This is a genomic window from Arthrobacter sp. 2RAF22 (assembly GCF_052115325.1).
In the GTDB taxonomy this organism is placed as follows: Bacteria; Actinomycetota; Actinomycetes; order Actinomycetales; family Micrococcaceae; genus Arthrobacter.
Genome location: NZ_JBFRGL010000006.1, coordinates 1 through 112171 on the forward strand (window position 1 = coordinate 1; position 112171 = coordinate 112171).

At 64.0% G+C, this 112171-nt stretch carries 109 protein-coding genes, 2 pseudogenes and 1 riboswitch (1 of these 112 cut by a window edge); of the genes and pseudogenes, 57 read left to right on the top strand and 54 right to left on the bottom strand.

Translation table 11 applies throughout. The features are described from left to right. Positions 1–198: 198 nt before the first annotated feature. The 3 genes from AB4068_RS06890 to AB4068_RS06900 all read right to left on the bottom strand — a co-directional run bounded on the left by AB4068_RS06890 (position 199) and on the right by AB4068_RS06900 (position 2101). On the bottom strand, positions 199–828 hold the full coding sequence (locus AB4068_RS06890; protein ID WP_307053163.1) for a hypothetical protein: 630 nt from the start codon (positions 826–828) through the stop codon (positions 199–201). A gap of 130 nt (positions 829–958) precedes the next feature. Next, the gene (locus AB4068_RS06895) at positions 959–1393 is read right to left on the bottom strand and encodes an SRPBCC family protein (protein ID WP_059388794.1); all 435 of its coding nucleotides are present in this window, start codon (positions 1391–1393) and stop codon (positions 959–961) included. Positions 1394–1447: 54 nt separating this feature from the next. Beyond that, on the bottom strand, positions 1448–2101 hold the full coding sequence (locus AB4068_RS06900) for a hypothetical protein (RefSeq protein ID WP_113990654.1): 654 nt from the start codon (positions 2099–2101) through the stop codon (positions 1448–1450). Positions 2102–2426: 325 nt separating this feature from the next. On the opposite strand from AB4068_RS06900, the gene AB4068_RS06905 reads away from it, so the two are divergent. Further along, the gene (locus AB4068_RS06905) at positions 2427–3479 is read left to right on the top strand and encodes an iron ABC transporter substrate-binding protein (RefSeq protein ID WP_284988896.1); all 1053 of its coding nucleotides are present in this window, start codon (positions 2427–2429) and stop codon (positions 3477–3479) included. 81 nt (positions 3480–3560) lie between these two features. On the opposite strand, the pseudogene AB4068_RS06910 reads toward AB4068_RS06905, so the two are convergent. After that, positions 3561–3878: pseudogene (locus AB4068_RS06910) on the bottom strand (SDR family oxidoreductase); the annotation flags it as partial. Between the two features lie 268 nt (positions 3879–4146). On the opposite strand from AB4068_RS06910, the gene AB4068_RS06915 reads away from it, so the two are divergent. Next, positions 4147–4350 carry a cold-shock protein gene (locus AB4068_RS06915; protein WP_035743560.1) on the top strand — a complete coding sequence of 68 codons (204 nt, stop codon included), beginning with the start codon at positions 4147–4149 and terminating at the stop codon, positions 4348–4350. Between the two features lie 18 nt (positions 4351–4368). On the opposite strand, the gene AB4068_RS06920 is transcribed toward AB4068_RS06915, so the two are convergent. The 5 genes from AB4068_RS06920 to AB4068_RS06940 form a co-directional block, all read right to left on the bottom strand. Further along, the gene (locus AB4068_RS06920) at positions 4369–5103 is read right to left on the bottom strand and encodes a maleate cis-trans isomerase family protein (RefSeq protein ID WP_059388791.1); all 735 of its coding nucleotides are present in this window, start codon (positions 5101–5103) and stop codon (positions 4369–4371) included. Between the two features lie 7 nt (positions 5104–5110). Beyond that, a complete protein-coding gene (locus AB4068_RS06925) occupies positions 5111–6544 on the bottom strand; it encodes an amidohydrolase family protein (protein ID WP_441432996.1) in 1434 nt (477 codons plus the stop codon). 8 nt (positions 6545–6552) lie between these two features. Further along, the gene (locus AB4068_RS06930) at positions 6553–7350 is read right to left on the bottom strand and encodes an aspartate/glutamate racemase family protein (protein WP_441432997.1); all 798 of its coding nucleotides are present in this window, start codon (positions 7348–7350) and stop codon (positions 6553–6555) included. Continuing rightward, positions 7347–8030, bottom strand: coding sequence for a GntR family transcriptional regulator (locus tag AB4068_RS06935; protein WP_307053167.1), 684 nt, complete (start codon positions 8028–8030; stop codon positions 7347–7349). The genes AB4068_RS06930 and AB4068_RS06935 overlap by 4 nt, the downstream gene beginning before the upstream one ends. Before the next feature lie 101 nt (positions 8031–8131). Then, positions 8132–9484, bottom strand: coding sequence for an MFS transporter (locus AB4068_RS06940; protein ID WP_306964553.1), 1353 nt, complete (start codon positions 9482–9484; stop codon positions 8132–8134). A 1316-nt stretch (positions 9485–10800) separates the two neighbouring features. On the opposite strand from AB4068_RS06940, the gene AB4068_RS06945 reads away from it, so the two are divergent. The 3 genes and pseudogenes from AB4068_RS06945 to AB4068_RS06955 all read left to right on the top strand — a co-directional run. After that, positions 10801–11568: an EamA family transporter gene (locus tag AB4068_RS06945; protein WP_332602812.1), complete on the top strand. Its 768-nt coding sequence runs from the start codon at positions 10801–10803 to the stop codon at positions 11566–11568. After that, on the top strand, positions 11565–11807 hold the full coding sequence (locus AB4068_RS06950) for a hypothetical protein (RefSeq protein ID WP_332602813.1): 243 nt from the start codon (positions 11565–11567) through the stop codon (positions 11805–11807). Before AB4068_RS06945 ends, AB4068_RS06950 begins: the two co-directional genes overlap by 4 nt. Continuing rightward, positions 11768–12775 (top strand): annotated as a pseudogene (locus AB4068_RS06955) (cysteine desulfurase family protein); the annotation flags it as partial. The gene AB4068_RS06950 and the pseudogene AB4068_RS06955, both read left to right, overlap by 40 nt. A 346-nt stretch (positions 12776–13121) precedes the next feature. On the opposite strand, the gene AB4068_RS06960 reads toward AB4068_RS06955, so the two are convergent. The 4 genes from AB4068_RS06960 to mscL form a co-directional block, all read right to left on the bottom strand. After that, positions 13122–14069 (bottom strand): proline dehydrogenase family protein, encoded by a 948-nt coding sequence (locus AB4068_RS06960; RefSeq protein WP_441432998.1) that lies wholly within the window; start codon positions 14067–14069, stop codon positions 13122–13124. A gap of 80 nt (positions 14070–14149) precedes the next feature. Continuing rightward, on the bottom strand, positions 14150–14404 hold the full coding sequence (locus AB4068_RS06965) for a hypothetical protein (RefSeq protein ID WP_306964542.1): 255 nt from the start codon (positions 14402–14404) through the stop codon (positions 14150–14152). A gap of 30 nt (positions 14405–14434) precedes the next feature. After that, entirely contained in the window at positions 14435–15298 is an 864-nt protein-coding gene (locus tag AB4068_RS06970; protein WP_059388783.1) for an amino acid-binding protein, read from the bottom strand. 121 nt (positions 15299–15419) lie between these two features. Beyond that, positions 15420–15851, bottom strand: a complete 432-nt coding sequence (mscL, locus tag AB4068_RS06975) for a large conductance mechanosensitive channel protein MscL (protein WP_059388782.1) — start codon at positions 15849–15851, stop codon at positions 15420–15422. A 306-nt stretch (positions 15852–16157) separates the two neighbouring features. On the opposite strand from mscL, the gene AB4068_RS06980 reads away from it, so the two are divergent. From AB4068_RS06980 to AB4068_RS07000, 5 genes are all read left to right on the top strand, one after another. Further along, positions 16158–17207, top strand: coding sequence for an FUSC family protein (locus tag AB4068_RS06980; RefSeq protein ID WP_441433052.1), 1050 nt, complete (start codon positions 16158–16160; stop codon positions 17205–17207). 93 nt (positions 17208–17300) lie between these two features. After that, on the top strand, positions 17301–18071 hold the full coding sequence (locus AB4068_RS06985) for a GAF and ANTAR domain-containing protein (protein ID WP_284988978.1): 771 nt from the start codon (positions 17301–17303) through the stop codon (positions 18069–18071). A 235-nt stretch (positions 18072–18306) separates the two neighbouring features. Next, the gene (locus AB4068_RS06990) at positions 18307–18741 is read left to right on the top strand and encodes a hypothetical protein (RefSeq protein ID WP_441432999.1); all 435 of its coding nucleotides are present in this window, start codon (positions 18307–18309) and stop codon (positions 18739–18741) included. Between the two features lie 48 nt (positions 18742–18789). Next, positions 18790–19542: an IclR family transcriptional regulator gene (locus AB4068_RS06995; RefSeq protein WP_332602918.1), complete on the top strand. Its 753-nt coding sequence runs from the start codon at positions 18790–18792 to the stop codon at positions 19540–19542. Positions 19543–19655: 113 nt separating this feature from the next. Continuing rightward, a complete protein-coding gene (locus tag AB4068_RS07000; RefSeq protein WP_441433000.1) occupies positions 19656–20843 on the top strand; it encodes a 4-hydroxybenzoate 3-monooxygenase in 1188 nt (395 codons plus the stop codon). Between the two features lie 18 nt (positions 20844–20861). Here AB4068_RS07000 and AB4068_RS07005 read toward each other — a convergent pair whose 3' ends face one another. Genes AB4068_RS07005 through AB4068_RS07015 form a run of 3 tightly spaced genes read right to left on the bottom strand, consistent with a single transcriptional unit; the run spans position 20862 to position 24301 of the window. Continuing rightward, entirely contained in the window at positions 20862–21809 is a 948-nt protein-coding gene (locus tag AB4068_RS07005) for an aldose 1-epimerase family protein (RefSeq protein WP_441433001.1), read from the bottom strand. Further along, positions 21799–23025: an ROK family protein gene (locus tag AB4068_RS07010; protein WP_307053175.1), complete on the bottom strand. Its 1227-nt coding sequence runs from the start codon at positions 23023–23025 to the stop codon at positions 21799–21801. Before AB4068_RS07010 ends, AB4068_RS07005 begins: the two co-directional genes overlap by 11 nt. A gap of 10 nt (positions 23026–23035) precedes the next feature. Further along, the gene (locus tag AB4068_RS07015; protein WP_441433002.1) at positions 23036–24301 is read right to left on the bottom strand and encodes an FAD-binding protein; all 1266 of its coding nucleotides are present in this window, start codon (positions 24299–24301) and stop codon (positions 23036–23038) included. 205 nt (positions 24302–24506) lie between these two features. Between AB4068_RS07015 and xylA the strand changes: the two genes are divergently transcribed. The 4 genes from xylA to AB4068_RS07035 all read left to right on the top strand — a co-directional run bounded on the left by xylA (position 24507) and on the right by AB4068_RS07035 (position 29581). Continuing rightward, the gene (gene xylA, locus AB4068_RS07020) at positions 24507–25697 is read left to right on the top strand and encodes a xylose isomerase (RefSeq protein ID WP_441433003.1); all 1191 of its coding nucleotides are present in this window, start codon (positions 24507–24509) and stop codon (positions 25695–25697) included. A 4-nt stretch (positions 25698–25701) separates the two neighbouring features. Then, positions 25702–27204 (top strand): xylulokinase, encoded by a 1503-nt coding sequence (gene xylB / locus AB4068_RS07025; protein ID WP_441433004.1) that lies wholly within the window; start codon positions 25702–25704, stop codon positions 27202–27204. Continuing rightward, the gene (locus AB4068_RS07030; protein ID WP_441433005.1) at positions 27179–28318 is read left to right on the top strand and encodes a Gfo/Idh/MocA family protein; all 1140 of its coding nucleotides are present in this window, start codon (positions 27179–27181) and stop codon (positions 28316–28318) included. Before xylB ends, AB4068_RS07030 begins: the two co-directional genes overlap by 26 nt. 66 nt (positions 28319–28384) lie before the next feature. Next, positions 28385–29581: an ROK family transcriptional regulator gene (locus tag AB4068_RS07035; RefSeq protein ID WP_059388774.1), complete on the top strand. Its 1197-nt coding sequence runs from the start codon at positions 28385–28387 to the stop codon at positions 29579–29581. On the opposite strand, the gene AB4068_RS07040 is transcribed toward AB4068_RS07035, so the two are convergent. Genes AB4068_RS07040 through AB4068_RS07070 form a run of 7 tightly spaced genes read right to left on the bottom strand, consistent with a single transcriptional unit; the run spans position 29563 to position 36822 of the window. Continuing rightward, positions 29563–30684 (bottom strand): Gfo/Idh/MocA family protein, encoded by a 1122-nt coding sequence (locus AB4068_RS07040; RefSeq protein ID WP_306964523.1) that lies wholly within the window; start codon positions 30682–30684, stop codon positions 29563–29565. The two genes, AB4068_RS07035 and AB4068_RS07040, sit on opposite strands and share 19 nt — an antisense overlap. Then, positions 30669–31367, bottom strand: coding sequence for a ThuA domain-containing protein (locus AB4068_RS07045; protein WP_441433006.1), 699 nt, complete (start codon positions 31365–31367; stop codon positions 30669–30671). Before AB4068_RS07045 ends, AB4068_RS07040 begins: the two co-directional genes overlap by 16 nt. A 47-nt stretch (positions 31368–31414) precedes the next feature. After that, complete coding sequence (locus tag AB4068_RS07050; protein ID WP_441433007.1) at positions 31415–32419, bottom strand: sugar phosphate isomerase/epimerase family protein; 1005 nt, start codon at positions 32417–32419, stop codon at positions 31415–31417. Positions 32420–32431: 12 nt separating this feature from the next. Then, positions 32432–33640 (bottom strand): Gfo/Idh/MocA family protein, encoded by a 1209-nt coding sequence (locus AB4068_RS07055; protein WP_441433008.1) that lies wholly within the window; start codon positions 33638–33640, stop codon positions 32432–32434. A 33-nt stretch (positions 33641–33673) separates the two neighbouring features. Beyond that, positions 33674–34597, bottom strand: coding sequence for a carbohydrate ABC transporter permease (locus AB4068_RS07060; RefSeq protein WP_441433009.1), 924 nt, complete (start codon positions 34595–34597; stop codon positions 33674–33676). Beyond that, entirely contained in the window at positions 34597–35499 is a 903-nt protein-coding gene (locus tag AB4068_RS07065; RefSeq protein WP_059388769.1) for a carbohydrate ABC transporter permease, read from the bottom strand. Before AB4068_RS07065 ends, AB4068_RS07060 begins: the two co-directional genes overlap by 1 nt. A gap of 3 nt (positions 35500–35502) precedes the next feature. Continuing rightward, positions 35503–36822 carry an extracellular solute-binding protein gene (locus AB4068_RS07070; RefSeq protein WP_059388771.1) on the bottom strand — a complete coding sequence of 440 codons (1320 nt, stop codon included), beginning with the start codon at positions 36820–36822 and terminating at the stop codon, positions 35503–35505. Positions 36823–37109: 287 nt separating this feature from the next. Here AB4068_RS07070 and AB4068_RS07075 point away from each other — a divergent pair, with 287 nt between their 5' ends. After that, positions 37110–38144 (top strand): LacI family DNA-binding transcriptional regulator, encoded by a 1035-nt coding sequence (locus AB4068_RS07075; protein WP_284988916.1) that lies wholly within the window; start codon positions 37110–37112, stop codon positions 38142–38144. Positions 38145–38283: 139 nt separating this feature from the next. On the opposite strand, the gene AB4068_RS07080 is transcribed toward AB4068_RS07075, so the two are convergent. From AB4068_RS07080 to AB4068_RS07090, 3 genes are all read right to left on the bottom strand, one after another. Further along, positions 38284–39840, bottom strand: coding sequence for a zf-HC2 domain-containing protein (locus AB4068_RS07080; RefSeq protein ID WP_441433010.1), 1557 nt, complete (start codon positions 39838–39840; stop codon positions 38284–38286). A gap of 230 nt (positions 39841–40070) precedes the next feature. Beyond that, positions 40071–40205, bottom strand: coding sequence for a hypothetical protein (locus tag AB4068_RS07085; RefSeq protein WP_284988918.1), 135 nt, complete (start codon positions 40203–40205; stop codon positions 40071–40073). A gap of 73 nt (positions 40206–40278) precedes the next feature. Further along, a complete protein-coding gene (locus AB4068_RS07090; RefSeq protein WP_441433011.1) occupies positions 40279–40911 on the bottom strand; it encodes a hypothetical protein in 633 nt (210 codons plus the stop codon). 188 nt (positions 40912–41099) lie between these two features. Here AB4068_RS07090 and AB4068_RS07095 point away from each other — a divergent pair, with 188 nt between their 5' ends. After that, entirely contained in the window at positions 41100–41336 is a 237-nt protein-coding gene (locus tag AB4068_RS07095; RefSeq protein WP_059388767.1) for a hypothetical protein, read from the top strand. Between the two features lie 33 nt (positions 41337–41369). Here AB4068_RS07095 and AB4068_RS07100 read toward each other — a convergent pair whose 3' ends face one another. Beyond that, the gene (locus AB4068_RS07100; protein ID WP_059388766.1) at positions 41370–43346 is read right to left on the bottom strand and encodes a hypothetical protein; all 1977 of its coding nucleotides are present in this window, start codon (positions 43344–43346) and stop codon (positions 41370–41372) included. Positions 43347–43731: 385 nt separating this feature from the next. Here AB4068_RS07100 and AB4068_RS07105 point away from each other — a divergent pair, with 385 nt between their 5' ends. From AB4068_RS07105 to kdpC, 4 genes are read left to right on the top strand one after another with little or no spacing between them, the layout of a single operon-like run. Continuing rightward, entirely contained in the window at positions 43732–43812 is an 81-nt protein-coding gene (locus AB4068_RS07105) for a potassium-transporting ATPase subunit F (RefSeq protein ID WP_284988983.1), read from the top strand. A gap of 6 nt (positions 43813–43818) precedes the next feature. Continuing rightward, the gene (kdpA, locus tag AB4068_RS07110; RefSeq protein ID WP_441433012.1) at positions 43819–45486 is read left to right on the top strand and encodes a potassium-transporting ATPase subunit KdpA; all 1668 of its coding nucleotides are present in this window, start codon (positions 43819–43821) and stop codon (positions 45484–45486) included. Continuing rightward, a complete protein-coding gene (gene kdpB, locus AB4068_RS07115) occupies positions 45483–47609 on the top strand; it encodes a potassium-transporting ATPase subunit KdpB (RefSeq protein WP_441433013.1) in 2127 nt (708 codons plus the stop codon). Before kdpA ends, kdpB begins: the two co-directional genes overlap by 4 nt. 9 nt (positions 47610–47618) lie before the next feature. Continuing rightward, entirely contained in the window at positions 47619–48227 is a 609-nt protein-coding gene (gene kdpC, locus AB4068_RS07120) for a K(+)-transporting ATPase subunit C (protein WP_059388763.1), read from the top strand. Between the two features lie 51 nt (positions 48228–48278). Here the strand turns inward: kdpC and AB4068_RS07125 are convergent, their stop codons facing one another. Then, positions 48279–48932 carry a hypothetical protein gene (locus AB4068_RS07125; RefSeq protein ID WP_441433014.1) on the bottom strand — a complete coding sequence of 218 codons (654 nt, stop codon included), beginning with the start codon at positions 48930–48932 and terminating at the stop codon, positions 48279–48281. Further along, positions 48916–50445 carry a L,D-transpeptidase family protein gene (locus AB4068_RS07130; RefSeq protein ID WP_441433015.1) on the bottom strand — a complete coding sequence of 510 codons (1530 nt, stop codon included), beginning with the start codon at positions 50443–50445 and terminating at the stop codon, positions 48916–48918. Before AB4068_RS07130 ends, AB4068_RS07125 begins: the two co-directional genes overlap by 17 nt. Positions 50446–50845: 400 nt before the next feature. Here AB4068_RS07130 and AB4068_RS07135 point away from each other — a divergent pair, with 400 nt between their 5' ends. Together AB4068_RS07135 and AB4068_RS07140 are read left to right on the top strand one after the other, a co-directional pair. After that, positions 50846–53494 (top strand): ATP-binding protein, encoded by a 2649-nt coding sequence (locus AB4068_RS07135; protein ID WP_306964576.1) that lies wholly within the window; start codon positions 50846–50848, stop codon positions 53492–53494. Continuing rightward, positions 53491–54168 (top strand): response regulator, encoded by a 678-nt coding sequence (locus AB4068_RS07140; RefSeq protein WP_284988923.1) that lies wholly within the window; start codon positions 53491–53493, stop codon positions 54166–54168. The genes AB4068_RS07135 and AB4068_RS07140 overlap by 4 nt, the downstream gene beginning before the upstream one ends. Here the strand turns inward: AB4068_RS07140 and AB4068_RS07145 are convergent. Further along, entirely contained in the window at positions 54158–56044 is a 1887-nt protein-coding gene (locus AB4068_RS07145; protein WP_441433016.1) for an ABC transporter ATP-binding protein, read from the bottom strand. The two genes, AB4068_RS07140 and AB4068_RS07145, sit on opposite strands and share 11 nt — an antisense overlap. A gap of 100 nt (positions 56045–56144) precedes the next feature. On the opposite strand from AB4068_RS07145, the gene AB4068_RS07150 reads away from it, so the two are divergent. The 3 genes from AB4068_RS07150 (at position 56145) to AB4068_RS07160 (ending at position 57600) form a co-directional block, all read left to right on the top strand. Then, entirely contained in the window at positions 56145–56576 is a 432-nt protein-coding gene (locus tag AB4068_RS07150; protein WP_284988925.1) for a MarR family winged helix-turn-helix transcriptional regulator, read from the top strand. A gap of 183 nt (positions 56577–56759) precedes the next feature. After that, complete coding sequence (locus AB4068_RS07155) at positions 56760–57038, top strand: hypothetical protein (RefSeq protein WP_284988926.1); 279 nt, start codon at positions 56760–56762, stop codon at positions 57036–57038. Between the two features lie 247 nt (positions 57039–57285). Beyond that, positions 57286–57600: a carboxymuconolactone decarboxylase family protein gene (locus AB4068_RS07160; protein ID WP_307053193.1), complete on the top strand. Its 315-nt coding sequence runs from the start codon at positions 57286–57288 to the stop codon at positions 57598–57600. 71 nt (positions 57601–57671) lie between these two features. Here AB4068_RS07160 and AB4068_RS07165 read toward each other — a convergent pair whose 3' ends face one another. Next, complete coding sequence (locus tag AB4068_RS07165) at positions 57672–58115, bottom strand: hypothetical protein (protein WP_441433017.1); 444 nt, start codon at positions 58113–58115, stop codon at positions 57672–57674. A gap of 62 nt (positions 58116–58177) precedes the next feature. After that, entirely contained in the window at positions 58178–59332 is a 1155-nt protein-coding gene (locus AB4068_RS07170; RefSeq protein WP_441433018.1) for a hypothetical protein, read from the bottom strand. Between the two features lie 177 nt (positions 59333–59509). On the opposite strand from AB4068_RS07170, the gene AB4068_RS07175 reads away from it, so the two are divergent. Then, positions 59510–60451 carry an NAD-dependent epimerase/dehydratase family protein gene (locus AB4068_RS07175; RefSeq protein ID WP_441433019.1) on the top strand — a complete coding sequence of 314 codons (942 nt, stop codon included), beginning with the start codon at positions 59510–59512 and terminating at the stop codon, positions 60449–60451. Here AB4068_RS07175 and AB4068_RS07180 read toward each other — a convergent pair whose 3' ends face one another. Beyond that, on the bottom strand, positions 60452–61156 hold the full coding sequence (locus AB4068_RS07180) for an alpha/beta fold hydrolase (protein WP_284988930.1): 705 nt from the start codon (positions 61154–61156) through the stop codon (positions 60452–60454). A gap of 74 nt (positions 61157–61230) precedes the next feature. Further along, positions 61231–63147 carry an FAD-binding monooxygenase gene (locus tag AB4068_RS07185; RefSeq protein WP_441433020.1) on the bottom strand — a complete coding sequence of 639 codons (1917 nt, stop codon included), beginning with the start codon at positions 63145–63147 and terminating at the stop codon, positions 61231–61233. A gap of 206 nt (positions 63148–63353) precedes the next feature. Between AB4068_RS07185 and AB4068_RS07190 the strand changes: the two genes are divergently transcribed. From AB4068_RS07190 to AB4068_RS07220, 7 genes are all read left to right on the top strand, one after another. After that, positions 63354–64811 (top strand): fumarylacetoacetate hydrolase family protein, encoded by a 1458-nt coding sequence (locus AB4068_RS07190; RefSeq protein ID WP_441433021.1) that lies wholly within the window; start codon positions 63354–63356, stop codon positions 64809–64811. Further along, a complete protein-coding gene (locus AB4068_RS07195) occupies positions 64804–65478 on the top strand; it encodes a GntR family transcriptional regulator (protein ID WP_441433022.1) in 675 nt (224 codons plus the stop codon). The genes AB4068_RS07190 and AB4068_RS07195 overlap by 8 nt, the downstream gene beginning before the upstream one ends. A gap of 55 nt (positions 65479–65533) precedes the next feature. After that, positions 65534–67057: a 5-carboxymethyl-2-hydroxymuconate semialdehyde dehydrogenase gene (gene hpaE, locus AB4068_RS07200; protein WP_284988934.1), complete on the top strand. Its 1524-nt coding sequence runs from the start codon at positions 65534–65536 to the stop codon at positions 67055–67057. Positions 67058–67204: 147 nt separating this feature from the next. Next, positions 67205–68293, top strand: a complete 1089-nt coding sequence (gene hpaD / locus AB4068_RS07205; protein WP_441433023.1) for a 3,4-dihydroxyphenylacetate 2,3-dioxygenase — start codon at positions 67205–67207, stop codon at positions 68291–68293. Positions 68294–68346: 53 nt separating this feature from the next. Beyond that, complete coding sequence (gene hpaH, locus AB4068_RS07210; RefSeq protein ID WP_441433053.1) at positions 68347–69132, top strand: 2-oxo-hept-4-ene-1,7-dioate hydratase; 786 nt, start codon at positions 68347–68349, stop codon at positions 69130–69132. Next, entirely contained in the window at positions 69117–69953 is an 837-nt protein-coding gene (locus AB4068_RS07215; protein WP_441433024.1) for an HpcH/HpaI aldolase family protein, read from the top strand. The genes hpaH and AB4068_RS07215 overlap by 16 nt, the downstream gene beginning before the upstream one ends. A gap of 117 nt (positions 69954–70070) precedes the next feature. Continuing rightward, positions 70071–70505: a hypothetical protein gene (locus AB4068_RS07220; protein WP_284988937.1), complete on the top strand. Its 435-nt coding sequence runs from the start codon at positions 70071–70073 to the stop codon at positions 70503–70505. A 1-nt stretch (position 70506) separates the two neighbouring features. Here AB4068_RS07220 and AB4068_RS07225 read toward each other — a convergent pair whose 3' ends face one another. Continuing rightward, entirely contained in the window at positions 70507–71037 is a 531-nt protein-coding gene (locus tag AB4068_RS07225; RefSeq protein WP_284988938.1) for a hypothetical protein, read from the bottom strand. Between the two features lie 294 nt (positions 71038–71331). Between AB4068_RS07225 and AB4068_RS07230 the strand changes: the two genes are divergently transcribed. Both AB4068_RS07230 and AB4068_RS07235 read left to right on the top strand, forming a co-directional pair. Then, entirely contained in the window at positions 71332–72540 is a 1209-nt protein-coding gene (locus tag AB4068_RS07230; RefSeq protein ID WP_284988939.1) for an aspartate transaminase, read from the top strand. A 45-nt stretch (positions 72541–72585) separates the two neighbouring features. Next, positions 72586–73260 carry a 4-carboxy-4-hydroxy-2-oxoadipate aldolase/oxaloacetate decarboxylase gene (locus tag AB4068_RS07235; RefSeq protein WP_306964606.1) on the top strand — a complete coding sequence of 225 codons (675 nt, stop codon included), beginning with the start codon at positions 72586–72588 and terminating at the stop codon, positions 73258–73260. A gap of 112 nt (positions 73261–73372) precedes the next feature. On the opposite strand, the gene AB4068_RS07240 is transcribed toward AB4068_RS07235, so the two are convergent. Together AB4068_RS07240 and AB4068_RS07245 are read right to left on the bottom strand one after the other, a co-directional pair. After that, on the bottom strand, positions 73373–73594 hold the full coding sequence (locus AB4068_RS07240; RefSeq protein WP_059388747.1) for a hypothetical protein: 222 nt from the start codon (positions 73592–73594) through the stop codon (positions 73373–73375). A 141-nt stretch (positions 73595–73735) separates the two neighbouring features. Continuing rightward, the gene (locus AB4068_RS07245) at positions 73736–74662 is read right to left on the bottom strand and encodes a LysR substrate-binding domain-containing protein (RefSeq protein ID WP_059388746.1); all 927 of its coding nucleotides are present in this window, start codon (positions 74660–74662) and stop codon (positions 73736–73738) included. Between the two features lie 611 nt (positions 74663–75273). Here AB4068_RS07245 and AB4068_RS07250 point away from each other — a divergent pair. Genes AB4068_RS07250 through AB4068_RS07270 form a run of 5 tightly spaced genes read left to right on the top strand, consistent with a single transcriptional unit; the run spans position 75274 to position 80001 of the window. Next, positions 75274–76062, top strand: a complete 789-nt coding sequence (locus AB4068_RS07250; protein WP_332602844.1) for a LamB/YcsF family protein — start codon at positions 75274–75276, stop codon at positions 76060–76062. Between the two features lies 1 nt (position 76063). After that, entirely contained in the window at positions 76064–76786 is a 723-nt protein-coding gene (locus AB4068_RS07255; RefSeq protein WP_284988942.1) for a 5-oxoprolinase subunit B family protein, read from the top strand. Continuing rightward, positions 76783–77796, top strand: a complete 1014-nt coding sequence (locus AB4068_RS07260; protein WP_059388743.1) for a biotin-dependent carboxyltransferase family protein — start codon at positions 76783–76785, stop codon at positions 77794–77796. The genes AB4068_RS07255 and AB4068_RS07260 overlap by 4 nt, the downstream gene beginning before the upstream one ends. Positions 77797–77853: 57 nt before the next feature. Beyond that, positions 77854–79194, top strand: coding sequence for an MFS transporter (locus AB4068_RS07265; RefSeq protein WP_059388742.1), 1341 nt, complete (start codon positions 77854–77856; stop codon positions 79192–79194). A 57-nt stretch (positions 79195–79251) separates the two neighbouring features. After that, complete coding sequence (locus tag AB4068_RS07270) at positions 79252–80001, top strand: SDR family oxidoreductase (RefSeq protein WP_059388741.1); 750 nt, start codon at positions 79252–79254, stop codon at positions 79999–80001. 178 nt (positions 80002–80179) lie between these two features. On the opposite strand, the gene AB4068_RS07275 is transcribed toward AB4068_RS07270, so the two are convergent. Continuing rightward, positions 80180–80614 (bottom strand): acyl-CoA thioesterase, encoded by a 435-nt coding sequence (locus tag AB4068_RS07275; protein WP_084784486.1) that lies wholly within the window; start codon positions 80612–80614, stop codon positions 80180–80182. Positions 80615–80852: 238 nt separating this feature from the next. On the opposite strand from AB4068_RS07275, the gene AB4068_RS07280 reads away from it, so the two are divergent. Continuing rightward, complete coding sequence (locus AB4068_RS07280) at positions 80853–81746, top strand: cytochrome c oxidase assembly protein (RefSeq protein WP_306964614.1); 894 nt, start codon at positions 80853–80855, stop codon at positions 81744–81746. A 33-nt stretch (positions 81747–81779) separates the two neighbouring features. Here AB4068_RS07280 and AB4068_RS07285 read toward each other — a convergent pair whose 3' ends face one another. From AB4068_RS07285 to purB, 3 genes are all read right to left on the bottom strand, one after another. Beyond that, positions 81780–82283 carry a GNAT family N-acetyltransferase gene (locus AB4068_RS07285; RefSeq protein ID WP_059388739.1) on the bottom strand — a complete coding sequence of 168 codons (504 nt, stop codon included), beginning with the start codon at positions 82281–82283 and terminating at the stop codon, positions 81780–81782. Positions 82284–82407: 124 nt separating this feature from the next. Next, entirely contained in the window at positions 82408–83067 is a 660-nt protein-coding gene (locus tag AB4068_RS07290; protein WP_059388738.1) for a histidine phosphatase family protein, read from the bottom strand. Between the two features lie 50 nt (positions 83068–83117). After that, a complete protein-coding gene (purB, locus tag AB4068_RS07295) occupies positions 83118–84560 on the bottom strand; it encodes an adenylosuccinate lyase (RefSeq protein ID WP_441433025.1) in 1443 nt (480 codons plus the stop codon). 500 nt (positions 84561–85060) lie between these two features. On the opposite strand from purB, the gene AB4068_RS07300 reads away from it, so the two are divergent. Next, positions 85061–86431 carry a hypothetical protein gene (locus AB4068_RS07300; RefSeq protein ID WP_441433026.1) on the top strand — a complete coding sequence of 457 codons (1371 nt, stop codon included), beginning with the start codon at positions 85061–85063 and terminating at the stop codon, positions 86429–86431. A 42-nt stretch (positions 86432–86473) separates the two neighbouring features. On the opposite strand, the gene AB4068_RS07305 is transcribed toward AB4068_RS07300, so the two are convergent. Then, positions 86474–86899, bottom strand: a complete 426-nt coding sequence (locus tag AB4068_RS07305; RefSeq protein WP_059388735.1) for a phage holin family protein — start codon at positions 86897–86899, stop codon at positions 86474–86476. A 120-nt stretch (positions 86900–87019) separates the two neighbouring features. Here AB4068_RS07305 and AB4068_RS07310 point away from each other — a divergent pair, with 120 nt between their 5' ends. From AB4068_RS07310 to AB4068_RS07330, 5 genes are all read left to right on the top strand, one after another. Next, positions 87020–88138, top strand: a complete 1119-nt coding sequence (locus AB4068_RS07310) for a histidinol-phosphate transaminase (protein WP_306964621.1) — start codon at positions 87020–87022, stop codon at positions 88136–88138. A gap of 143 nt (positions 88139–88281) precedes the next feature. Next, the gene (pdhA, locus tag AB4068_RS07315) at positions 88282–89490 is read left to right on the top strand and encodes a pyruvate dehydrogenase (acetyl-transferring) E1 component subunit alpha (RefSeq protein WP_441433027.1); all 1209 of its coding nucleotides are present in this window, start codon (positions 88282–88284) and stop codon (positions 89488–89490) included. Further along, on the top strand, positions 89490–90470 hold the full coding sequence (locus AB4068_RS07320; protein WP_441433028.1) for an alpha-ketoacid dehydrogenase subunit beta: 981 nt from the start codon (positions 89490–89492) through the stop codon (positions 90468–90470). Before pdhA ends, AB4068_RS07320 begins: the two co-directional genes overlap by 1 nt. A 57-nt stretch (positions 90471–90527) precedes the next feature. Continuing rightward, positions 90528–92120: a dihydrolipoamide acetyltransferase family protein gene (locus tag AB4068_RS07325; protein ID WP_441433029.1), complete on the top strand. Its 1593-nt coding sequence runs from the start codon at positions 90528–90530 to the stop codon at positions 92118–92120. Continuing rightward, complete coding sequence (locus AB4068_RS07330; protein WP_441433030.1) at positions 92113–92577, top strand: phosphatase PAP2 family protein; 465 nt, start codon at positions 92113–92115, stop codon at positions 92575–92577. The genes AB4068_RS07325 and AB4068_RS07330 overlap by 8 nt, the downstream gene beginning before the upstream one ends. On the opposite strand, the gene AB4068_RS07335 is transcribed toward AB4068_RS07330, so the two are convergent. From AB4068_RS07335 to AB4068_RS07345, 3 genes are all read right to left on the bottom strand, one after another. Then, positions 92574–92912 carry a hypothetical protein gene (locus AB4068_RS07335; RefSeq protein WP_113990649.1) on the bottom strand — a complete coding sequence of 113 codons (339 nt, stop codon included), beginning with the start codon at positions 92910–92912 and terminating at the stop codon, positions 92574–92576. The genes AB4068_RS07330 and AB4068_RS07335 overlap by 4 nt on opposite strands. 154 nt (positions 92913–93066) lie before the next feature. Beyond that, a complete protein-coding gene (locus AB4068_RS07340) occupies positions 93067–93495 on the bottom strand; it encodes a universal stress protein (protein WP_059388730.1) in 429 nt (142 codons plus the stop codon). Then, on the bottom strand, positions 93492–94799 hold the full coding sequence (locus AB4068_RS07345) for an aminotransferase-like domain-containing protein (RefSeq protein WP_441433031.1): 1308 nt from the start codon (positions 94797–94799) through the stop codon (positions 93492–93494). Before AB4068_RS07345 ends, AB4068_RS07340 begins: the two co-directional genes overlap by 4 nt. 114 nt (positions 94800–94913) lie before the next feature. Here AB4068_RS07345 and AB4068_RS07350 point away from each other — a divergent pair, with 114 nt between their 5' ends. After that, positions 94914–95741 (top strand): isocitrate lyase/PEP mutase family protein, encoded by an 828-nt coding sequence (locus AB4068_RS07350; RefSeq protein ID WP_441433032.1) that lies wholly within the window; start codon positions 94914–94916, stop codon positions 95739–95741. 9 nt (positions 95742–95750) lie between these two features. On the opposite strand, the gene AB4068_RS07355 is transcribed toward AB4068_RS07350, so the two are convergent. The 3 genes from AB4068_RS07355 to AB4068_RS07365 form a co-directional block, all read right to left on the bottom strand. Then, the gene (locus AB4068_RS07355) at positions 95751–96137 is read right to left on the bottom strand and encodes a GerMN domain-containing protein (RefSeq protein WP_441433033.1); all 387 of its coding nucleotides are present in this window, start codon (positions 96135–96137) and stop codon (positions 95751–95753) included. A gap of 486 nt (positions 96138–96623) precedes the next feature. Further along, the gene (locus AB4068_RS07360) at positions 96624–97022 is read right to left on the bottom strand and encodes a DUF1801 domain-containing protein (RefSeq protein WP_441433034.1); all 399 of its coding nucleotides are present in this window, start codon (positions 97020–97022) and stop codon (positions 96624–96626) included. Positions 97023–97102: 80 nt separating this feature from the next. Continuing rightward, positions 97103–97666: an NAD(P)H-dependent oxidoreductase gene (locus AB4068_RS07365; protein ID WP_306963624.1), complete on the bottom strand. Its 564-nt coding sequence runs from the start codon at positions 97664–97666 to the stop codon at positions 97103–97105. 123 nt (positions 97667–97789) lie between these two features. On the opposite strand from AB4068_RS07365, the gene AB4068_RS07370 reads away from it, so the two are divergent. The 5 genes from AB4068_RS07370 (at position 97790) to AB4068_RS07390 (ending at position 101708) form a co-directional block, all read left to right on the top strand. Then, positions 97790–98401: a TetR/AcrR family transcriptional regulator gene (locus tag AB4068_RS07370; RefSeq protein WP_059390272.1), complete on the top strand. Its 612-nt coding sequence runs from the start codon at positions 97790–97792 to the stop codon at positions 98399–98401. Positions 98402–98443: 42 nt separating this feature from the next. Beyond that, positions 98444–99490, top strand: coding sequence for a Gfo/Idh/MocA family protein (locus AB4068_RS07375; protein WP_441433035.1), 1047 nt, complete (start codon positions 98444–98446; stop codon positions 99488–99490). Positions 99491–99626: 136 nt separating this feature from the next. Beyond that, positions 99627–100298, top strand: a complete 672-nt coding sequence (locus tag AB4068_RS07380) for a hypothetical protein (RefSeq protein ID WP_059388726.1) — start codon at positions 99627–99629, stop codon at positions 100296–100298. A gap of 133 nt (positions 100299–100431) precedes the next feature. Further along, positions 100432–100983 carry an RNA polymerase sigma factor gene (locus AB4068_RS07385; RefSeq protein WP_059388725.1) on the top strand — a complete coding sequence of 184 codons (552 nt, stop codon included), beginning with the start codon at positions 100432–100434 and terminating at the stop codon, positions 100981–100983. Then, positions 100980–101708: a hypothetical protein gene (locus AB4068_RS07390; RefSeq protein WP_306963617.1), complete on the top strand. Its 729-nt coding sequence runs from the start codon at positions 100980–100982 to the stop codon at positions 101706–101708. Before AB4068_RS07385 ends, AB4068_RS07390 begins: the two co-directional genes overlap by 4 nt. A gap of 320 nt (positions 101709–102028) precedes the next feature. Here AB4068_RS07390 and ald read toward each other — a convergent pair whose 3' ends face one another. Continuing rightward, positions 102029–103147 (bottom strand): alanine dehydrogenase, encoded by a 1119-nt coding sequence (ald, locus tag AB4068_RS07395; RefSeq protein WP_284988959.1) that lies wholly within the window; start codon positions 103145–103147, stop codon positions 102029–102031. Positions 103148–103367: 220 nt separating this feature from the next. Here ald and AB4068_RS07400 point away from each other — a divergent pair, with 220 nt between their 5' ends. Then, positions 103368–104582 carry a PucR family transcriptional regulator gene (locus AB4068_RS07400; protein ID WP_306963614.1) on the top strand — a complete coding sequence of 405 codons (1215 nt, stop codon included), beginning with the start codon at positions 103368–103370 and terminating at the stop codon, positions 104580–104582. A gap of 158 nt (positions 104583–104740) precedes the next feature. Here AB4068_RS07400 and AB4068_RS07405 read toward each other — a convergent pair whose 3' ends face one another. Further along, positions 104741–105856 (bottom strand): hypothetical protein, encoded by a 1116-nt coding sequence (locus tag AB4068_RS07405; RefSeq protein ID WP_441433036.1) that lies wholly within the window; start codon positions 105854–105856, stop codon positions 104741–104743. Positions 105857–105870: 14 nt separating this feature from the next. Further along, a riboswitch (cyclic di-AMP (ydaO/yuaA leader) is annotated at positions 105871–106016 on the bottom strand. Between the two features lie 84 nt (positions 106017–106100). Then, positions 106101–107225, bottom strand: a complete 1125-nt coding sequence (locus AB4068_RS07410; RefSeq protein WP_441433037.1) for a flavin-containing monooxygenase — start codon at positions 107223–107225, stop codon at positions 106101–106103. Between the two features lie 40 nt (positions 107226–107265). On the opposite strand from AB4068_RS07410, the gene AB4068_RS07415 reads away from it, so the two are divergent. Beyond that, a complete protein-coding gene (locus AB4068_RS07415; protein WP_441433038.1) occupies positions 107266–107886 on the top strand; it encodes a TetR/AcrR family transcriptional regulator in 621 nt (206 codons plus the stop codon). Between the two features lie 5 nt (positions 107887–107891). Here the strand turns inward: AB4068_RS07415 and AB4068_RS07420 are convergent, their stop codons facing one another. Beyond that, the gene (locus AB4068_RS07420) at positions 107892–108287 is read right to left on the bottom strand and encodes a helix-turn-helix domain-containing protein (protein WP_284988963.1); all 396 of its coding nucleotides are present in this window, start codon (positions 108285–108287) and stop codon (positions 107892–107894) included. A gap of 60 nt (positions 108288–108347) precedes the next feature. Here AB4068_RS07420 and AB4068_RS07425 point away from each other — a divergent pair, with 60 nt between their 5' ends. Together AB4068_RS07425 and AB4068_RS07430 are read left to right on the top strand one after the other, a co-directional pair. Next, positions 108348–109124, top strand: coding sequence for a TetR/AcrR family transcriptional regulator (locus tag AB4068_RS07425; protein WP_441433039.1), 777 nt, complete (start codon positions 108348–108350; stop codon positions 109122–109124). A 113-nt stretch (positions 109125–109237) separates the two neighbouring features. After that, positions 109238–110494 (top strand): acyl-CoA dehydrogenase family protein, encoded by a 1257-nt coding sequence (locus tag AB4068_RS07430; protein WP_441433054.1) that lies wholly within the window; start codon positions 109238–109240, stop codon positions 110492–110494. A 209-nt stretch (positions 110495–110703) separates the two neighbouring features. Here the strand turns inward: AB4068_RS07430 and AB4068_RS07435 are convergent, their stop codons facing one another. Both AB4068_RS07435 and ptsP read right to left on the bottom strand, forming a co-directional pair. Then, a complete protein-coding gene (locus AB4068_RS07435; protein WP_441433040.1) occupies positions 110704–110982 on the bottom strand; it encodes an HPr family phosphocarrier protein in 279 nt (92 codons plus the stop codon). Between the two features lie 39 nt (positions 110983–111021). Then, a protein-coding gene (gene ptsP / locus AB4068_RS07440) for a phosphoenolpyruvate--protein phosphotransferase (RefSeq protein ID WP_441433041.1) crosses the window boundary here: on the bottom strand, positions 111022–112171 show its 3' portion. The gene runs 539 nt beyond the window's last position; the window shows 1150 of its 1689 coding nt (coding positions 540–1689); the start codon falls outside the window, past its right edge; its stop codon occupies positions 111022–111024.

Consider the following 112171-nt stretch of genomic DNA (forward strand, 5'->3'; position numbering starts at 1 on the left):
GCCTCTTCAAACTCTGCAACAACAACGGCACCTGGACCCAGCTCACCGCCGACCTCACCGCCTACAAAGGCCAAACCATCACCCTCTGGTACAACGTCCACCTCGACGGCTCCAGCCCCGCCGACGACACCTGGATGTACCTCGACGACGTCACCCTCACCAACGGGTAGGGGGGTTGATCGACTTCCTGGTGGCCGTTCAGCCGTTCCTGGTGGCTGCGAACATGCGTCGAAGGGTGAAAAAGCAACCCAAGGCGCCGAAGAGCAGCGCCATGAAGAAGTCGCCCATGTAACTCTTCACGAAATTCGGGTTGTTCGCCAGGTTGTAGTTCATCAGGTCCCACGGTTCGGAGCTGGTGATCAAAGACAAGGGCTGGCTATTGATGTACTTGGCGGCGTCCAGCCAGACTCCAGCTACGAAAGACAAAATCGCAGTGGCAGCTGTGATGGCTGCTATCACCCACACGCCTTTTCTGCTCAGCCCGCCGGCTCCCATGACATAGAAACGGGCCGCCATCGCGGCAGCGGCGAAGGTGACGAGCGAGGACATCCAGCCAAAACTCCAGATGACAAGCCACAGAACGACGCCGATCGGGAGGGCAGGGAGGGCGAACAGCGCGCCTCGGCCCACGTTTTCGGCAGTTCGAACTGGGCGGGCGGGCGGCCATGCTGGTGCCTGAGATTGGTTGGCTTCCGGATGCCAAGAGGGAATGTGGGGGCCCGGGGCATCCGGAGCGCTCATTCCGAACTCAGGCTTGGGACGCTGCGATGCGCCGTATTCGTTGCTGCCGGGCTGCGTGTTTTCCGGCAGGTTGGTGCTTTCGGTCATGTTTCCCCCAATGTGGACCGCGGCGATCGTATGGGTCATCCTTGCACGCGACAGAGGAAATTCGCCAGCAATTGCGGCGAATAAATGCGTCGGCGATTCGACGCCGTGGGGAGAGCCTGGGGCTCGTGGACTAGCCGGCTTCGAGGATCTTCTTGAGGTTCTCCAGGTCCTTGCGCATGGCGGTGCGCATCATTGGCGCCATGAGGATGCCCGCAAGCGCGGAGAACCCGGAGGGTTCACCTGTGTTGCGGAGGGTCATGCGGGTGGCGCCATTCTCATCGGACCAGGTGTAAGTGGTGCGCATCGGGAAAGGACCTTGGCTTGTGCGCATGGTGAGTTTCTCGCCGGGGACAAGCTCGGTGAATTCGTAGACATAGTCCAGATTTCGGCCCAGGAACCTTGCGGTGAAGGCAACCCGGGATCCGACCGCGAGGGGCTTCGGCGTCTGCCACTGTGCAGATCGTATGTTCACATACCAGACCGGCGCGTTGTCCGGGTTGGAAGCATAACTTGCCACGATCTCGCGGGGCCGCTGGATCAGTATTTCGGTCTGGACGTCCACCATGTCCCTAACTATTGCAGAACGCGCCTAGCGGGCGGTAACCCCCATTGAAGGAAGTCATGGCAGATGCTCAGATTCTTCGGGGCGCTGCTGGGCCTCTTCACTCTGGGGTTCAATCTCCACGTAGTAGATCGCGCCTGCACCCGGGGCGTGAAGGCGGTGGGTCGCATGACGTATCGGCCGGTAGTCGTGTCCGAAGGGGTCCCGCACTGCTATTCGTTCAAGGTGGTCCATCCGCGCGAGGAGGCCATCGACCTCCCTGAGCGTCGCGCAGTGGGTCTCTTCTCCCGCTACATCCAATACCCAGGGCGAACCGGTGGCGCCGCTGGCAAGTTCCAGGCTCAAGGTTTCAAATATTCCAGCCAGAAGGGCATCGAGCGTTGTGGGGTAGAGGCGGAGCAAACGATGCGCTTGCGGTTCGCGGCGGCGGTCGCTGATCCAGGTTTGGCGGAGCCACGTGAATTCGACCCGACCGAACGAGGACCCAAGAGTCAGCTTCCGGCCTTCCTCCAAGGTCAAGTGGAAGTTGTTCCCCGCCCGGTCGAGGATGCTGGCCGCTTCCTCAACGTACTCAAGGTCTTCCAGCATGGCGGTCTTGGACGGGTAGTACGTGAAATCGCCGAGCTCATCGACAACGACGTAGTCTTCCGGAGCCGCGCCGGCAAGCTCGGAAGCGTGTGCCGCTCCTTGGTTGAGGGGACTGCGTTTCATGGTGGATTCAGCTCCTACCGAGGTTGGCCCAAAGCCCGAATAGGCCGTGCGTCCTTTCTTCATCAGACCACCAAACCGAGCGGCCGTCGTCGGTCCTTAATGGTTTCCTTACGCGGACCGGAACAGATTTAGCGCCAAGGCTCCCGTTTGTAACAGTCGACCTCAGTGTGCCCAGAATTACGCAACAGCAGCATGTTGTTATTACAGTAAGGATTGCCTTGCCTATCTCGTTGCCGTTCCTCCCGACTCGTCGGGCTGCTGTGCACGAAGGGTACGGCAACCCCCAGCCATTCCGGTCCCAGCCGGAACCCTTGAAAGGCCCCCCATGAAATTCGGCATCAAACCCGCTACGGCCCTTGCCGCCGCCACGGCCACGCTGCTGGCACTTTCTGCGTGTAGCGGCGCACCAAGCGGTACTGCGAGCGGTGGTTCCACGGCCGGCGCGTCCGGTGACGGCATCGTCGTATACAACGCGCAGCATGAAAACCTCACCGGCGCATGGGTGGACGCCTTCACCAAGGAGACGGGAATCAAGGTTACGCTCCGTAATGGTGACGACCTTGAAATGAGCAACCAGCTCAGTGAGGAAGGCAAGAACTCTCCGGCGGACGTCTTCCTCACGGAAAACTCCCCGGCGATGGTCCGCATCGCGAGTGCCGGGTTGCTCGCCCCCGTCGATCAGGCAACCCTTAGCCAAGTCCCTACGCAGTACCGGCCCTCCACCGGCGACTGGACGGGCATCGCGGCCCGCTCCACCGTGTTGGCCTACAACAAGACCAAGCTCAGTGCAGACAAGCTTCCGAAGTCCTTGATGGACCTTGCGGACCCGTCATGGAAGGGACGCATCGGTGCGTCCACGGGTGGAGCCGATTTCCAGGCTATTGTCAGCGCGATGCTTGCGCTCAAGGGAGAAGACGCCACCCAGAAATGGCTGGAGGCGGCTAAAACCAACTTCAAGTCCTACAAGGACGACACCCCGGTGCTCGCGGCTGTGAACGCAGGCGAGGTCGACGCAGGAGTTTTGTACCATTACTACTCCTTCGTGGACCAGGCCCAGACCGGAGAAAACAGCAAGAACGTTGATCTCCACTACTTCAAGAACCAGGACCCGGGTGCGTTCGTCAGCGTCTCCGGCGGCGCTGTTCTGGCATCCAGCAAGAAGCAGGCCCAAGCCCAGCAGTTCCTGAAGTTCATCACGGGCAAAGCGGGTCAGCAGGTCCTCCAGAACGGTGACTCCTTTGAATACACCGTTGGCTCCGACGTACCGGCGAACTCCAAGCTTGTGCCCCTCAAGGACCTTCAGGCACCTTCGGTGGACCCCGCCAAGCTCAACAGCGAAAAGGTTACCGAGTTGATGACCAAGGTCGGGCTTCTCTAGGCCCCAGGGCCGCCTTGCTGCTGCGGACCGCCCCCTGTCCCGTCGAAGACGGGGGCTGCGGTCCGTCAGTGCCCAGCCGACCTTGAAGCCCCCGTTGCTATAAGGAATCTGGCCATTCATCCACGACCCCTGCCCGGAAAACAGGAATCTCACCAGGTCCGTCGTGTCCTCGGCCGTGCCGAGTCGACCCGCTGGAGTCGGGTCAATGCCCGAACGCCGCGTAGCGTCGTCCATCCACCCGGTGTCGATCGGGCCCGGGTTCACCACGTTCGCCCGCACGCCCCGGCCTGCCAGCTCGACGGCGGACGCTGTGACGATCCGGTCGAGGGCCCCCTTGCTCGCGCCATACGGCAGGTTGTGAACAGTGTGGTCGCTCGTCAAGGCGACAATCCGGCCGCTTCGAACCGGCGCCGGAACAACCCCACCTGGTGTTCTCCTTCATGGCCGCCGACGCTAATCGCCAACCACTCTGCCGTCCCAGTTTCAAGATCCCGCCCTGCAGAGGAACAAGAAATCCTCAAGATTCGGGCCCCAGGGAACACCGAGACCCCCGAAGATCCTTGCGCCCCCGAACCCCGCCACGTAGCTTTGAGGAAGCGGACGTATGCGTCCGGGGGCATCGGGTTTGAAGCCGGTGGCCAGTCAGATTCAGAGAAGGAACATGGCCGTGGCAACAGGTATTGTCAAGTGGTTCAACGCCGAAAAGGGTTTCGGCTTCATTGCCCCCGACGACGGTTCGGCGGACGTTTTTGCCCACTACTCAGCGATCGCCTCAAGCGGGTACCGATCACTGGACGAGAATCAGCGGGTCCAGTTCGACGTCGTCCAAGGCCCGAAAGGCCCCCAGGCGGAGAACATCCAGCCTCTTTAAGAGGGCACCACTGACGAATCAGGCTAGTTCGGCAAGCAGCCGGCCCCACTTGGGTGCCAGTAAGGGCGCTCCGGCAAGCTTGAGGCAGTGCCATAGCGTCACCGCCACGGAATCAAGCACCGGCACTCCGGTGGTTTCCTCCACTTCCGCGGTGATGTTGGCGCCGTAAAGGTTCGTGCACAAATAAATGAGCGCGTCCGGGTTCGAGGCGGCAAGTTCCAAGGACCCGGGCAGCATCTCCGCGTCCGTGACCCGGGCGAAGGATTCGTTGTTGCTGAGGTCCAGGTGGCGGTGGTCAACCGTCCTGATTCCTTCGCGCCCATATGACTCAATGACGGCATGGTTCACGTCCCCTGTATAGGGCGTGAACATGCTGATCCTTTCTGTGCCGAACGCCTTGAAGGCCTCCAGGTAGGCCAACGTAGAGGTCGTGGCCGGGATCCCGGTGGCCTCCGTGATTTCCTGGACCAGCGCTTCGTCATGGGCGGAACCGAGCCAGGAGCCTGAGGTTCCGTTCCATGCGATGACGTCTACATCCGCCGTCGCGAGCAATGCGGCGGCCTCCCTCATGACGGCCGAATCGAATTGTTTGTCCGAGGAATCATCCAGTGCAATGCGTGTGACCGGAATGCGCGTGAAGTGGATGGTGACGTCCTCGCGGTCACCCAGGATCCGGTAGCTCTGCGGCTCAAGGCACGTGTTGGATGACGGCACGATCATGCCGATGCGGGTGGGGCGGTGTTCGGAAGGCATGGTTCTCCTAAGCAGAAACGGTGGCGGGAACGGACGGCGATATTCGAACGGACAGGGCGTCGTGGTGGGCGGCGAAGCCGTTGCGGGCGACGAAACGGCCCACCGGTCCGGGATCGTGGAAACCGCCGTCGTCGACCACGACGCGTCCGGCGGAGACGACGACGGCGGGCCAGCCGTTCAGCGTCTTCCCTTCGAAAGGCGAGAAGTCAGTACCCATGTGGAGCGCGCCGCCGTCGACCTCGCGTTCTTCGGCGGGATCGAAGATGACCAGATCGGCGTCGAACCCTGCCGCGATGCTGCCCTTGCCGGGCACGGCGTTGATCCGCGCGGGACCGGCCGAGAAGACCTCGACGAAGTCCTCCACTGTGCTGTTGGGCGCCATTGCGGTGAATGTGACAGGCATTCGGGTTTCGACGCCGGGCAGCCCGTGCGGCATGAAGCGGACGTCGTCGGTGCGCTCCCGCTTTTGTGAGAGGTCGTAGCAGGAGTGGTCCGAGGAGACGGTGTGGATCGCTCCGTCCGCGAGCCGTTCCTTCAGCGCGGCGACGGTTTCAGCGCTGCGCATCGGCGGGCAGCAGGCATACCATTCGGGGAATTTTGAGCCGTAGACGGTGTCATCCAGCGTCAGGTAGTGCGGGCAGGTCTCGGAGTAGGCTTCCTGGCCGCGCCCGCGGGCCTCGGTGACCAGATCCACCGCTCCGGGGGTCGACTGGTGCACGAAGTAGACCGGCGCACCGGTGTACTCGGCCATGGCGAGGGTCTCTTTGACAGAGATTTCCTCGGCGAGCTCGGGCCGTGTGGAATGCAGGTGCTCGATGCCGATCCGGCCGTCCGCAGCGTGCTGTTCGGTGCAGTCGGCGATGATGGGATCGTGTTCGGCATGGATGTACGTGAGTCCGTCCAGGCGCACCATTTCGCGCATGACTTTCAGGATGGTGTCGCCGTCGGCCATGGTGGAGCCGCGGTTGGTGGTGTACATCTTCACCGAACGGATGCCCTCGGCGGCGAGTTGCTCCAGCTGCCAGGGCACGGTCTCGTCCCAACTGACCACGGAGCCGTGCAGCGCGACGTCGCAGCGGGATTCGGCGGCCAAGCGCTTCTTGTTCAGGACGGCGTCCAGCGGGGATTCCTGGGCGTCACGCGGAATACCAAAGTCGATGATGGTTGTGGTGCCGCCCCACAGGGCTGCGGTGGAGGTGGTGCGGTAGTCATCCAGGGTGCGGAAGCGGCCGGTCACTTGGGCCACGTGGCAATGGCCGTCCACACCGCCCGGGATGACCAACTTGCCCGAAGCGTCGATGATACGCGCGGCCGCGGGGACCGGTTCTGCGGCGTCGATGAGCTGGATGATGCGGCCGCCGTCGACCACGACGTGCGCGGCTTGCCGGCCGAAGCTGTTGACCACGGTGCCGTGGGCGATGACGAGATCGGGAATGGTCACGGTGGTTCCTACCTTCCTGCTGGAACGGCGGTGCCGGCGGCGGACTGGATGGCGGTCAGGGCGGCGTCGAGGTTTTCGGACAGTCCCCGGCGGTGCTTGACGGGCGGCGGCGCAAAAGCGCCTTGGCGGTGGAAGCCGGATTGCAGGGCCACAACCGCTTCGGTCATGCGGATCCCGGCGGAGATTCCGTCCACCACGGGCACGGGGATTTGTCCTTCAAGCTCACGCGCGAGTCCGGCAAGCGGGGCACCTGCCAGGATGACGACGTCGGCGCCGTCCTCGGCGACCGCTAGCCGGCTCAGTGCCAGGAGGGTTTCCTTGAAGTCCTGTTGCACAGTGCCGATGCCGTTGAGGCTCTGGTTGATGGAACGGATCGAGGCAAGACGGCTGCCAAGTCCGAAATGCTCCACGCAGTCCCGGTACCAAGCGGTGATGCGGTCCGAAATGGCGATGATGGAGAAGCGTTGGCCCTGCAGGGCCGCGGCGCAGAGGGCGGCCTCCGTGATCCCGATGACCGGCACGTCGGTCAGTTCCTTGAGCGCAGGCATTCCGGGGTCGCCGAATGCGGCCACGACGACGCCGTCTATGCGGTCCGCAGCCGGATCGCCGCCGCAGTGCTCGGCGATGATTTCGGCGACGGCTCCGGCTGCGATGAGGGATTCGAAGCGGGTCTCGATGTATTCGACGCCATGTCCGGCGGTCCTGACGATCAGCTCGGTGTCGGTCCCCGCCGAGCGGCGGGCTTCGGCGTCGATCAGCGCGGTGACATCCGCGCTGATGTTGGGATTGATGACTAGCAATTTCATGGTCGTTTGCCTTGCAACTTGAGTTCGGTGGCGGGCTCGTTCTGGGGGAACTGCTCGCGGTACTTTCCAATGTGCGACGCCGATTGGGTTGCGGCGCGCTCGGCATCGCCGCTGGCGATGGCGGCGTAGAGATCGCGGTGCTCCTGGATCAGCTCCGGCAGGTCGTGCACGTGGCGGAAGAGCCAGTGCATGCGGCCTTGGAGCGGTTCCAGCGCGGTGCGGAGAAAATCGTTGTTGGCGATGGCCGTGATGGCATCGTGGAATTCGCTATTGGCGCGGTGCGCCTCGAGAATTGAGCCTTTCGCAAGGAAGCGATCGGCCTCATCGAGGAGCCCGGCCAGGTGCTTGAGGTCCTTGTCCGTGGCGCGGGCCGCGGCCAGGCGGCAGGCGAGGACTTCGAGCGACTGGCGGACGTCGAAGAGGTCCTCGACGTCTTTGGGGCTCAACCCCGCCACTTCGGAACCGCGTGAGGCCCGGTCCTGGATGAGGCCTTCCTGCCGCAGCATGCGGAGGGCTTCGCGGATGGGGAGTCGCGAGACGTTGAATTCGGCGGCGAGGTCCCGCTCCACCAGCCGGGTGCCGGGCGCGTAGTGACCCTCGAAGATTCGCGAACGGATGGCGTCCCGCACGGATTCCCGGAGGGGACGGTCCGTGGTGGGGGTTTCTTCTGCAATCAGCATTCTTGCTCCATTCGTGTTCTCTTGGGTCAATGCGCCCGGCAACCCGGAGGCGTCCAGTCGTGCGGCGGTTCAGGACCGCACGGCCGGCCCGGTCAGGCGAGTTAGACCGGAAGCCGCTTGTTGTAGTTCAGGGTCAGGACGGAGACGCCCATGATCACGGCGGATCCTACAAAGTACAGCAGCGCCCAGGTGTAGGAGCCCGTGGCCCCGACAATCAGGCCTACCACAATCGGGGTGACGAACCCTGCGATGTTGCCGCTGAAGTTCATTGCACCGCCGAGGACGCCAGCGTTGGTGCGGCCGCCGAGGATTGACGGGATGGACCAGAAGAGGCCCACCCAGCGGAGGAAGAACAAGACCACTGAGAGGAGCACGACGGCGGTGATCGGGTCTGCGACGACCGTCACGCCAACCAGGCCGCCGACCACCACGACGCTGGAGATGCCCAGCAGGGTACGCATGACCAGGTTGGCCGAGGCGCCAGCTGCGCGCCACTTGTCGGCGATAGCGCCGCCGAGGATCTCGCCGACGAAGCCTGCGCCGAAGATCACGAACGTGGACCAGCCGATGGTGTTCAAGTTGAAGTGCTTGGCCTGGGCGAGGTAGAGCGGGCCCCACGTCAGCAGGCCGTAGAACACGCCGTTGAATCCCAGCCAGCCAAAGCACATGGCCCAGAAAGAGCGGAACTTCAGGTAGGGGAGGAGTGCGCGCTTGCCCTTGACGCCGTCTTTCGTGGCCTCGGCGTCTTCTTCGGCGTGGGAGGACTCGATGTATTCGGCCTCGGCGTCGTTGACGGCCTTGTGGTTGCGGGGATTGTCCCGGACGTACCACCAGACAGCCAGGCCCATGAGGACGGTGGCGGCACCGGCGATGATGAACGAGTAGCGCCAGCTGCCTGTTGAGGCGATGAGCCAGGTGATGAGGATACCGCCCAGGCCGGCTCCGAGCGGGGCGCCTGCGTCAAGGATCGTGGCGCCGCGGCCGCGCTCCTTCTTGTGCATCCAGATGGCGTTGAGCTTGCCGCCGGCCGGCATGACGCCTGCTTCGGCGACGCCGATACCCAAGCGGGCGATGAACATGCTGAGGAAGCCGCCGGCCAGGCCGGATGCTGCCGTTGCGGCACCCCAGCCGATGCACGACGCCGTGACGACCTTACGGGGGCCGAACTTGTCGATGAGCAAGCCGACCGGGATCTGCATGAGGGCATAGGTCCAGAAGAATGCCGAAAGCAGGAGCCCGACGAGCTCCGGTGCGAGGTTGAATTCCTTTTGGATGATGGGCAGTGCCACGGAGATGGAGCCGCGGTCGATGTAGTTGACGGCGACCAGGATCAGCAGCAGGACGAAGAGCCTCCAACGGACACTCGTGCGTCGCTGCACGCCGTCCTTGCCGGCTTTTTCTTCTGCTTTTCCTTCGGCGGCATGCGCTTCTGTTTCGGTGTTTTGGAGAGACACAGTTTCTCCTTCAGGGGGAGTTTGGGGAGCGGGGAAAGTCTTGAATTGTTGAGCTGGGTGCGGGTTGCCGCGGCAGCTGGACTCGCGCCGGCGGCAGCAGTAGCGGCCCGGTCCTCTTTCTGGGAGGAGGGACGCTGCCGGTTCGTTGGGTCCGTTTTGGGATCCCGCTTTGGGATCCCAAAATCAAAATTAGATGTGACCCGGCGCACTGTCAAGAGTTTTGGTATACAACGTGAAGAAACAGAATGTGACCGGGGGCGAAGTCTGGCGGAATATGGGTTCACTCACCCGAGTGGTGCGGGAAATGGGATACCGACACGATTCCTAGGCTTGTCCGGGTGGGGCATGGGATACCGGCGTGTTCGCGTGTTCCTGCCTGCCGACGCGCTCCCGACCCCACGACACGCTGTCTACCTCACGACACGCAACTGGTTATGCGACGAGGAGAAAGTCTGGCGACGCCCGAATACCGGTGTCGATAGGGATTTTCCGGGTCACGAGGCGTTTAGGGTGTCACGAGGCATTTGGGGCGTCGCGAGGCGGGCAGGGTCGGGGAGGGCTTAGCTCGGGTTGAGGTCGGTGAGGAGGGTGGCTTGTTATTGAAACGCGGGTGCGCAGATGGGATACCGGAGGCGTGGAGGGGTTCACTCGCACCCGTTGCGCCTTCCTCGAGGTAGGCGTCGGACCTACGATGATCCCGACGGTCGGAGGATCCCCGTCCGGTTCAGGGCACTTGCTCGATTCGCCTTTCGGGGTCTGCCGGCCGGCGGAGGTCGACAAGGGGGACGATGCCATATCGGCTGGGGTGGTGTTTCACGTGGACAAGGCGCGTGTTAAGGGCCGGTCCCGCACGCAACGCGCAACTCGCGCTCATCCACGAACCCGGAAAACTTTGAAGGGTGGCGGCCCAAACAAAAAGGGGGGCCGGGCCCACAAGCCCCTGGGTACGCCGCCCCAACAGGGATAATCACTGCCAACCGCATCCGAATTTGTGTGTCACGTTGCTGTCACAAACTATTTGGCCCTGTCAAAAGGTTTGTGTGAGGATTTTCAGGCGCCGCATACAAGCGCAAATGCACGACTCACTTCTGGATAATTGGGCATCCTCTCGTGAAAATAGCGCGTATACCTTCGGCGGAAACGGCCAAGGCTGGCTCCGCGTGTTTGCACCATGCCGACTCGGAACGGGTCAGCAATTGACTTTTCAAGCAAATAGGCCAGAGTCATCCCGACACAGGGCCGGCATTCTGGCGTCCGTAGCGAGCCTCTCGCTCCTTCAAATCGGTAACGCCGTCGCGGTCGGGTTGATTAGCTCGATGGGCGCCGCGAGTGCGACGGTTTTGCGAATCGGGATTGCCGCGATCCTGACTCTTCCAGTGATTTTCATGATGAAATCATCGAGTCGAGCGCCGGTCCGATTCATCCTCAAGTACGGGTTGGTGCTGGGGCTGATGCAGGTCACCTTCTACCGGGCGATATCCACCATTGATCTATCCCTGGCCGTCTCCATAGAGTTCACACTGCCTCTCGTTATCGGATGCATCCGGTCCCGCAACACCACGGCCCGGGTTGCTGCGGGGCTGGCGGTTGCCGGGCTCTTCATGATTCCGACCTATGGCGCGACGACTGCACTCGAAGGTCTGTTCTTTGCTGCGGCAACGGGACTGCTACTGACCGCATACATCCATGTCGGGACTTCCATTCCGCAGGCCAACCACCCGATGCTCACTCTTAGTAAGGGGCTATGGGTTGCCCTACCCATTGCGCTGGCTGCCTTCATGGTGAACGCTCCGCCCGCTGTTCTATTCACTCCTGAATTGGCGCTCCATGCGCTCATTGTTTCCATATTGACCTTGCTGGCTCCGTTTGCGCTGGAGCTATTTGCAATGAAACGCCTTCGAGCTTTGGTATTCGCGCTCGTCGCTGCCCTTGACCCTGCGTTGGCTTCCACCGTAGGTGCCGTGGTTCTACATCAAAGCCTGGACTTTCGGCAGATGGCAGGTATCGCGATTCTCACGGTCTGCGCCGGCGTTGCCGTTTTTGCTGAATCATCAACTTCACAAAAGAAGGTCAGTGTGCAATGAAGACAGCACCCGCCATGGATATTGATCGACTTCTGGACGGCTTGGATTTGTCGGTTGAGGTTACCGGCGACACGCAAGCCCTGATCTCATGCGGATATTTCGATGCACCAACCGGGATCGATGATTTTTCGCGGAGTTCGATGATGGCAGGGCTCAGCCTTGGCACAGTCTTGGACGGCGCCAACACCGCGAACCTCACGGAATCGAAAAGGCCCGCCGCAGCATCTCTAGAGTGCTGAATTGCCGCCCGGGTGAGCTCTTCTTCACCTCCGGGGCGACGGAGTCCAACAACTGGGCAACCGCAACTGCAGCTGGGTCCAGCAGCAACCACATCATTACCTCTGTCATCGAGCACAAATCCGTCCTGGATGCCTGCCTCGCCTTTCAAAAGCGGGGCGGTGAAGTCACCTTTCTGCCCGTGGACGCACAAGGGATCGTCTCACCCAATGACATTGCCGACGCGATCAGGCCCAACACCAGCCTCGTGTCGATAATGCTGGCTAATAACGAGATCGGCACCATACAACCGGTCACGGACATCGCCGCCATCACTCGTGAGGCAGGGGTTCGGTTTCACTGCGACGCCACGCAAGCCATCGGCTATCTCGCTCCGGACTTCAAATCCCTGGGCCCAAACCTGATCAGCTTCTCAGGGCACAAAATTTACGGGCCCAAAGGCATCGGAGCCCTCTACATCGACAAGGAAACCCAGACGCTGCATGGGGGGTTCGAAAACATGTTGTTCGGCGGCGGCCAAGAGGGAGGGCGCCGGCCTGGGACGCAAAACATCACCGGCATCGTCGGATTCGCGGAAGCAATAAAAATTTCCAACGAGATCTCCGCCAGCGAAAAGCAAAGAGTTCTCGACCTGAGAAGCAGATTCTGGAACCAGTTGTCCAAGCGCATCCAAACGGTCACCGCCAACTCGCCGCTCGATGACGCTCTTCCGAATTGCCTGAATTTCAGGATTCCGGACATCGATTCGGTGGACCTGCTATCAGCCCTACCGAAAATAGCCATGTCGACTGGGTCCGCCTGCAACAGCAGCGACCAGAATCCCTCACATGTTCTCATGGCCATTGGCCTTGACGGCGCCATGGCCAGGTCCAGTATTCGCGTAGGATTCGGGCGCTTCACTACCACGGAGGAAATCGACGAGGCAGCAGGCATGATTGCGAAGGCTGTTCAGCGGCTCCAAAGTTCGTAGGCGCGAGCGTACTCAAGGCCGACACCGTCAAGATCTAGGAAGACGAGGCCGCGGACCGGGAACCTACCTCAGAGATCTGACAGTGGATATTAGCAGGCCGCACGCTAGGTCTGCCGGGTATTGCATGGGATACCGACGCAATTCCTAGGTCTGCCGGGTATTGCATGGGATACCGGGCAACCCGGCGCTGGGGCGTTGCTATGGCGACACGCAAATGGCCTGCCGACGCGCTTCCTACCTCGCGATGCGCAGCTGGCTACGCGACGCGGAAAATACCCTGCGACGCTGGAATACCGGTATCGCAGGGTATTTTCCGCGTCGCAGGGCAGCCGGGATCGGGGAGGGCTTAGCTCGGGTTGAGGTCGGCGAGAGCCGTCAGCACCCGCTCGGGATGTTCCGCGATGCGATTCAGGATGTACAACCACCATTCGCCACCGAAGATGACGTATTCACGGGTCCTGTACCCGGCCCTGTGGAGCCGGTCGAGAAGGTCGGTCCCGAGTCCGAGGAGCATCTCGAATTCGATCGCGTCTGTCTTCAGTGCCTCGCCGTGCCTGGAGATGAGCGTGTTGACGAGCTCGTCGTCGTGGGTTGCGAGGGACAGGGAGTGGCCCGAGCGGATGAGCTGGCTCGCGAGGTCGAGGTAGGCAGCCGTCAGTTCGGCGCTGTTGCGAGGGTAGGCGACGGACTCGGGCTCGAGGAACGCGCCTTTGACCAAGCGAACGGTACCCGGGTGGCGAAGGACCCGCTCGAGGTCTCCGGGGGTGCGGTGCAGGCGGGCTTGGAGCGTGATGCCGACGCGGGGGATCTCTGCTGCGAGCTCGTCGTACAGGTCGAGGACCAAATCGGTCCGGTCGGAGCCTTCGGCCGAGATCATCAGTCCCGTTCCGTACGGTTCAGTTATCGCGGCGAGCTGGCGTACATGGTTGAGGACCAGATCGCGGTCCACGAGTGCGCCGAGGTGGGAGAGGTCGAAAGAGATGGTGCCCGGCAGGCCGGACTTCCCGAGGGCAACGCCCAGCTCAAGGAAGACCCCGGCTTCCGAGCGTGCGAGCTCGGCGTTGCGCACGCTCTCGCCGGCATACTCGATGCTGGCGGCATGCCCGCGCGCCACCGCCGCTGCGGCTACCTCGATGGCATCGGCGGTGGTGTCCCCGGCTGAGTATCGCCTTGCCACGCGCGAAGCCATTGTTGCCAAGGCTGGCGTGGACATGACGCGTTGCTTCAGGTCTTCATCCAAAGCCCACGCCCGGAGGGTATCGGCAGCACGCTCGAGATCAATCTTGGTAGTCACCCGCCAAACTGTACCGGCGGAGTTTGTGGACGCCGGCGTCGGGTTCATGATGTGAAATCCGGATCGGCCCTCCGCCCTCGCTACTCCTCCGGGAAACACCACACGGAGATGCGTGCGCCGTCCGGATCCGGGGTGACGCGGAGCCGGAGTTCGCGGCCCATCAGGGCTTCATGCGCGTCCTCGCTTGCCAGCTGGTCCGCGAGTTTGCTGATGGCAACGGCCATCGCCCGGCCCCAGTGCTGAGGCTCCCGGCTCGTGGCCACCGCCTCGGCGCTGGGCTGGCCGGGAACGGACACCCCTGCGGAATCCATCTCCCTCATGTCCATGGCGCTCATCCTGCCACCACCTTCCAGTTGTCGGCCGGTCTAGTCCCGGTCCTTGGCGTCGGCGCTCCGGGTGTGCGCCAGGATTTCCGCCAGCTCGGCAAGCCGATGTGCGCGTGCCGATTCCGCCGGCGTGAACGGTTCGTCCGGTCGGGAGAACAGGAGCGGCCCGTGCCATGCGGTCGGAATCTTGAGGAGGGTTGTGGAGGGCCCGACGGCGGCGCCTGCCTCGGCGGCCGGCCCTTCGGGTTCAGGGGTGACGATTTTCGCCGACAGCAGTTCTGCTACCGCCAGCGGTAATTCGTCCGGGTTGTCGGCGATCCGGGCAGCCAGGCTCAGGGCCTTTGTCTGGCCGTCCGCCATGGCGAGTGCAGTGGTAGGCCACACGTGCGAATCCCGGCCACCGCCGTCGTCGAGCGCTGTCAGTAGCTCATGCTCGCCGAGGTGGCCCGGGGCAGACACCACGAATTCGTCCATGACGGCTCCATCCATGGGGTGGACATGGATGCTGAGGATGTTGATGTTCGTCCGGGCGAGCGAGTGGGTCATGCGTTGGAGGGAGCCTGGCTGGTCGCGGAGCACAGTCCTCGCCCGCCAAAGCGCCGGGGCCGAATGGAGCTTCCTGCGGTGGCGGAGGGCAGGTGCGTGGATCCAGCGCCGCAGGATCCTGGCCGCGGAGGGCTCGGCAACCCAAATCACCAGGACCGTTGCGGTCACGGTCAGGAGGAGCACCTTGGCCAGGTAAGGCAGTTGCGTTTCAACCACAATGGCGTGGACAAGAAGTTCAATGGGAAGCATCACCGCGATTTGGGCCACGGTGACCCTTGCCTTCGGAGCCTCGGGCATCTGCCCGCACACTTCGCAGGAGAGCTCAGCGGTAACGGAAGACCTCTTCTTCGGCTTCATGGCACTATCGTGCCCGAACCCTGTTTCAGGCGGATTGCGCCTGCGTCACGATCTGGGGCGGTATTCATGGGGCCAGTTCGGCGCCGACCGGACGCGCCGAACTGGCCGTGATTCACGAAACCTAGCGGGCGTTCTCGTTGCTCTTGTTGGCAGCGGCGAGCTCGGTCAGGAGGTCGCGGATTTCAACAAGCAGGGCGGTATCAGCCGGCAGTGGCTCGTCCTCGGGCTCTTCGATGGAGGCGCGGCGCTTGGTCAGTTCGTTGATCTTGTTCATGGGCGCAACGAAGATGAAGTACACCACGGCGGCCGTGATCAGGAAAGTTACGAACGCGGTGATGACGGCGCCGAAGTTGACGAAGGTCTTCGCGTTGTCGGGCCAAATCGCGAAGCCGAGCCCCTGGGCGTTGACTCCGCCGGCGGCGGCGATGACCGGGTTGATGATGTTGGTGGTGAACGCTGCGACCAGGGCTGTGAACGCGGTGCCGATGACGACGGCGATGGACAACTCGATGATGTTGCCGCGAAGAACGAAGTCCTTGAAACCTTTGAGCATGGATTGACCTCCGGTGAATGGGTACAGGTGATGTGGCCGGAATCGCCCCGGCCCGGCTGGTAACAACCGACATGAGACTATCAATCGAAGACGTGCCGCCGTCTTACTTCGCTTCACGACCTACCATTCAACGGAAGGCGGTCCGGCTGCCTGGAGCCTCCCGGCGTAAGCTCGTAGCGGATGCCAGTGCCGCCGTCGTGGGCCCACGCCGCCAGGGTTCCCTGGCCGAGCTTGCGAGGCGAGGGTGGCGGTGGGGATTAGTTGAGCAGTTCGGCGCTCAAGAGAAGCAAAGAGGCAGGCAAGCCATTGAACGCCCTGGCAGAGATGTTCAGGATCGGTCCTGGCAACAAGGACCATCACCCGGCTGTGCGCTGCGCGGTGGGCGTCTTCCTGCCGTTGATCACCCTCGTGTTGTTCGGACGGCTGGACCTTGTGGTCTTCGCCAGCTTTGCGGCGTTCACGAATATCTACGGCCGTAACGAGCCCCACAGCCACCGTTTTCGAAGCCAGCTCCGTGCCGGTTCGTTGCTCCTCGGCATCATCCTGCTTGCCACCCTGACCGCCCGGGTTGGCCAGGGCTCGGACGCGTACCTGTGGATCCTCACGCTAGGCACCACATTGGTTGCCGCATTTTGCTCCGTGGTGACCGCGCTGTGGAGGCTTCGCCCGGCAGGTTCGCTCTTCCATATTTTCGCTTTCGCCGCGATCGCCTCCGTTCCCCAGCAGCCCCCGCTCTGGGAAGGGATGTTGGCGGCGGTTTTGACTGCCGTGTTGGCGTTGCTGATCGGAATGTCGGCGCGGGTAGTCCCGAGCCACCGGACACCATGGAAGCGACCGGCTGCGGACCGGTTGCTGCCCCAGGAAATCCGGGCAGCTTGGCTGGAAGGCCTGGGCTACTTCCTGGCTGCCGGGCTAGCCGGAACGCTTGCTACTTTGGTTGGGCAGTGGCTCGGATTCGGACACGGCTATTGGGCCATGGTGGCGGCAGTAGTTCCCCTGGTTGGGCGCAGTACCCGGCATCGGGTGCAACGGGGAATCCAGAGGATCGTGGGGACATTGCTCGGTTTGCTGGTGTTGGCCGGAATCCTCTGGCTCGGTCCGGCGCCATGGCAGATGGTGTTGGTGATTGCCGCATGCCAGTTCGGAGCAGAGCTCTTCATTACGCGCCAATATCTCGTGGCGCAGATATTCGTCACACCGCTCGCGCTCATTTCCACTTTGCTGGTTGCCAACGTTCCGCCCGCGCTCCTGCTGCGGGACCGCATTGTGGAGACCGTGATCGGGGCCGCCGTCGGCGTCGCGGTGGTATTGGCGCCTGCGGCATGGTCCCGGGTCAGGGAACTCACTTCCGGCTAGGCGTTTCCCAATTGGCGACCGTGTGGGACCTTATGTAAAGGGACTTATTGTTTCCACATGCCCCAATCAGCATATTCACCGGGAGAACGCGCCATGCTTCCTGCAGATAACACTCTGACCACCATCGACCGAATCCAGAACCTGATCCTGGAGAGTGCCGACTTCGAGGAATTCCTCAACGAGCTGGCGCGGTTTTCTGCCCACCAGATGGCGGGCGACGGCGATGACGCGCTCTGTGGGATCACGCTGCTGCGCGAGCGGAAGGCACTCACGATTGGTTGGAGCAGTGATGCGGCCCGCGAAGTGGACGAGATCCAGTATTCCTTGGCCCAGGGGCCATGTTTGACGGCTGCCGAAGAGGAAAGGGAAGTCCACGTCCCGGATCTTCTTGAAGAGAACCGCTGGGGTCCCGACTATGCGAGTGCCGTTGCGTCGCACGGACTGAGGTCGGTGTTGTCGTTGCCCTTCAATCTGGAGGGAGAGGCCAAAGCAGCGCTCAACCTGTACTCCGAGGCCCCGTACAAGTTCGACGAACGGGCTGCTGATCGGGCCCGCGGATATACCCGTGAGGTGTCGCAGGCCTTGCGTCTCGCTATCAGGTTCGCCCTCCATGCAGACAGCGCAAAGAATCTCCGGGCGGCCATGGAGTCCCGCACAGTGATCGATATCGCCGTTGGAATTGTCATGGCACAAAGCCGCTGCAGCCAGGAGGACGCTGTCCGGATCCTCACGGAGGCCTCGAGCAATCGCAACGTGAAATTGCGCGATATCGCCACGTCCTTGGTGGACTCCGTTGACGCAGCGGGCACCCTGACCCACTTCGAAGAGCCCGCCCAGGAGCCGGGCCGCAGCCGGGCCGGGTGAGGCGGGCCCGCTCGTCGGTCGACTCGCGGGGTGTACAACGAGGGTTCCGGAGGATAGGCTTCTTGAGGTTGAGCCGTCGGCCATAGACGCCTCTTTTGGAGTACCTATGGACCGTAGATTGCACGCCCTTGTAAAGTTTGATGTTTCCACCGACGCTGTCGAGATCGACGTGCGGGGGAGCCTGAATCAGGACTCCCGCTCCGCGCTGGTTCACATTGTTCGCCGGATTCGCCGAATGGGCATCACCTCCCACATCAGAGTCGGCTTTTCGCACGCCGCGATTGTCGAATCGCAGGCACTAGCGGGACTCCGCAACGACCTCAATGCGATCGACGGCGGAGCCACCGAAGTTGGCCTGCCCACCGGATCCGGCGTTTCCCTGGAATTCACGGACAAGCCTGCCAGTCCCGGTTTCGGGGCCGCGGCGGGAACGAAATCGATTGAAATCACCGGCGAATTCGCAGCCTCAATCGACGCGGCGGGACTCCAACCGCTGGACAAATGCTCCGATGAAGAACTTCTTGCTGCCAGCGATTTCGCGTTTGGCCTGCTGGACCAGCCCGGTACATCCGCCTCGCCGGTAGTGCTGGCGCACTACGACGCGATCGGCTTGGAGATTTCGCGCCGGGAAACCAAGCATGCCCCTGCGGATCCCGCTGAACCGCAGTAAACTTGAGCCCACCATTGAATGGAATCCGTGGGAAATGGGGAAAGCGCAGTGGCCAACTCGGCATCCGGTGATTCCGTCGTGGACCGCATCGTCCGGATCATCGAAGCATTCCCCGAAGGATCCACGTCACTGCGGCTTTCCGAACTCGCGGAGACTGCCGGCTTGCCGCTCACGAGTGCCCATCGCCTGGTCCGGCAGCTCGCCGACCACGGTCTCCTGGATCTGGCTGCCGGCGGAGATGTCCGCCTGGGCCTGCGGTTATGGGAACTCGTCAACCGGAATTCACCCACCTTGGCCCTCCGGCAAGCGGCCCTGCCGTTCATGGAGGATATCCAGCAGGTCCTGAACCAGAACGTGAACCTTGCCGTGCTCGATGGTTGGGAAGCGTTGTTCGTGGAGCGGCTGTCCCGCCGGGGATCCGTGGCCAACCGTGCCCGCGTTGCCGGCCGGATGCCCGTTCACATTTCTTCGGCCGGGCTGGCGTTAATGGCCAGCCAGCCGCGGGAAAAGCAGGCCGATTACCTCAAACAGTTCAGCGACCCAGCTGGAAAGGTGACGGCCGACGTCGTCCGTCACCTTTTGGCTGAAACCGCCCAGCAGGGGTACGCGCAGCTCGCGGGCGTCGTGGATCCGGACACTTGGGGAATCGCGGTGCCGGTCGCGGACGGCAAGCGGCGCACGGTGGCGGCGCTCGGCGTCGTGGTTCCCCTCGCCGAAATGCGCCTGCAGGCGTTGGTGCCGGCGCTGCAGACGGCGGCGCGCGGAATCGGGCGCCAGCTCGGGGAGCAGCGGAACACTTAAGGGTTTTCCGTTGAACGGAATTCGTCTAACGCCGACGATGCGGCGGGGGTCACACTGATCAGCAGAACCACCGCGGCCCTTAGGCGCGGTTCCGCAATGAAGCGAGGAACACCATGGCACGCAAGATCATCACCACCCAAGTGGCCATCATGGGCGCCGGCCCGGCCGGCCTCATGCTTTCCCACCTGCTGGCAAAATCGGGGATCGAATCCACCGTCATCGAGGTCCGCAGCCATCAGGAGATCGCCGAAACGGTCCGTGCGGGCATCCTGGAACACGGCTCCGTGAACCTGCTCGTGGACAGCGGGGTTTCGGACCGCGTGCTGCGCGACGGCGACAGGCATGACGGGATCGAACTGCGCTTCAACGGCGAAAGCCACCGGATCGATTTCAAAGAGCTCGTGGGGGAATCGGTCTGGCTGTACCCGCAGACGGACGTCTTCCTCGACCTTGCAGCACGGCGCAAGGACGACGGCGGCGACGTCCGGTACAGCGTCACGGACACCACCGTCCATGACCTCGAAGGCAAGCCGAAAGTCTGGTACACCGACGCCGAGGGCCAGGAATTCGAGATCCAGGCGGACTTCCTGGTGGGCGCCGACGGTTCCCGCAGCCACTGCCGCTTCCAGATCCCCGAGGCCAACCGGAAATGGTACTTCCACGAATACCCCTTCGCCTGGTTCGGCATCCTCGCCCAGGCCCCGCGCAGCTCGGACGAACTGATCTACGCCAACTCCGCGAACGGCTTCGCCCTGATCAGCCAGCGCACCGAGAACGTGCAGCGCATGTACTTCCAGTGCGACCCCAAAGAAAACGTGACCGACTGGGACGACGAGCGCATCTGGTCCGAATTCCGCAAACGCGTCAACGGGAACGGCTTTGAGCTCAAGGAGGGCCCGGTCCTGGAGAAGATGGTCCTGCCGTTCCGCAGCTTCGTCCACACTCCGATGCGCCACGGGAACCTGTTCCTGGCCGGCGACGCCGCACACACCGTCCCCCCGACCGGTGCCAAGGGCCTCAATTTGGCCCTGCACGACGTCAAAGTGCTCTTCGAAGGCCTGGAGTCCTTCTACTCGAACGGTTCCAACGGCCTGCTCGAGTCCTACAGCGACCGCGCCCTGGAACGCGTCTGGAAAGCCCAGCACTTCTCCTACTGGATGACGTCCATGCTGCACACCGCTCCTGGATCGGACGACTTCGGACGCGCGCGCCAGCTCGGCGAGCTCCACTCCGTGGTCTCGTCCCGGCACGCCCGTGCCTACCTTGCGGAGTCGTACACGGGGTGGCCGACGGGGAAGTAGCCGGCGACGCGCGGCTGGCTACTCGCGCGTCGTCACGTACCGGATGCCCCAGCTGGGCTCCCAGGCCTCCCCGGGTTCCAGCCAGCGCAGGCCTTCGCCACTGTTGAAGGCATCGGCGGGCGCAGTCATCGGTTCAACCGCGACGGCGGTCACCATACCGCCGTCGGTGGCGAAGTCCGTGGTAGTGAAGGCCTGGACGTAGCCGAAGGAGGCATCCATGAACATTTGGACTTGGCTGCCGTCGGGCGCTTCGAGGTAGTGCACCGAGCTTCCGTCGTCCTCGCGGTGGACATCGCTCCAGGCGTCATCGAGGTCAACTGAACCAACCAGCTGGCCTGTGCGGAAGTCGTTCGTGGTTCCGGCGACGTCCGTGGTGATTCCGCTGGGGTTCAGGCGTTCGTCCACCTCGATGTGGGTAGCGGCGTTGATATAGAGCGTGAGTTCGTCCGTCGGCACGCTGCCCAGCCGGAGGAAAGGATGGGCGCCGAGCGCGACGGGCGCGGACCGGTGGCCCGTGTTTTCCAGGCGGTGGGTGACAAGCAGCCCGTCCTCCACGAGTTGATAACGGACCGACGTCGACAGCTCGAAGGGGTACCCAGCTTGCGGCGAGATGCCGGCGTCGAGCGTAATGCTGTCAGCGGTCCGGGCACTGACCCCGTATGGAGTGTGCGTCAGCAATCCATGCAAAGCATTGCCGTTGTCCGGTTCGGTGATATCGAGTTGTTGGGTGACGCCGTCGTCGCTCCATGTGCCGCCAGCCACCCGGTTGGGCCACGGGACCAGGACCCAGCCCGAGCACCATGGCGGTTGGGCATCGGCGGGATAGTCCTGGACCAGGGCCACGCCGTCGACGGCGAGCTCCCGCAGGCTGGCGGCGATTTCCGTGACGACGGCGCGCTGGATGCGGCCGCCGATGCTGGCCGTGAGTTCGAAATGTTCGCCCATGGGCGAATTGTCAGTAGACATAGTCGACCTTGCTAAGAGGAAGCGTAGCTAAGGCGCCGGCCGGATCCGCGAGGAACTGTGCGAAGGCCAGTTCCGCGGCTCCGATCATCATGAGATCCGAGCCGAGGGCGGCCCGGTAGATCTTTACCTGGCCAGCCGGTCCGTCCATCGCCTGGGATCGCAGCGAGCTGTCCAATGTCCCGGGAGACAGGGCGTGCAAGACGCCGAGGAAGCCATCCAGGACGATCGCTTCAGGGTTGAAAATGTTCACCGCATTCCGCAAGGCGATGCCAAGATACTCAAGCTGGCGTGCCACTTCGGCGCCCACCGCTTCGCTGCTGTTCCGGCGAAGCGCTTGCTCGAGTTCACCCGCATCCCCACCGCCGATCCCGGCCAGTTCAAAAAGCGAGGACTGCGAGACTTCGGTCTCGAGGCAGCCTGCGGCCCCGCAATGGCAAGGTTTGCCGGTCGAGCGGACAAAGGTATGTCCAAGTTCCCCGGCGTAGCCGGATGTCCCGCGAAGCAATTCCCCGTCAGCGATGATTCCGCCGCCGATGCCGCTGGCGCCACCGTTGAGGAAGATCAGGTTCCTTTGGCCCGCGCCGGCGCCGAAAAGGAGTTCACCCTCGGCGCCGAGCGATGCGTCGTTGGCCGCGTGGCAGGGGTATCCGGTAGCTTCGCCGAGCATTCGGGCTATGGGTTCATCGCGCCAGCCCAGATGCGGGGCGTGCCGGACCACGCCGTCGCCGCGGTTGACGAGCCCGGGCACTGCGATGCCCACGCCCATGACCTGGTACGACGTGTCGAGCTCCGACCGCATTCCCTCGATGACGGCCGCCGCGATGTTCACGGCTTCTTTGGCCGTCGGGATCCGCTCGGTGTCGAAACGGATCTTCTTCTGGACCTTCCCCCCGAGGCCCACAAGACCGATGGTGACAGCATCGATCTCCGGGTTGACCGCAAGGGCAGCTATGGACGGCCGGGGATGGACGATCGGGCTGGGCCTGCCCACCTGCGCTTCGCCGGAGGGCGCCGTCTCATACACCACTTCCAAGTTCACGAGTTGCCCTATCAACGCCCCTACCGTGGACCGGTTCAGGCCCGTCCGCTTGGTCAGCTGGGCACGGCTGAGTACACCGTTGTGGTGGACAAGGGAGGTCAGCAGCGCCAGGTTGTTTCGCCGTGACGGATCGGGCTCGCTGGCGGTGACGGGATTTCGGGTGGGGGAGGGCATCATCGCGACAATATCAGCTCCCAAACACCGTTCGGTCCAGGAAGTCGTTGCGGAACTTTCCGGACGGATCGAGGCGTTCAGCCAGGGCGATGAAGTCGTTGAAGCGAGGGTACAAGGGCGCGACGGCGGCAGCACCGGCGTCGAACAGCTTGCCCCAGTGCGGCCTCGCCGCGAACGGAGCCAGTTCCGCCTCAAGCAGCGGCAGGATGGCTTCGACGGCCGGCTGGTCCTGGCGCCACGTGAAGTGCAAGCCGATGCCGTCGCGGCCGTAGTTGGCGCTCAGCCAGAGCTGGTCGGCGGCCACCGTGCGGATTTCGCCAACCAGCAGCAGGGGAGTCACGACGTGGGAGAGCCGGCGCATGGTGCGGAGGGCGTCCACGGCGTGTTCACGGGGGATGAGGTACTCGCTCTGCAACTCGTCGCCTTGGCTCGGTGTGAATTCCATCCTGAAATGGGCCAGCCGGTCGGACCACGGCCCGGCCATGCCGAGCTGCTGCGTGCAGTTGCTGCCTGACACGCCGGGAAGGGGGTGCCGGGCTTCTGTTGCCGGGGTGCCGCCGAAGAAATCCGACGTTTCCACGGCCGCATCGCCGCCGCGCCTCTTGAGCCACGCCTGGCCCACGGTGTCTTCGCTCCAATCGGTGAACAGGCTGACGCTATACGCGGAGGAGGTTATCTGGTCGAAGTTTTCCAGGACGAGGTCCCAGTTGAGGTTTTCGAACACGCTCTGGGCGACGTCGAAGGTTGGCTGGATGTCCAGGGTCAATTTGGTGACGATGCCGAGTGCGCCGAGTCCCACCACCATTCCGTCGAAATCCTTGTCGCCGCGGCCTACGCTGAGAATGCTGCCGTCCGCCGTGACCAGCTCAAGGCCCGCGACGGCGCTGGCAAGGTTGCCGTTGGCATCACCGGAGCCGTGCGTGGCGGTGGAGACAGCTCCTGCCACCGAAATGTGGGGGAGCGAGGCGAGGTTGTGAAGGGCGAAGCCTTGGCGCTGGAGTTCTGCCGCCAGGGTCCCGTACCGCGTGCCACCGCTCACGGTGACGGTCATGTTCGCCGCATCCACGCTGATGCCCGGATCCAGCTGGTCCAGCACCACGAGGGTACCGGCCGTGTCCGCGATGGAGTTGAAGGAATGCCTGGAGCCAAGCGCACGGACCTTCTGGGCGCCTGCCACGAGACCTTGCAGTTCCTCCGCGCTGGCGGGATGGGCGAGTTGCGGTGCCTGGTAGCTGTAGTTTCCTGCCCAGTTGCGTTCCGCCACCAGCTGATCAGTCACGGTTGAATCCTTCGTTCGAGGGCTCGACGGCCTTATTTGATGTCCACAACAACATAACGGCTGAATGGCCCATGCGCCAGGTCTTTTCCTGACTTTTCCTTGAGGGGATGAAAAAAACTTTGTTGGCTTCACGTGGTTGACATCACAGGAATTCATAATATGTTGGATAGTGAAACAAACCCCTTTCGACTACCCGGAGCACTCAATGACGATTCAGCCCACCCGTGAAGACAAGTTCTCGTTCGGTCTTTGGACCGTCGGTTGGGAGGCGCAGGACCAGTTCGGTTCGGCCACCCGCCCTCCCCTGGACACCGTGGAAGCCGTCAACCGACTCAGCGACCTTGGCGCCTACGGCATCACTTTCCACGACAACGACCTGTTCCCCTTCGGCTGCTCGGCTGCCGATCGCCAACGCGAAATCGACCGCTTGCAGGGTGCGCTCAAAGCCACGGGGATGATCGTTCCCATGGTCACCACCAACCTGTTCAGCCACCCCGTCTTCAAGGACGGCGGTTTCACGAGCAACGATCGCGGCGTCCGCCGCTTTGCCCTGCGCAAGGTGCTGGACAACATCGATCTCGCCGCAGAACTCGGCGCCGAAACGTTCGTCATGTGGGGCGGCCGTGAAGGCAGCGAATACGACGCCGCCAAGGACATCCGTGGCGCGCTCGAGCGTTACCGCGAGGCCGTGAACCTGTTGGGCGACTACGTCACGGACAAGGGGTACAACATCCGCTTCGCGATTGAACCGAAGCCGAACGAACCCCGCGGCGACATCCTGCTCCCCACCCTGGGCCACGCCCTAGCCTTCATCGAAACCCTGGAACGCCCGGAGCTCGTGGGCATCAACCCCGAGACCGGCCACGAGCAGATGGCGGGCCTGAACTTCACGCACGGCATCGCCCAGGCCCTGTACCAGGGCAAGCTCTTCCACATCGACCTCAACGGCCAGCGCAGCATCAAGTTCGACCAGGACCTGGTGTTCGGCCACGGTGACCTGCAGAACGCTTTCTCCTTGGTGGACTTGCTCGAAAACGGCGGTCCCGACGGCGGCCCCGCCTACAACGGTCCGCGCCACTTCGACTACAAGCCCAGCCGCACCGAGGACATCGACGGCGTGTGGGACTCTGCGGCCGCGAACATGCAGACCTACCTGCTGCTCAAGGAGCGCGCCAAGGCATTCCGCGCCGACCCCGAGGTCCAGGAGGCCCTCCAGGCGTCCCGCGTGGCAGAAATCAACGAACCTACCCTGAACCCGGGCGAAGGTTACGAGCAGTTGCGTGCGGACAAGTCCGCTTACGAGGACTTCGACGCCGATGCCTACTTCGGCGGCAAGGGCTTTGGGTTCGTGAAGCTTCAGCAGCTCTTCATCGAGCACCTCCTCGGAGCGCGCTGACCTCATGACACTGGTTGCCGGGGTTGATTCCTCTACCCAAAGCTGCAAAGTGGTGGTCTTGGACGCGGAAAGCGGTGCGCTCGTGCGTGCGGGCCGCGCGAGCCACCCGGAGGGAACGGAAGTCCATCCGGACGAGTGGTGGCGGGCGCTGTCCGAAGCGTTCGGCGACGCCGGCGGCCTGGCCGATGTCAGCGCACTGTCCGTAGGGGGCCAGCAGCACGGGATGGTGCTGCTGGACCTCGAGGGCAATGTGGTGCGGCCGGCGCTGCTGTGGAATGACACTCGCTCGGCCGGCTCGGCGGAAGATCTCACCGCCGAAGTGGGGGCGGAGGACTTCGCCCGGCGGACCGGCCTGGTTCCGGTGGCTTCGTTCACGATCACGAAAATCCGCTGGATTAGGGACCACGAACCCGAAAGCATGGCTCGGGTGGCCGCCGTCGCGCTCCCCCACGACTGGCTCACGTGGCGTCTCCGCGGTTACGGTCCGGCGGGCTCCAGCCCGCTGGGGCCGGACCTGGACGAACTCACCACTGACCGTTCGGACGCCAGCGGCACCGGCTATTGGAGCCCGCTGACCGGACGCTACGATCTGGATTTGTTCAAACTGGCGTTCGGCCAGGACGCCCGGGAAGCCTCGGGCGGGACGACGACGGCGGCGCCCGGCGTCGTCGTTCTTCCCCGGGTGCTAGGTCCGGGCGAAACCGCGGGCCGCGTGCACCCGGCGTGTTTCGGGGGCCGTGGCGCAAGCGAAGCGTTGGGCGGCGGGATCCTGCTCGGCGTCGGGGCGGGGGACAATGCCGCCGCCGCGCTTGGGCTCGGAGCCAAACCCGGCGACGTCGTCGTGTCCGTGGGCACCAGCGGCACCGTGTTCGCCGTCGACTCTTCACCCGGACATGATGCGAGCGGGACCGTGGCGGGCTTCGCCGATGCGAGCGGCGAGTATTTGCCCATCGCAGTGACCTTGAACGCCGCCCGCGTGCTCAGCTCGGTAGCCGCAGTGCTCGGCGTCGACTTCGACGGGCTGTCCAGGCTCGCCCTTGAAGCTGAGCCTGGCTCGGGAGGCGTGGTGCTGGTGCCGTATTTCGAAGGGGAACGGACTCCCAATCTGCCTCACGCGAAGGCCAGCTTCCACGGCCTCAGCATCGCCTCCACCACCCGGCCGAATATCGCCCGGGCCGCCATCGAAGGCATGCTGTGTGGACTCGCCGGAGGCCTGGACGCGCTGCGTGACCAGGGTGTCCGTGCGGAACGGTTGCAGTTGATCGGGGGCGCGGTAAAGAATCCTGCCGTGCAACGGATAGCGGCTCAGGTATTCGACCTGCCTGTCGTGATTCCGAGCCCGGGCGAATACGTTGCCCGCGGTTCAGCCGTGCAGGCGGCGTGGGCGCTCGCAGGCTACCGCCCGGATTGGCCCGTGGCCCTCGACGCCACACCCGAGCCGGATTTCCGGGATTCGATCGGGCAGAACTACAGGAAGGTCAGTGCCCGCGTTGACGCCGCCAACTGAATCGCTGCTCGTCAGGACACCGCTTCTTGATTCCCTGAACCAGGATCCGGTGCCCGCATCGGGCAGTCCCGTCCGGTGGGGAGTCATTTCCGCCGGACGGATCGCCTCCACGGTCGTCAGCGATCTCGCGCTCCTTCCCGACGCCGTTTTGCAGTCCGTCAGTTCCCGGACCCAGGAAAACGCGGACGCGTTTGCTTCCGAGCACGGCTTCCAGAGCGCCTACGGCGACGACGGCGGGCTTCCGGGGTACCAGCGGCTCCTCCAGGATCCCGCGGTGGACGTCGTGTATGTGGCAACCCCTCACACGAGTCATTTCTCGGCGGCGAAGGCGGCCCTCGAAGCGGGGAAGCACGTGTTGTGCGAGAAGCCGCTGACCATCAACGCCCGTGAAGCAGAGGTCCTGGTTCGGCTGGCCCGGGAGAAAAGCCTGTTCCTGATGGAAGCAGTGTGGACCCGGTTCCTGCCCAGCGTGCAACGGGCGGCGGAAATCATCGCATCCGGCGAACTCGGTGAGATCCGGTGGCTGCAAGCTGACCTCGGGTTTCCGGCGCCGTGCAATCCAGAATCCCGGCTGTGGAGGCGCGACGACGGGGGAGGCGCCCTGATGGACGTTGGTGTCTATCCCCTGACATGGGCGCTGATCAGCCTAGGACGCCCGGAATCGTTGACGGCCACGGCGCATCTGACTGACGGCGGAGTGGATTCCGAGACCGCACTGACACTGTCCTATCCTTCCGGGGCGCAGGTCCAGGCCATGACCTCCTTGACCTCGGCCACCCCCCAAACGGCCACCGTATGCGGCACGAAGGGGATGCTCCGATCCAACGCACCGCTATTCAATCCGACGGAGTTGACCATCACCTCCAGCTCCGGCGAGCAACGGCAGGAGAAATTCACCCCGGTCGGCCATGGCTACACCTACCAGTTGCGCGAAGTGATTCGTTGCCTGCAGCTGGGCCTGCTCGAGTGCCCCACGATGCCGTTGGCGGATACCCTGACCACCATGTCCCTGCTGGATGAAGCACGCAGGCTAGCGGGAATCAGCTACCCGGGGGACCAGGGGCAGGGCAGCACCTCGGCAAGTGACCAGCGCAGCACGGCACGGTCCAAATAGCCAGCAACCTCCGATCCCTGAATGATGATGTAAGTCACGCAGTCAAAACAGGATCCTGGAGGAAACATGCCCGCCACGCCGTCGCCGGGAAGAGTGGGCGATGTCCGCAGGCAGAACCTTGCGCTCGTCCTCGCCGGGATACAGGGGAACAGCGGGGCCACGCGTGCCCAGCTTGCCGCGGAAAGCGGTCTCACGAAAGCATCCGTTTCGAGCATCGTCACCGACTTGCTTGAATCCGGCCTGGTGCGGGAAACAAGTATCACCCGAGACGGCGAACGCGGACGGCCCGGAACCGGTCTCGTCCTCAATCCGGCCCGCGGCGCTTTGGCCGCGGAAATCAATGTGGACTACCTCGCGGTGGGAGTCCTGGACTTCGCAGGGGAACTGGCCTTCCACGAAACGGTCGAAAGGCATAACCGCGGAAGCCTGCCCTCCGACATCCTGCCGCTCCTCGTCGCCATGGCGCAGCGGGCGGCAACACAGGCGGCCGGCGACGGCGTCGAACTTCTTGGTGGGGAATTGACCGTGCCCGGCTTGGTGGATACGGAACGCAACGTGGTGCTGGCCGCGCCGAACCTGGGCTGGGCCGACGTCGGACTCTCCGAAGAGCTGCCCAGGCTCCTGCCCGCAGCCCCCTTCGGAGTGACCCTCTCCAACGAGGCCAATGGCGCCGCGCTCGCGGAACTCTGGTTTGGCCACGGCGACCGCTTCCCTGACTTCCTCTACATTTCCGGCGAAGTGGGCGTCGGTGGAGGGCTGGTCATAGATTCCCGGCTTTTCGCCGGCCCGCACGGCCATGCCGGTGAGATCGGGCATGTGGTGGTGCATCCCGACGGCCCGTTGTGCGCCTGCGGCGGTCACGGTTGCCTTGAGACGTTCGCGGGCCAAGACGCCATATATTCTGCAGCCGGAATACATCAGGATGTGGCTACAAAGCACATGGAATACCTGCTGAGCCGCCTTGCCGACGGAGATTGGAGCGCGGTTTCAGCGGTGGAACAGGCCGGGCACTACCTAGGAATCGCGATAGCCTCGACGGCGCGGGTGGCGAACATTTCCGCCGTCGTGCTCGGCGGTCATTTCGCCGTACTCGAGGAGTGGATCGCTCCTGCGCTGCGCCGGAGCTTGGACCACCACGCACCGGGACTGATCCCGGAAGGAAACCTGGCGTTCTCCGGACTGGGGCAGACGGGGGCCCTCAGGGGCGCCGCAGCAACCGCAGTCCGGAGAATATTGAGCCAGGCCTACGAACTGATTCCCTGAACTTCCGCGAGCGGGGCCGCCAAGGCGGTCAGTTCCACGAGGGCCGGCCGCGCAACCGTGCTTTCGATCGAGACCGCTGAGCCACTGTGGGCAGATGCCAGCACAGATTCCATGACCTCAAGCGCATGGAACGCCAATTGGCCGCCAGCACGTGGTTCGACCCCGGCCGGGGTTGCGGCGAGGTCGGCGATGCCGAAGCCCCTGCCCGAATCGATGTAGCCCGCCGAGATCGGAAGGGTCTGCCAGGAGTCGGCGCCAAGCGTAAAGAGCTGGACGTCGCCGTCGAAGTGGTTCGGATCAGGAACAACAAGAGATCCCGCCGAACCGTGGATCTCGATGTTGGCCGACTTGGTCTTCACCGCGTCGAAGCTCATCACCAGCGTGGACAGGGCGCCGGAGGCGTGGACCAGGACCCCGGTCACGTGCGAATCGATGGTCACCGGAATCACCTCGCCCTCCCGCGGTCCTGAACCAATGGTGCGCGTGTCCCGTGTGTGGCTTGCGGCACCAATGACCGAGACCACCGGGCCCAATAGCGTGACCAGGGCGCTCACGTAGTAGGGACCCATGTCCAGCAGCGGTCCGCCGCCGGGCTGGTAGTAGAAGTCCGGGTTGGGATGCCAGCGCTCGTGTCCCGGTGTCACCATGGTTGCCGTGGCCGAGATCGGCGCACCGATCAGGCCGTCGTCGATCGCTTTGCGGGCAGTCTGGATCCCGGTGCCGAGCACCGTATCCGGCGCGCAGCCGACCACGACGCCGGCCTCCCGCGCCGCGTCGAGCACTTGCCGTGCCTCGGCGGTTGTCGCAGCGAGCGGCTTCTCACCATAGACACTCTTGCCGGCGGCGATGGCCCTCAATGCGATCGGCGCATGCGCGGCCGGAATGGTGAGGTTGAGTACGAGCTCGACGTCGTCCGCCGCCAGGAGCTCGTCGACGGTCACCGCGCGGACGCCGTCGTAAGAATCCGCGACCGCTTGTGCGCGCGCGGGATCGAGGTCCGCGACGGCTACCAGGTCAATGTCGTCCAGCCGGCGGAAGTTCTTGAGGTACTGGGCGATGATGGCGCCACAGCCGATGATGCCTACTCTTAGCGGCTTGCCCACAGCATGCCCCTTTCGATGATGGTGCGGACGTTGCTGTCCTGGAGGATTTCCACGCGGTGTCCCGGGGTGCAGACGAAGATCCGTCCTTCGGCCCACTGCCGGGTCCAGATCGCAGGGGAGGTGACCTCCCGGTTCCATTGGTCCCAGTCGCGGACCTTCTGGGTGGTGGTGGCGAGGACGTCGATGTAGTCGTCAGACAGGACCCAGTACTGCTCGGTGACCAGCTCGAAGTCGCCGATTCCCTGGGTGATGGGGTGGCTCGCGGCAGCCGGGAGCATGTTGACGCTGTACGGCACGTAGTTGTCCGACTGTTCGCCGATGCGTTCGTCGGGATGTTTGCCGGGGTGGCAGGCGAACTGGCCGCCGATCATGTGCAGGTAGTCCGAGTTGTTCCGGTAGGAATCGGCGATGCCGCCGTGCCAGCCGGCAAGTCCCGTGCCGTTTTCGACGGCGGTACGGAGCCCCTCGAATTCGTCCTTCTCGATGGTGGACATGGTCATGCATTGCACGATCAGGTCCACGCCGGCCATATATGCCGAATCGGCATATACCTTGGGGGATTCCTCCACGCGGACGTCGTAGCCGTTCTCCTTGAGGAAGGGGATAAAGAGTTCTGTGGCTTCGAATGGCTGGTGGCCATCCCAGCCGCCACGGACCACCAGGGCGGTCTTCTTGTCAGTCATGGTTTCCTTTGCTGAGAAATACGGCCGGAGAGCCGAAAATGAAATGGTTAGCGGCTTGAGAAGGCCGCGTCGAAAGCGGCGACCGGCGGGGCGATGGCGGCGAGTTCCCGGACCATGGCCAAGGATTGCGGTGCTCCCACGAGTCGGTCCATGCCCGCGTCTTCCCACTCGACGCTGGTTGGCCCCTCGTAGCCGATGGCATTGAGGGTGCGGAAGATCGGCTCCCATTTCACGTCGCCATGGCCTGCGGTGACGAAGTCCCAGCCCCGGCGCGGATCCGCCCATGGCAAGTGGGAGCCGAGCCGGCCGTTGCGTCCGTTGAGCTGGCGGATGGATTCCTTAACGTGCACGTGGAAGATCTTGTCCGCGAAATCCTGGAGGAACATGACGGGGTCCAGGTCCTGCCAGATGAAGTGGGATGGATCGAAGTTCAGCCCGAAGCTCTCGCGATGCCCCACGGCTTCCAGGGCACGTTTCGCGGTCCAGTAGTCGTAGGCGATCTCGGAGGGGTGGACTTCCAGGGCGAAGCGGACCCCGACTTCGTCGAACACGTCGAGGATCGGGTTCCAGCGGTCCGCGAAATCCTGGTAGCCACGCTCGATCATCGCCTCCGAGGCGGGCGGGAACATGGCCACTGCCTTCCAGATGGAGGAGCCCGTGAATCCCGTGACGGTCTTGACGCCGAGGCGTGCCGCGGCCCGTGCCGTGTCCTTCATGGCCTCGGCAGCGCGTTGGCGGACTCCTTCAGGATCGCCATTGCCCCAAACCTCGTCGGAGAGGATGTCCCGGTGGCGCTCATCGATGGGGTCGTCGCACACGGCTTGGCCGGTGAGATGGTTGGCGATCGCAAAGACCTTGAGGCCGTTCTTCTCCAGGATGTCGAGGCGTTCCTGGACATAGCTGTCGTCGATGGAGGCCCGGTGGGGGTCCAGGTGGTCGCCCCAGCAGGCGATTTCGAGCCCGTCGAAGCCCCATTCGCCCGCGAGCCGGGCGACCTCTTCGAAGGGCAGATCGGCCCATTGGCCGGTGAACAGTGTGATGGGTCTTGTCATCGGTGTTCCCTCCTAGACTTTCTGCCAGCGGCTGGACTCTGCGGCGCTGCCTTCCACGGCGGCCAGCACTTTTTGCACCTGCAGGGCATCAGCGAACGACGGCGAGGGCTGCTCGCCTGCGCCGATCGCGCTCACGAGGTCCACCACTTGGTGCGTGAAGCCGTGCTCGTATCCGAGGCCATGCCCGGTGGGCCACCAGTTGCCGACGTAGGGGTGTTCGGGCTCCGTCACGAAGATCCGGCGGAATCCGGCGTCGGGGGATTCCGCGGCGTCGTAGAAGGACAGGACGTTCATCTCTTCGAAGTCGAACGCGAGGGAGGCCTTGGTCCCGTTGACTTCCAGGCGCATGGCGTTCTTGCGTCCCAGCGCGAACCGCGTGGCCTCGAAGACCCCGACGGCGCCCGCGGAAGTAGTGCCGCCGTCGAGCCCGTCGCCAGAAAAGCGGGCGGTGAAAATGGCGGCGTCATCGACCGTGACCGCGCCGCGCGGCGCATCCGCGCCGACGTCGCCATGGCCGCCCAACCCGACGAGGTCACCGGCCAGCGGACGTTCGTGGACGAAGGTTTCCAGGAGTGCGGAAACGCCCGTGATCTGCTGCCCGGTGACCCACTGCGCAGCGTCGATGCTGTGCGCTCCGATGTCGCCCAAGGAGCCCGATCCGGACTTGGACTTGTCCAGCCGCCAGGTCATGGGCGCGTTTTCGTCGCTAAGCCAGTCCTGCAGGTACTGCGCCCGCACGTGCCGGATGTTTCCGAGCCGGCCCTCTTCGACCATCCGCTTGGCCAGCGCCAAAGCAGGGGTGCGGCGGTAGCTGAAGCCGCACATCGAGAACACTCCGCGTTCTGCCGCGGCCTGGGCGGCTTCGGTCATGCGCTCCGCCTCCGCCACAGAATTGGCGAGGGGTTTCTCGCAGAGCACGTGCTTGCCCGCTTCGAGGGCTGCGATCGCGATCTCGGCGTGCGTATTGCCCGGGGTGCAGATGTCGATCAGGTCGATGTCGTCCCGCTCGAGGAGCCGGCGCCAATCAGTCTCCACCGATCCCCAGCCGAGCTTGCCCGCGGCGGCGCGGACGCCGTCGTCGTTCCGGCCGCACAGTGCGGTGAGCTGGGGGTCAAGCGGGAGATCGAAGAACCGCGGCGCTGTCCGCCAAGCGTGGGAGTGGGCGGCGCCCATGAACGCGTAGCCGACCATGCCGACCCGCAAGGGCTTTGCGGTAGTCATTGTGTTTCCTTTCGTGCTTTCAAAGAGCGTTGGCTATTTGCTGAATCCTGCGGTCAACCCGCTGAGCAGCTGGCGGCGAGCCACCACATAGATGACCAGCAGCGGCAAGGTGGCGAGCACCACGGAAGCCAACACGGCGGGGATGTTCACGCTGAATTCGCCCTGGAAGGTCCACAAGGACAGCGGAAGCACGCGGGTGGACGGGCTCTGGGTCAGGATCAGCGGGAACAGGAAGCCGTTCCAGACGCCGAGCGCGTTGTAGATGCCCACGGTCACGACGGCGGGGCGCGTCATGGGCAGCGCGAGCCGCCACATCATGGCCCAGTCCGAGCAACCATCGAGCCGCATGGACTCGAACAACTCGTTGGGTACATCGCGCATGAAGTTGCTCAGGATGAGGACGGAAATGGGAATCGCGAAGGCAATGGAGGGCAAGATCAGCGCCAACAAGGTGTCATAGAGATGCGCTTTGGTGATCATCCAATAGATGGGAATGATCGTGGCGTGCAAGGGAATCGCCAGGCCCAAGAGGAACGTGTTGTTCGTCCACGTCAGGAACCGGCCCTTCCCCCGGACGATCGCGTAGGCGGCCATGAACGAGACCAAGAGTGCAGGTACGACACTGCCCACTGTGACGATCAGGCTGTTGAAGAAGTACATGGCGAAGTCGTTGTCCAGGACCAGCTTGTAGTTGTCCAGGGTCGGCTCGGTGGGCGGCATCATCGGGTTCGAGGTGAAGAACCCGGCCTGGTTCTTCAGGCTGGTCACCACCACGTAGTAGATGGGAACGATGATGATCGCCAGCCAAAGCCAGCCGCCCAGGCCGCCCAGGTAGTTGGGGCGGAGCCGGCCGGGGCCCTTGGAGCCTTTTGCTCGCTCGCCATGTTTGTGGCCTTGCTTGTTGCTTGGCGCGTTGGGCCTTGCCGGCGGTGCGGGAATCTGGGTTGTGGAAGCCATCAGGCACCTTCCAATTGGCTTGCGTTGCGGTTCTTGCCACCGAGTCTTTGCAGGAGCAGGGCCAGTGCAAGGCCGATCACCACGAGGATGACGCCGAGGGCGCTCGCCGCTCCCATGTCGTTGGCCTTGAAGCCGGTCAGGTACATGTGCAGCGGTAGCAGCCGCGTGGAATAGCCGGGGCCTCCGCCGGTGAGGACGAAGACGAGATCGAAGTAGGCCAGTGAGCCGACCACCATAAGGGTCGAGGACGTGATGATGGTGTATTTCAACTGGGGCAAGGTAATGGCGAAGAACTGCTGGACGCGCCCCGCGCCGTCGATTTGGGCCGCTTCATACAGCGACGCCGGGATCTGGCGCACGCCGCCTTGGTAGATGAGTGTGTGGAACGGGACAAACTGCCAGGCGATGACGAAGACGACGACGAACAGCACCAGATCCGAGTTGCCGAGCCAGTCCTGGGCGAGGAATGGAAGGCCCAAGCCCGGACCGAGTCCGAAGTTCGGGTCCAAGAGGGCCTTGTATGCGATCGCGACGGCCGCGGAGGACAGCAGCAGCGGCACGAAGTAGAGGACTGCGAGGGCCGCGCGGTATTTCTGGGACGCGGACGTGAAAACTCCGAGGAGCAAGCTGATGGGGGCTTGGACGATGAACGAGAAGAACATGATCTTGGCCGTGACCCACAGCGCATTGCCGGTGACGGGATCGGTCAGGACCGTGGTCCAGCTCGACAAGCCGTCCAGTTTGATTTCGCCCAGCCCGTCCCATTTGGTGAAGCTGAGGAAGAGCACGCCGAAGAGCGGGATGATGGCGAAGAGGAGGAAGAAGACAAGGGCTGGTGCGGCCAGCCACCCCGACGGGCCCTTTTCAAGGACCCGCCGGGAAGAACCGGTTGAGGTAGACACTGGTTACTTTCCGATCGTGGCGTTCATGGTTGAGACGAACTGATCGGGGCTGATCTTCTTCAGGAAGATCTGGTCCAGGTTCGCCAACATGGCGTCTCCCTGGGCGGGGCTGAGGGCCTGGTCCCAGGAGAGGGTGAAGCTCGGTGCGTTCTTGGCCATGCCGTACACGTAGCTCAGGAAATCCTTGTCCGGTGATGCGGCCAGCTTGCTTTCGATGCCCGTGGTCACGGGAACCGCTCCGGAGTCGATCAAGGACTGGGTGTCGGCGTCGGTGAACATTCCGCTCTTGACGTAGTCGAGCGCCGCCTTCTTCTGGCTGTCAGTGGCCTTGGAAGAGATCGACCAGAAGTTGGAAGGGTTGCCCACGACGTTGGCAGGATCGCCCTTGCCACCGGACACGGTGGGGAAGGTGACGTAGCCCAGCTTGCCGTTCTTGACGAAGTCCGCGGCGTCCTTCTTCATGCTCTGGTAGATCCAGCCACCCTGCAGGATCATGGCGGCCTTGCCGGTGTAAAGGAGGGCCTGGTCCGCGTTGCTGTCGGCGGCAATGGAGGAGAATCCGTTGGCGAATCCGCCGGCGTCCACCAGGTCCTGGATCTTGCTGAGGGCTGCCTTGACGGCGGGGTCGGACCAGGCGCCGGGCTTGTTGGCGGCGATGTTAGCGAAGACCTCGGGTCCGCCGATGCGCTCCACCAGGTATTCGAGCCACATCAGGTCAGGCCACTTGGACTGGCCGCCCAGGGAGAAGGGAGCGATGCCTGCAGCCTTGAACTTCGGCACCAGGGCCATGAGTTCATCCCAGGTCTTGGGGGCCTGGGCGCCGATCTTATCGAAGACTTCCTTGTTGTAGTACAGGACGACGGGCTGCACGTTGTTGTTGGGCAGGGCATACGTCTTGCCGTCGATCACGCCGTTCTTGAGCACGGACGGCAGGTAGCGGCTCTTGACATCCGGGTTTGACGATACGAAGTCCGACAGGTCGGCCACTTGGCCGGCGTCGACATAGGACTTCAGCACGCCACCGCCCCAACCGTAAATGAAGGTGGGTCCTTGGCCGGCGCCGACGGCGGTGCGCACTTTGGTCTTGTACGCGTCGTTCGCGAAGAAGTCGAGCTTGACGGCCTCGTCCGGGTGGGCTTTGTTCCATGCATCGATGGACTTCTGGAGTACGGGCTGGTTACCGCCCGTGAGGCCCCACATGGTGGCCGAATCGGCGTTTCCTGCCGAACTTGCCGGTCCACTTGATCCGCAGGCTGCGAGGGAGATCGATACGGCCGCGGCAGTGACGGCGATCGCTGCCGTGCGCAACGTGAGTTTTACCATTTGCAATTCCATTCGTCCTCCGGGCTCGACGCTGATTGCCCGGCTATTGGTTTCGGGAGTCCGGCCTTCGGGGAGCGAGGCTGCACTGCCGCTGAATATGCTTGATCCGAATCTTCGAAATATTTCGATAATCTTTTCGGTCCGTTAGGCAAATTTAGCTGTGGTCTGGGTCACCGTCAAGGCGATTCGGGCATAAAGTTCAACTCTTTTACGAAATGGCGATTGACTCTGCTTGCCTCGCCGCCCACACTTGTGTCAGCGAAATATTTCGAAAGAGTTGAGGATCCATGGCCAGCAGTGAAAGTTCCGCCAAGGTGACATTGGCCGCCATTGCCCGGGAAGCGGGCGTCTCGATGCCGACCGTCTCGAAGGTGGTCAATGGGCGCGAGGATGTTGCAGCTGACACGCGCGCCAAAGTTCTGACCGCCTTGGAGCGGACGGGATACAAGTCGCCGCTTCAGCGAAAGAACACCGCCGGCCGCCGGCCCGTGGTGGAGGTTGTGTTCGACACCTTGAATTCGGCGTATGGGGTGGAAGTGCTCAACGGCGTGTTGGAGCACGCGGCCGCCTCCGACGTCGAAGTCCTGCTCAACATCACCGGCCAGCAGTCGGCGTCGAAGCTGAGCCTCGAGCAGCGGGCGCAGCGGATCGTCGACGAAGGCCGCAGCGGCATGATCGTGGTGACCTCGGCGTTCAGTTCGGCCCAGCTGGATCCATTTCGACGGCGGCAGATACCCATCGTGGTCATCGACCCGCTCAACCCGCCGCCGGGTGACGTGGTCAGCGTCGGTGCCAGCAACTGGGCCGGGGGCAAGGCCGCCACGGCGCACCTGTTGGATCTAGGGCACCGCCGGATCGCCTACCTGGGTGGCCCGGAAGGCGCCGAGTGCAACCAGGCCCGTCTCCACGGCTACATGGCGGCGCTGATGGCGAATGGTGTGCCCGTCGAGGAGCGTTACATCCTGTCAGGGCCCTTCCGCTCCGAGAACGGGGTGGCGGGAATGAAAACCCTGCTTCAACTCGAAGAGCGCCCAACGGCCATCTTTGCCGCAAGCGACAGCATCGCCCTGGGTGTGCTCGCCGAGGCGCGGCGGCAAAAGATCCGCATCCCGGAGGACATCAGCGTGGTGGGATTCGACGGTACCTACCAAGCAGAGGAATCGGTGCCGCCGCTGACGTCCGTATCCCAGCCGCTGCAGGAGATGGGCCGTGCCGCCCTGCGCTTCGTGCTCCGCCAAATGCGCGGTGACGCATTGGACTCGCGGCGCGTGGAACTCGCCACGCACCTTGTGGTCCGCGAATCCACCGCCCCGCCGGCGTAGGCCTAGTCCGGACCCCCGCTCACTTTTGGGGGTGTTTTCGCCGACGCTAGCTCACATCTTCGAGCCCGACGACGGGGCGGTGGTCTTCCCTCAGCTTGGTGTTCCGCGCGTCAGGGTCTAATTTGGGCCGATTGATCTGTCAGAAGTCGTAGCGGAATGTGCTCGTTGCAATCCCGGTTCCACTCAGGCCATACGTCAAGGTGTGGACGCCCTGGTTCACGACGGTGACGTTGAGCCGGAAGGTCAGTTCGCCGGGTTGTGCCGAATTTGTGGTGCAACTGATGCCGGAAGGATCCAGTGGCTTCGCCGAGCAACTCCAGCCCGAGGGGGCAGTAACGGATCCGCCTGAAATTGTGCCGGGCGCGTTGATCGAGAAGTCGGCTGTGGCATTCCCGATTCCTCGGGACAGGGTGAAGACGGTCTCGAGCGTCGCCGTCGTGGGGTCCGCACCCGTGTCTGTCCGACTCGCTGTACCGCTGATCTTCCCGCGATTTGCCGTCGGCGTCGGCGTCGGCGTCGGCGTGGGAGCCGGGGTCCGCACGGGAACGGCAATGGGTAATGGTGTGCTGGCTGGCGCGGGCCCTCGTGCCGGCGCCGGTGTCGCAAAGAGGGGTTCGGTGATCACAGGCGTCGCCGCTTCGTCCGGCAGCGCAGGAAGCGGCGGGAGCGCTTCGGAGGCAACACGGGTGGGGGACTGGTCTCGGGACGGCGCCGGCGTCGGCCGGGCAGACCCGGTTGTTTGTATCTGCGCATCCTGATATCCCTGCGGCGCCGGCTGGCCACCCAGGACCTGGACAAAACCGACCCCTGCCACGACCAGCCCTACTGCGAGGCTAGCGAGGATAGACATCAATAGAGGCTGTGAGATCCGGGTCATCCCGGATGCCACCGGCGCTGAAGGAAACTGCCCTGCAATGCCCAGCCCCGAGGCGCCGCTTCCCCATGCTGCCAGCGGGACGCCTGTCATCAATGGCAGGAGCACGGCCCGCATGGTTGCCTGCACGTCCCTGAGCTCCAGCAGCACGGCCGTGCACTTGGCGCACTCGTCAAGGTGATCCCGGACCTTTGCCTCGGCGTGTTTGGACAAGCCCCCGCGAACATAGGATCCGAGCTGGGGTACGACTTTCGTGCAGGTGCCTTGCGGAGTCTCGCTGACGTGCATCTGCAAATACTGTTTGCGCAATCCTTCCCTCGCGCGCACGCCCAGTGCGGAGACAGCGTTGGGCGAGAGCCCGAGGATCGGAGCGACGACGGCGGGCTTCATCCGTTCCACGTCCAGGTACCACAGGGCCGATTGCCATCGTTCCGGCAGTGATCGGAAGGCACGGGCCACGGTATGGGATTCGAAAGCCTGGACGACCGGATCCCCGGGTGTCATTTTGTGGTCAAGAACAGCCTCGTCGGCGGTCGGCAGGGCGCGGCGGGCATTCCGGTTCCTATGATGGGAAAGCCTGGTCACCGTGGACAACAGGTACCCACGGAAGAATTGTTCAGGCCCCTTGCCCTCGACAAGGCTCTGCAGGACCGACCGGAATGCTTCGGCGACGACGTCGTCGGCATCGCTGAGGTTGTCAACGTTCCTGCGGGCAACGGTAGAAGCGATGGAAACATGGCGAGCGTACAGCCCGTCATACGCATCCAGGTTTCCACCGCGGACCATGGCGATTATTTCACTGTCGCTAACAGCGTCGGCCATTGAAGAGGTAGTACTAGGCGCCATTACTGGCTTCCCTGCGAGCATAAATATTTCCGACCATATAGACACAGTGGGCGGACCCGGAATTCATGACGCAGGTTTGGAATCTTTTCTCGCGAAAAGGGTGATCAGCCATTTGTTCCTCAGTGGTGCGGCCCGGTGGCGCCCGCGGACGGGCACTTGGTCGACGACGTCGTTCTCGGAAGGCTCCATCGGTTCGGGGATCGCGTCTATTGACGAAGCAAATCGCCGCGTGCCGGTTGCCGCGTCCTGAGCTGCGCAACGAGGCTCTGGTCCCGCCACCGGGTCAGAAGCAGCCACATGCCATCCGCGACGGGCACCGCAGCCGCTGTTTGGATCTTCATGCCTACTGTATGGCGCGTGCAGACGATTCATGTCGCAAGTGCGGAGAAGTATTTGCGTGCCGTGCGGGTGGCCTCAGTGGTGGACGCCGTCCCGCTTGAATCTCCCAGGAACCTCGACGTAGTAGATGGACCTCCCGGTGGGAAAGGAGAAGCGGTGCCCTGCGTGTCGGATTGGCTGATAGTCGTGGCCGAATGGGTCATGCACCGTGACTCGTTCGAGGTGATCCTCGCGTGTGAGGAGGCCGTTGACTTCTTGGAGCGTCGCAGGATGGGTTACTTCGCCATCCACCTCCAACACCCACGGCGCATCCGTGGTCCTGCCGGATTGTTCGAGGTAAAGCATTTCAAACAATCCGGCAAGGAGGGCTTCCAACGTTTCCGGGGAGAACCGTTGTAAGGGGTGGGTCTGCATATTCCGACGTTGGTTGGTTGTCCACGCTTGGCGGAGCCAGTTGAATTCGACAGTGCCCAACGAAGGGCCCAGGCGCAGGTGCCTGTCCTTATCCATGGTCAGGCGGTAGTCGTTTCCGGCTCGGTCAAGGATGCATGCTGCTTCGTCAACGTATTCCAAGTTGTCGAGCATGGCGGCCTCGGACGGATAGTACGAGAAATCACCGACGTCGTCGACCACAACATAGTCGATCGGGCTGCTGCCGGGAACCGTGGTGTCGGGTGCCGTTCCGTGGGTAAAGCCAAAGCGCTTCATGCTTACGTCAGCTCCTGCGGAGGACCAGTCCACAGCCCGGGTGGCCGTGAATTCTTCACTCGATCAGATCACCGAAAGGACCCGCCACCGGTGGTCTTTACGGTTTCCATATGCGGCAGGGCGGAGATTTAGCACTCTCTTAACGGTCAAGGCTCGAGCAAATGGGGCAGGCATGGCAGACTTCGGCCATGAGTATCGAGCACTGGTGGCCGAAGCTGAAGCCGTCCACCCAAGAATGGCTGATCGAGAACAATGGCGACGCAGTGTCCCCCGAGGTGCTTGCCGAGATCGCCCAAGTTGGAGGTGTTGTTACTTCCGATGCCTGGTGGGTTGGTGAGAACGGGCCTTCGGGGTTCTATTTCTCGGACGAGGCGGTCGACTGGATCGAAGCGGTAGCGAACGGCGAGGTGCCTGAGCGGCCCTGACGGCATCGCCGTCAGGCCACCTTGTAGCCGCGCTTAGCCCACGTGGACCCACGGGCGGCGGCTGACATCGGGTTCGGCTTCACGCAGCACTTCCCGGGTGACTGGAGCGATCTCTCCCTCGCCCAGGAACAGGAAGCGAAGGAGATTGATGACCGGGTTGCCTTCGGTCCAGCGGAAGTAGATGTGCGGCATGAGGCCGGTCACGTCGCGGATGTGCAGCAGCACCGAGGCGATGGTGTTGGGGACCACCGGGCCGTGGACTTCGAGGATCTGGTGTCCGTGCCGAACCACGCCGTGGACTTCGAGCGCGGTTTCGAAGTCGGAGGAATCGTCCACTATCACTTCCAGGAAGAGCGCCTGGTAATCCACCGGAATGTGGCTGACCTCGATCGCTGAGGTGAGTTTGTCCCGGTAGGCCTCCGCGGTGAGGCGGAGGGGTTCGTGGGCGATGAGCGCAATCGGGCCACTTAGGTTGGTGGACATGAATTCCAGCGCCTGGCGGTCCAGGTGGACGTGGGTCGCGTGCAATTCAAACGAGCGCCGGATCCGGGAAAGCAGGGAGATCACGATAATCCCCACGATAAAGATCGCGGCGATCCGGATGCCTTCGGGACGTTCGAAGATGTTGGCAATTGTCGTATAGATGAAGACAAGGGCGATGACGCCGAATCCGACGGTGCGCTTGCGCTGCCTCAAACGGCGGGCGGAGAGGGTCACCGCCACGGCGGCCGACGTCATCAGCACCAACACCCCGGTGGCGTACGCGCCACCCTGGGCGTCGACGTCGGCGTTGAACAGGAAGGTGATCAGGAACCCGATGAGGGTGAATACCAACACGAGGGGGCGCACTGCCCGGGCCCATCCCGGTGCCATTCCATATCGCGGCAGGTACCGCGGGACCAGGTTCAGCAGCCCCGCCATGGCGGAGGCGCCTGCGAACCACAGGATGGCGATGGTGCTTAGGTCGTAGACAGTGCCGAACCCCACGCCGAGATATTGGTGCGCAAGGAATGCCAGGGCCCGTCCATTGGCTTGGCCGCCGGTTTGGAATTCCTGGTCCGGAATCAACACAACGGTGGTGAAGCTGGTGGCGATCAGGAACGAACTCATGATGACCGCGGCCGTGGTCAGGAGACGGCGGGTTCCCTTGATCCGTCCGGCAGGGTTTTCCTCCGTGTCCGAGGCACGTCCGCGGATCTGGGGCATCACGGCGACTCCCGTCTCGAAACCGGACAGGCCCAAGGCGAGTTTGGGGAAAACGAGTAGCGCGATGCCGATCACCATGAACGGGTTTCCGTGCGAAGTGGAAAGTGCATGCCACCAGTCACCCACTGCGACCGGATGTGCGAACACTTCCACAAACGTTGAGAACACGACCACGACGTTGAGGCCCAGATAGACGATGACCAGAACCACCGCCACGCCGATGGCTTCCTTGAATCCGCGCAGGAATACTGCGGCCAGCAGGGCCAGAAGGAACAAAGTGACCAGGATGTTCTGTCCCTGCAGCCAGCCCGGGGCGAGTGGATTCTGGATTGCGTGGGCCGTGGCGTCCGCGGCCGAGAGGGTCATGGTGATCATGAAGTCCGTCGCCGCGAACCCGAGGAGAACGAGGACGAGGAGCTTTCCTCCCCATCGTGGCAAGAGGCGCTCAAGCATGGCGATTGATCCCTCGCCACGGTGGCTTTCACCCGCGACGCGGTGGTACACAGGCAGGGCACCCAGCAGCGTGACGGCCACCAGGACGATGGTGGCCAACGGCGAAATCACTCCGGCGGCCAAGGCTGCGATGGCCGGCTGGTAGCCGAGGGTGGAGAAATAGTCGACGCCGGTGAGGCACATGACCTGCCACCACGAATGCTTCTTCAGATGGGGATCGCCCACCGCACCAGGTCCTTGGTGCGATCCTTTGGAGTCTTGCAGTCCGAACAGCAACCATGTCCGAAGGGAGGCCATGCCTCCGGGCCGTGGGGCCGAAGGATCAGCCGGGGGCCTGCTCAAGGTAGTCATGGTGTCCTTTCCGCGCGACGCGCAGGCACCGCGATCATTGCTGAACATAACACCGGCCACAGGTGTTTTCGCTGGTTGAAGCCGATCTTGATGAATCCTTAACGTCGATTTCCCGGAATCCACTTTGCGCCTGTTAAGAAGCCGTCAAGATTCGGCCCTGCGGTGTTAAGGAACCATCAGGAACCGATTTTCGCCGTCTGCCGGGGAGTTGACTGGCATCAGCCCCGCAAACGGGGCGCGGATGAAAGGACGTTCCAATGGCCGACGTGGCTGTTGTGGGGATCTTCGTGGTGTCCATGGGGATCGTGATGTGGATTGCCCACCTTCTGGGCAAAATCGTCGACGGCGATGGGCCGGTGAGCGGGCAATGAGCGCGGACGCCGTGATGTGGTTGGTCCTGTTCATTTCAGGCCTGTGTCTGTTCGGCTACTTGTTGGCCGTGTTGATCCACCCGGAAAAGTGGTGATGCGGGATGGTTTTCAGCGTTGCCTCCTTCCTCACCCAGGTGGTTGTCCTGCTCTTGCTGTTGGTCTTGGTGCACAAGCCCCTGGGCATCTACCTTGCCCTCGTGTTTGACGGCAAGAAGTCATCTCGGGCGGAGAGGCTGTTCTACCGCCTCGCGGGAGTGGATGCCGGCGCCGAACAGAGCTGGTCGATCTACCTGCGCAGTGTCCTGGTCTTCTCTGCAGTGTCCATCCTGGTGGTGTTCTTGCTCCAGCGGCTCCAAGGCGTCCTGCCAGGGAACAATTCCCTGGCCGGCGTGGATCCCTGGACGGCCATGAACACGGCCATCTCCTTCGCGACGAACACCAATTGGCAGACTTACGTCCCCGAGACCACCATGGGCATCTTCGTACAGATGTGCCTGCTGGCCGTGCAGAACTTTCTCTCTGCCGCAGTCGGAATCGTGGTGGTGATTGCCCTGATCCGCGGCATCGCTCGCACCCGGACTGACAGGCTGGGGAATTTCTGGGTGGACCTTGCCCGCACCTCGTTCCGTGTACTTCTTCCGATGGCTGCGCTCGCGGCCATCGTGATGGTGATTGGCGGTGTGGTGCAGAACTTTTGGTCCACCGACGTCGTCAACCAAGCAACAGGCGTCACCCAGACCATCCCCGGCGGGCCGGTGGCCTCCCAGGAGGCCATCAAGATCCTCGGCACCAACGGCGGCGGCTATTTCAACGCCAATTCCTCGCACCCGTTTGAGAACCCGAACGTCTTCATCAGCATGTTCGAGGTCTTCTTGGTCCTGCTCATTCCTTCTGCCTTGCCGTACGCCTATGGCCGTATGGTGGGGGACCAGCGGCAGGGGCACACAGTAGTCGGTGTCATGGGCATGCTCTGGCTGGCGTCCACCTTGCTGATGGGCTGGGCCGTTGCCGGCACTGCGGGAACGGCAACGGCGGCAGCCGGCGGTTTGGGCGAGGGCTTTGAACAGCGTTTTGGCGCGGCGCAGAGTTCCATCTTTGCCACGGCCACCACCCTGACTTCAACGGGAGCGATCAACGTGGCCCACGATTCGCTTCCGCCCTTGGCCGGCGGCGTGGCCATGGTCAACATGATGCTCGGCGAGGTGGCCCCGGGCGGCACGGGGTCGGGGCTCTATGGCCTGCTCATGCTCGCGATCGTCTCCGTGTTCATCGCCGGGCTCATGGTGGGCCGCACTCCGGAATTCCTGGGCAAGAAGATCGGGCCACGCGAGATGAAGCTCACGGCCATGTACATCCTGGTGACGCCCGTCATCGTGCTGGCCACGGCTGGAATCACCGTCCTTCTCCCGGACGCCGTTGCCAACGCCCCTGCAACCGGACCGCACCAATTCAGCGAAATGCTGTACGCCTTCACCTCCGGAGCCAACAACAACGGCTCCGCGTTCGCCGGTATCACCACCTCCGGCCCCTACCTGTCCACCATGATGGGAATCGCCATGCTGCTTGGCCGCTATCTCCCCATCGTGCTGGTGTTGGCCCTGGCAGGATCCCTGGCAAAACAGCCCCGGATCCCGGCATCCGCCGGAACAGTGCCCACCCATGGCTGGCTCTTCGGTTCGCTCTTGCTCGCCGTCACGGTGATCATGACGGCGTTGAGCTACTTCCCTGCCCTCGCCCTGGGCCCCCTCGCAGAAGGACTCCTCAAATGACCCCGTCCACAACGGACACCGCCGCCCGGACCTACGCAGACGGAAATCCCCTGGGAACTCCGGGAGAGCACAAGCACCACACCAAGGCACCGGCAAAGCTGGACCTTGCCAGTATCCGGACTGCGCTGCCGGTTGCAGTACGGAAACTGGGGCCACGCCAGATGATCCACTCTCCCGTGATGTTCACCGTGCTGGTAGGGGCGGCTCTCTGCACGGCCATCTGCATCCTCAAGCCAGCAGTGTTCGGCGTATCGGTGACAATCTGGCTTTGGCTGACGGTGCTCTTCGGAACCCTCTCGGAAGCCATCGCCGAGGGCCGCGGCAAGGCCCAGGCAGACAGTCTCCGGGCCAGCAGGAAAGGTGTCGTTGCCCGGCTTCGGCTGGAGGACGGCACCCTCAAGGAAGTGCCGGGAACGGAACTGCGGAAGAACGACGTCGTCATGTGCGAAGCAGGGGACGTCATCCCCTCCGATGGCGAGATTATCGAGGGCCTGGCGAGCGTGGACGAATCCACCATCACGGGTGAATCGGCGCCCGTGATCCGTGAATCCGGTGGCGACCGCTCCTCCGTGACCGGCGGCACCAAGGTCCTTTCGGACCGCATCGCCGTTCGCATTACGGCTGAGGCGGGCGAAACGTTCATTGACCGGATGATCAAGCTTGTGGAAGGCGCTGTTCGGCAAAAGACGCCCAACGAAATCGCCCTCCACGTCCTCCTTGTCTCGCTCACCATCGTGTTCCTTGCGGTCACCATGAGCTTGGCGCCGTTCGCTTCCCTGCCGGGGGCAACGCCCTCGCCGATCGTGCTGGTGGCGCTGCTGGTCTGCCTGATCCCGACGACGATCGGCGCGCTCGTGCCGGCTATCGGCATCGCTGGCATGGACCGCTTGGTGCAGCACAATGTCCTGGCCACTTCCGGCCGCGCCGTGGAGACCGCGGGAGACATCACCACCCTCCTGCTCGACAAGACCGGCACCATCACCTACGGCAACCGCCGCGCGGTCAACTTCTTCCCCGCCCACGACGTCGAGCGGACCGAACTCATCGAGGCTGCCCGGCTATCCAGCCTTGCCGACGAGACGCCGGAGGGACGCTCGATCGTGGATCTCGCAGCGGAAAAGGGCGTCGGCGGCCCGGACCTTGCCGCTCTCCTGAAGGGCACGGAAGAGTTCGCAATTGTCGAGTTCAGCGCGAGCACGCGGATGAGCGGCCTGGACCTCGACGGGCGGAAGATCCGCAAGGGCGCCGCTACCGCCGTCGCGAAGTTCGTGGCGGACGCCGGTGGCCAGACGCCCGCCGAAGTGGACCGCAAGGTGCGGGAAATCTCAGCCCAGGGCGGCACCCCGCTGTTGGTGGCCGGCGTCGGGCACGACGGCGGAGCCCGGGTCCTCGGCACGATCCACCTCGCCGACGTGGTCAAGCCGGGCATGCATGCCCGCTTTGCCGAACTGCGCCGGATGGGCATCCGGACGGTGATGATCACGGGTGACAACCCCATCACGGCCAAGGCAATCGCTGCAGAGGCAGGCGTCGACGATTTCGTCGCCGAGGCCACTCCGGAGGACAAACTCGCTGTCATCAAGGAAGAACAGGCGCACGGCCGGCTGGTGGCCATGACGGGCGACGGCACCAACGATGCCCCCGCGCTGGCAGCGGCGGATGTCGGCGTCGCCATGAATTCGGGTACTCCGGCTGCCAAGGAGGCTGCCAACATGGTGGATCTGGACTCGGATCCCACCAAACTCATCAACATCGTGGGCATCGGCAAACAGTTGCTCATCACCCGCGGCGCCTTGACCACGTTCTCGGTCGCCAACGACGTGGCGAAGTACTTCGCAATCGTGCCAGCCCTGTTCACAGGCGCCTTTCCCGGACTCGGGCTCTTGAACATCATGGGCCTGGCCTCGCCGTCCTCGGCGATCCTCTCCGCCGTGATCTTCAACGCGTTGATCATCATTGCCCTGGTGCCGCTCGCCTTGCGGGGCGTCAAGTACCGCGCTGTCTCGGCAAACCAGGCACTGGCCCGGAACCTGGCCATTTATGGCCTCGGCGGTCTTGTGGCTCCCTTCATCGGGATCAAGCTCATCGACCTGCTCATTTCCCTCATCCCCGGCATCGGCTAGGAGACAACCATGAACACCCTTCCCGGCTATTTTCGGCAAGCAGGAACGGCTCTTCGGTTCTTGCTCCTGGCCACCGTGGTCCTTGGATTGATCTACCCATTGGCGATTTTCGGTATCGGCCAGGCCGTTGCGCCTTTCCAAGCCAATGGCTCCATCGTGAAAGACGCGGCAGGTAAGCCCGCCGCTTCTGCCCTGATCGCGCAAGTCTCTGCCAACGACGCCGGCACCCAGAACCCGCTGTGGTTCCACGCCCGCCCCTCGGCGGCCAAGTGGGACCCGGGGGCATCCACTGCCAGCAACCTGGGACCCAACGATCCCAAACTGCTCGACGCCGTCAAAGCCAACCGTGCCGCCGTTGCCGCTGCGGAAGGTGTCAAGGAGTCTGACGTCCCCGCGGACGCCGTGACGGCGAGCGGTTCAGGGCTGGACCCGCAGATCTCGGTTGCCTACGCCCGCCTCCAAGTGCCCAGGGTGGCAAAGGCGCACGGGCTGAGTCCCGAGACGGTGCAGGCCATGGTTGACCGCCGAACCGTCACCGGACTTGAGGCCTTCCTTGGGCAGCCGTCCGTCAACGTCACCGAGCTGAACCTGGACGTGGCGGCAGTTGCAGCCAAATAAAGGAAACCAATTAAAGGAAACCGGCCATGTGAAGTGGCTGGCCGTCCCGCGTCAGGGAGCTTGCAGTAGCGAGGTGAGTTTGTCCTGGGACTGTTCGACCGGCGGTGCTTGGACAGGGACGGCCAGCGTGATCCTCGTGATGACGTTCTTCGAAGCTGATTCAAGGACGTACTCGGTACTCGAGGACAACTGGTTCCGCGCGTACCAAGCCCGTTCGCCTGCGCCGTCGACGGACTTGGGGGACATCATGAGCCGAGGCAGTTCCACTTTGCCCAAGGCAGCCGTGTCCGGGTACACGGTTGTGGAAATGGTCAGGGCGTTGCCCGGATCCGGATCCTGTCCGTTGGGCACACCCACCAAGCTGAAAGTGCAACTCGTTTCTTTTACGCCTTGGGTTTCCGTGACGGATTGCACACCCTGCTGGATCTGCGCGGCAATGGCTCCAAGCTTTTGCCGGATCTCGTCTGTGTCAGGCACTTTGCAGGCCTGCGCGTCGGGGGTCCCGATGATCCTGCCGTCCATGGCCGTGGTGCCCGGGGAGGCCGTGGCATCGGTTTTTGGAGAGGCCAGGGCGCTGGCTGGTACCGGGCTCGCCGCTGAGCCACTTGGCTCCGAGCCGCCCTGGCAAGCAGTCAGCAAGAGCCCGGCCAGGGCAACGGACAGTGGCACCGCCCAGGTGCGGACGCTCCTACCAGAAGATTTCATAGCCAACTCCCATCACAATCCGGTCCCCGGCCTGAGCGGTGCGCATGAACTGCAGCAAGTCCGGATCGTTGAACGCGAGGCAACCCCAGGTGGGCTTGTTGTTGCCGTGCATGAAGATCGCGAATCCGGCGTTCATGACGATGGGCGAGTCCGGTGGCCGGTTGTAATTGATGACCACTCCCTGACGATAATCGTGCGTTGGCCGGGTCGCGAAGTACCACATGTTCTCGTCCGGGAAGATGTCCGAGCTGGATTCGAAGTACTGATTGTAGTTCGCATTGAGCCTGCCGCCCCAGCGCGAGAACTGGTTCAGCGTCCGGTAGGACAGGGCCGTTCCCGGGTTGCCGAGGCCGAACGCTTCGGTCACCGTGAACGAACCTGTGGGCGAGAACGCCTGCCAAGTGGGGCCGGTTGCCACGCCGGGACCGGCGAACCCCGACTCCCCGGCGGAGCCGATCGCACCCCACTCCTTCACGTACTGCCCGTCACCGGGCCTGCGGACGCAGGTGATCATCGATACCTGGGTTGCACGGTACGCGTCCGCTACCGCCAGGGACACCCTTTGCGCCCCGTTAGTCGGGTACTTCACGGCGCCGGAGTTCAAAGCGGGGCAGTACCCTGCGGTGGCGATCGTATACCTGACACCTCCACCGTTGATCCACTGAAGCTGTCCGAACTGGAAGCTCTGGCTGCAGTTCCCGGCCCCGTCGCAGGCTTCGCCCGTGACGGGGTACCCGATGACGCCGTCCTGGGAATGGCGGGAGTCGTAGAAACTGCCAAGGCCGCCCCAAACCGGCTGGGTTCCGGCGCCTATCGTAAAGTAGATCTTTCCCCGCGTGAACTGTTGCGAGCAGCCGCCGAACCGCAGGCCGCACTGCTCGTCACCGTGCGGGGCTCCGAGGTAGCCGCTGAGGCCGCCCAGGGACTGGTAGCGGCCACTGATGGCGCCCACAACGGAGAACGTCCCGTATCCCGGGACGAAGTAGATGGATCCGCGTTGGAACTGCTGGGAGCATACCCCTCCAGACAGTCCGCATTGCTCGTCGCTGCTCGGGTACCCCAGACCGCCCGTGTCTGCGGACAGCTGTTGGTAGCGGCCGTTGATCGCGCCCCAAACTGCGAACGTCCCGTATCCCGGGACGAAGTAGATCCACCCCCTCTGGAATTGCTGCCGGCAAGCCCCTCCGGGGAGATCGCACTGTTGCTCCGCAATCGCCGGGCCGAGTCCGCCGGCGTCACCGCCGAGGCTTTCGTGCTTGGCGCCGATCGCGCCAGGGACGGCGAAGCCAGATGCCTTTACGGTTGTGGAGGAAGGTGCAGGGGTGGCTGACGTGGCGGGCGAAGGTTCGATTGCCTTTGGCGGCGTGGTGCCCGGTGTCGGAACCGGCGTCGCGGTGGGAGCCGGCGTCGGGGCCGGACCGGTCGGCCCGGGCGCGGGTAACGTCGTCGATGATGGCGACGGCGTCACAGGCACCTGCGCGGGGACCCCGGTCCCGGGAACCTGTGGTGCCACGGAGTCCGTGGAGGCTGAGGGTGACGGTGCAGGTGTTGGGCTTGCCATGGCCGGGGCGGGCAACAGGGACAGGCAAACGCCAATTGCTATTGCGGCTCCGAATCGATGGAGGCGCTGTGTACGGGGGAATTGAAGGCGTGCGCGCCCGGTGGACATCCTGGGGCTATCTTGTATGCCAGTAATTGCTTTCTCCTTTACCGCCACGCTCAAACCGAAGCCACGGTCGGCAAGGACAGTGGCCGCGGTGACGCAGCCGTAAAGAGAACCATCCCCCGAGGCACATGTATTGCTGATCGTGAGACTACCGCTCCGAAAGTTCCCCGGCGGGCAGACGCGCCGGTCAAAAAGGCTGGCTTTCTTGCGGGCAACCGACGCGTTAAACAAGTGAAAGAATGACCACATGGCACGGGCAACGTTGCGCATTTTCCTCGGGGCAGCCCCGGGAGTAGGGAAGACCTACGCCATGCTTGAGGAGGCTCACCGGCTGCGCGGCCGCGGTGAAGACGTGGTGGTGGCCTTCGCCATGGACCATGGGCGCAGCGACACCCGTGCCTTGATGGACGGATTGGAAGTCATCCCGCCGCACACGATTGCGTACCGGGACACCAGCTTTGAAGAGATGGACGTCGACGCGGTCTTGGCACGCAAGCCGCGCATCGCCGTCGTCGACGAATACGCCCACTCGAACATCCCCGGAAGCCGCAACGCAAAGCGCTGGCAAGACGTCGAGGAACTGCTCGACGCCGGCATCAACGTCCTCTCCACCGTCAACGTGCAGCACCTGGCTTCCCTTGGTGACGTCGTGAGTGCCATCACCGACGTCCGGCAGGCGGAGACAGTGCCCGACGACGTCGTGCGGCGTGCCGATCAAATCCATCTTGTGGACATCTCACCGGAGCTGTTGCGGCAACGGCTGGGCGACGGCAAGATCTATTCGGCGGACAAGATCGACGCTGCCCTGTCCAACTATTTCCGGATGGGCAACCTGACGGCATTACGGGAACTGGCGCTGCTGTGGCTGGCCGACCGCGTGGACGAAGGGCTCGCGAAGTACCGTTCGGAACAGGGGATCGAGGCGAGCTGGCCCGCCCGCGAACGCATCGTCATCGGCCTCACAGGCGGGCCGGAAGGGGAGGTCCTTGTCCGCCGGGCCGCCCGGATCCTCAAGCGCGTCAATGGCGGCGACCTGCTCGCCGTGCACGTCCGCGCCGCTGATGGTGTGGCCTCGGAATCTCCGCAGGCGCTGGAAGCCCAGCGCCTGTTGGTCCGGGACTTGGGTGGCAGCTACCACACGGTGGCAGGGGAGGACCCGGCGAAGGCCTTGCTTGACTTTGCCCGCAGCGTGAACGCGACGCAGATCGTCGTCGGGATTTCCCGGCGTCGGAGCCTCGTCGCCAGGCTGACCGGGCGGGGGATCGGCAACCGGGTGGTGCGTGACTCCGGCGATATTGACGTGCACATGGTTTCGCATCCCTTGGGCGGCCGGGGCGTGGACCGTCCACGGCAGCGGGACCTTGGCCGCACAAGGGTGGTCGTCGGGTTTGCTATGGCGGTGGTCCTGCCGGTTCTTTTGCAGCTCCTGCTGGCGGCGAGTCCTTCCCACAACATCACGACGGCGGTGCTCCTCCAGTTGACGGGCTCGGTTGCCGTCGCCCTGGTGGGCGGGTTGTGGCCCGCTCTGCTCGGTGCCTTGTGGAGCAGCCTGTTGGTGAACTTCTTCTCCATACCGCCCGTGGGGACCCTGACCATCAGCGACCCCGAGAACATCATCGCGTTGCTGGTTTTCGTGGGCGTTTCAGCCGCTGTTGCGGCCGTGGTGGACGTCTCGGCCAGGCGCTCCAAGGAAGCCGCCCGTGCCCGTGCCGAGGCCACCACCCTGGGTGACCTCACGCGCGGGGCATCGAGCGCCGAGGACACCGTCGAAGGACTTTTGAAGCAAGCGTTGGACGTATTCCAGATGCGCGGGGCTGCGTTGTACAGGGCTGGCACGGCGGGCCCGGGCGGCGGGACGGCGGGCGGCTGGCGCCTCGTCGCCAAGGCCGGAGAGGCCGCACCCCTCCCTGCCGACGGCGGCGAAAACACCGAACAGATCGACGCCGGAACCCGCCTGGTCCTGTCCGGCCGCATCCTGCCAGCCAGCGACCGCCGCCTACTCAGCGCCTTCGGCGCGCACCTTTCGGCCCAGCTCGAGCGGCGGCAATTGGCGGCAAGCCGACGTGAAGTCAGGCGCTTGGCCGAAAGCAACACCATGCGAACCTCCATCCTGCGCGCGGTCTCCCACGACTTGCGGACTCCGCTGGCCGGGATCAAATTGGCCGTCGGCGGCTTGCGGCAAAGCAACGTCCACTACACACCGGAGGAGGAACAGGAACTGCTGGCAACCATCGAGGAATGCTCGGACAGGCTCGACGTCCTCGTGGGGAACCTCCTGGACATGTCCCGCATTACCTCGGACTCGGTGAACGCCCTCATTCGCCCGGTGCGCTGGTACGAAGTGATCCCCACGGCCCTCCACGGCATGCCGCCGGGGCGGGTGCGCGTCGACCTGCCCGGGAACATGCCGGAGATCGACGCCGACGCCGGGATGCTGGAACGCGTTATCGCAAACATCGTGGAGAATGCCATCAAGTACGCTCCGGATTCCGATGTTGTGCTGGTGGGAGCCGCTGGTGGCTTCAGCTCGTCCACCCTGGACGGGAGGCCGTCCGGAGAACTGCGCATCATCGACCACGGCCAAGGAGTCCCCGCCGAAAGCGTCGTCAGGATGTTCCAGCCGTTCCAACGGCTCAACGACGTCCCTTCCACCACCGGGGTTGGCTTGGGGCTCGCCGTGGCCAAGGGATTCACGGAGGCGATGGGAGGCACGCTCACCGCGGAAGAGACTCCGGGCGGCGGCCTGACCATGGTCATCCGGCTTCCGCTATCCACAGGGGTCGCGATCCCGCACGAGGAGGCGCAAGCTCCCTTGGAGGCGCAATCCGTTCTTTTGCAGCACCGCCACATGCCGCCGTCGGGCAGTCCGGATAGCGCCTCCGGGGAGGCGGGATGAGCCACGTCCTGGTTGTGGACGACGATCCCCACATCGTCAAGGCCTTGCGGATTACGCTCCAAGCCCACGGTTACACTGTGGCCACAGCGTCCGACGGCGAATCGGCCTTGCGCTCTGCCGCCCAGCACCCGGTTGGCGTCTTGATCCTCGACCTGGGGCTGCCAGACATCGACGGAACCACAGTCATCACCCGCTTGCGTGAGTGGAGTAGCGTACCCATCCTGGTCCTCTCCGCGCGTCACGGCTCGGACGACAAGGTGGAAGCCTTGGACGCCGGCGCGGACGACTACATCACCAAACCGTTCGGGCTCGACGAGCTGCTCGCGCGCCTCCGGGCGATCCTGCGGCGCACCTCTGACCCGGGCGAAGAAGCGCCCGTGCTGGTCACTGAATCGTTCACTGCGGACCTTGCCATGAGACGCGTGACGCGCGACGGCGAAGACGTCCGCCTCACGCCGACGGAGTGGAGGATCCTGGATCTTTTCGTGCGCAATCCCGAGAAGCTGATCACCCAACAGCAGCTCCTCAGCGAGGTGTGGGGCCCGGCCTACGCCAAGGAGGCCAATTACCTGCGCGTGTACATGGCCCAGCTCCGCCGGAAACTGGAACCGGAGCCCGGGAACCCGCGCCATCTGATCACCGAGGTAGGGATCGGGTACCGGTTCATGCCGTGAGCCTTGCTGCGGCAGCATGACCGGCAAACCCGACAGTCTCCCCGGCCTCGACAAGCCGCGCATACGCGCCGCCTGAATCGCGAAGGTTTCCGGGCGTTCCGAACTCCACGATGGCACCGCGCGAGAGCACTGCGAGCTGATCGGCTTTCTCCACGGTGGAGAGCCTGTGGGCGATGGTGAGCGTAGTCCGGCCGACGGCCAGCCGGTCGAGCGCCGCCTGGACATGAGCCTCGGTTGCGTTGTCCAGGGCGGAGGTAGCTTCGTCGAGGACCAGCACTTTCGGATTGCGCAGGATGGTTCGGGCAATCGCCAAGCGCTGCTGTTCTCCTCCGGAGAAGCGGTGGCCCCGGGCGCCGACCATGGTGTCCAGGCCGTCGGGCAAGCTTGCGATCAGGTCCGCGATCTGTGCCGAGGCCAGCGCGCTCCACAGCACTGCGTCGTCCGCGCCGGGTGCAGCCAGCAGCAGGTTTTCCCGGACGGTGTCGTGAATCAAGTACGTCTCCTGGGACACCACGCCAACGATTTTCGTCAGGTCCTCAGGGGCGATGTCGCGCACGTCGACGCCGTCAATGGTGATCCGCCCGGCGGTGGCGTCATGCAGGCGCGGGACCAGCGAGCCCAGCGTCGATTTGCCGGAGCCCGTGAGGCCCACGATTGCGGTGCTGGTGCCGGCCGGAAGCGTGAGGTCGACGTCGAGCAGAACGTCCGTGCCGCCGTCGTACGCGAAACGGACGCCCTCAAAGCGGACCTCGCCGCGCACTGCGGCCGGGTCCAGCGGGACGGGCCGCGCCGGGGGAGTGATCTCGGGAGCCAAGTCCAGGTACTCAAAGATGCGGCTGAACAGGGCCATTGCGGTGACCCATTGGACGCCGAGATCCAGCAAGCTCATGACCGGGCGGAAGATGGCGCCTTGCAGCGCGGTGAACGCCACGAGCGTGCCGATGGTCATGCCGCCGCTGGTGACGGGCAGTCCGGCGGCGAGGTAGATCAGGGCCGGAATGGCCGAGAAGATTATGCCCATGGTGGACATGCGCCAGCGGCCGGCCAACTGGGAGCGCATCTCCAGGCCGATCAGCCTTTTGGAGCTTTCCGTGTAGCGGTGGGCGTCGCGCTTGGTGGTTCCGAGGGTTTTGGAGAGCCTGACGCCGGAGACTGACAGCCCTTCCTCGACCTGGGTGTTCATGGTGGCCAGCTCGCTTTGCAGCGTTGACGTGATGTTGCGCCGGAGCAGGGCCACCCGGCGCGTGAACCAAACAGCCGGCGGTATCACTATCAGGGACAAGAGCGAGAGCCCGGGCGAAATGGCCACCATGGCGATGGCGGTGGCAATGGCCGTGGTCAGGTTGGACGCAACACCGGTCGCGGTGGAGGTGATGACTTGCTGCAGGCCGGAAATGTCGTTGTTCAACCGCGACTGCACCTCGCCACTGCGGGTCCGGGTAAAGAATCCGAGCGATTGCTTTTGCAAGTGGGTGAACAGGCGCGTGCGCAAGGTGTGCATGATCTTCTGGCCCATGCCCGTGGTCATCCACGTCTGCAGCACGCCAATCAGCGCGGTTGCGGCGGCCACGGCGATCAATCCGGCGGCCAGCCACGCGAGCAGTGGCAGATCCTTGCCGGGCAGCGCGACGTCGATGATGTGGCGGACCAGGAACGGCTGCGCCAGGCCGATGATGCTTGAAGCGCTGATGAGAAGCACGACGACGGCGATGGTCGCCTTGTGCGGGGTGAACAGCCCGGCGATCCGTTTGAGGCTCACGGGGTGCTGTTTCAACTGGGTACGGTCCGCGGGATTGAGGCGGGCGGGGCCGCGGCCGGGACTTCGGGCTCCGACGCCCGGTCGATGGGGATTTTGGGTGAGGATGTTCTCCGTCATAAGCACCACCTCCAGTGGCGAGCGGGGCGCGGGAATCGCGCCTACTAATACAGAGGTTACCTCACTATGTGGCTACGGGTCAAATTGCTAGACTGACAGAATGCAGTCACAGCCCTCAGATTCTGCCGACCTTGGCGATCTCTTCCATGCCGCCTTCCGGGGGCTGCGCCGGACCTGGGCCGAGCAGCTGTCTCCGTGGGAGCTGACGCCGCACCAATGGCGGGCGCTCATGACTCTTATGCGCCCGGCGCCAGGGGACCCGATTCGGCTGAAAGACTTGGCGGAACGGCTGCGCATTGCGCCACGATCGGCCACGGAAGTGGTGGACCAGCTCGAGGTCAAAGGCCTCGTCCGCCGCGATCCGGACCCCACGGACCGGCGCGCCACCCTCGTCGCCGCCACCAGGGACGGGCAGCAACTCTTTGCGAAGATCAGCGCTGAAAGGCGTGGCAAGTCTTCCGAGTACTTTGCCCGGCTCAGCGCAGAAGATCGCGCCGAATTGGCCCGGATTCTGGGTCAGCTCGGGGACTGAAGCGAACGCCGCCCGCCTGCCAAGTTGCCGCAGAGTAGGTAGAGTCGAAGCCATGACTCGCCGGAAGGTTCCAGTTGCCCTCGTCGCGCTCCCTTTCGCGTTGTGCCTGATCGCACTTGCGCCAGCAGAGAGAGCGGGGGCCGCAAACTGCGATTCGCAAGGGCTTCTGGGGGTGGTTGGCATGTGCTCTCCCGCCAACTCCCCATCTCCCCGGCCATCGGAAAAACCCACTCCGTCGGCCACGGCTATCCCGCCTGTACAACCGCAACCCCAGCCGGATCCCGGCGTCGCGGTTCCGTCCGGTGGCGCTTCAACGCCTTCGACGGCGGTGACCGTGCGGGCGGACCCAACTCAGGCCGCGCCACCGGCGGCAACCACAGCTACAGTGCCTTCGCCGATCGTTTCCAGCCCGAGCCCCTCGACGCAAAATTCAACCTCTGCGGCGACCGCTACCCGGATTGACCCGGGCGCCCCCGCCCAGAGTGACCATCCCATTGCTCCAAGCGTTTCAGTGGCTGGAATCCTGTTGGCCTTCGGCGGAACCCTCATCGCCGCAGGCGGAGTGGTAGGCCTCAGAAGATATCCGCCGCTCTAACCCCGGCCCGCGGAGTTCATCGGGAAACAGGTAATAGCGGACCCTGCCTCATTCCGGTGGCCATTCCTAGGATTGAAAGCAAGTCGACAAGCTTTCACTAACAAGGAGAACCCCATGACCGAACCATCCCGTGCCCAGCAACTCGTCGGAGACATCTCGCCCAAACTTGCCTCACTCACCGACGACGTTCTCTTCGCTGACGTCTGGGAGCGCCCCGAATTGGCCAAGCGGGACCGGAGCCTCATTACTGTTGCCTGTCTCGTGACAAGCGGCAGCACTGAACAGCTTTTTGGCCACCTGCGTCTCGCGAAGGCAAACGGACTCAGCGAAACTGAATTGAGCGAGGCTATTACGCACCTGGCGTTCTATGCGGGCTGGCCCAAGGCGATGTCCGCCATGGCGGTCGCCAAGCAGGTGTTTGCCGAGTAGCCAAGTCCGCGCGAGTAGCCAAGTCCGCGTCAGGGGCGCTTGGCGCCCCTAGCCCGGTTTGCTGCCGGAAGTCAGGCCTGCGGGGTGTGCCCCTGGAGTGAGGCAATCTGTGCACGCGCGGCTGCGATGAGTTCCTCGTTAGTGTTGGCGTGGCCGTTGAGGCCCCAGCCGCCGTCGGGCGCTTCCGTGAGCAGGACCCAGGTTCGATCAGGCAGCGTCGGGTCCGCGGCCGCCGTCGCGACGAGCGCGGTGAGTCGTTCGACAACGGCGAGCTGCTTTTCGCGGTTCAGCGCGCCCGCGTTCGTGAGCACCTGGACGCGCACGTAATTGCTGTCGCCGTCGACATTCGACAGATCCCCCGCCGGGAATTCATGGATGAATGCCGCCGTGTTCTTGCGGAACATCGGGATATCCGGCACCTGCTCCACACGCATCACCGTCGACGCCAGGTCAATCGCGAGCTGGTGTTTGTCTGCGAAAGTCCCTGCGGTGGCGTACACGTCGATCATGGGCATGGTGCTTCTCCTCTTCGATGCAGTTCAACCGTCATGTGCGTTGCCATCCTTGCACCTTGCTGTCACCGTGTCTTCCTCTGGGCAATCATTTGCGGATCGTCCGGCTTGACGTCCTTGGAAGTGCGGTTCTTCGGCCTGTGCGGCATGATCGGTTCGGATGCGAAGCGTCGCGGGCCGCTCCACATTGATGGAGGGGCATCGATCGCGTAGGCAAGGGCGTATGCGACCCTTTCGTAGTTGACGCGCCAGCCCCTGAAATGTGGCCATGCTTGCTCCGCCGTTACCTCAATCGGGTAATCGACGGTCCGCATGAGTTCCACGGCCGCTTGAAAGTCTTCAAAGGTCACATCGAGTTCGGAATCGGGATCGGGGTCTTCGTCGACCGGGATCCGGATGGCCCGGGCCACTTGGTTCAGGCAGGTGAATCCCATCCGAATGACCAGCCGAGCCCGGGTGCTCGGGGCGGACCCCGGACTCAGGGAAAGCTGCAACGCGGCCGCGTCCATGACGCTGAGGAGGGAGTTGAGCCAGTTCGATTGCGGTGAAGGCGAACGGAACCATACCAGCGTCAGGTAGGTGCTGTGTGATTCGGCGACATCCGCGGCCCATCGCTCCCACCTTTGGTAAAGCTCGCTGAGCTCGCTGGTGCTGGTTTGGGCGGCCATCCCAAACCGTGTGCGCACCAGAAGCTCGGGTCCCCATGAGGGTGAGCCTGCCCTCGATACGAGGAGGGTCACCTCCGCCTCCCGCCTGTTGAAAGCTGCATACAGCGTTGGCAGATAACCGATCTGCAGAGCGATCACGATCAACCCGGTATAGGCGGCGACGTAAACCAACACGGTGTTGCCGACATTCGATGGAGCAGCGTAGCCAAGAGTGAACATCGCGGAGCCAGCCTCGCTTGCGGCTTGCCAGAGGTCACCGTCGACGAAGGGAAGAAGCAGGAGACTGAACGACAAGTCGAACACGATCACCCAAACCAGCAGCCGGACGAACAGCGCCATGGGGGACTGCCAGGCAAGGATCCGATCACGTACTTCGTACGAGGAGACGGGCTTAGTGATGACAAAGAAGATTTTCGCAGTGACCAAATGGGTCATCCGTGAAAGGTTGCTGTGCAGCGGGCGTGGCACGATCAGCGTTCCGATCACGCTCATCCAGTTCAGGAGCAACGCAAGCAACCCGACTGAAAAACATGCCCACACGAATACAGTCAATGTGCTCTTTCGACATTATTAGACACCAATTCAGCTATTGACCATCGGTAGGTACAAAGCTGATGAGGCTCGTATCATTCATTCCACCCTCGGATCTTGTCAAGGGTAAGCGGCTGCGCCGTACTTCGGTGCGACGTCACTAGCAAAGCATCGCCGGAGAGTTAGGGAGTAACCATCGTGGCACGCCATCTTATCCTCGGCGCCGGACTCGTAGGCGGGACGCTCGCGAGGCAGCTCTCCGCCCGTGGAGACCAGGTAACTCTCGGCACGCGCAGCGGCACTACGGTCCCCGGGGCGACTCCCGTGAAACTGGACGCGAGCAACCCGGCCGACGTGACACGGGCTGCGCGTGGAGCCGACACGATCTTCGTTTGCACCAATCCGCCCTACACCAATTGGGTAGCCGATTGGCCTCCGATCTTCGACGCCGTGATCAAGTCGGCGCGTGACTCCGGGGCCGGTCTTGTGCTCATGGGCAACCTCTATGCGTACGGCCCGCCGGACGGTCCGATGACCGAGCATTCACAGCTCGCCACCACCGAGAAGAAGGGCCTCGTGCGCAAAGCGGGTTGGGAGAAAGTCCTTGCCGCGCACGAACGCGGTGAAATCCGGGCCGTGGAGGTTCGGGCGAGCGACTACTTCGGTCCTGGGGCGGCGGGGATGTCGACGCATCTTGGCGGCGGCTTTTTTCAACCACTCCTGGCCTCCAAAACGGCGCGTGTCGTGGGGGACCCCGCACTGGAGCACAGTTGGAGCTTCCTGCCCGATATCGCCGCGACACTTATCGCGGCCGCAGACCACCCGGGCGAATGGGGACGGGCCTGGCATGTGCCGAGTGCATCCGTCCCGCGCTCGGAAATCGCGCGGCAGGTGAATGAGCGTTGGGGCGTGAATGGCCGGGTGGCCCCGATCCCGCAGTGGTCACTTAAAGCCCTCGGCACCGTCATTCCGATCATGCGCGAGATCTCAGCTTCCAGCTACCAATTCACGATGCCCTTCGTGATCGACTCCGAGGAGACGCGGAAGATGCTGGGTGTTAAGGCAACATCGTGGGACCAAGCACTGGAGGTCACTGTGGACAGCTACCGCAAGCCCGAAACGAGCCATTCGGTGCGGTGACTAACCCGTCCGCTCAACCGCCGCAAGGATGGCCTCGCCGAGTTCATGGGGCTTCGTGAACTGGGGCCAGTGTCCGGTGGGCAGATCCATGAATTCCACGTCGTTGATGCGCGCGAGCTCAGCTACGAAGGGGTGGCCGGACTCGATCCACTCGCCGAGCAGGCTGGAGGGGAACTCGCACGCGATGATGGTGGCGGGGACGTCGTAGCGGCGCACATCGTGCAAGCGCTGCTTATCTGTGGTCACGTTCTTTGGCTCCGGGATGGCGCGTGCCCGGAACGCGGCCCGCAGCTCCTCGTTGAGGTCCACGAGGTCCTCGTTTTCGAACAGCTCCCATGGCGGCAAGGGCACGGCATCGCCCTCGACAGGCAGTTCGTCGTTGATGACGCCGCCCTCGCCAAGCGGTCCGCTGTCCACGTAGACCGCCCGGACCACCCGGTCCGGGCGGGCGTCGACGGCTCCGTGGATGATGGCACCTCCACCGGAGTGGCCGACCAGTACAACAGGACTGCCAACGGCGTCGACGGCTGCCACTACTGCCTCGATGTGATCCCTGAGGCCGATACCGGACCTCGGGGCGTCAATTGCCTCCAGCCCAGGCAGCGTGAGCGGGTGGACCGTGTGGCCCGCAGCAACGAGCGGCGGCGTGACCTCCGACCACGAAGAAGCGTCCAACCAGAATCCGGGAACCATGATGATGTCCATGCCGGTACCCTACGACGGGCCACCGACAGAATGAACCCTTGCGTTGGTCCCGCACGCCGGAACGCGCCAACAGCTCAGACCGCTGCGGTCCGTCCCGATCGAAGGAGGGGCGCGAAGAACGCGGCCAGTTCCGCCGTCGCGGTCAAGGGCAAGACGTTCGCCACGTACTGGTCCGGCCGCACCACCACCACGACGCCGTCGCGGTCGAGGCCACGCAGCTCGAAGATGTCTGCCGAAGGATCGGTGCCGTAGACGTTCTCAAGGTAGGTGAGCTTGAACGGTCCGACCTCCGGCTTGAATGCTTCCGGCACCGCTCCGATGTCGACGCTCGTGTGCTCCTGCTGGTAGATCACCTTCACGTCGAACCACGCGTCCCGGTCAGCGCCCGACGGCGTTGCGGCCAGCGGCGAGTCCGGCGAGTTCGCGATCCACTCGGCAAAGTCGGCGACGGCGGACGCTCCCCCCTGTGCCGTTCCCGCACCCGCAGCGTCCGCGAAGACGTAGATGCGCCACCGTCCGTCAGCCTTGGCCTGGTGGCCGAGCTGTAGCGGGTTGGTATCGCAGACGCGCACCACGGGCGCGGACTTGAAACGCTTACCGATCGTGAATCCCGTGGCCAGGCCTTGATGTGTTGGCTCGGCGATCAGCGGCGAGGGAGCGTAATGGGTCATGAAGCCGGCAGGGAACTCTGCGGTGCTCACGTAGAAGTTCTCCAGCTCGGTGGGGTCCTCAAATTCCTCGGGCTTCTTCGCCATGAGCGTGGACCACTCTTTGTCGAAGTCGATGAGGTTCTTGGCAATGACTTGGCGCTCGGCGGAGTACGTGGAGAGGAGGCTCTCCGGGCTGCGGCCTTCGAGTACGTGTCCGAGCTTCCATGCCAGGTTGAAGCCGTCCTGCATGGAGACGTTCATTCCCTGTCCGGCCTTCGCGCTGTGGGTGTGGCATGCGTCGCCGGCAATGAACACGCGCGGTGTGCGCGTGCCGCGCTCGTCCGGCAGGACGTCGTCGAACCTGTCCGTGAGGCGGTGGCCCACTTCGTACACGCTGTGCCAGGCGACGTTACGCACATCGAGCGTGTAGGGATGGAGGATGTCGTTGGCCTTGGAGATGATCTCCTCGATGGTGGTGTTCCGCACGGAGCGGTTGTCGTTCCGATCCACCTCGCCAAGGTCGACGTACATGCGGAAGAGATGGCCGCCTTCGCGCGGGATCAGGAGGATGCTGCCGCCCGTGCCGGACTGGATGGCGCACTTCGTGCGGATGTCGGGGAAGTCCGTGACGGCAAGGACGTCCATGACGCCCCACGCGTGGTTGGCCTGGTCGCCGGCGAGGGTGCAGCCGATCGACTCGCGCACCTTGCTCCGCGCCCCATCCGCGCCCACGACGTACTTGGCCCGGACAATGCGCTCCTGGCCTTCCTTGGGTCCGGCGGTGTGGAGGAGCGTGACGGTGACGGGGTAGTCGCCATCGTTGGTGACCTCGAGGCCGCGGAACTCGTATCCGTAGTCGGGGGTCATGCGGGTGGGGGAGTTCGCCATGTACTCGGCGAAGTAGTCCAGCACGCGCGCCTGGTTGACGATCAGGTGCGGGAATTCGCTGATATCCCCGGTCGGATCGTCGAGGGCCCGCGCGGTACGGATGATGAGTGAAGGGTCTGACGGGTCCGGCTTCCAGAACGCCATCTCGGTGATCCGGTACGCCTCGGCAATGATCCGCTCGGCGAATCCGAAGGCTTGGAATGTCTCCACGCTCCGGGCCTGGATTCCGTCGGCCTGCCCGATCGCGAGCCTGCCGGGGCGACGCTCCACGATACGGGTTGTGACGCCCGGGAACTGGGACAACTGCGCGGCGGCGAGCATGCCGGCGGGCCCGCTGCCGACGATGAGTACGTCGATCTCGTCGGGAAGATCAGTGGGTCTGTTGATGCCGACGCCGGCGGCCGCCTGGACACGCGGGTCGCCGGATACATAACCGTGGTGGTGGAACTGCATGGGCTTTCCTCACTTCATTGTGCGGTTGTTCAATTATAGAACTGTGAATTCTTTATTTGAACCTTTGTTTGGATTCATACTGTACGGCAGGCGTGACGGGGGCTACAAGGGCCTCACGATCCGTCCGGGGATGCAGGGGGTTGACGTCCCGAAACTCCAGGGTCATAGTTATCGTATACGATTTCGTACTCGATGAGGAGTGAAACTTGGAACAGGTCACCGACCACACCCTGGCCGCGGCCCGCAAGGTCATCGCGGTGCATATCAACTACCCCAGCCGGGCAGCCCAGCGCGGCCGTACGCCGGAGCAGCCGTCGTACTTCCTGAAGCCGTCGTCCTCCCTGGCACTCAGCGGCTCAACGGTGGAGCGTCCGGCTGGCTGTGAACTCCTCGGCTACGAGGGCGAGATCGCGCTGGTCATCGGCACGCCCGCCCGCCGCGTGGGTCTGGAAGACGCCTGGAGCCACGTCCAATGGGTCACGGCCAGCAACGACCTCGGCGTCTACGACCTCCGCTACGCGGACAAGGGCTCCAACCTCCGGTCCAAGGGCGGCGACGGCTTCACCCCGGTAGGCCCCGCGCTCATTCCGGCCGCCGACGTCGACCCCTCCGGGCTGCGGATCCGCACCTGGCACAACGGCGAACTCGTCCAGGACGACACCACCGAAGACCTGCTGTTCCCCTTCGCGCGCCTCGTCGCCGATCTGTCCCAGCTCCTCACCCTCGAAACCGGGGACATCATCCTGACCGGCACCCCGGCCGGCGCTTCCGTCGCCCAACCCGGCGACGTCGTCGAGGTTGAAGTCACCGCTGGCGACTTCAGCAGCGGTCGCTTGGCCACCACCGTGACGGAAGGTACGACGGCGTTCGCGGACTTCGGCGCTCGGCCCAAATCCGACGACACGCAGCGGGAGGAAGCATACGGTTCTCGGGAAGCAGCGGGGCTTCCCGCCGTCGTGCCTGTCCTGACCCCGGAGCTGAAGAAGAAGCTCGAAAGCGTGGCGACCGCGACGTTGTCCAGCCAGTTGCGCAAGCGCGGGCTGAACAACGTGAGCATCGACGGCCTGCAGGCCACCCGCCCGGACCGCCGCGTCGTCGGGCTCGCCCGGACGCTGCGCTATGTCCCCAACCGCGAGGACCTCTTCACGACCCACGGCGGAGGATTCAACGCCCAGAAACGCGCCATCGACTCCGTCAACGAAGGCGAAATCCTGGTCATGGAAGCCCGCGGCGAAAAAGGCACCGGGACCGTCGGAGACATCCTGGCGCTGCGTGCCCAGATGCGCGGCGCCGCCGCGATCATCACCGACGGCGGCGTGCGCGACTATTCCGCGGTGGCGGGGCTGGACATGCCCACCTACTTCGCCAACCCGCACCCCGCCGTCCTGGGCCGCCGGCACATCCCGTGGGACACGGACATCACCATCGCCTGCGGCGGGGCCACGGTCCAGCCCGGGGACATCATCGTGGCCGATTCGGACGGGATCCTCGTGATTCCGCCGGCCATCGCCGACGAACTGGTGGACGAGTGCATCGCGCAGGAGAAGGAAGAGGCCTTCATCTTCGAGATGGTCAAGCAGGGCAACAGCGTGGACGGTCTGTACCCGATGAACGCCCAGTGGCGTGCCCGTTACCAGGAGTGGGAAGGAGCCCAAGGTGACTGAAACCGCCGTCGGGAGCAAGTCCGAGCAGGCCTATGCCGCCGTGAAGGCGCGCATCGTGGAGGGCACCTACACGCCGGGATACCGGCTGGTGCTGGCCAAGATCGCCGAGGACCTCGGCGTGAGCGTGGTTCCGGTCCGGGAGGCGATCCGCCGCCTGGAGGCCGAGGGGCTCGTGACGTTCGAGCGCAACGTCGGCGCCACGGTCTCCGGGATCGATCCGACCGAGTACCTGTACACGATGCAGACCCTGAGCATCATCGAGGGCGCGGCCACAGCGCTGTCTGCACCTTTGATCGACTCCGTGGCCATTGCCCGGGCCCGTGCGGTCAATGCCGAGATGCGCGACTGCCTGGAGCATTTCGATCCGGTCCGCTTCACGGCGCTGAACCAGGATTTCCACAGCGTGCTCTTTGAACACTGCCCCAATCCGCACATCCTGGACCTCGTGCACCGGGGTTGGAACCGGCTGGCCTCGATCCGGGCCTCGACATTCCGCTTCGTCCCTGGCCGTGCGCAGGAATCCGTCAAAGAGCACGAGGCGCTGCTTCAGCTCATCGAAAGCAACGCCGACGCCGACACCATCGAACAAGCCGCCCGCCGCCACCGCAGCGCCACCCTCGACGCATACCTCGCACAGACCAACGCGGGGTCACTTAGCGCCCATTAGAGGGCCCAACATGGGCCGTAAGTGACCCCGCGTTCCAATAGCAAAGGAGAAAACAATGACGTTCACTGCACCAGAAACCACCCATTACGTCCCGAAGGACCTTCCCACCCACATCCAGCACTTCATCAACGGCGAATTCGTTGACTCGGTCAGCGGGAAGACCTTCGACGTCCTGGACCCGGTCTCCAACACCAACTACGCCACCGCAGCGGCCGGGCAGAAGGAAGACATCGACCTCGCCGTTGCCGCGGCCCGCGAAGCCTTCGTGAACGGCCCGTGGCCGAAGATGAAGCCGCGCGAACGTGCCCGCGTCCTGAACAGGATCGCCGACGCCGTCGAAGCCCAGGAGGAGCGCCTCGCCGAACTGGAGACCTTCGACACCGGCCTGCCGATCACCCAGGCCAAGGGCCAGGCGTTGCGTGCGGCGGAGAACTTCCGCTTCTTCGCGGACCTGATCGTGGCCCAGTTCGACGACGCCATGAAGGTCCCGGGCTCCCAGATCAACTACGTGAACCGCAAGCCGATCGGCGTCGCGGGCCTGATCACGCCGTGGAACACCCCGTTCATGCTCGAGTCCTGGAAACTCGCCCCCGCCCTGGCCACCGGCAACACCGTGGTCCTGAAGCCGGCCGAGTTCACCCCGCTCTCGGCCTCGCTCTGGGCGCAGATCTTCAAGGACGCAGGCCTGCCCGACGGCGTGTTCAACTTGGTCAACGGGCTCGGCGAGGAAGCCGGTGACGCCCTCGTCAAGCACCCGGACGTGCCTCTGATCTCCTTCACGGGTGAGACCACCACGGGCCAGACGATCTTCCGCAACGCCGCCGCCAACCTCAAGGGCCTGTCCATGGAGCTGGGCGGGAAGTCCCCGTGCGTCGTGTTCGCCGACGCCGACCTGGACGCCGCGATCGATTCGGCACTATTCGGGGTCTTCTCCCTCAACGGAGAACGCTGCACCGCCGGTTCGCGGATCCTCGTCGAACGCGCGATCTATGACGAGTTCTGCGAGAAGTACGCCGCCCGCGCGAAGAATATCGTCGTCGGCGACCCGCACGACCCCAAGACCCAGGTCGGCGCACTCGTCCACCCCGAGCACTACGAAAAGGTCGCCTCGTACGTGGAGATCGGCAAGTCCGAAGGCCGGCTGCTCGCCGGCGGGGGACGCCCGGAAGACTTGCCCGCAGGGCTCAACAACAGCAACTACATCGCGCCGACGGTGTTCGCCGACGTCGCGCCCGACGCCCGGATCTTCCAGGAGGAGATCTTCGGTCCTGTCGTCGCGATCACCCCGTTCGAGAACGACGACGAAGCCCTCGCCCTGGCGAACAACACCAAATACGGCCTGGCGGCCTACATCTGGACCCAGAACCTGACCCGCGCGCACAACTTCGCGCAGAACGTCGAGGCTGGCATGGTGTGGCTCAACAGCCACAACGTCCGGGACCTACGCACCCCCTTTGGCGGGGTCAAGGCCTCGGGCCTGGGCCACGAAGGCGGCTACCGCTCCATCGATTTCTACACCGACCAGCAAGCCGTGCACATCACCCTCGGCGCTGTGCACACCCCGAAGTTCGGCGCCTGACCCCGCCCAGCCCAACTACCTCGCACTTGTTGTCGTTATGGGGCTCCAAAACGACACTTACTGCGAGTCAGTTGGGCGGCACCCGGCACCAAAGGCGAGCATCCCGCCGTCGAACACCACAGACCCTTTCGAAGAAGAGAGAACCCCATGAGCAACTTCGTCCCGACCCCCACCGTCCCGGCGCCGGATATCGTCCGCTGCGCCTACCTTGAACTCGTGGTCACGGACCTCGCCAAGTCCCGCGAGTTCTACGTGGACCTGCTCGGCCTGCACGTCACCGAGGAAGACGAGAACACCATCTACCTGCGTTCCTTCGAGGAGTTCATCCACCACAACCTGGTCCTGCGCAAGGGACCGGTCGCCGCCGCGGCCGCGTTCGCGTACCGGGTGAAGTCCCCGGCCGAGGTCGACGCCGCCGAGGCCTACTACCGCGAGCTCGGCTGCCGGGTGGAGCGCCGCAAGGACGGCTTCACCAAGGGCGTCGGCGACTCCGTCCGCGTCGAGGACCCTTTGGGCTTCCCGTACGAATTCTTCTACGAGGTGGAGCACGTCGAACGCCTCACCCAGCGCTACGACCTCTACTCCGCCGGTGAGCTGGTCCGCCTGGACCACTTCAACCAGGTCACCCCGGACGTTCCCCGCGGCCGGGCCTACCTGGAGGACCTGGGCTTCCGCGTGTCCGAGGACATCAAGGATTCCGACGGCGTCACGTACGCCGCGTGGATGCACCGCAAGCAGACCGTGCACGACACCGCCCTGACCGGGGGCAACGGCCCGCGCCTGCACCACATCGCCTTCTCCACGCACGAGAAGCACAACATCATCCAGATCTGCGACAAGATGGGCGCCCTGCGCATCAGCGACCGGATCGAACGAGGCCCGGGCCGGCACGGCGTGTCCAACGCGTTCTACCTGTACATCCTGGACCCGGACGGGCACCGCATCGAGATCTACACCCAGGACTACTACACCGGTGACCCGGACAACCCCACGGTCACCTGGGACGTCCACGACAACCAGCGCCGCGACTGGTGGGGCAACCCCGTGGTCCCGTCCTGGTACACCGAGGCCTCCCTCGTCCTGGACCTGGACGGCAACCCGCAGCCGGTCGCCGTCCGCGAGGAAAAGAGCGAAATGGCGGTCACCGTGGGTGCCGACGGCTTCTCGTACACGCGCCAGCCCGAGGACGGCCCCGCGGGGGAAAAGAAGGGCTTCAAGGTCGGCTCGCAGCTCTAGGCCGGCGGCCCTCAACGTATGCTGACCGCAGGATGGCCGAACGGAGTGTGGAGATGCTTGACCCGAAGACGATAGAAATCATTGCCGACGAACTAGTAGAAGCAGGCCGGAGCCGGACCCCGGTTCCGCGCCTGACCGCCCGCTACCCGGAGATGACGGTGGAGGATTCCTACGCCGTGCAGCAGTTATGGCGGCGCCGGAACGAGGACGCCGGCCGGAAGCTGGTGGGCCGCAAGATCGGGCTGACGTCCAAGGCGATGCAGGCCGCCACGGGCATCACGGAACCGGACTATGGCGCGATTTTCGATGACATGGTCCTGGACACCGGGTGCTCGGTGGCGTGGGACCAGTACACCCACCCCCGGGTCGAGGTGGAACTGGCGTTCGTGCTCAAGAAGGACCTCTCCGGGCCCGGCTGCAGCATCTTCGACGTCCTGAACGCCACCGACTACGTGGTTCCGGCCCTTGAGATCCTGGATTCCAGGATCGAGATGGAGGGCCGGACCGTCGTGGACACCATCTCGGACAACGCGGCCATGGGTGCCATGGTGGTCGGCGGACGCCCGGTTCGCCCGGACGCCATCGACCTCCGCTGGGTATCGGCGATCCTGTACAAAAACCAGGTGGTGGAGGAAACTGGCGTCGCCGCCGGCGTCCTGGACCACCCCGCCAACGGCGTGCACTGGCTCGTTAACAAGATCGCCCCGCACGGTGACGGGCTGAAGGCCGGGGAGATCATCCTCGCCGGCTCCTTCACCCGCCCCCTCTGGGTATACAAAGGCGATACCGTCCACGCCGACTACGGTCCCTTGGGAGTTGTCACATGCCGGTTCGAGTAGAACCAGACCGCACGTTCCGTCAAGCCCTGGCCGCCGCGGACAGGCCACTCGCCGGGATGTGGGTGTGTTCCGGCAGCCCGCTCATCGCCGAACTGTGCGCCGGGGCCGGGCTGGACTGGCTCCTGATCGACGCCGAACACAGCCCCAACGGCCTCGAATCCATCCTCGCCCAGCTCCAGGCCGTCCGCGGCTACCCCGTCCAAGCCGTGGTCCGCCCGCCGGTCAACGACACCGTGCTCCTCAAGCAATACCTGGACCTGGGCGTGCAGGACCTGCTCATCCCCATGGTCAACTCCGCCGCGGAGGCACAGGCCGCCATCGCCGCCGTCCGCTACCCGCCGCACGGGGTCCGCGGCGTCGGCTCCGCCCTGGCCCGCGCCTCGCGCTGGAACCGCATCCCGGACTACCTCGCCCGCGCCGCCGAAACCATCAGCGTCACCGTCCAGATCGAAACCGGGGCCGCCGTCGCCGCCGTCGAGGAGATCCTCGCGGTCGACGGCGTCGATGCCATCTTCCTCGGCCCCTCGGACCTCGCGGCGTCCATGGGCCTCCTCGGCGAACAGGAACACCCCACGGTGCGCGCCGCCGTCGAGCACTGCCTCGCCGCGGCAAAGACCGCGGGCAAACCGGCCGGCGTCAACGCCTTCGGCGAGGCCACGGCCCGTGCTTACATGGACGCCGGTGCCTCGTTCCTGCTGGTCGGCGCCGACGTCGCGCTCCTAGCGCGCGGCACCGAAGCCCTCGCCGACAAGTTCATCCCAACAAACCCCGACGGCGGAGCGGCCTTAGGCGGGACAGGTGACGCCCCGTCGAGCTACTGAACTAGGTAGGTAGTCGGTACTCTTCCGGAGGTCCTTGGACGGAGCTACATTGGATATCCCGAGGCCGCTCGGGGGCGGTCGAGGAGGGGGTCGGCCGCAATTTCAATGGAGCATGCCGTGGTCCCGCAACCAGATCTCAATCCTCAACAAGCCGCAGCCATCGCCGAATCGCCGGCTGCACGGCGTCCAGGCCCCGTGGAGTACGATCTGCGGGCTGTTTACGTCCCGCAGTCCGGGCTGTTCCTGGACGATGAGGGGCGCGAATTCTTTGTAACCGCCGTGGAATTCTGGGAGCACGCGACGGTAGTCAGTCTGTGCTGGAAACGCAGGCCCATGGCAGGGCAGGGAAGTCCGCCCTTGGTTGCGACGGATGAGCACGACCGGGTGCTGGGCGTGAAGCGCATTTGGAACGTTGGTGCGCGGTCGATCCAGCATTTTGAACCGATCTCGACGTCGGCCCGCGCATTAACGGTGCTCATCGCGAGGAAAACGGGAACACAGGAACTGTTTAGCTGCAGGACGCCCCCGGAAAAGAAAGACGCAACGAAGTAAGCTAGGCGGAGCGCGCGATGCCCCGCGTTGACCGGCGGATATGCTCGGGTGTGAGACCGGTCAGCGAGGCAAGTTCAAGGTCATCGCAGGCTTGGGTGCGGAGCGCCGTGACAATCAACGCTTCCCGCTGATTAACGATCCGGTCGCGATGCCTTTCGGCTGCTTTGAGTTGCTCGCTTTTCGCCCTCAGGCCATCCACATGCGCGCCTCGCGTGAGCCCGCTCGGGTGAAGGTCGTCATAAGCCAAACCGATGGTTCGGACAGCCCGAATGTTTTCCCCGGTCACCGCCGAAATTGTGGCCAACGTGAGCCCGTCTTCAAGGGCCTGGGCGATCATCTCGTTGCGGGCAGCGGTCAATGTGCGGATGGCGCTCGAAGCATGGGACAGGAGTTGCCTGTGCGCCGCGAGGGCGTGCGTGAGCTTGGCACGCTCTCCTTTGGCCACGGTTTGGGACCGGGCTGGAACCTTGGCCCGGTAGGTATACCTGCCGGTGGTTGACGGGCCCGGAAGGGACCCGGATTGGGCTGGCATTGGATCCCTTTCGGACTCTTCGCGAACTTCTGATCTATGAAATCTAGGCGGTGTTCGCAGAGCCGCGGAAATACCAATACCGCGTGAACCCATAAGCGAAGTGCATGGAAGATTCCCATATGGGGTTGAAATGTCCCTAAACGACCACAGAATCCCTATATAGATCAGGTGGTCATAAGGGCCTCTTATTGATCCACGCACATTAGGTCTTATCCACGGCGCCCGGCAGTGCCTAGTCTCGAAATTGGGGATTCGACACCCGAATCCTGAGTTTCACGATTCTGGAGAAGACAAATGTCCGAGTACCTGCCGGCGTCGAGGGTCACACGCATCAAGTCCTCAGCGAGCGTTGCGGCCGCCGCCCGCGTCCGTGAACTACGAGCCGAAGGCATCCCGATCATCGACCTGACCGTCGGCGAGCCGGACTTCGACACCCCCGGCCACATCAAGGCGGCAGCGATCGAAGCGATCAACGCCGGCCAGACCAAGTACACCTCGGTGACTGGAACGCCGGAACTGCAGACCGCCATCCTCCGCCGGATTGAAAGCCACACCGGCGTGCGCTACGAAGCGAACCAGCTGACCATCGGCGGCGGTGCCAAGCAAGTCCTCTACGTAGCACTCATGGCTTCGCTCAACGAGGGCGACGAGGTCATCGTCCCCGCACCGTACTGGGTGTCCTACCCGGACATGGTCCTCGCCAACGACGGCACGCCCGTGATCGTCGCTTGCGGAGAAGACACCGGCTTCAAGCTCACACCAGCCGCCCTCCGCGAAGCCATCACGCCCAAGACGAAATGGCTCATCCTCAACGCTCCGTCCAACCCGACGGGAGCCGTGTACACACGCGAAGAACTCCAGGCCCTGGGTGCCGTCCTTGAGGAATTCCCGCATGTCTACATCCTCACGGACGAGATCTACGACGAAATCCACTTCGGCGACGGCCGGGTGACCAGCCTCGTCACTGCCGTTCCGACCCTCCGCGACCGCATCCTCCTGGTCAACGGAGTCTCCAAGGCCTACGCAATGACCGGTTGGCGCCTTGGCTACGGCGTAGGTCCAGCGCCTTTGATCGCAGCGATGAACAAGCTGCAGTCGCAGACCTCATCCTGCCCGTCCTCGGTCAGCCAGGCAGCTGCGGCGGCCGCCCTGAACGGCGACCAGTCGTTCGTCCGGGACAGCGTGGAGGTGTACCGCAAGCGCCGGGACGTCGCCGTCGAAGGCCTCAACGCCATAGACGGACTTTCCGTCGCGCCGGCCGAGGGTGCCTTCTACGCTTACGTGAATTGCAGCGGCGTCATCGGCAAGACCGCTCCGGACGGCACGGTCATTGAGAACGACCAGGACTTCACGCTGTACCTCCTCAACGCGGCTGCGGTCGCCGTCATCCAGGGCTCGGCCTACGGCCTCGGCCCCTACTTCCGGATCTCCTTCGCCACATCGCTGGAGACCATCAACGCCGGCGTGGACTCGATCCGCAAGGCAGTCAGCGCCCTCAACTAAGCCCCACGGGCACCCCAGAAGCCAGCCAAGAGAAAGATTCAGGAAATGATCCACGTCAAGACCAAGTTCCAGAGGCCCGACGCCGACGTCGTCAGCCGCCTCGCGGCGTTCTCCTCCGCGACCATCCACGAAGCCCAGGGCCGCCGCGGCGCCCTGAGCTCCAAGATCAAGCCGATCGACCGCTCGATGTCCTTCTGCGGCCCGGCCGTGACCGTGGCCTGTGCCCCGCAGGACAACCTCATGCTGCAGGTTGCCATCCACTACGCCCAGGCCGGCGACGTGGTCCTGGTCGGTGCCCAGGAATTTTCCGACGCCGGAACGTTCGGCGACGTCTTGGGCAATGCCATGAAAGCCAAGGGCATTGCGGCGATGGTGACGGATTCCGGCGTGCGGGACACCCAGGACCTCATTGAATTGGGCCTGCCGGTATTCTCGGGCAGCGTCTGCATCAAAGGCACGGTCAAGGAAACCCTCGGACCCATCAACCACCCCCTGGTGTTCGGCGATGAGATCATCTACCCCGGAGACATCCTCCGCGGTGACGCTGACGGCGTCGTTGTCGTCCGCCGTGAGGAAGCGGAGGAGGTCATCGCGCTCTCCCAGGCCCGGGACGACGCCGAACGCGACCTCATCAAGGCCTACCACGCCGGAGGCACCACCATCGAGTTGTGCGGACTAACGGAAAAGCTGAAGGCCAAGGGACTGCTGGTCGAAGACTGATTGTCACGCTGGGGCCGGTCACCGAATGCGGTGGCCGGCCTTTTGCGCGCCCGTTTCCGGGCACGAAGAAGGCGCCTTGCCTGGGGCAAGGCGCCTTGGGTGGTTAGTCGAGTCAGTCCAGTCCGGGGTGTCCTGGCCGTGCGTCGACCAGGTACCACTCGATGCTGTGTCCGGCATGGGGCGGCATGAGGCTTCCTTCGAAGACGAAGAGGGGCTCGCCCACGCCGCCCAAAGGACGCCAGAAACCGTTCCTAGGGCAGTGGAATCCGGTCCGTGCGCTGATCGTTCCGAGGGTTGGATTCGAAACCCACCGGGTCTGGCTGATCTTTTTCACCGCTGTTTCCTTTGATTGGGTTCACGGAATCCGCGAGCCGCTTTCGAATTACTTGCTAATTCGATAATAGGAAATAAAAATGCCCGTGAATAAGACCAAAGATGTCTGTCCGGATAAGGCAATGTTATGGATGGATCAACCCTAGGATGGATCGGCCGCGTACTTGCTGATCAACTGTTGCTGCAGCATCTCCTTGACCAGGATGAGCACGGCAGAGGCGGCCTCTGACAGCGGTTCGTGGTCGGGGGTGCACAGGGCGATCTTGCTCTGCAGGGCCGGTTCGACGATCCGCAGGACCTTGAAGTTCTCATCAGGGAAGAGCGCATCGGCAGCCGATTTCGGCAGCACGGTGGCCCCGAGGTTTGCGCGGATGAGCCGGACAAGCGACGGAACCGACTCCACTTCTCCTACGAGCCGCAGGGGCAACCCGTGCTCGGCCAGTCCCTTTTCGATGATCTGGCGCAGGGTGTGGTTCTTTTCGGGGAGGAACAGTCCAAGGGTGCTGGCTTCTTCAAGAGTGACAGTAGTGCGGCCCTGGGCAACATCGACGTCTTCGTGGGTGACCAGGTGCAGGTCTTCCACGATCATGGTGGTGAACTGAACCCCGCGGATCTTCCCCGGCTCGTAGATCAGGGCCATGTCGAGGCGCCCGTTCTTAATTGCTTCGCTCAGCACGCCCCCGAAGATCTCGGTCAAATGCACCACGATGTCCGGGTATCGCCGGCCGACCTCCCGGATGATCTGCGGTGTGAGGCTGGAGGCCATGCTGTACGGTGCGATGGCGATGGACACCCTGCCCGATGGTGCGGCCCCGGATGTCGCTACGTCCTGCCGCGCTTGTTCAACAAGCCGCAGGATGGTCTGGGCATGGCGGTAGAGTGTGTGCCCCGCGGCGGTCGGCTCGACACCTTGCTTACTGCGGATCAGCAGGCGCTGCTTCAAATCGCTTTCCAGTGCCGACACCTGCTGGCTGAGGGCAGGCTGGGCGACGTGGAGCGCTGCAGCGGCCTTGGTGATGCTCCCCGAATCGACGATCTTTACAAAATATGAGAGCTTCCGCGTATCCATCGGTCTGCCTTCCTCCAAGTCCACTTGGGGCCTGGATGCCATAAGGAAATTCTATGTAGGGACACACAATCCGTCTTTGTGTGACCTGTCTCTCAGCGACTAATTTGAGATCCACATCCCCATGGTGGCGTTTCCCAACCATTTACTGACAGTTCGTTGACTCCCCATCATCCGAATTGTCCCGATACCCAAATATAGACGCATTCGGGACGCTGCCTCACAAATCGATCGTCATGCAAAGAGCACCCCATGAGACTTTCGGGCACATCGCCCTCCGGCAACAGCGGCAGGTCCACCGCGCGCGCCGCCGCCCGCCGTCGTCGACCTTCAGCACGGAGGACGACGACGGCGGCCCGGCAGCATGCCGTCTCCGCCACCAGCATGTGTGCCGTAGGTCATAACCGGGAGCTATCCCGTGATAGGGAATAGGTCTTTGTGCCCGAAGTTCGTGGGTGCGAGACTTCTATCACCAAAGAATTACCGACAGTTCCCCGGATTGAAGAATTTTAGCTAAACACTTTCAATCGAAAAGGCGACTGAGTTTACCGGATATTCCAGCCGTTCGAGCGGAATTGCCGGACCCCAATGCAGAACCACGGAAAGAGAACCACGTGAACCCGACAATTGATCTTGTAGCGGATCTTGGAGAGGGATTCGGTGCCTACACCATAGGCAGCGACACCGATCTTCTGGAGATCGTTTCAAGTGCCAATATCGCTTGCGGGTTCCACGCGGGCGATCCGGACATCATGGACGCCACGGTCGCCGAATGCGTTCGCCGCGGAGTGGGAATCGGAGCCCACCCGAGCTTCCCGGACCTGCGTGGTTTCGGCCGCCGGGACATGGGCCTGACTGCCAACGAAGTGCGTGCGGATGTGCTCTACCAACTGGGCGCCCTGAACGGCTTCGCTGCCTTCCACGGAACCAAGGTGACCCACATCGCGCCGCACGGCCGGCTGGGAAATCTCGTCGCCGTCCGGGCGGATTACGCGGAGGCCGTGGCTGAGGCCGCTGCCCGCGTGGACAACGAACTGATCGTGGTCGCGCAGGAGGGCGAGTTGGCCAAGGCGGCACGTTCCGCCGGCCTGGACGTGGCGATTGTGGGCATCGTCGATCGTGCCTACCAGGAAGACGGGACCCTGGTCCCGCGCAGCCAGCCGGGCGCCGTGCTGCACGATCCCTCGGCTATTGTCGAGCGAACCGTCCGCATGGTGTGCGAGGGCAAGATCCGATGCGCCAACGGCACTGACATCGACATCTCCGCGGACACCGTCCTGCTTCACGGGGACAACCCCGGCGCCGTCGAGCTCGCCCGGCTGATCCGTTCGGAGCTCATTTCGGCCGGCGTCCGTATTGCCCCGTTGACCGAAGTCATGGATGCCAAGAGGAAGGCGGCCTGACATGTCCGTTCTCATGGCGGCTCCCACCGAGATCTACGAATCAGGAGACTCCGCATTGCGCGTCGTCGCCCTTGCCGAAGCAAGCGAGGACAACTGGCTCACGGTCCACCGTCTTGCCGACTGGCTGGAGAGCTGTGGCGCCGAGGGCCTTCACGGCGCGGTACCCACCTACGATTCCGTGCTGGTGGAATTCGACCCCGTCCTGGTGTCGGCCCGTCAGGTGCGCGCGTTCGTCAAGCTGGGACTCCTCGAAATGGGCCGGTCCGCCGGCGCCGCAAAGGCACCCCGTGAATTTGATGTTCCGGTGGTCTATGGCGGCGAATACGGTCCCGACCTGGAGAAAGTAGCCGAATACCAGGGCATCTCCACCGAGGAAGTCATCCGCATCCACACCGAGAAGACTTACACCGTCCGCTGCCTGGGTGCTCCTGCCGGCTCGCCCATGATGGACGGTCCCGCTTTCCCCAAGCCTGTGCCCCGCCTCAAGGATCCGCGGCTCAGCGTCCCGGCCGGGGCAGTGGCCGTGGCCGGACGCCAAGCCGTCATCGCTCCCGCGTCCGCACCAGGTGGTTGGTGCGTCATCGGTCAGACCCCTTTGACTGTCCTGAACATTCGCCGTGAACCACTTGTCCCTTACAAGCCAGGAGACATTCTCCGTTTCCGTCGCATCGAGGCCGGAGAATTCGGCTCTTACGTCGGCAAGGAACTGGAACCAAGGCCATGAGCGGGCACATCCTCATCCAGCAACCCGGTAACGCCGTGGTCACAGACCTTGGCCGGTTCCGTGGACCCCGCTTTGGGCTTCCGGTCAACGGCGCCCTGGACCAGTACTCGGCCCGGGCCGCCAACATCCTTGCCGGCAACGCGGACAACGATCCCCTGGTGGAGATCACGGCCCTCGACTTCAGGATGAAAGCGCAGTCCGACATCCTGATCGCAGTCACGGGGGCTCCGTTGACCCTCACCGTCGGAGGGCGTCCGTGCAGCCAGTGGGAACCGGTTTCGGTCCGTGCTGGCGAGACGGTGGCCGTCCGGGGAATCAACCGGGGCCTCCGTGCCTACCTGGCCGTCCACGGTTCCGTGGAGGCGCCGACGCTGCTGGGTAGTTGTGCCCCGGACACCGTTGTGGGCTTCGGCCTGCAGCTCAAGGAAGGAACCACCCTCCTGACCCGCCGCAGCGTGGGCCCTGTTCGCCAACCGTACTTCGACCTTCCGCTCTTCCGGCTTGGTCTTGAACGGCCGGACATGGGGCAGGAACTGATGGTCGATGTGACTGACGGTCCGGATGTCGCCGAGTTTGGCGATTCCGCCGAGCTGCTCTTCACCTCGGAATACGCCGTAAGTGGCCGGAGCAATCACATCGGCCTGAGGCTCGGGGGTGAACTTCCGGAAAGAACCTCGAGTGGCGAAGTGCTTTCACGCGGGGTACCGGTGGGCGCCGTCGAGGTTCCTTCCCGGGAAGAGTTGCTGGTACTGCACCGGGGACGCGGCGTCACCGCCGGATATCCAGTCCTCGCCGTGGTCACCAGCAATGGCCTGGACGTCCTTGCCCAAGCCCGCCCGGGCGACAAGGTCCGCTTCAGGAAAACAACAGTGGCGGAGGCAACTTCCGCCCACCGGCGCTCGCGGGCGCAGCTTGAAACCCTCCGCGAATCCGTCAACACAGTCTTCGGACTACTTGGCATTGGATGCCGACCCCAGTGGCAGGACCTCCCGGTTGCGGCATGCAGCTAAAAACCTGTCGTCAAAACCAATAGGCGTTGCTACGCTCAACATCAAGAAGGAAATGTCATGACCGCTAACACCAACGCTGCACAAGTGCAGCATGAACGGCTCACAGGCCGTCAAACGCGCAAGGTTGTCACCGCAGGCTGCGTTGGCATCTTCGTGGAACTTTATGACAACGGCATCTTCGCGTTTATGGCCGGAACACTTGCCTTGGTGTTCCTCGCCCCCGGTAACCCGGACAACGCCTTGTTGTTCGTCTTCGCCGGCTACGCCGTCTCGTTCTTCGTCCGGCCCCTCGGCGCGGTTGTTTGCGGCTACCTGGGCGACCGGATCGGCAGGCAAAAGCTACTGGTCTTCGTCATTCTGCTGATCAGCGTCGCCACAGCCGGTATCGGAATCCTGCCCACGTACGCGGCCATCGGCATTGCGGCTCCCATCCTGCTCGTCCTACTGCGGCTCCTGCAGGGCTTCTCGGTCGGCGGCGAAGCCGCCGGCGCCATGACCTTCCTCGCTGAACATGCCCCCGAGGGCAAGCGCGGCATCATCACTTCCTACGCGCAGATCGCTTCGTTCGCAGCCCTCCTCACCGGCACCCTTGTGGCGTTCTCCATGTCTCCGTGGCTCACCCAGGCCGCGATCGACGGCGGTGGCTTCGGCTCCTTCGCATGGCGCATTCCTTTCCTGGTCGCCATTCCCATGGGCGTCATCGGCTGGTACATCCGCAAGGCCATCGCGGACACCCCCAACTTCACCAAGCTCAAGGAAGAAGGCGGCCTTTCCAAGAACCCGCTCAAGGAAGCCTTCCAGTCCGCTGAGCACCGCCGGGCCATGGTTCTTGCCCTCTTCATCCCGCTCATGAACGGCTCCGGCTACTACGTCCTGTTCTCCTACATGCCTACGTTCCTCAAAGGCAAGCAGCTCAACTTCACCATCGGCGAGGCACTGTTCATCACCGCCTGCAGCCTGGTTGTCATCTGCATCGCCATTCCTTTCATGGGTGCCCTCTCCGACCGCATCGGCCGCAAGAAAGTCATCGCCGGCTCCGCCATCGCCATGACCATCCTGGGCATTCCGTCCTACGCCCTCATCGCAACTGGAAACATGGGCCTGGCTATCCTTGGCGCCTCGATCATGGCCATCGTCTTCGCCGGCCACACGGCCGTCATCCACATCCTGATCGTTGAGCTGTTCCCCACCCGGGTTCGCTACTCCGCCTACGGCCTCGGCTACAACATCTCCTCCGCGCTCTTCGGCGGAACCGCTCCGTTGCTGATGACCTGGCTTATCAGCAGCACCGGCAACATCTACATGCCGGCCTTCTACGCAGTGATCACGGCACTCGGCACGCTCGCAGCCGTGAGCACGGTCAAGGACCGGGCACACGAACCCCTGCGCGACGCCTAGGCGCCGCTGACCCCCGGGCACAGTTCGTGCCTTCCATTTCCACTCTTTGGAGAACCGATGTCTTTTTCCGACTACACCACCGCCCTCGTCACCGGAGCGTCAACCGGTATGGGTGCCGCGATCACGGAGCGCCTGGCCAAAAGGGGCCTGACCGTTCACGCCGTGGCCCGCAACGAGGAACGCCTCAGCGAACTGGCCGATCGTACGGGTGCCATCCCGCACGTAGTTGACCTGACCGACACAGCTGCCCTGACCGCCGTCGTGAGCGAGCTGAAGGTCGACGTCCTGGTCAACTGCGCCGGAGTTTCCCGGCCCGGGAACCTCCTGGACTCGTCCGAGCAGGACATCGACGAGCTCATCGACGTCAACCTTCGCGGCCTGCTTCAGCTCACGCGGCTGGTCCTGCCGGGCATGGTGGAGCGCGACCTTGGCCACGTCATCAACATCAGCTCGATCGCAGGCGTCTACAACTTCTATGGCCACACGGTGTACCACGCCACGAAAGCCGCCGTGCACCAGATCTCCCGCCAGCTCAGGAACGATACGGTCGGCAAGCGCATCCGCGTGACCGAGATCTGCCCGGGGCGTGTGGAAACCGAGATCTTCGGCCGGAACATGGGCGGCACGCCTGAAGCCATGGAAGAAGCATGGAAGACGTACTACGAAGGCTACGAGTCGTTGACCACTGACGACATCGTCAACGCGCTCGATTACGCCATCGAAACCCCGCGCCACGTCAATGTGGGCATGCTGGAACTTATGCCGACGTTCCAGGTCCCCGGTGGTCTCACCTTCGACAGGCGCTGACCCCCCGCCTCCCTTGAGGCGCCGCGCCCGTCTGGGCGCCCCGAAGTTCCAGTGACATCACTCCCGTTGCTGGAAATACAAGCTGGCGGCCGCGAATTTCGCGGCCGCCAGCACCCGTTTCCGGGGAAAGGAGCTTTGGTGCGGGCCCGCCGCTTAGGGAGGGCCCGACGTCGGGCGCTCAGTCCTCGTGGAGGGCTTGCGTCAGATGGTGTGTCGGGATGCGGTCACGGTCATAGGTGATTTCCGTGTAGCCGTGCGGTTCCGGGCGGCCGTCGTGGCCGAGATTGACGAACACGATTTCCTCGATGGTCAGGATGCTGTCGCGGGTGATCATGTTGCGCACCTCCGCGCGCATGGTCAGAGACGTCCGGCCGAAACGGACCGCCGTCAGGCCCATCTCCACCAGATCGCCTTGGACGGCCGAGCTGACAAAGTTGATCTCGGAGATGTACTTGGTGACGGCGCGGCCGTTTCCAAGCTGGAGGATTGCGTAGATTGCCGCTTCCTCGTCGATCCATTTCAGCAGGCTTCCACCGAACAGCGTGCCGTTGGCGTTGAGGTCCTCCGGGCGTATCCACTTGCGCGTCCGGAACGTGATGTCAGCCTTTTCCATAATGCGAGATTAGCCGAGGCCGGGCGCCTGCGTCTCCTGCGGCGTGCCATGCTTGGCGCGACTCCGTAACATGGATACGGTGCACCCGGTTCAGGGCACAACACGACACGCCGATTCGCGCACCATGCGGTACACCGGGAACGCGCTGGAGGAACACCATGAAGATCGACAAAACCCGCCGTAGCGCCTGGCTGAGCGCCTGGCTGAGCGCCCGGCCTTCCGGCTTGGAACACTGACCATGCCACCGTTGGACGCTGTATTGGGCGCCTGGTCCATGAACTGGCCTGCCCTGGTCATTCTTATTGCCGCAGTCGCCCTGTATTCAAAGGGCCTGATTGCTGCCAAGCGCCGTGATATCCGCTGGCCCCTGTGGAACTCCTTTGCCTTCTTCGCCCTTGGCCTGGGTAGCTTCGCGGCACTGAGCTTTGGATTCCCGGGAACCTACAGCCACGACCTGAGGTGGGCATTCACCCTCAAAGTGACGTCCTATCTGTTTGTGGTCCCGCTGTTGGTTGGCCTGGGCAAGCCGTTAACCCTTGCCAGGCAGACCCTTGGCCCCGCGGGTGCGGCGAGGGTGGAAGCTGTGCTCGGGCACCGGCTCGTTCGCATGCTCAGCAACACGCTCGTGGCGGCGCTTCTGGGGCTCGCAATGTTCACAGTGTTCCTGACCCCGTTTTTCTACGTGCTGCGGACCAACCCCGCCGCCGACGTCATCCTGACGTTGCTCGTGCCCGTCATGGGCCTCCTCATGACCGTACCGATCATGGAAGACGGCGCAGGACGCACCTCATCGCTCATTGTCGTCGAGTTCATCTTTGTATTCATTGAGCTGCTTGCCGACGCGGTGCCCGGGGTCCTGATGCGGCTCAGCCCGGGAATTCTCGACGGCGCCACGTCAGTTTTGGGCAATCAGCCAGGCTGGTTCCCCTCACCCTTGCGCGACCAGCAACTCGCGGGAGACCTGATGTGGTTCCTCGCAGAGATTGTGGATCTTCCCCTCATCATCCTGATGTTTGTCCGCTTCTCCCGGAGCGACAAACACGAGGCCAAGAGCTTCGACGACCTGAGCGACGAAGAAATCGAAGCCCTGAATCGGGCACATCTGGGCCAAGGCGGACGCAGCCTGGATTGATCCGGTCCCGTCCTTAGGCCATCCCCCTGTGCCTCACGCCATTGCAGTGTGCGATGCGCTGTGCGAATCGATCGGCTTGGCGTAGCACTGCGAGTGGGTGACACCGATGTAGGGGCCGAAATTTGGCACCGCAGCGAAGCCGGCGCTTTCGTAGAAGCTGCGGCCGTCCGATTGGGCCGAACCCGCTTCCGCGGTGATCATGCTGAAACCGTGGGCATGTGCCTGCGCCTCCAACGCGGCAAGGATTGAACTCGCCACTCCTGAGCCCCTGGCGTACGGGACGACGTATAGCCGCTTGATTTCGGCCGTCTCGGCATCCAGGATCCTTAGCCCTCCGCAACCCAGGGGCTGGCCGGAACACTTTTCGTAGGCTACAACGAAGACGGCGGTATCTGCTTCCGACGGCGCGGGTCCGGGCTCGTGGTCCGAGTTGCCGAAACGTGCGTCCAGTTCCGCTTGCTGCGCTGCGCGGAGGTCCGCACCCACCGGGTTTGCCCAGGTGACCTGTCTGATGTTGAGCCGCGGATTTGTCTGCATCGGAACCTCTTTCGCCGAAGGGGGTTATGCCTATCAAGCCTAAGAAGCGGGGGTTACCGCGGTGTTTCCTCCGCGTAAGCGTCCGGAGAAATACCGGTGAGGCGGAACTGACCCCAACCAGCCCCTATTCGACGGCGTCGCCGGTGGGATCCTCGACCGTCCGGTCGGCCACGGCAAGTCCGCCTACGGGGCTTTGGTCCCAGTGCAGCAGCCGCCACCCGGTCTCCGGATCGCCTTCGAGCACCACGATTCCGGTGTTCTGCAGTTGGTGGGTGGCGGCGAACTCACGGCCAACATCCACGGCACGGCGGCCTGCCCAACAGCGGATCGCGGCACCATGGCTGACCACGACGGCGGTTTCGTCGCCCGACGCTGCCACTTTGGCAATGGCAGCGTCGTAGCGGGCGAAGAACTCGTGTCCATCACCAGCTCCCGGCATGCGGACGTCGAGTTCCCCGTCGGTCCAGTCGAAAACGGTGCTCATGTACCGGTGGTGCGACTCGTGGTCGGTGAGCTTCTCCAGGGCCCCGGCCTCAATCTCCTGCAGGCCGTCCAATACAGTGGCCTCGAGCCCGAGGGCTTTTGCAAGCGGGGCGGCGGTCAGCTGGGTGCGGACCAGCGTGGATGCATAGATGGCCGTGATGTCTTCGTTGGCGAGGGACTCCGGGAGCGCAGCGGCCTGGCGTTCGCCAAGTTCAGTCAGTCCCGGACCGGGAAACGCCGTGTCCAACTGCCCCAAGACGTTTCCAGGGGTTTGCCCGTGGCGGATAAGCAAGAGCCTCATGCTGACACAATTCCTTACGTCGATTCGGAAACGCAGGGCCCATGTGGCCGCTACTTCAGGTGGTCCACCAACTGGTCCGCGATGCCCGTGTACTTGCCTGGAGTAAGCGCCAGGAGGCGTGCCTCGGCTTCGGGAGACAATCCCAGGCTCGAGACGAACTCCTGCATGCGGACGGCATCGACGCGCTGGCCGCGGGTGAGATCCTTGAGCCGCTCGTACGGGTTTTCCATTCCAGCGACCCCGGCGATGGCCTCGGCGCGCATGACCATCTGGATCGCTTCGCCCAGGACTTCCCAGTTGGTGTCGAGGTCGGCCGCCAGTACGTCCTCGGCAACGTCCAGGGCTTTCAGCCCCTTGGCGACATTCGAGATCGCAAGGAGCGAGTGTCCGAATGCGACGCCGATGTTACGTTGCGAAGAAGAGTCGGTCAGGTCTCGCTGCCAGCGGGAGGTAACCAGCGTGGCGCCCAGGGTGTCCAACAGGCCGTTGGAAATCTCGAGGTTGGCCTCGGCATTTTCGAAGCGGATCGGGTTGACCTTGTGCGGCATGGTGGAGGAGCCGGTGGCGCCTGCTACCGGGATCTGGCGGAAGTAGCCAATCGAGATGTAGCTCCAGATATCCGTGCAGACGTTGTGCAGGATGCGGTTGAAGCGGGCGACGTCCGCGTAGAGCTCGGCCTGCCAGTCGTGGCTCTCGATCTGGGTGGTCAGCGGGTTCCACGTCAGCCCCAGTCCCTCAACGAAGGACTGCGCTACGGCCTGCCAATCGGCGCCGGGAACGGAAGCGATATGCGCAGCATACGTGCCGGTAGCGCCGTTGATCTTGCCCAGGTACTGGGTCTTGGAAACGCGGTCCAGCTGGCGGCTCAGGCGATGCGTGATGACGGCCAGTTCCTTGCCAAGGGTAGTGGGAGTGGCCGGCTGGCCATGGGTGCGGGAAAGCATCGGGACGGCGCGGTTCTCCTCGGCCATTGCCTCGATCTGCTTCACCAAGGCGCGGGCTGCAGGGAGCCAGACATCTTCCACGGCGCCCTTGACGCCCAGGGCGTAGGAAAGGTTGTTGATGTCTTCCGATGTGCAGCCGAAGTGCACCATCGCGGTCAGCTTCTCGATACCGATCGCCGGGAGGCGGCGGCCGATGTAGTACTCGACTGCCTTGACGTCGTGGACCGTGACGGCTTCGATTTCAGCGAGTTCCGTGACCGAAGCGGCGTCGAACTCGGTGACGATGGCGCGCAGCTTCTCCTGCTGCTCGGCGGTGAGGGGCCCGGCGCCGGGAAGTACGTTGTTGCTGGTCAGGTGGATGAGCCACTCGACCTCGACGGCAACGCGGTCGCGGTTCAGCGCGGCCTCGGACAAGTAGTCGACCAGGGGAGCGACGGCGGACTGGTACCGGCCGTCCAGCGGGCCCAGGGCGATCGGCTCCGGCGACGCGGCGAGGGCCAGGCGTCCAGAGGGCGTACGGGTAACAGCGGCGGCGACGGTTTCAGGCATGGGGCAATTCTTTCATGAACTCGGCTCGCGCCCTTAAGCCGGACTTCCCTATGTGAATAACGTCGCAGCTTCCCCTCCCCGACCACGTTTCCTACAGGTTATCCACATAGCCCATCACGGCGGTTCCGAGCCGTCGGGGCACAACGTAGCGTCGGTGCCACAACATCAATGGACACGGAGGAGGGCAACGTCTTGAGCGGCATTCTTATGGCGGCCGGAGGTACGGATCTGGATTCGCAGCAGTGTATTTCACGAGGCGCGGAGATCCAGAGGCTCGGATGGCGGATGAGGATCTGCGCCGACCAAGCCGATGCCGTTCTTGCAAGGCTTGCTCAGTCGCAACTCGAGCAATGGGAGTCGCCGGCCGGCCGTGCCTACCGGACCACGCTGGCTTTGCAGGCCGCCTCCCTTCGAAGGGGGCGTGATGCCTTGCATGAGGCAGCTGAAGCGACCCTTCGCCATGCCCAAAATGTGGCTACGAAACTCCAGCCTGGCTTCTGATGGCCGAGGTCGCTCCTATCGGCGCGGGCGGAACACCCCACCCCCGAGCACCCGAGCCGGATGGCACATTGCGGATACGCGGCGGAGTCGGGGGAATCCATTTCCAATTCGAAGAGCTGCTTGCTGGCGCCGCCGCGCTGGACGCACTGGTGCTCCAACTGCAGGCCATTGAAGTGGAGGCTGAAGCGGTGAGGGTGGCTCTCTTCCCGCACCAGGCCTCGTCCTACGCGAGCGGCAGCAACGCAATCATCGCCGTTGGTGAGAGCGGCCGGGACATTGGACGCGTCCGCGAACAGCTTCAGCGGATCGGCAACGGGGTCAGGGCGAGCCATCGTGAATACGAGTTTGCGGAATCACATGCGGCGATCAGGTTGCGGATGGGATTGGGAATGCCAGGTCCTGCGACTGGTCCTGCTCCCCTCGACGTTGGCTTGAGGGGCGCCACCGAAGGAGCCGTGCGGGACCTCACCCGGATATTGGAGCTGCTGGTGGGGATACCGCCGGCCGCGGCCAACCTTGCAGGGGCAATCGTCGGGCCCACTGATGTCGGTGCAGTCCTGAGAGCGATCGTCGCGATTCCCGCATTGGCTTTCCTCAAGCCACGTCCCATTACGGTCAGCCGGGGAGAGGCAACCACCAAGAGCGTGGACCTGTCGGCAGCAGGAATGCTCAGGGAACTGGATCACGTCGGCGCCACGTCGGAGGGCGAAATTGAAGTGATGCAGGTAGATAAGGGCGGCGAACGGGCGTGGGTGGTGCTGATTCCGGGCACCCAGCCAGGCAACCCGCCGGGAGGGGGAAATCCATTGGACGAGGCCGGGATTGCCGAAGCGCTGGGTTACAACTCGATGGAAACAAGCAAGGCCATCCGTCAGGCGTTGCTCGAGGCTGGCGCCGCGGCCGGCGAAACGGTGGTGGCAGTCGGCCACAGCCAAGGCGGAATCCACGCCATGAACCTGAGCAAGGACAAAGCGTTCCTCGCCGAGTATGACCTCAAGTTTGTGGTGACAGCTGGATCGCCCGTCGGCGGGATTACCCCGCAGGCCGGCATCGGGAGCCTGCACTTGGAGCACGAACAGGATTGGGTACCCGGCGCGGAAGGCAAAGCGAATCCGGACACCAAGGACAGAGTCACGGTCACCATGACCAGTCCGGTGATCCTGGAACCCGGTGAGGACCTAGGCATTGGGCCGGCACACAAGCTCTCACGCTATGAGGAAGGGGCGAAGCTGGTGCAGCTCAGTTCCGATCCTTCACTGGCCGCTTCCACTGCCGCTCTGGGCGGGATACTGGGCGCCGGAGGAGTGGCCAAGGTGAGCCGGTTCAAGCTGAACCGCGAAGCGCCCCCGGCCCCTCGGGGAGGGCGGTGAGGAAAGCCGAGGAACATGCTGGCGAAGGCCACTTACGGCCTGTTACCGCCTACCGCCTGGAATCCAGCTGGCCACCATGGAGATCAGGCTGATGATGATCGCCGCGAGAACTGCGGTCCAGAAGAAACGGTCGATGGTGAGGTGTACCGGCGTGTAGCTACTGAGCCAGGCTGTCAGGGACAGCATGGCCGCGTTGATGACAATCGTGAACAAGCCGAGGGTGAGGATCGTGATCGGAAGGGAGAGTAGCTTGACCAGAGGCCGCACGAAGGCGTTGACGATGCCAAAAATGAGCCCTATGAAGAGATAGGCAAGAACCACGCCCAAAGTGTCGCCCCCTTGAGTGACCCCCGCGTTGCTTACCGCATTGGTAGTTGCCGACGTGGAAATATCCATCCCAGGCAGAATCCAACTGGCAACCCAGAGGGCCAGTCCGTTGATCAGGACACGCACAATGAATGAACCCATACGCCCATGCTTTCACACGCGCCGGTTTCACACGCGATCGTTTTCACATGCGCCGGTTTTCATGTGCACAGGCCAAGGGGCTTCGAGCATGGCCCGAAGCCCTGCAAGTAGGCTGGTGCCATGAATTCTTCTGACAACGCACCGGAGGGCGTGCGTCCCCGCCCGGTGGTGGACAGGCTCCCCAAATATGCCGCAGGCAAGCCGCCCGCCGCGATTGAGGGCCTGACCAGTTACAAACTGTCGTCCAATGAAAACCCGCTACCCCCGATCCCCGCCGTACTCGAGGCGATCGCTGATCAGTCGGACATCAACCGGTATCCGGACCCGCTGTCCACCAAGCTGCGCACGGCGCTCGCTGACTTCCTGGGAATTCCCGCTGACGACGTCGTCACCGGGGCCGGAAGCCTCGGGGCCCTCAACCAAATCTTGTCCACCTTTGCCGGACAGAACCACGACGGCAAGTCTGATGAGGTCATCTACGCCTGGCGTTCCTTCGAGGCCTACCCCATTTCCGTAGGACTGGCCGGTGCCGAGAGCGTCCAGATCCCGTTGCTTTCCGATGGGCGTCACGATCTCGAGGCCATGGCGGCCGCCGTGACCGTCCGCACCAAGGTGATCTTGCTTTGCACGCCGAACAATCCCACGGGTCCCATCCTCACGGCCGAGGAAACTGAACGGTTCATCCAGTCGGTTCCGGCGGGCGTCGTCGTGGTCATCGATGAGGCCTACCAGGAGTTCGTCAGGGACGAGAACGCCGTGGACGGCATCAAGTTGTACCGCAAGTACCCTAACGTCGTGGTCCTCCGTACCTTTTCCAAGGCCCACGGCCTTGCCGGGCTGCGCGTTGGATACAGCGTCTCCGGTCCGGATCTCACCCAGCACCTGCGCGTCGCTGCCACCCCATTTGCTGTCTCGCAGATTGCGGAACGCGCCGCCATTACTTCGTTGGAGAATTTCGACCAAGTTGTTGAAAGGGTACAAAGCCTGGTGGACGAGCGGGACCGGGTTACCGCGGGACTTCGCGAGCTCGGATGGTTCGTGCCCGAGGCCCAAGGCAACTTCGTATGGCTGAATCTTGGCGAGAATAGCGCCGAATTTGCCGGACTGGCAGGCGAGCGGGCGTTGTCCGTGCGGGCCTTCGGCAACGAAGGTGTCCGGGTCAGCATTGGAGAGGTCGAGGCCAATACTCGATTCCTGGAACTCTGTGCGTCCTATACAAAAGCGCCGCTGCCTTCCTAGCGGTTAACAAATGCCCCTGCGTCCCTTACTGCGGATAAAGTAAGGGACGAAAGCCAAGATATGCCGATTCCGGAATGCATTCCTGAATCGGCATATATCAGCGAATATTGCTCAGCATCGGCTGTGGCAGGCAAGGAGACGGAATGGGCGCAACTCAATTGCCCACCCCCGGGATCAACGGAACGGGACTGGATCAGCAGTCTCCTGCGGGAGGCGCTTCAAGCGATCCCGCTGCCGAGATGATCCAGCTGCTGGGGCCGGACGGCAAGCTAGGGACAGATCCAGTCTTCTCGGACTACGCCAAGCGCCTTGATCCTGAGCAACTCCGGGGCTTCTATGCCGACATGGCCAAGGTCCGCCGCTTCGACCAGGAGGCCACTGCACTCCAGCGCCAAGGCGAGCTGGCACTTTGGGTTCCCCTCACCGGCCAGGAGGCCGCCCAGATCGGTTCCGGGCGGGCTACCCAACGGCAGGACTACATCTTCCCCACGTACCGGGAACACGGCGTCGCATTGACCCGCGATGTGGACCTGGCGGAGCTCCTCAAGTTGTTCCGCGGAATTTCGAATGGTGGCTGGGATCCCACCGAGAACAACTTCCATCTCTATACCCTCGTCCTTGCGGCCCAGACGCTGCACTCCGTCGGTTACGCCATGGGAATCCAGCGCGACCAGAAGCTTGCGGAAGCCAATGGTTCCAACGACCCGAAGGCTGCTGTGGTGGCCTACTTCGGCGACGGTGCCAGCTCCGAAGGCGACGTCCACGAATCCATGGTCTTCGCGGCTTCCTACAATGCTCCCGTGGTGTTCTTCTGCCAGAACAACCACTGGGCCATCTCCGTCCCTACCGAGGTCCAGACCAAGGTTCCGCTGTTCAACCGGGCCAGGGGATACGGCTTCCCGGGCATCCGCGTTGACGGCAACGATGTCATCGCAGTCCATGCGGTCACCGAGTGGGCGCTTGAGCACGCACGGGAAGGCCGTGGTCCGGTGCTCATTGAGGCATACACGTATCGCGTTGGTGCCCACACGACGGCGGACGACCCCACCAAGTACCGCGAATCCGCCGAGGAGATTTCATGGCGGGGCAAGGATCCCTTGGATCGTCTTGAGAAGTACCTCCGCAACGAGGGCCTCGCCGACGAAGCTTTCTTTGAGCAAGTCAGGGTCGACGGCGACAAGCTCGCCGCTCACGTCCGCAGCACCACGCAAGGCCTGCAGGGTCCCAACTTCCGCGAGTCATTCGCGGGTGTCTATGCCGAGCCGCACCCCTTGGTGGCCGAGGAACTTGCTTGGTTCGAGGAATACTCCGCCGGATTCGAAGGCAACGAGGAAGAGGGGGCAGGCAACTGATGACCACTATGACCATTGCCAAGGCCATCAACGAAGGCCTGCGTGCCTCGCTCACCAATAACCCGAAGTCCTTGCTCATGGGCGAAGACATCGGCCCGCTGGGCGGCGTCTATCGCGTGACCGACGGACTCATCAGGGAGTTCGGCGCAGACCGGGTGGTGGATACTCCACTGGCTGAGTCCGGCATCGTCGGCACGGCTATTGGCCTCGCCTTGCGCGGCTACCGTCCCATCTGCGAAATCCAGTTCGACGGTTTTGTGTTCCCCGGGTTCAACCAGATCACCACCCAATTGGCCAAGATGCACTCCCGCAGCGGCGGCAAGTTGACTGTCCCCGTAGTCATCCGCATTCCTTACGGTGGCGGTATCGGCTCGATCGAACATCACTCGGAATCACCGGAAGCACTGTTCGCCCACACCGCCGGCTTGCGCATCATCACCCCGTCCAACGCCCACGACGCCTACTGGATGATCCAGCAGGCCGTTGACTGCACGGACCCGGTCATCTTCTTCGAGCCCAAGCGCCGCTACTGGCTCAAGGGCGAGGTGGATACCGAGAACGTCGGATTGGCTTCGGACCCCTTCCAAGCGCACGTCCTGCGCGAAGGTTCCGACGCCACCATCGTGGCGTACGGGCCGCTGGTACCGGTCGCGCTGGCCGCAGCAGCGGCCGCGGAAGAGGACGGGCACAGCATCGAAGTGATCGACCTGCGCTCGATTTCGCCCATCGACTTCGACACTGTCACGGCTTCCGTCAAGAAGACCGGCCGCTTGATCGTTGCCCACGAGGCACCGACGTTCGGAGGGATCGGCGGCGAGATCGCTGCGCGGATCAGTGAGCGTGCTTTCCTGCACCTGGAGGCTCCGGTCATCCGCGTGGGCGGTTTCCACATGCCATATCCCGTGGCGAAGGTGGAAGAGGACTACTTGCCGGACATCGACAAGATCCTCGAAGCCCTGGACCGTTCCCTGGCCTACTAGCCGCCCCTGATTGCACCCGCCGCCACGCGGACGGGCCAGCCGAGATCGAGGACCTAAGTGACTGTTAAGAAATTCAACCTGCCGGATGTCGGCGAAGGCCTGACCGAGGCGGAAATCGTCTCCTGGAAGGTCAAGCCCGGCGATACCGTGGCCATCAACGACGTCATCTGCGAGATCGAGACCGCCAAGTCCCTCGTGGAATTGCCCTCCCCGTATGCCGGCACCGTGGCGGAATTGCTCGTTGCCGAAGGCATCACGGTTGAAGTAGGGACGGCGATTATCGGAATTTCGGACAATGCGCCGGGTGACACCGCGCCCGCGTCAGCGCCCGCCGCGCCGCTCGCCGAGCAGCCTGCGGCTCCGCCCGCCGCCGCGACGCCCCCCGCCGCGCCTGCAGCGGAACAGGTCTTCGAAGCCTCGATGTACGGCAAGTTGCCCGACGACGCCGGAACGTCCGACGGCGGTCCGGCCGGCGGCCCGCTGGTTGGCTCCGGTCCCAAGGCCGACGCGGTCAAGCGCCGCCCGCGCAAGCGCCCGGAAGGTGCTGCTTCGGTACCCGCCGCGGCGCCGAGCGCGGCACCCGCCGCCGTCGAGACCGCCGTCGAGCGAGTGGCAGAGCCCAGCGCTCCGGCCCTGCCGCCCGTTGCCGCACAACAGCCCGCAACCGCAAGCCAGACATCCGCAAGCCAGACATCCGCAAACCAGGCGCCGGGTCTCACCGGCATCGGTGCAACGGTCAGTGGCCTCGTCAACCGGGTGCTGGCCAAGCCGCCCGTGCGCAAGATCGCCCGTGAACTTGGGATTGACCTGGCCGACGTCGTTCCCACCGGAGCCCGCGGCGAAGTGACCCGTGAGGATCTGGTCAGCTACCAGTCGCAGCGCGATGCCGAGGTGGACCAAGCAGACAAGTTCTGGGGTGCGTCCAAGAAGCCGCAGGATCAGCGAGTGGAACGGATCCCGGTCAAGGGCGTCCGCAAGGCCACTGCCAAGGCCATGGTGGAGTCGGCGTTCACGGCGCCGCACGTGAGTATCTTCGTTGACGTGGATGCCAGCCGCACCATGGAATTCGTCAAGCGGCTCAAGGCCTCCAGGGACTTTGAGGGAATCAAAGTATCGCCGCTGCTGATCCTCTCGAAGGCTGTGATTTGGGCCGCGGCGCGCAATCCGAGCGTTAACGCGACCTGGGTGGAGAACGCCGATGGCAACGGAAACGCGGAGATCCACGTCAAGCACTACATGAACCTGGGCATTGCCGCGGCGACGCCGCGAGGGCTTATGGTTCCGAACATCAAGGATGCCCAGGATCTTTCCCTCAAGGAACTGGCCCTCGCCCTCAATGAGCTTGCCAGCACGGCACGCGCCGGCAAGACCCAGCCGTCGCAGATGCAGGGCGGCTCGCTGACCATCACGAACATCGGCGCCCTGGGCATCGACACCGGAACGCCTATTATCAACCCCGGTGAGGTGGCAATCGTCGCGTTCGGCACCATCAAGCAAAAGCCGTGGGTGCTCGACGGCGAGGTCATCCCCCGCTGGATCACAACGCTTGGCGGTTCGTTCGACCACCGCGTGGTGGACGGCGACCTCTCTGCCCGTTTCATGGCCGACGTAGCATCCATCCTCGAAGAACCTGCCCTGCTGCTTGACTGAGCATCGCGGCATCAAGGACGGGCGGCGCGGGCAGCGCGGCGTTAGGGGAGAGCGGCACCGCGTTGCCAGGGTCCTGACGGAAGTCTTCCAGCCGCCCGCCGTCGTATCCGTCCTGCTGCTCCTGAGCCCTGCGGTGGAACCAGGCTTCCCGGGCACGATATGGTTCGGTGTCCTGGCGGCGCTCTTTGTCTGCGTGCTGCCGCTGGCCTACATCCTGCTCATGGTGCGGCTCGGCAAACTCAGCGACCACCACGTCAGTGATCGCAAGGAGCGGGCGCCGTTGCTGATGCTTGCGCTCGTGTCCGTGGTCGTGGGGCTGGTGGCCCTCAATCTCATCCACGCCCCGACGAGCGTCTCAGCGATGATCCTTGCACTGATTGGCGGCATCACGGTGTTGGCCGCAGTCAGCCTCGTGTGGAAAATCAGCGGCCATGCCTCGGCAATTTCCGCGGCCTAGTAGGACGTGTAGCTGAGCGCGAGGTCGCGCAGTTGCTGATCGCTCATGCTGCCGATCATTCCGAATGACAGCACCATCGCCAGGGCTCCGACGGCGAGCATCGCGGAAGCAACCACAAGCAACAATTTCCAGTCGGAGCGAAGGATGCTGCGGAACGTCTCCGGCATCTGGAGCAACGGGGAGATCATGTTCGGGGCGCTGTCTACCGAGCCGTCGTCGAGAAGTGCCACGATGCGGTCATTCGCCCGGTCGAAGCGCATGGAACTGATGTGGTTGCCATGGCGGGCGAGCAGAATGTCGTGTCCGACGCGTTGGCGCGGCTGCAGAGTAAGCAAAAGGGATCCCCTACGGGTTGATGTGATGGGCGGCTCGCGCCCTTGGGGGCCACTTCAATTTTATCGGCGGCATCCTAGCCGCACGGCCAAAATCGGGGTGAGACCGCCCACCACAACGCGTGATCCCCGTCAAAGTCCAGGGTCGGCGTGTTCCCTACGGTTCGTCCGTCTTGGCAATGTAGACGTCGCACGGCGCGTTGTGCGCCACCGTGTTCGCAACGCTGCCGAGAACCCTCGCCAGTCCCTGCATACGGCGGTTACCGACCACGATCACTTGGGCACCCACTCGTTCGGCTTCCTTGACCAAGGCCTCTCCGGCTTTGCCGAAGACGGCCCCGTAGCTGGTGGTCAATTGCTCGGAGGCGAGTTCTGCGGCGACTTTGCTGGCGACCTTCTCCGCGGCGTCGGCGTCGGAGAGAATCCACTTGTCCCCTCCGCTTTCGACGACCTCCACGTGGGCGCCTTCAAAAGCGGTGATGACGCGGAGTTCCGCGCCCAGTGCGGTCGCCAAATTCTTTGCCGAATCGGCGGCCCTTCTCGCTGTTACGCTGCCGTCGACTCCGACGAGGACTATTCCGCTCATATATCTGCTCCTTTGCTGATGACATCAATGGCTTCTTGCAAAACCGGCGCCAATCGGCGGACACCTTCGGCGATGGACTCCGGTGGCACTGCGCTGAAAGCCAACCTCAGTTTGTTGGATGGTTCGTCCGAGTGCGTGAACGCCGCGCCGGGGATGAACACGACCCCCGCCGCGATTGCCCTCTTGAGCAGCGGATACGTGTCGACGCCGTCGGGCAAAGTGACCCAGACGAAGAAGCCGCCCTCGGGCCTGGTCCAGCTGAGCCCGGAAGGCATGTGCTCTTCCAGCGCCACCAGCAGGGCATTGCAGCGTTCCTCGTACAGGGCCCGGTAGGTGTCAATCTGCCCGCGCCAGTCGTAGTCCCGAAGATATGCGGAGATAATCATCTGGTTCAGGGTGGGAGGGCATAGGGTCACGGCTTCCGAAGCCAGGTAGAAGCGCCGCTGCAAGTGCTCGGGTACCAGGGCCCACCCGATGCGCAGTCCCGGGGCAAAGATCTTGGAGAACGAGCCCATGTAGATGACGTCTTGCTCATTCGCGGCACGCATTGGTTCCAACGGCTTGCCGTCGAAGCGCAAAAGACCGTAAGGGTTGTCTTCGAGCACCAGAATATTCGCATTGCGGCATATATCGACAATGCGCTGACGCCTCGCCGGAGCAAGCGTGATGCCGGAGGGGTTGTTGAAGTTGGGGATCGTGTAGAGGAACTTGATGGTCTTGCCCTCGGCCTGAAGCTCAGCGATCTTGGCTTCGAGGAGCTCCGGAACCAAGCCGTCGTCGTCCATGTCCACGGTCTCAACCTGGACCTGGTAGGCCTCGAAGGTGTTCAGGGCACCCACGTAGGTGGGGTTTTCCACGAGGACGACGTCGCCAGGATTGCAGAAGACTTTCGTGGCGACATCCTGGGCCGACTGGGAACCGGCGGTGATCACCACGTTCTCCGGGCGGGCGTCCATGATGCCCTCCGCGGCCATGATCTCGCAGATCTGGGTACGCAGTTCCTCGGTGCCCTGACCGCCGCCGTACTGCAGTGCCGTCATGCCTTCTTCCGCGATGATGCGGGCCGCGGTCTGGCCGAGCTTCTCGAGGGGCAGGGACTGCAGATAGGGGTTTCCGCCAGCGAGGGACACGAGTCCCGGCCGCATTGAAATGTCGAAGACGTCACGCACAGCGGACTGCTTGATGTTGGCGGCGCGCTCCGAGAAAAGTTCCTCGTGGCGGTGTGCGGCAGTTGCTGCTCGCTCTATTGCGTCGATTGCTTCCGCGGGCAATTCAGGCCCGGCATCCAATGTTTCGTGGGTCACATGGAAAGGATACTCCCCGGAGTTGCCAATTGGGCAACGGATGTTTCATCCCATTTTTTGGATTCGCGGTGCGAAGCGCTTTACGTCCGGACAGAGGAAGGCTGGAATAGAGCAATGACGACGCACCCCGAACTCGAATCCAAGGCCCCCCGCTTCCACGAGCTCCATGCCGTGCCGCATGCGCCGTTGGTGCTGGTTAATGCGTGGGATGCCGCGTCTGCGCGGATGGTCGAGGAAGCGGGCGCGACGGCGGTGGCGACTTCCAGCTCGGCTGTCTCCTGGAGCCTGGGGTACCGGGACGGGGACCACCTTCCGCGGCACCTCGCAATGGAGGCGCTCGCCCGGATAGCGAAGGCCACCCGCTTGCCCGTGACCGCGGATATCGAGACCGGGTACGGACGCGCAGACGAAGAACTCCAGGCCACGGTTCGAGCGGTGCTGGACGCGGGCGCCGTCGGGATCAACATCGAGGACTCGGCGGACCAGCCGTTGAGCGAGATCACTGAACAGTCCAGGCGCATCGCGCTGATCAGGCAGACTGCCGAGGACGCGGGCGTCCGGCTGTTCATCAATGCGCGAACGGACACTTTTTGGTCTGGAAAGTTCCCGGACACTGCATATGAGGAAACGCTGCGCCGGGCGGATGCCTATCAGCGGGCAGGGGCGGACGGAATATTCGTGCCCGGCTTGGCGGACCTCCATGTCCTGCACGAACTTTCCCGGCGGATCGGCGTACCGCTCAATGCGTTGGCCGGCTTGGGTTCGCCGTCGCCCGGAGAACTGCACGACGTCGGCGTGCGGCGGATCAGCATCGGCGGCAGTACTGCCAGGGCGGCCTACGCGAAGGTCTCCAGGCTGGCCATGGAAGTTCTTGGCGACGGGAACTGGTCGGGCCTCGCCGGAAGCCGGAGCTACGCAGATATGGATGCGCTCTTCGAGTGACTGGCCACCTCAGCGCAGACTCAGGACGTCCGCCAGGGCATTCCCGTCGATGTAGATCGCTGCCTGGGATGCTCCCGTAGCCGCCACCGCGGTTTGCGCCAGCTGAGTCTCGATCCGCGGGTTGTCGCACACGCCTCCAGGGCGAAGTGAACCGCTCAGGTTCACGACGGCGGTGGTGCCGTCGAGGTAGCCCGAAACGTAGCGCAGCGCGGAACCCGAGAGCGCGTTGTACAAACCTGCCCGGGACGCGGTGCCGTCGGGCGCCAGCAACTGCGCCATTGCCCCTGCCAAGCGGTCGCTGCCGGGAGGGGTGGTGACGTGGACGGCCACGAGGCTGTCGTCACAGCCGAACCGCACGCCGCGGCTGCCGCCGTCGCCGATTGCCACGAAATACACGAAAGTCCCAGTCGCTTCTCCGGCGGTCGGGAGGGGCGCGGGAACCGGCGCTGCTATGGGCGCCTGCGGGCTCGCAGCGGTCGGCCGCGGAGCCGCCGGCGGCGGGTTGATATACGGGGGAGGCGCCGGGAGGGGCATGGGAATCGGGCCAGCTACCGGCTCCTGCGTCACCTGGACGGAGCCCGGTGAGGCCGGTTGTGTGGAGAGTGAGCCGCCCGGATCGGTGCCGCCGGGGGAAGCGCAGCCAGCCAGGCAGGGCGCGAGGGATAGGCACAGCGCGGCGACCGCCGTCGTCGTGCATTTCACGCCGCGTCCGACCCGCATGAAAGCCCCCGCGCTTTGCCCTGATCACTCCTGGTGCCTGTAACTCAACGTTACGGCTGGCCGATCGGGTGTGGGCCGCTCCGTCCATGACGGTTCGGCCTCAGCTCAGTCACGGAATGGTAGCGGCGCGGCGACGCGCTTCCGTTCCGAAGCGAGGTCCGGCTAGTCCGTTCCCTTGATCTTCCGCCAACCGCCGGCACGGTTGTTCGCCGCGATCTGCCGCAGCATGGTGATGAGGGGCGCGCGGGGAATCGGCCCGTGCTGGTGGAAGGTGATCATGCGGGCGGTCTTGTTGTCGTGACCCGATGTGATGATGTTGTCCGGGTCGGGAACAATCGCACCGTCGTAGAGGAACAGGTTGACGTGGTCCTTGGCTGCGAGCAACGCGCAAACGTTGCCCTTGAGGACGAAGTAGGGCCGGGTGCGGCGCTTGATCGTTTCGACGATTTCAGGCTCGGCTTCGTGGATGAGATCGCGTAGTTGCTCTCCGATGGCGCGCTGCCAGTCCGGGAGGGCCTCAAGGTAGGCATCGACGTCGGGATGGCGGTTGTAATCGGCCATGCCGCCATCGTATCGACAAAGAACGCCCCCGCCCACGCCTCAACGGCTGGACGGGGGCGTTCTCGCGGCGAGCGGGGGAACTAGGCTGCGACGTCTTCCTGGACGGCGGTCAACGGCTCGAAGATGCCCTTGATCTGCTCGACAACTTCGGCGTCGTCCTTCGGGTGCAGTTCAGCAAAGCGGATCATGGAGCCGGGAACGGCAAGCTTGACGTCCTCGAGGACCTTGGCTCCGGCGATGCCAGCGGCCTTGCGGGCCTCGTCCTGTGCCCAGACGCCGCCAAACTGGCCAAAGGCGGTACCGACGACGGCGGTCGGCTTGCCTGCCAGCGCGCCGGCGCCGAACGGGCGGGACAGCCAGTCGATGGCGTTCTTGAGCGACGCCGGCATGGTGCCGTTGTGCTCCGGTGTGACGAGCAGGATGGCGTCTGCTTCGGCGGCGGCAGCGCGGAGGGCTGCGGCTTCGGCCGGAACCTGGCCTTCGACGTCGATGTCTTCGTTGTAGAACGGGATGTTGCCGAGGGAGCCGTGGATCTGTACTTCGACGTTTTCCGGGGCGTTGAGCTGGATGGCTTCGGCGAGCTTGCGGTTGTGGGAATCGGCGCGGAGGCTGCCAACAAGGGCGAGAACGGTGTTCTTGGACATGGGAACTCCTTGGGTCGGGCCGCGGACGGTGCCGCCGGCGCTCGGTTTTGGAGGCTTTTGCTGCCTTCGTAGATTCTAAACGGACTACGGTCCGCTTAATATTCCCAAGGCTAGAATGTTTCTGTGAGCCTCATCCCCATCCGGCCCGGTTCGCCTTTCGGGACGCCGCCGGAGCGCAGCGACGCCGCGCGTAACCGCGAACGGCTCCTTCAAGCTGCCAGGGATCTCGTGGCCGAACACGGAGTGGACGCCGTCACGATGGACATGCTCGCGTGCCGGGCCGACGTCGGGAAGGGAACGGTCTTCCGCCGTTTCGGCAGCAGGGCCGGACTCATGATGACCCTCCTGAGCGACGCCGAGGCGGAATTCCAGCGCGAGTTCATCTTCGGTCCGCCGCCCCTGGGCCCGGGAGCGCCCCCGCTCGAGCGCCTCATCGCCTTCGGCGAAGCGCGTATCAAATATGTCGAAGAGTACGGCGAGCTGGCCCGTGCCGCGGCGGAACATTCCCCGCAAAACCGGCACGACGCCCCGCCGGTGGTGTTGTGGCACCGGCACATCGAGATGCTGTTGCGGGAAGCGGGCCTGGACAGCGATCCTTGGCTTCTGGCTCTTTCCCTCGGCGCCACCCTGGATCCCGAGCGCATGCTCCATTCCCTCCGAGTTCACGGAGTTGCGCCGGAACGCCTGGCTGCGTCGTGGCGCGAGCTCGTCACTCGCCTACTGAAAGACTGCTGACATAACCTTCGCCGGGCCATCTTCGCCCGGTAGCGTAGCGGCATGACCCACACACCGATCCGTACCGCCGTCGTAGGCTTTGGCCTTTCCGGCAGCGTCTTTCACGCGCCGTTTATCGCAGCCAATCCCGCGTATTCCCTCGACGTCATCGCCACTTCGGACGCGGGCCGTAAGGCCAAAGCGCAGGAACGGTATCCCGGCACGAGGGTCGTGGACAGTCCGGAAGACGTCTTGGCGCTTGCCGGTGACCTCGACCTCGTGGTGCTCGGCACGCCGCCTGCGACCCATCACCCGCTCACGAAAGCCGCGCTGGTAGCCGGGCTCGACGTCGTCGTCGACAAGCCGTTCGCGGTGACCAGCGCGCAGGGGCAGGAGCTGATCGAGTTGGCCGCGAAGCTGGGCCGTGTGCTCACCGTCTACCAAAACCGCCGCTGGGACGGCGACGCCCTCACCGTGAAGAAGCTGCTCGACGCCGGGACGCTGGGCGACGTGATGCGCTGCGAGGCGTCAATGGAACGGTGGGCGCCCGAAATCAGCAAGGCGTGGAAGGCCGGCGCCACGGCCGACGACGGCGGTGGGCTGCTCTTCGACCTGGGAACCCACCTGCTTGACCTTGCCCTCCAGATGTTCGGTCCCGCCGAAGTCATCCATGCCGAAATCCTTGCCCGAAGGCCGCGGGAGAAAGCCGACGACGACGTCTTCCTGGTCCTTCAACACGCTTCCGGAGTGCTCAGCCACGTCGCCATGAACGTCAACAGCCAGCTTCACGCACCGCGCTTCCGCATCCTGGGGAGCAAGGGTGGATTCGTGAAGTTCGGAATCGACCCCCAGGAACCGTTCATCGTGGCGGGCGGCCTGCCCACCGATGGCGCCTACGGCGTCGACGATCCGCACCACTACGGCACCCTGGAAATCGACGGTGTGCGGACCACGGTACCCACCGAGCGCGGCGCCTACCAGGAGTTCTACCGGATCCTTGCGGAGAAGATCGCCGACGGCGGTGCCGCCTCCGCTTTGCCGCTCCCCGTGGATCCGGCCGGGCCAGTCGAGGTACTCAAGCTGATTGAGCGGGCCCGGACACTCGCCTGAAAGTTTTTTGGATAAGGGCGTAACTTCGACGGGACCGCCAGCGATGTAAGGGGAGTGTGGGCAACGTCCGCACTGATCATCCAGTAGCGACAAAGCCGCTGCCGGAGTAGTCCCAAAACGTTTGTCGGAGGGTTTCATGTCCTTGTTCACTGTCCTTGCCACTAGCAAAATCGCCGCCGGCGTCCTCGCTGCCGGAGCTGTAGCGGTCGGCGGAACCGGCGTCGCAGCCTTCAACGGAGCACTTCCCAACGATCTGCAGAAGAGCGCCCACGAGCTGCTCGGCGCCCCGGCTCCGGTAGCGTCCAAAGCAGCCGAGTCCGCGCTGTCCAAGACTGCCGACGCGTCCCAGACGGCAACGTCCAAGGCAACTGACGCCGCTGCCGATGCCAAGTCCAAGGCCACGGACGCCGTCGACGACGCAAAGTCCAAGGCCGCAGCGGCAGCCGCTTCAGCCAAAGCCACCTCGCCTGAGGCATTCGGCCTCTGCACCGCCCTCCTCAACGGCGGCCTGAAGGCTGACGCCAAGGTACCCGGTTACTCCTCACTGGTAGTCGCCGCTGGCGGCGAGGCCAACGTCAACGCACACTGCGCCACCGTCGTGAGCGAAGGCAAGGCCGCCGGCCTGAACGCTGACGGATCTGCTTCCGCCAAGGCCGACGCCGATGGAAACGCCGCAGTGCCGGCCGTACCGGCTGTTCCCGCCGTGCCGTCTGCACCGGCCGTTCCTGCTGTACCGGCCGTCCCGGCTGTGCCGTCCCACGTGCCGACCGCACCGGTGCACGTGCCGTCCGATTCTGTCAGCCCGTAACACTGCGGCTACGCTTGAACGGCGGGGCTCCTTGGCTAAATGACAAGGAGCCCCGCGACGCAACAGACGGCGGCAGTGGTCATTTCCTAGGCCAGGGACGATGACCGTGCTGCGTGGGATGGAGGGGTCGCGGGTGCTTGACCCTTTGGCTGACGAATATTTGCAGGCGGACGAGGAAGATCCCGCCCTGCTCTTCACGGCTGCCTACAACGAATTTTCCGGACCGGTGTTTGGATACCTGCGAGCCCGCGGCGTAGACGATCCGGAAGCAGTTACCCAGGACGTGTTCCTGGCCCTCTATCCCAAACTGGATTCCCTCCGCGGAGGTCTCCAGGGAGCCAAGACCCTCCTCTTCTCCATAGCGCACGCGCGAATGGTGGATCACTACCGGAAGCGGGAACGCACCCCTGATTCCGCGCCCTATGAATCCGATCTGGATTCGCGGCGCGCGCCTTCGGCCGAGGACCAGGCATTCGGGCATGGCGCAGGCCTGGGTGTAACCGAGCTACTGGCGGACCTCAATCCCGACTACCGGGAGGTCCTGGCACTACGGGTCGTGGCGGACCTTTCGTTGGAAGAAACAGCGGACATCATGGGCAAGTCCCAAGGAGCCGTGAAGCAGTTGCAGCGCAGGGCATTGAGTGCACTGAGAGAACGTGCACTACTAAGGAATGGCACATCATGAGCGAAAAATCCGCATCCTTCGGCGAGCAAGGCGTTGACCGCCTGCTTGCTGAAGCCGGGCTCGACGAAGCGTACGAGATCCGGACCGAGCTGCTGGAACTGCGCGCCCTTGCGAGCACCCGGCCGCAGCCATCGGCGGCTGTGCAGGCTTTGATGGCACCTGCAGGCGTTGCGGCTGCTCCTGTCGCGGCCACAACCCCGCTAGCCCGCGCCGCGGCCACCCCTGTTGATGAACTGGCCGCTCGTCGCCGTCGTAAGCGCCGCGCCGGCATTGCGGCTCTTGCCGTTGCGGCCTCCCTTGCCGCCGGAGCTACCGCCGCGGCTGCGTCCGACGGCGGCATTCCGGGAACGATCGAACACTTGGGCGCCGTGGTGGGATCCGTTGTTTCGCAGCTCACCCCTGGATCGGGCGGCAACGCTCCACAACAGCAAGGAACCCGCCAGGAGCCGGTCCCTATGCCCACCCGGGAAACAAACGTTCCCGGATCGCCCTCTCCGGAGTCCTCTGCGCCTGGGGCCCAAAACACCGCGCATCCTTCGCCGCACGCCACTCCCGGCACTACTGCGCCGGGGTCCGAGTCGGATCCGCGCAATGGATTGCACGATATCGCCAAGGGCCGCCCGGGACAGATCACGATCCCGACGCCGGAGGTCCCAACCCCCACGCTGCCGTTGCCCCAACCGGTTCCGTCCGAGATTCTTCCGGGCAGCCCGGTCAAGCCGTAACTGGCGTCGTGGAGTGTCCGGCGTCGTGCTCGGACGAGCCGCTCAGGCGGCCGGGGGTACTCCATTAGACGCTCCTGCAGATATGGCCTATTTTCACCCGACGCTCGCTCACCAATACGCCTGATACCTTCAACGCTCGCTCAGAAGATCTGAGCGAGCGTCGGGCCAAAATGCCCTAAAAGTGAGCGAGCGTCGGGCCGAAATGCCCTAAAAGTGAGCGAGCGTCGGTGGGGACCACGACGGCGGGGTGCCGCTTCCCGTGGAAGCCGCACCCCGCCGTCGTGATCGCTAAGCCGCCCCGGTGAGGGGCGGAGAGGAAACTATGCCGAGACCAGGTTGTGCCAATCGGCGACGAGGGGCAGGTTGTGCGCCTCGGAAACCGAGCGGTGCGTGACCTTGCCTGCCGCGATGTTGAGGCCGGCCGCCAGTGCGGGGTCGCGGTCGAATGCAGCCCTGACGCCCAGGTTGGCCAGTGACACCGCGTAGCGCAGGGTGACGTTGGTCAGGGCGTAAGTGGAAGTGTTCGGAACGGCGCCCGGCATGTTGGCGACGCAGTAGAAGATCGTGTTGTGGACCTTGTACGTGGGTTCCTGGTGCGTGGTGGGGTGCGTGTCCTCGAAGCAGCCGCCCTGGTCCACTGCGATGTCCACCAGCACGGAGCCGGGCTTCATGCGGGAAACCAGCTCGTTGGTGACCAGCTTGGGGGCCTTGGCGCCCGGGATCAGCACGGAACCGATGACGAGGTCGGCGTCGACCACGGACTTCTCGATCTCGTATGCGTTGGAGGCGACCGTCTTCAGGCGGCCCTGGTAGAGGGCGTCCAGTTCGCGGAGGCGGTTGATGTTGATGTCCAGGATGGTGACGTCGGCGCCCAGGCCCAAGGCCATGGCGGCGGCGTTGGTACCGGCAACACCGGCGCCGAGGACAACAACCTTGGCCGGGCGGACGCCGGGTACGCCGCCCAGCAGCACACCCTTGCCACCGGCCGGAGCCATGAGGGAGGAAGCGCCGACGACGACCGACAGGCGGCCGGCAACCTCGGACATGGGTGCCAACAGAGGCAGCGCGCGGCCGTCCTGGACGGTTTCGTAGGCGATGGCCGTGACGCCGGAGTTGATGAGTTCCTGGGTCAGCTCGGCCTCGGCGGCCAAGTGCAGGTAGGTGAAGAGGATCAGGCCCTTGCGGAAGCGGTGGTACTCGGCCTTGATCGGTTCCTTGACCTTCATGACCATGTCAGCGCGTGCCCAGACGTCGTCGGCCTCGGCCACGATCTCAGCGCCGGCAACCGAGTATTCCTCGTCCGTGATACCGGAGCCCAGGCCTGCGCCCCGTTCCACCAGAACGGTGTGGCCGTGGGTGCGGAACTCGTGAACGCCCGCGGCCGTGATGGCAACGCGGAATTCGTTGTTCTTGATCTCTTTGGGGACACCGATGATCATTTTGGGCTCCATCTTCGAAAGGCTTCAACGGCCTTTTTCTCTGCGGGGGACTGTGCTTCCAGAATAAATCCGCTGTGAGCCAGCCGACAGGAAAGGCGATCGTCACGGTTGCCGACTTCCCCGGAATTCCGCGGTTTTTGCCGCCCTCGACTCGACATTTGTCGATATTGAGGGCGTCAGGTGTCGCCTGATGTTCGTGGGGCAAAGTAGTGTTTTCTCCATGCAGCAAGACGTGGAGAAAATCGTCGAGGACGTAGCACTCAAGTTGGGCCGTGGCCTCTCCTTGGAAGACCTTGACGGCGTGCTGCTCGCCTACAGTTCCAACCAGTCCCACGCCGACCGTGTGCGCGTGAATTTCCTCCTGAGCAAGCGTGTCCCGGTGGACGTCAGCGCCTGGCAGCTCTCGCACGGCATCGCAACCGCGGTGCGTCCCGTCGTCGTACCCGCCAATGAAGAACTCGGGATGGTCGGGCGGGTTTGCGTCCCGTTGCTGGTGCGCGGATTCCGTGTGGGATACCTCTGGGTCCAGCAGGACCTTGACGAGCAGACCGCGACGGCGATACTCGCCGAATTGCCTGGTGTCCGGGACGAGTTGGACCTCCTCGCGGGGTTGCTGCTCGATTCCAATACGGCGGAATCGGAGTTCCGGCGCCGCCGTGAGCAGGAATTCCTCGCTGCATGCCAAGGCGAGTCCAACGCGGTGGCGGCCGTGGCGGGATGGAAGGAGATCCAAGGCAGGGGACCGTGGCAGCTGGTTACCGTGCTCGATGCTGCGGACAGTGGCGGTGTCTCTGATCCGATCGCGGCGACCCTGACACACCGTTCCGCCGCACTGCAGGCCACTATCGGGGTCGATTCCGTGCTTTTCAGCGCCGGGACTGAGACGCACTCGGTCCTGTTGTTCCGCGAAACGGGCGGACGGGCAGAGCATGCCCAGGTCCTGGTCCACTATCAGCTGGAACTCGCCAAGCGCGCCGGCCGAAAAGTGGACCGCGTCATTCTTGGCATCAGCGAGCCGTTTGCGGCTATTCGCCAACTGGGCCGGGCGTACCGGCAGTCGAAGCTCGCGGCCCAGGCTGCCGCCGTCGATCCTCCGCTCGGCGAGCTCGTGGACAGCCGCTCGGCCGGGATCTATCAGTTGTTCGAACGGCTACAGGCGCCCGGGGGGTGGGACGATTCGGGTTCCGTGCACTTCCAGGAGATCGAGGACGCCGACCGCAACGGCGAGCTGCTGCCCGTGCTCGAACTGCTTTACGACAGCGACGGCTCCGTTCAGGATGTGGCCTCGAAGCTCCACCTGCACCGCAGCAGCATCTACAACCGACTGGCCAGGGTCCGCCAGCTTATCGGAGCGGATCCGCTGAATGGCGCCACCCGGCTCGAACTCCACGCAACGCTCAAGGCGCGCCGCTGGGCTGGCCGACCGCGGATTTGAAGCGCAGGTACCGGAAACCGCGCTGGCCTACTTGTTGAACTGCCTCAACTGAAGGCTGCAGCGCCAGCGGTCCGGGCGGTGCTGAATCATCTGCGTCCAGGTGTTCCGGCAGCATCGTCCGTGCCACTCGACGGCAAATGCTCGATGCCCTCCCATCCTCACTGCAGTGCCTTGGTTGCTGCGTCCAGAATCGACCCAAGATCGACGCCCGGTTGGGTAGGCGGTGGCGTCGGTGTGGGGCTGGCCGGGGTCCGTGGCTTCCAAGAACCTGTGGGTGCGGGAGTCGGAGACGCTGGATCCGTCGGATCCGGTGTCGGGGTTGGGCTAGCGGGTCCGGTCGGACCGGGGCTGGGAGCCGGCGCAGGCTGGGCCGGAACCGGGGTGGAAGGAACAGGCGCCGGGGTGAGGCTTGGGGGCAGCGCTGACGGGAGGGCAGGAACCTGAACGGAGATCGATGGTGCAGGGACGCTCGACGATTCGACAGCTACCGGTCCTTGCGGCGAATGCTGCGCCGGGTCCCCGGCCTGGCCGGACTTGGCGCTCGGGGTAGCTGCCGAAGGTGATTCCGCAGCGCTGGGGGAGGTGCTTGGCGTCGTGGAAGGAGCGCTGGATTGCGTGGAGTCCTGGCTGTCTGCGCTGGCAGCGTTCTGGGCACGGGATTCCTGGCCGAAGAAGGGCAACTCGAGGGCTTGTCCCAGGGAGCCGGCGGCCAACAAGATGCCTAGGGCACCTGTCACCACTGCCATTCGGTTGCTCATCGTCCGGACGGCGGCGGCCTTCTTGAGGACGGCGTGTGGTTCACGGCTGAAGGAGGAACCGGTAAGGGGCGCCAGACCGGCGCCGGCGCGGGTTGCCGCGGGAAGTGCCGTTGTGGCTGCGTTCTCGGTTTTGGCCGACTCTGCTGTCGCGCGAGCCAAGGTCGCAGCAGACACCGTCGGTATGGCCGCGGTGGCCGGCTCAGCTGTCGCAGGAGCCGCGGTCTCGGCAGCGACAGTCGGTATGGCCGCGGTGGCAGGTTCTGCCGCCGCGGCAGGCACTGTTTCAATGGCCGCAGTTTCGCTGGCTTCTGAGGCCCGCTTCCGTTCGGCCGCCCGGGCGGCCGCGCGCGTGGTGGGTGCCGCCGTCGTCGGGGTTGCGGCGGTGGTGGGTGCCGCCGTCGAACTCAAAGGTTCGGAAGCCGGCGCAGCGATGAACGGTTCGCTGTCTGTGGCCCGACGACGTCCGGTTGGTTTGGTGCTCTCGCCCGCCACTTGGGCACGGCGAGGCTGATCCATGGTTGGGGACATGGTGATTGCCTCTCAACGCCTTCGAGGTTAGCTGTCGGGTTCGGACGAGGCCGTCCGGCCGCGCGTGGCGGCTTCACCCCAAGGGCCTGAAGTGGGCCCGGAGACTCTGGGTCCCCCGTCTCTGCCGCGGGTCTGGCGGATTCCGGGTTGCGGCAGAGCTCGGCGTCAACCCGGAAGCGGCCCGGTTGGGGACTGGGTCGCCCCTCGACGTTACAACAGCCGGCATGCAAAGTCACATTTGAATAACGGGCGCGGTGACCCGTTTTTGCCCGGCCTGGCCGGCGATGAGTCCCGCGACGTGTTCGGCGTCGCGGCCGACCCCGCCCACGAGCCCGGAGGTCAATCCGTATTGGAAGGGCATGCCCACAAAGAACAGTCCTGGGAGTTGTTCTACGGCGCCCCGGAGGGTGAGCGGCCAGCCGTCCTCATCCGTGGGAAGTCCTTGGATCCAGCCAAAGTCCGGTTGGTAACCAGTAGCCCAGATGACCGTGGACACCGGTATCGCGTGGCCTTCATCGGTCAGGGGTTGGCCATCGCGCGTGCCCTTCAGGCGTGGTAGGCGGGTGACTCCCGCGGCGTCGAGCTCTCGCGTTGAGGTCCGGATCAGTGGCGCGCCATGCTGGGTGAACCCGAGCGCGACCTTGCGGCCGACAGGGGTGGATCTGTTCAGCACCTTGTGGATGAAGAGCCACCAAAGCCCGCCGGCGTATCGCGTCACGGGGCCTGGAATGTGGAACGGAGGGTTTCCTGCGATGTAGGTGCGGTGCGTGGGTGCGAGCTCCAGGGCGATTTCGACGCCGGAGGTGCCGGAGCCGACCACCAGGACATCTCCGGGCGGAATTGAGTCCGGGTTGGAGTATTCCGCTCCGTGCAGTTGGTGGATGCCTGGATCGAGATCCCTGGCGAACGCCGGGACCCGTGGCTGTGTATTCGGGCCCGTGGCAACAACAACGTTTCTCGCCAGGATCGACCCGGCGCTGGACTGCACCCGGAACCGGCCGTCCTCCCGCTCGATGCCGACGACGCGGGCGCCATGGCGTACCGGGAGTTCCCAGTTCGTGGCGTAATTCTCGAGGTATTCGGCCATGGCGTCTTTGCCGGGAAAGGTCCCCCGGGCGGCTGGAAACGGCAGGCCGGGAAGGGAATCGTGCTGCGCCGGGGTGAAGAGACGCAAGGAATCCCATCGGCTCCGCCACACGTCGCCGACGCGGGCCTGCGAGTCCAGGATGAGGAAATCTTGCCGGTGTTTCTTCAGGTGGTATCCGGTGGCGAGGCCCGCCTGCCCGGCGCCCACAATTACCGTGTTCACTGCCTCATTGCTGTCCATCGCGAAGCCTCCTGAGGTGTCCGAGGTCATTAGAATAGCATTCCAGTCACTGGAATGCTATTCTTTTTTCGTGGAAATCCGGCACAATGACAGGCGCTTAGCTCAAGCTGTCGCAACCAAAGCTGCCGTGGTGGAGGCCGCCCGTCAGCTGTTTCTGAGCAAAGGGTATGTGGCCACCACTATCGGGGCCGTTGCCGAGCAAGCAGGTGTGGCCGTCCAGACCATCTACAACTCCGTGGGCAACAAGGCTGCGCTGCTCTCCGCCGTGGTTGACGCGACGGCGGCGGGTCCGGATGCTCCTCGCGCCGTGCCGGAGACCATGCGCGAGCGGACTGCCGCAGCCGCCGACGCCGGAGCGGTCCTGGCGCTGTTGGCCGACTGGTTTGCCGAGGTGAATCCGCGGAGCACCCAATTGTTCACCGTCATGCGGCAGGCCTCCGCCGTCGACGCCGAAGCCGCAAAAGTGGAGCGGGACCGGGCCGAAGCCCGGCTACGGAACTATGCGGAAGCTGCGGCCGCGCTCAGGCGGCGCGGGGCACTGAGCTCCGGCATGAGCGACGAGCAAGCCGCTGCCGTGATCTGGTCGGTGGGTCATCCGGACACCTACCGGTCACTCGTGCTGGACTTCGCCTGGGGATTGGACCGCTACCGGGATTGGGTCCACGCTGCGCTCAAGGCGGCCCTTGCGTAGCTTTTCTACTTGTTGCTTTCCTCTTCCGCCGCGGCCGTCTTCTTCTGGGTTTCCAGCCACGCCATGATGTCCGCGAGCCTGATGCGCCGATGCGTGCCGCGGTATTCCACCGGGATTTCGCCACGGTCAGTCATGTTCCGCAGGTAGGTGTGCGAGATTCCCGCGAGTTCGGCCGCCCTCGACGTCGTGAGCATTTCCTCGACGCTGCTCACGGTCACAGCTTCACCTCGGCCCAGCCTGCCAAGGAGGTCGACGACGGCGTCCCTCGCCTCATCCGGCAGCCGGTGGACCGTGCCATCCACGAAGACGGTGATGTCGTTGCTGTCCTGGAGTGAGCGCGCCAGGTTGCGGGCGTCGTCCGCGGGCAAGCCAGGCGTCACGCGGGGAGCTATCAATGCCATGGCAGAAGCCTAGCCGCGCTCAAGGCTGTGCGGTTACGCCGCCGTGTTAGATTCACGCCTATGGTCAACTACCCCGCCAATCCGGATCCCGCGCTCGCCGTGGCCGCGGCAATCGATCTACTGGTGCGGCAAGGCTATGACGCGACCTCCGTGGACGACCTTGCCGATGCAGCAGGGATCAGCCGGAGCACGTTTTTCCGCAAGTTCGGCTCCAAAGAAGACATTGTTTTCGCTGATCACGACCGTATTCTGGCGCGGGTCCAGGAGCTCCTTGCGCGGACGACGGCGGATCCGTTGCGTGCCGTCGTGGATGCCGCGCTCTTGGTTTTTGGCCACCATGTGGGCAACCGGAAAACCTCCCTCGCCCGCTACGACCTTCTGCATCAAGTGCCGGCCCTTCGTGATCGTGAACTTGTCATGACGCATCGCTATCAACGGGCTTTCCGGAATCATCTTCTTTCCGCGTTGCCCGAGGGCGAAAGCCGCGAGGTCACGGCCGTGGCCTTTGCCGCTTCGGTGGTTGCTGTGCACAACAGCGTCCTGCGCCAATGGCTGCGGGCGGTTTCTGCTGGCGAACGCGAGGCGGATGCGGAGCGCGTCACGGGCGCGGAGCGCGACGGGCGGGAAGCTGAAGCCGGGGAGTTGGCCACCAGGCTCGGGCGTGAATTGGGCGCGTTGGCGGACACGTTCGCCCGTGTTTCAACCGGCGAGGCGGGTAGCGACGCAGCCGGTGCTGCGTCCGCGCAAGGCGGCCGACCCGCCGTCGTGGTTGCTGTCCTCGATCCGGCAGCGGGTACGGAAGAGATCATTCAAGCGGTTCGGGACGCGCTGGCTTAGTTCGATCCAGCAGAGTCCATGGTTGGAACTGAGTTCCTTGACATGAAACTGAGTGTCAGCGCATGCTGGGAGTCGTAGATCGCAACCCCGAGCGAGGATCCCCCATGACGACGATGTCCAACAGCGCTTCCGAGGAACTGGATGCCATATTCCCGGTCGGCGCAGCTTTTCCGGCTGGCACCATGGAGCCCGAGTATGTCCTGAACGAATCCCTGGACCCGGACCCGGCCTCCGTCTTCAAGGACGTTAGCCGCGAAGACCGCGCCTACTGGGACCGCGCGCGGACCTTTGTCCAGGACGACGTGCTCCCGGTCATCGCGGGGTACTGGGAGCGCGCGGAGTATCCGCTCCATCTGGTGAAGCGCCTGGGTGAACTTGATCTGCTGCGCGACGGAATCAACGTCGACGGGTTCCCGGCCATGAGCAAAACCGCCGCCGGACTGGTCACCATGGAACTGAGCCGCGGGGACGGCTCCATCGGCACGGTGGTCGCTGTCCAGGGCGGCTTGGCTTTGCGGTCCGTGGCGGAATGCGGTTCCCCAGAGCAGCAGGACCGTTGGCTTCCCGTGCTTTCCCGCGCCGAGGAATATGGCGCTTTCGCCTTGACCGAGCCCGCGCACGGTTCCGATTCGGTGGGACTCGAGACGACTGCGACCGCCGTCGATGGCGGCTATGTGCTCAACGGTGAAAAGAAATGGATCGGCAACGGCTCAATCGGCGGGCTGACCGTCGTCTGGGCCCGTGGCGACGACGGGCAGGTTCACGGATACCTCGTCCCCCAGGATTCCCCCGGGTACTCCGCCACGACCATTGAAGGCAAGCTGTCACTCAGGGCAATCTGGCAGGCACACATCCGCCTTGAGGATGTCTTCGTCCCGGCGGAAAACGCGCTCCCGGGTGCCCGGAGTTTCAAGGACACAGCCCGGGTGCTCTTGGCGACCCGGCTGGGAGTGGCCTGGTCCGCCGTCGGGCACGCCACTGCCTGTTACGAAACCGCGGTGCAGTACGCGGCCCAACGCCGGCAGTTCGGCCGCCCACTGGCCGCTTCGCAGATTGTGCAGGAGCGACTTGCCCGGATGCATTCGGAGCTCGCCACCATGCAGCTCATGGTCATGCAGATGACCAAGCTGGACGATGAGGGCGTGCTGACTCCCGCGCAGGCGGCGCTCGCGAAGTTCACCTGCACTCGCACTGCCCGCAGCATCGCCTCGAACGCGCGCGACTTGCTCGGTGGCAACGGGATCTTGTTGGCCAACCGCGTGGCCCGGCACTTCGCCGACATAGAGGGCATCCATACCTATGAAGGCACAGAGACTGTCCAAGCGTTGATCATCGGACGCTCGATCACGGGTATCTCCGCCTTCGCCTAAGGCGGTATCCCCCGCCCCCGGCGCGGCCCCCCAGACGCTCGCTCAGATATGAGCGCAATCGACGTAACGCTCGCTCGCTAATCAACGGTGAGCGAGCGTCTGGCGGGAAGCCACCGTATGTGAGCGAGCGTTTCAGGGGAGGCCACCATATGTGAGCGAGCGTTTGACCGGAAGCCACTGTATGTGAGCGAGCGTCTGGCGGGAGGCGCCTACTCCGCGTCGAGGTCCGTTTCCAACAGTGTCACCAGGGAATCGAGGGCAGCGTCGGCGCCGTCGCCCTCGGCCCGAAGCACGACGACGTCGCCCTTCGCCGCGCCGAGCGTCATGAGCGATAGGATGCTGGCGGCGTCGAGCGCGTCATCGTCAGGCGAACCGGCCATCGCGATGGTCACTTCGACCGGGGATTCCCCTGCGGCTTCGGCGAAGATCGCCGCCGGACGGGCGTGCAGTCCGGAGCGGCTGGCGATGGTGGCGGTGCGTTCGGGCATGGTTTCTCCTTGTGTTCAGGTGGGGCAGTACAGCTGGGCTCAGAGCCCGAGTTCTTCGAGGATCGGCAGTTTGGCGCGGACCCAGGCTTTCGCGTCAAGCGCATCGGGTGCGCTGAGCGCCAGCCGGGCCAGCTCTTGCGCTTGTTCCAGCGTCACCGTTTTGAGCACGGTTCCGACGGCGGCCAGCGAGCGGGCGGTCATGGAGAGCGTGGACACGCCCAGGCCAACGAGCACGACGGCGAGGGCCGGGTCCGCGGCAGCCTCACCGCAGACACCAACCGGTTTGCCGTGGCCCTCTTCCGCCGAGCCTGCCACCGTCAGCTGAACGAGGCGCAGGACGGCGGGCTGCCACGGGGTGTTGAGTTCGGCGAGGGGGCCGAGTTGCCGGTCGGCGGCCATGGCGTACTGGGTGAGGTCGTTGGTGCCGAGGGACGCGAAGCCCACGTGTCGGAGGACCGACGCCGAGGTCAATGCCGCGGAGGGAACTTCCACCATCACGCCGGGCGTCTTGATTCCCGCGGCATCGCACATCGACGCGAAATGGGCGGCCTCGGCGGCGGTCGAGATCATGGGTGCCATGACCCACACCTCGGCTTCTGTTTCGTCGGCAGCGATGGCGATGGCCTCAAGCTGGCGATCCAAAACACCGGGCGTGGTGAAATCGGTGCGGTAGCCGCGCACCCCGAGGGCAGGGTTGGGCTCAGTGGCGTCGGTGAGGAAGGGGAGGGGCTTGTCAGCGCCGGCGTCGAGGGTACGGAGTACAACCTTTTTGCCCGGGAAAGCGTCGAACACGCCCCTGTACGCGGCGGCCTGTTCCAGCACCGTCGGTTCGGTGTCGCGTTCCAGGAAGCAGAATTCGGTGCGGAAAAGGCCCACGCCCTGGGCACCGAGCGCAGCGGCCGCGGCAGCGTCCTTGGCGCCGCCGACGTTGGCGAGGAGGGGCACCAAGTGGCCGTCCGCCGTCGCGCCGTTTCCGTCAAAGACCGCCAGAGTGGCGGCGTTTTCGACCCATGCGAGGGCGGCCGCGCGCTGTTCTTCGCTGGGTTCGAGGGAGAGTGAGCCGGCTGCGCCGTCCACAAAGACTTCTGCGCCGTCAGGAATTTCGTCCACACCGCGGGCCGCGACGACCGCGGGCAGGCCGAGCGAGCGCGCGATGATCGCGGTGTGGGACTGCGGTCCGCCGCCCGAG

What these genes read in the sequence shown, in the direction of transcription:
- AB4068_RS06965 (WP_306964542.1), bottom strand. Translation starts at nt 14,404, where the DNA reads ATGAGCGCCATGGACATGAGGGAGATGGATTCCGCAGGGGTGTCCGTT.
- kdpB (WP_441433013.1), top strand. Translation starts at nt 45,483, where the DNA reads ATGACCCCGTCCACAACGGACACCGCCGCCCGGACCTACGCAGACGGA.
- AB4068_RS07305 (WP_059388735.1), bottom strand. Translation starts at nt 86,899, where the DNA reads ATGGGTTCATTCATTGTGCGTGTCCTGATCAACGGACTGGCCCTCTGG.
- AB4068_RS06945 (WP_332602812.1), top strand. Translation starts at nt 10,801, where the DNA reads ATGGGCGCCGCGAGTGCGACGGTTTTGCGAATCGGGATTGCCGCGATC.
- AB4068_RS07410 (WP_441433037.1), bottom strand. Translation starts at nt 107,225, where the DNA reads ATGACCTCGGACACCTCAGGAGGCTTCGCGATGGACAGCAATGAGGCA.
- AB4068_RS07320 (WP_441433028.1), top strand. Translation starts at nt 89,490, where the DNA reads ATGACCACTATGACCATTGCCAAGGCCATCAACGAAGGCCTGCGTGCC.
- kdpA (WP_441433012.1), top strand. Translation starts at nt 43,819, where the DNA reads ATGGTTTTCAGCGTTGCCTCCTTCCTCACCCAGGTGGTTGTCCTGCTC.
- AB4068_RS07400 (WP_306963614.1), top strand. Translation starts at nt 103,368, where the DNA reads ATGCAGCAAGACGTGGAGAAAATCGTCGAGGACGTAGCACTCAAGTTG.
- hpaH (WP_441433053.1), top strand. Translation starts at nt 68,347, where the DNA reads ATGCTTGACCCGAAGACGATAGAAATCATTGCCGACGAACTAGTAGAA.
- hpaE (WP_284988934.1), top strand. Translation starts at nt 65,534, where the DNA reads ATGACGTTCACTGCACCAGAAACCACCCATTACGTCCCGAAGGACCTT.
- AB4068_RS07060 (WP_441433009.1), bottom strand. Translation starts at nt 34,597, where the DNA reads ATGGCTTCCACAACCCAGATTCCCGCACCGCCGGCAAGGCCCAACGCG.
- AB4068_RS07135 (WP_306964576.1), top strand. Translation starts at nt 50,846, where the DNA reads ATGGCACGGGCAACGTTGCGCATTTTCCTCGGGGCAGCCCCGGGAGTA.
- purB (WP_441433025.1), bottom strand. Translation starts at nt 84,560, where the DNA reads ATGCCTGAAACCGTCGCCGCCGCTGTTACCCGTACGCCCTCTGGACGC.
- AB4068_RS06890 (WP_307053163.1), bottom strand. Translation starts at nt 828, where the DNA reads ATGACCGAAAGCACCAACCTGCCGGAAAACACGCAGCCCGGCAGCAAC.
- AB4068_RS07150 (WP_284988925.1), top strand. Translation starts at nt 56,145, where the DNA reads ATGCAGTCACAGCCCTCAGATTCTGCCGACCTTGGCGATCTCTTCCAT.
- AB4068_RS07050 (WP_441433007.1), bottom strand. Translation starts at nt 32,419, where the DNA reads ATGACAAGACCCATCACACTGTTCACCGGCCAATGGGCCGATCTGCCC.
- AB4068_RS07405 (WP_441433036.1), bottom strand. Translation starts at nt 105,856, where the DNA reads ATGGATCAGCCTCGCCGTGCCCAAGTGGCGGGCGAGAGCACCAAACCA.
- AB4068_RS07265 (WP_059388742.1), top strand. Translation starts at nt 77,854, where the DNA reads ATGACCGCTAACACCAACGCTGCACAAGTGCAGCATGAACGGCTCACA.
- AB4068_RS07350 (WP_441433032.1), top strand. Translation starts at nt 94,914, where the DNA reads ATGACGACGCACCCCGAACTCGAATCCAAGGCCCCCCGCTTCCACGAG.
- AB4068_RS07145 (WP_441433016.1), bottom strand. Translation starts at nt 56,044, where the DNA reads ATGACGGAGAACATCCTCACCCAAAATCCCCATCGACCGGGCGTCGGA.
- AB4068_RS07180 (WP_284988930.1), bottom strand. Translation starts at nt 61,156, where the DNA reads ATGGACATCATCATGGTTCCCGGATTCTGGTTGGACGCTTCTTCGTGG.
- AB4068_RS07235 (WP_306964606.1), top strand. Translation starts at nt 72,586, where the DNA reads ATGATCCACGTCAAGACCAAGTTCCAGAGGCCCGACGCCGACGTCGTC.
- AB4068_RS06950 (WP_332602813.1), top strand. Translation starts at nt 11,565, where the DNA reads ATGAAGACAGCACCCGCCATGGATATTGATCGACTTCTGGACGGCTTG.
- hpaD (WP_441433023.1), top strand. Translation starts at nt 67,205, where the DNA reads ATGAGCAACTTCGTCCCGACCCCCACCGTCCCGGCGCCGGATATCGTC.
- AB4068_RS07230 (WP_284988939.1), top strand. Translation starts at nt 71,332, where the DNA reads ATGTCCGAGTACCTGCCGGCGTCGAGGGTCACACGCATCAAGTCCTCA.
- AB4068_RS07365 (WP_306963624.1), bottom strand. Translation starts at nt 97,666, where the DNA reads ATGTCCAAGAACACCGTTCTCGCCCTTGTTGGCAGCCTCCGCGCCGAT.
- AB4068_RS07215 (WP_441433024.1), top strand. Translation starts at nt 69,117, where the DNA reads ATGCCGGTTCGAGTAGAACCAGACCGCACGTTCCGTCAAGCCCTGGCC.
- AB4068_RS07070 (WP_059388771.1), bottom strand. Translation starts at nt 36,822, where the DNA reads ATGGTAAAACTCACGTTGCGCACGGCAGCGATCGCCGTCACTGCCGCG.
- AB4068_RS07000 (WP_441433000.1), top strand. Translation starts at nt 19,656, where the DNA reads ATGGCACGCAAGATCATCACCACCCAAGTGGCCATCATGGGCGCCGGC.
- AB4068_RS07420 (WP_284988963.1), bottom strand. Translation starts at nt 108,287, where the DNA reads ATGGCATTGATAGCTCCCCGCGTGACGCCTGGCTTGCCCGCGGACGAC.
- pdhA (WP_441433027.1), top strand. Translation starts at nt 88,282, where the DNA reads ATGGGCGCAACTCAATTGCCCACCCCCGGGATCAACGGAACGGGACTG.
- AB4068_RS07140 (WP_284988923.1), top strand. Translation starts at nt 53,491, where the DNA reads ATGAGCCACGTCCTGGTTGTGGACGACGATCCCCACATCGTCAAGGCC.
- AB4068_RS07090 (WP_441433011.1), bottom strand. Translation starts at nt 40,911, where the DNA reads ATGAAGCGCTTTGGCTTTACCCACGGAACGGCACCCGACACCACGGTT.
- AB4068_RS07360 (WP_441433034.1), bottom strand. Translation starts at nt 97,022, where the DNA reads ATGGCCGATTACAACCGCCATCCCGACGTCGATGCCTACCTTGAGGCC.
- AB4068_RS07165 (WP_441433017.1), bottom strand. Translation starts at nt 58,115, where the DNA reads ATGCCCATGATCGACGTGTACGCCACCGCAGGGACTTTCGCAGACAAA.
- kdpC (WP_059388763.1), top strand. Translation starts at nt 47,619, where the DNA reads ATGAACACCCTTCCCGGCTATTTTCGGCAAGCAGGAACGGCTCTTCGG.
- AB4068_RS07380 (WP_059388726.1), top strand. Translation starts at nt 99,627, where the DNA reads ATGTCCTTGTTCACTGTCCTTGCCACTAGCAAAATCGCCGCCGGCGTC.
- AB4068_RS07375 (WP_441433035.1), top strand. Translation starts at nt 98,444, where the DNA reads ATGACCCACACACCGATCCGTACCGCCGTCGTAGGCTTTGGCCTTTCC.
- AB4068_RS06935 (WP_307053167.1), bottom strand. Translation starts at nt 8,030, where the DNA reads ATGCTGATTGCAGAAGAAACCCCCACCACGGACCGTCCCCTCCGGGAA.
- AB4068_RS07055 (WP_441433008.1), bottom strand. Translation starts at nt 33,640, where the DNA reads ATGACTACCGCAAAGCCCTTGCGGGTCGGCATGGTCGGCTACGCGTTC.
- AB4068_RS07285 (WP_059388739.1), bottom strand. Translation starts at nt 82,283, where the DNA reads ATGCAGACAAATCCGCGGCTCAACATCAGACAGGTCACCTGGGCAAAC.
- AB4068_RS07105 (WP_284988983.1), top strand. Translation starts at nt 43,732, where the DNA reads ATGTGGTTGGTCCTGTTCATTTCAGGCCTGTGTCTGTTCGGCTACTTG.
- AB4068_RS07255 (WP_284988942.1), top strand. Translation starts at nt 76,064, where the DNA reads ATGTCCGTTCTCATGGCGGCTCCCACCGAGATCTACGAATCAGGAGAC.
- AB4068_RS07275 (WP_084784486.1), bottom strand. Translation starts at nt 80,614, where the DNA reads ATGGAAAAGGCTGACATCACGTTCCGGACGCGCAAGTGGATACGCCCG.
- AB4068_RS06920 (WP_059388791.1), bottom strand. Translation starts at nt 5,103, where the DNA reads ATGCCTTCCGAACACCGCCCCACCCGCATCGGCATGATCGTGCCGTCA.
- AB4068_RS06900 (WP_113990654.1), bottom strand. Translation starts at nt 2,101, where the DNA reads ATGAAACGCAGTCCCCTCAACCAAGGAGCGGCACACGCTTCCGAGCTT.
- AB4068_RS07280 (WP_306964614.1), top strand. Translation starts at nt 80,853, where the DNA reads ATGCCACCGTTGGACGCTGTATTGGGCGCCTGGTCCATGAACTGGCCT.
- AB4068_RS07125 (WP_441433014.1), bottom strand. Translation starts at nt 48,932, where the DNA reads ATGAAATCTTCTGGTAGGAGCGTCCGCACCTGGGCGGTGCCACTGTCC.
- AB4068_RS06930 (WP_441432997.1), bottom strand. Translation starts at nt 7,350, where the DNA reads ATGAAATTGCTAGTCATCAATCCCAACATCAGCGCGGATGTCACCGCG.
- AB4068_RS07185 (WP_441433020.1), bottom strand. Translation starts at nt 63,147, where the DNA reads ATGCAGTTCCACCACCACGGTTATGTATCCGGCGACCCGCGTGTCCAG.
- AB4068_RS07160 (WP_307053193.1), top strand. Translation starts at nt 57,286, where the DNA reads ATGACCGAACCATCCCGTGCCCAGCAACTCGTCGGAGACATCTCGCCC.
- AB4068_RS07100 (WP_059388766.1), bottom strand. Translation starts at nt 43,346, where the DNA reads ATGACTACCTTGAGCAGGCCCCCGGCTGATCCTTCGGCCCCACGGCCC.
- AB4068_RS07045 (WP_441433006.1), bottom strand. Translation starts at nt 31,367, where the DNA reads ATGACTGACAAGAAGACCGCCCTGGTGGTCCGTGGCGGCTGGGATGGC.
- AB4068_RS06985 (WP_284988978.1), top strand. Translation starts at nt 17,301, where the DNA reads ATGCTTCCTGCAGATAACACTCTGACCACCATCGACCGAATCCAGAAC.
- AB4068_RS07005 (WP_441433001.1), bottom strand. Translation starts at nt 21,809, where the DNA reads ATGTCTACTGACAATTCGCCCATGGGCGAACATTTCGAACTCACGGCC.
- AB4068_RS07435 (WP_441433040.1), bottom strand. Translation starts at nt 110,982, where the DNA reads ATGCCCGAACGCACCGCCACCATCGCCAGCCGCTCCGGACTGCACGCC.
- AB4068_RS07270 (WP_059388741.1), top strand. Translation starts at nt 79,252, where the DNA reads ATGTCTTTTTCCGACTACACCACCGCCCTCGTCACCGGAGCGTCAACC.
- AB4068_RS07095 (WP_059388767.1), top strand. Translation starts at nt 41,100, where the DNA reads ATGAGTATCGAGCACTGGTGGCCGAAGCTGAAGCCGTCCACCCAAGAA.
- AB4068_RS07075 (WP_284988916.1), top strand. Translation starts at nt 37,110, where the DNA reads ATGGCCAGCAGTGAAAGTTCCGCCAAGGTGACATTGGCCGCCATTGCC.
- AB4068_RS06895 (WP_059388794.1), bottom strand. Translation starts at nt 1,393, where the DNA reads ATGGTGGACGTCCAGACCGAAATACTGATCCAGCGGCCCCGCGAGATC.
- AB4068_RS07245 (WP_059388746.1), bottom strand. Translation starts at nt 74,662, where the DNA reads ATGGATACGCGGAAGCTCTCATATTTTGTAAAGATCGTCGATTCGGGG.
- AB4068_RS07290 (WP_059388738.1), bottom strand. Translation starts at nt 83,067, where the DNA reads ATGAGGCTCTTGCTTATCCGCCACGGGCAAACCCCTGGAAACGTCTTG.
- AB4068_RS06990 (WP_441432999.1), top strand. Translation starts at nt 18,307, where the DNA reads ATGGGCATCACCTCCCACATCAGAGTCGGCTTTTCGCACGCCGCGATT.
- AB4068_RS07260 (WP_059388743.1), top strand. Translation starts at nt 76,783, where the DNA reads ATGAGCGGGCACATCCTCATCCAGCAACCCGGTAACGCCGTGGTCACA.
- AB4068_RS07425 (WP_441433039.1), top strand. Translation starts at nt 108,348, where the DNA reads ATGGTCAACTACCCCGCCAATCCGGATCCCGCGCTCGCCGTGGCCGCG.
- AB4068_RS07300 (WP_441433026.1), top strand. Translation starts at nt 85,061, where the DNA reads ATGGCCGAGGTCGCTCCTATCGGCGCGGGCGGAACACCCCACCCCCGA.
- mscL (WP_059388782.1), bottom strand. Translation starts at nt 15,851, where the DNA reads ATGCTCAAAGGTTTCAAGGACTTCGTTCTTCGCGGCAACATCATCGAG.
- AB4068_RS06905 (WP_284988896.1), top strand. Translation starts at nt 2,427, where the DNA reads ATGAAATTCGGCATCAAACCCGCTACGGCCCTTGCCGCCGCCACGGCC.
- ald (WP_284988959.1), bottom strand. Translation starts at nt 103,147, where the DNA reads ATGATCATCGGTGTCCCCAAAGAGATCAAGAACAACGAATTCCGCGTT.
- AB4068_RS07085 (WP_284988918.1), bottom strand. Translation starts at nt 40,205, where the DNA reads ATGAAGATCCAAACAGCGGCTGCGGTGCCCGTCGCGGATGGCATGTGG.
- AB4068_RS07390 (WP_306963617.1), top strand. Translation starts at nt 100,980, where the DNA reads ATGAGCGAAAAATCCGCATCCTTCGGCGAGCAAGGCGTTGACCGCCTG.
- AB4068_RS07310 (WP_306964621.1), top strand. Translation starts at nt 87,020, where the DNA reads ATGAATTCTTCTGACAACGCACCGGAGGGCGTGCGTCCCCGCCCGGTG.
- xylA (WP_441433003.1), top strand. Translation starts at nt 24,507, where the DNA reads ATGACGATTCAGCCCACCCGTGAAGACAAGTTCTCGTTCGGTCTTTGG.
- AB4068_RS07430 (WP_441433054.1), top strand. Translation starts at nt 109,238, where the DNA reads ATGTCCAACAGCGCTTCCGAGGAACTGGATGCCATATTCCCGGTCGGC.
- AB4068_RS07010 (WP_307053175.1), bottom strand. Translation starts at nt 23,025, where the DNA reads ATGATGCCCTCCCCCACCCGAAATCCCGTCACCGCCAGCGAGCCCGAT.
- AB4068_RS07035 (WP_059388774.1), top strand. Translation starts at nt 28,385, where the DNA reads ATGCCCGCCACGCCGTCGCCGGGAAGAGTGGGCGATGTCCGCAGGCAG.
- xylB (WP_441433004.1), top strand. Translation starts at nt 25,702, where the DNA reads ATGACACTGGTTGCCGGGGTTGATTCCTCTACCCAAAGCTGCAAAGTG.
- AB4068_RS07225 (WP_284988938.1), bottom strand. Translation starts at nt 71,037, where the DNA reads ATGCCAGCCCAATCCGGGTCCCTTCCGGGCCCGTCAACCACCGGCAGG.
- AB4068_RS07080 (WP_441433010.1), bottom strand. Translation starts at nt 39,840, where the DNA reads ATGGCCGACGCTGTTAGCGACAGTGAAATAATCGCCATGGTCCGCGGT.
- AB4068_RS07340 (WP_059388730.1), bottom strand. Translation starts at nt 93,495, where the DNA reads ATGAGCGGAATAGTCCTCGTCGGAGTCGACGGCAGCGTAACAGCGAGA.
- AB4068_RS06970 (WP_059388783.1), bottom strand. Translation starts at nt 15,298, where the DNA reads ATGAAGCCGAAGAAGAGGTCTTCCGTTACCGCTGAGCTCTCCTGCGAA.